At 58.4% G+C, this 110859-nt stretch carries 122 protein-coding genes and 21 pseudogenes (2 of these 143 running past the window's edge); 51 read left to right on the forward strand and 92 right to left on the reverse strand.

Annotated elements, in window-relative coordinates; all coding sequences use genetic code 11:
- Positions 1 to 70, forward strand: partial view of an ABC transporter substrate-binding protein gene (locus HZ993_RS11780; RefSeq protein ID WP_209398101.1) — the end only. 677 nt of this gene lie to the left of the window's left edge; only the last 70 of its 747 coding nucleotides appear in the window; its start codon lies off the left edge, out of view; its stop codon occupies positions 68 to 70.
- A 296-nt stretch (positions 71 to 366) separates the two neighbouring features.
- Here HZ993_RS11780 and HZ993_RS24480 read toward each other — a convergent pair whose 3' ends face one another.
- From HZ993_RS24480 to HZ993_RS24500, 5 genes are all read right to left on the reverse strand, one after another.
- Complete coding sequence (locus HZ993_RS24480) at positions 367 to 579, reverse strand: insulinase family protein (RefSeq protein WP_245213921.1); 213 nt, start codon at positions 577 to 579, stop codon at positions 367 to 369.
- Positions 580 to 709: 130 nt separating this feature from the next.
- Positions 710 to 997 carry a hypothetical protein gene (locus HZ993_RS24485; RefSeq protein ID WP_245213922.1) on the reverse strand — a complete coding sequence of 96 codons (288 nt, stop codon included), beginning with the start codon at positions 995 to 997 and terminating at the stop codon, positions 710 to 712.
- A complete protein-coding gene (locus HZ993_RS24490; protein WP_245213923.1) occupies positions 964 to 1671 on the reverse strand; it encodes a hypothetical protein in 708 nt (235 codons plus the stop codon). Before HZ993_RS24490 ends, HZ993_RS24485 begins: the two co-directional genes overlap by 34 nt.
- A complete protein-coding gene (locus tag HZ993_RS24495) occupies positions 1671 to 2015 on the reverse strand; it encodes an insulinase family protein (protein ID WP_245213924.1) in 345 nt (114 codons plus the stop codon). Before HZ993_RS24495 ends, HZ993_RS24490 begins: the two co-directional genes overlap by 1 nt.
- Positions 2012 to 2839: a pitrilysin family protein gene (locus HZ993_RS24500; RefSeq protein WP_245213925.1), complete on the reverse strand. Its 828-nt coding sequence runs from the start codon at positions 2837 to 2839 to the stop codon at positions 2012 to 2014. Before HZ993_RS24500 ends, HZ993_RS24495 begins: the two co-directional genes overlap by 4 nt.
- 1097 nt (positions 2840 to 3936) lie before the next feature.
- On the opposite strand from HZ993_RS24500, the pseudogene HZ993_RS25015 reads away from it, so the two are divergent.
- From HZ993_RS25015 to HZ993_RS11825, 8 genes and pseudogenes are all read left to right on the forward strand, one after another.
- Positions 3937 to 4095 (forward strand): annotated as a pseudogene (locus tag HZ993_RS25015) (hypothetical protein); the annotation flags it as partial.
- 31 nt (positions 4096 to 4126) lie between these two features.
- On the forward strand, positions 4127 to 4750 hold the full coding sequence (locus HZ993_RS11795) for a PAS domain-containing protein (RefSeq protein ID WP_209398102.1): 624 nt from the start codon (positions 4127 to 4129) through the stop codon (positions 4748 to 4750).
- A 332-nt stretch (positions 4751 to 5082) separates the two neighbouring features.
- A pseudogene (locus HZ993_RS11800) lies at positions 5083 to 5318 on the forward strand (PAS-domain containing protein); the annotation flags it as partial.
- Complete coding sequence (locus HZ993_RS11805) at positions 5319 to 6458, forward strand: ATP-binding protein (RefSeq protein ID WP_209398104.1); 1140 nt, start codon at positions 5319 to 5321, stop codon at positions 6456 to 6458.
- Between the two features lie 47 nt (positions 6459 to 6505).
- Entirely contained in the window at positions 6506 to 7324 is an 819-nt protein-coding gene (locus HZ993_RS11810; RefSeq protein ID WP_209398105.1) for a response regulator, read from the forward strand.
- A gap of 41 nt (positions 7325 to 7365) precedes the next feature.
- Positions 7366 to 7668, forward strand: a complete 303-nt coding sequence (locus tag HZ993_RS11815) for a hypothetical protein (RefSeq protein WP_209398106.1) — start codon at positions 7366 to 7368, stop codon at positions 7666 to 7668.
- A 198-nt stretch (positions 7669 to 7866) separates the two neighbouring features.
- Entirely contained in the window at positions 7867 to 8529 is a 663-nt protein-coding gene (locus HZ993_RS11820) for an ABC transporter substrate-binding protein (protein WP_209398107.1), read from the forward strand.
- 113 nt (positions 8530 to 8642) lie between these two features.
- Positions 8643 to 9864, forward strand: a pseudogene (locus HZ993_RS11825) (D-amino acid dehydrogenase).
- A gap of 2 nt (positions 9865 to 9866) precedes the next feature.
- Here the strand turns inward: HZ993_RS11825 and HZ993_RS11830 are convergent.
- Positions 9867 to 10767: pseudogene (locus HZ993_RS11830) on the reverse strand (LysR substrate-binding domain-containing protein).
- Between the two features lie 67 nt (positions 10768 to 10834).
- Here HZ993_RS11830 and HZ993_RS11835 point away from each other — a divergent pair.
- From HZ993_RS11835 to HZ993_RS11845, 4 genes and pseudogenes are all read left to right on the forward strand, one after another.
- Positions 10835 to 11611, forward strand: a complete 777-nt coding sequence (locus tag HZ993_RS11835; RefSeq protein ID WP_245213927.1) for an amino acid ABC transporter substrate-binding protein — start codon at positions 10835 to 10837, stop codon at positions 11609 to 11611.
- Positions 11593 to 11754 carry a hypothetical protein gene (locus HZ993_RS24510; RefSeq protein WP_245213928.1) on the forward strand — a complete coding sequence of 54 codons (162 nt, stop codon included), beginning with the start codon at positions 11593 to 11595 and terminating at the stop codon, positions 11752 to 11754. Before HZ993_RS11835 ends, HZ993_RS24510 begins: the two co-directional genes overlap by 19 nt.
- 127 nt (positions 11755 to 11881) lie before the next feature.
- Positions 11882 to 12764 (forward strand): annotated as a pseudogene (locus tag HZ993_RS11840) (transporter substrate-binding domain-containing protein).
- A gap of 173 nt (positions 12765 to 12937) precedes the next feature.
- Complete coding sequence (locus HZ993_RS11845; protein ID WP_371816997.1) at positions 12938 to 13435, forward strand: aspartate/glutamate racemase family protein; 498 nt, start codon at positions 12938 to 12940, stop codon at positions 13433 to 13435.
- A gap of 427 nt (positions 13436 to 13862) precedes the next feature.
- Here the strand turns inward: HZ993_RS11845 and HZ993_RS11850 are convergent, their stop codons facing one another.
- From HZ993_RS11850 to HZ993_RS11880, 7 genes are all read right to left on the reverse strand, one after another.
- On the reverse strand, positions 13863 to 14732 hold the full coding sequence (locus HZ993_RS11850) for a hypothetical protein (protein WP_245213929.1): 870 nt from the start codon (positions 14730 to 14732) through the stop codon (positions 13863 to 13865).
- A 985-nt stretch (positions 14733 to 15717) separates the two neighbouring features.
- Complete coding sequence (locus HZ993_RS11855; RefSeq protein ID WP_209398109.1) at positions 15718 to 16107, reverse strand: hypothetical protein; 390 nt, start codon at positions 16105 to 16107, stop codon at positions 15718 to 15720.
- A gap of 56 nt (positions 16108 to 16163) precedes the next feature.
- Positions 16164 to 17000, reverse strand: coding sequence for a LysM peptidoglycan-binding domain-containing protein (locus HZ993_RS11860; protein ID WP_209398111.1), 837 nt, complete (start codon positions 16998 to 17000; stop codon positions 16164 to 16166).
- A 2-nt stretch (positions 17001 to 17002) separates the two neighbouring features.
- Positions 17003 to 17248 carry a hypothetical protein gene (locus HZ993_RS11865; protein WP_209398113.1) on the reverse strand — a complete coding sequence of 82 codons (246 nt, stop codon included), beginning with the start codon at positions 17246 to 17248 and terminating at the stop codon, positions 17003 to 17005.
- 396 nt (positions 17249 to 17644) lie between these two features.
- The gene (locus HZ993_RS11870) at positions 17645 to 18106 is read right to left on the reverse strand and encodes a hypothetical protein (RefSeq protein WP_209398115.1); all 462 of its coding nucleotides are present in this window, start codon (positions 18104 to 18106) and stop codon (positions 17645 to 17647) included.
- A gap of 289 nt (positions 18107 to 18395) precedes the next feature.
- Complete coding sequence (locus HZ993_RS11875; protein WP_209398117.1) at positions 18396 to 18635, reverse strand: hypothetical protein; 240 nt, start codon at positions 18633 to 18635, stop codon at positions 18396 to 18398.
- 298 nt (positions 18636 to 18933) lie between these two features.
- A complete protein-coding gene (locus HZ993_RS11880; protein ID WP_209398119.1) occupies positions 18934 to 19665 on the reverse strand; it encodes a helix-turn-helix transcriptional regulator in 732 nt (243 codons plus the stop codon).
- A 115-nt stretch (positions 19666 to 19780) separates the two neighbouring features.
- On the opposite strand from HZ993_RS11880, the gene HZ993_RS11885 reads away from it, so the two are divergent.
- The 3 genes and pseudogenes from HZ993_RS11885 (at position 19781) to HZ993_RS11895 (ending at position 22564) form a co-directional block, all read left to right on the forward strand.
- Positions 19781 to 20389 carry a hypothetical protein gene (locus tag HZ993_RS11885; RefSeq protein ID WP_209398121.1) on the forward strand — a complete coding sequence of 203 codons (609 nt, stop codon included), beginning with the start codon at positions 19781 to 19783 and terminating at the stop codon, positions 20387 to 20389.
- The gene (locus HZ993_RS11890) at positions 20377 to 20586 is read left to right on the forward strand and encodes a hypothetical protein (protein ID WP_209398123.1); all 210 of its coding nucleotides are present in this window, start codon (positions 20377 to 20379) and stop codon (positions 20584 to 20586) included. The genes HZ993_RS11885 and HZ993_RS11890 overlap by 13 nt, the downstream gene beginning before the upstream one ends.
- A gap of 114 nt (positions 20587 to 20700) precedes the next feature.
- Positions 20701 to 22564, forward strand: a pseudogene (locus tag HZ993_RS11895) (MFS transporter).
- An 892-nt stretch (positions 22565 to 23456) separates the two neighbouring features.
- On the opposite strand, the gene HZ993_RS24760 reads toward HZ993_RS11895, so the two are convergent.
- From HZ993_RS24760 to HZ993_RS24525, 5 genes and pseudogenes are all read right to left on the reverse strand, one after another.
- The gene (locus HZ993_RS24760) at positions 23457 to 23762 is read right to left on the reverse strand and encodes an aldehyde dehydrogenase family protein (protein ID WP_256440979.1); all 306 of its coding nucleotides are present in this window, start codon (positions 23760 to 23762) and stop codon (positions 23457 to 23459) included.
- Complete coding sequence (locus tag HZ993_RS24765) at positions 23729 to 24313, reverse strand: aldehyde dehydrogenase family protein (protein ID WP_256440980.1); 585 nt, start codon at positions 24311 to 24313, stop codon at positions 23729 to 23731. The genes HZ993_RS24760 and HZ993_RS24765 overlap by 34 nt, the downstream gene beginning before the upstream one ends.
- Complete coding sequence (locus HZ993_RS24770; RefSeq protein ID WP_371816998.1) at positions 24201 to 24935, reverse strand: aldehyde dehydrogenase family protein; 735 nt, start codon at positions 24933 to 24935, stop codon at positions 24201 to 24203. The genes HZ993_RS24765 and HZ993_RS24770 overlap by 113 nt, the downstream gene beginning before the upstream one ends.
- Before the next feature lie 81 nt (positions 24936 to 25016).
- Positions 25017 to 25591, reverse strand: a pseudogene (locus tag HZ993_RS24520) (proline dehydrogenase family protein); the annotation flags it as partial.
- Complete coding sequence (locus tag HZ993_RS24525; RefSeq protein ID WP_245213931.1) at positions 25546 to 26361, reverse strand: proline dehydrogenase family protein; 816 nt, start codon at positions 26359 to 26361, stop codon at positions 25546 to 25548. The gene HZ993_RS24525 and the pseudogene HZ993_RS24520, both read right to left, overlap by 46 nt.
- A gap of 280 nt (positions 26362 to 26641) precedes the next feature.
- On the opposite strand from HZ993_RS24525, the pseudogene HZ993_RS11905 reads away from it, so the two are divergent.
- The 5 genes and pseudogenes from HZ993_RS11905 to HZ993_RS24775 all read left to right on the forward strand — a co-directional run.
- Positions 26642 to 27088, forward strand: a pseudogene (locus tag HZ993_RS11905) (Lrp/AsnC ligand binding domain-containing protein); the annotation flags it as partial.
- Positions 27089 to 28002: 914 nt separating this feature from the next.
- Positions 28003 to 28578, forward strand: coding sequence for a hypothetical protein (locus HZ993_RS11910; RefSeq protein ID WP_209398125.1), 576 nt, complete (start codon positions 28003 to 28005; stop codon positions 28576 to 28578).
- Positions 28551 to 28823, forward strand: a complete 273-nt coding sequence (locus tag HZ993_RS11915; RefSeq protein ID WP_209398127.1) for a hypothetical protein — start codon at positions 28551 to 28553, stop codon at positions 28821 to 28823. The genes HZ993_RS11910 and HZ993_RS11915 overlap by 28 nt, the downstream gene beginning before the upstream one ends.
- 143 nt (positions 28824 to 28966) lie before the next feature.
- Positions 28967 to 30229 carry a serine/threonine-protein kinase gene (locus HZ993_RS11920; RefSeq protein WP_209398129.1) on the forward strand — a complete coding sequence of 421 codons (1263 nt, stop codon included), beginning with the start codon at positions 28967 to 28969 and terminating at the stop codon, positions 30227 to 30229.
- Positions 30202 to 30333 carry a hypothetical protein gene (locus HZ993_RS24775; protein WP_256440982.1) on the forward strand — a complete coding sequence of 44 codons (132 nt, stop codon included), beginning with the start codon at positions 30202 to 30204 and terminating at the stop codon, positions 30331 to 30333. The genes HZ993_RS11920 and HZ993_RS24775 overlap by 28 nt, the downstream gene beginning before the upstream one ends.
- 21 nt (positions 30334 to 30354) lie before the next feature.
- On the opposite strand, the gene HZ993_RS11925 is transcribed toward HZ993_RS24775, so the two are convergent.
- From HZ993_RS11925 to HZ993_RS24785, 3 genes are all read right to left on the reverse strand, one after another.
- Complete coding sequence (locus HZ993_RS11925) at positions 30355 to 30771, reverse strand: hypothetical protein (RefSeq protein WP_209398130.1); 417 nt, start codon at positions 30769 to 30771, stop codon at positions 30355 to 30357.
- 639 nt (positions 30772 to 31410) lie between these two features.
- Entirely contained in the window at positions 31411 to 32034 is a 624-nt protein-coding gene (locus tag HZ993_RS25020; RefSeq protein ID WP_209398131.1) for an adenylate/guanylate cyclase domain-containing protein, read from the reverse strand.
- A gap of 25 nt (positions 32035 to 32059) precedes the next feature.
- Entirely contained in the window at positions 32060 to 32287 is a 228-nt protein-coding gene (locus HZ993_RS24785) for an adenylate/guanylate cyclase domain-containing protein (RefSeq protein ID WP_209398132.1), read from the reverse strand.
- A 296-nt stretch (positions 32288 to 32583) separates the two neighbouring features.
- Between HZ993_RS24785 and HZ993_RS25025 the strand changes: the two genes are divergently transcribed.
- Positions 32584 to 32787 carry a hypothetical protein gene (locus HZ993_RS25025; protein WP_371816986.1) on the forward strand — a complete coding sequence of 68 codons (204 nt, stop codon included), beginning with the start codon at positions 32584 to 32586 and terminating at the stop codon, positions 32785 to 32787.
- Positions 32784 to 32978 (forward strand): hypothetical protein, encoded by a 195-nt coding sequence (locus HZ993_RS25030; RefSeq protein ID WP_371816987.1) that lies wholly within the window; start codon positions 32784 to 32786, stop codon positions 32976 to 32978. The genes HZ993_RS25025 and HZ993_RS25030 overlap by 4 nt, the downstream gene beginning before the upstream one ends.
- On the opposite strand, the pseudogene HZ993_RS11945 reads toward HZ993_RS25030, so the two are convergent.
- Positions 32975 to 33666, reverse strand: a pseudogene (locus HZ993_RS11945) (YggS family pyridoxal phosphate-dependent enzyme). The gene HZ993_RS25030 and the pseudogene HZ993_RS11945 sit on opposite strands and share 4 nt — an antisense overlap.
- Before the next feature lie 76 nt (positions 33667 to 33742).
- Here HZ993_RS11945 and HZ993_RS11950 point away from each other — a divergent pair.
- The 5 genes and pseudogenes from HZ993_RS11950 to HZ993_RS25045 all read left to right on the forward strand — a co-directional run.
- Positions 33743 to 34781 (forward strand): annotated as a pseudogene (locus HZ993_RS11950) (type IV pilus twitching motility protein PilT); the annotation flags it as partial.
- A 23-nt stretch (positions 34782 to 34804) separates the two neighbouring features.
- A pseudogene (locus HZ993_RS11955) lies at positions 34805 to 35940 on the forward strand (PilT/PilU family type 4a pilus ATPase).
- A 143-nt stretch (positions 35941 to 36083) separates the two neighbouring features.
- The gene (locus tag HZ993_RS25035; protein ID WP_371816988.1) at positions 36084 to 36281 is read left to right on the forward strand and encodes an NAD(P)-binding domain-containing protein; all 198 of its coding nucleotides are present in this window, start codon (positions 36084 to 36086) and stop codon (positions 36279 to 36281) included.
- Positions 36239 to 36666, forward strand: a pseudogene (locus tag HZ993_RS25040) (NAD(P)-dependent oxidoreductase). Before HZ993_RS25035 ends, HZ993_RS25040 begins: the two are co-directional and overlap by 43 nt.
- The gene (locus HZ993_RS25045) at positions 36651 to 37007 is read left to right on the forward strand and encodes an NAD(P)-dependent oxidoreductase (protein ID WP_371816989.1); all 357 of its coding nucleotides are present in this window, start codon (positions 36651 to 36653) and stop codon (positions 37005 to 37007) included. The pseudogene HZ993_RS25040 and the gene HZ993_RS25045 overlap by 16 nt, the downstream one beginning before the upstream one ends.
- Before the next feature lie 64 nt (positions 37008 to 37071).
- On the opposite strand, the gene HZ993_RS11965 is transcribed toward HZ993_RS25045, so the two are convergent.
- The 3 genes and pseudogenes from HZ993_RS11965 to HZ993_RS11975 form a co-directional block, all read right to left on the reverse strand.
- Complete coding sequence (locus tag HZ993_RS11965) at positions 37072 to 37707, reverse strand: BON domain-containing protein (protein WP_209398133.1); 636 nt, start codon at positions 37705 to 37707, stop codon at positions 37072 to 37074.
- Positions 37704 to 38328 (reverse strand): annotated as a pseudogene (locus tag HZ993_RS11970) (phosphoheptose isomerase). Before HZ993_RS11970 ends, HZ993_RS11965 begins: the two are co-directional and overlap by 4 nt.
- Positions 38329 to 38342: 14 nt before the next feature.
- Positions 38343 to 38742, reverse strand: a pseudogene (locus HZ993_RS11975) (YraN family protein).
- Between HZ993_RS11975 and rsmI the strand changes: the two are divergent.
- Positions 38743 to 39688 (forward strand): annotated as a pseudogene (gene rsmI / locus HZ993_RS11980) (16S rRNA (cytidine(1402)-2'-O)-methyltransferase).
- On the opposite strand, the pseudogene HZ993_RS11985 reads toward rsmI, so the two are convergent.
- The 21 genes and pseudogenes from HZ993_RS11985 to HZ993_RS12075 all read right to left on the reverse strand — a co-directional run bounded on the left by HZ993_RS11985 (position 39652) and on the right by HZ993_RS12075 (position 50808).
- Positions 39652 to 41542, reverse strand: a pseudogene (locus HZ993_RS11985) (polysaccharide biosynthesis protein). The pseudogenes rsmI and HZ993_RS11985 overlap by 37 nt on opposite strands.
- Positions 41543 to 41563: 21 nt before the next feature.
- Positions 41564 to 41830 (reverse strand): H-NS family nucleoid-associated regulatory protein, encoded by a 267-nt coding sequence (locus tag HZ993_RS11990; protein ID WP_245213933.1) that lies wholly within the window; start codon positions 41828 to 41830, stop codon positions 41564 to 41566.
- Between the two features lie 107 nt (positions 41831 to 41937).
- Positions 41938 to 42493 (reverse strand): annotated as a pseudogene (locus tag HZ993_RS11995) (sugar transferase).
- A gap of 392 nt (positions 42494 to 42885) precedes the next feature.
- A pseudogene (locus tag HZ993_RS12000) lies at positions 42886 to 43343 on the reverse strand (NAD-dependent epimerase/dehydratase family protein).
- Complete coding sequence (locus tag HZ993_RS25050; RefSeq protein ID WP_371816990.1) at positions 43295 to 43477, reverse strand: NAD-dependent epimerase/dehydratase family protein; 183 nt, start codon at positions 43475 to 43477, stop codon at positions 43295 to 43297. Before HZ993_RS25050 ends, HZ993_RS12000 begins: the two are co-directional and overlap by 49 nt.
- A gap of 2 nt (positions 43478 to 43479) precedes the next feature.
- Entirely contained in the window at positions 43480 to 43863 is a 384-nt protein-coding gene (locus tag HZ993_RS12005; RefSeq protein ID WP_209398135.1) for a hypothetical protein, read from the reverse strand.
- Positions 43864 to 43905: 42 nt separating this feature from the next.
- Positions 43906 to 44364, reverse strand: coding sequence for a glycosyltransferase (locus HZ993_RS12010; RefSeq protein ID WP_209398137.1), 459 nt, complete (start codon positions 44362 to 44364; stop codon positions 43906 to 43908).
- A gap of 43 nt (positions 44365 to 44407) precedes the next feature.
- On the reverse strand, positions 44408 to 44680 hold the full coding sequence (locus HZ993_RS12015) for a hypothetical protein (RefSeq protein WP_209398139.1): 273 nt from the start codon (positions 44678 to 44680) through the stop codon (positions 44408 to 44410).
- 47 nt (positions 44681 to 44727) lie between these two features.
- The gene (locus HZ993_RS12020) at positions 44728 to 45222 is read right to left on the reverse strand and encodes a glycosyltransferase family 2 protein (protein WP_209398141.1); all 495 of its coding nucleotides are present in this window, start codon (positions 45220 to 45222) and stop codon (positions 44728 to 44730) included.
- Between the two features lie 413 nt (positions 45223 to 45635).
- On the reverse strand, positions 45636 to 46049 hold the full coding sequence (locus HZ993_RS12025; protein ID WP_209398143.1) for a glycosyltransferase family 2 protein: 414 nt from the start codon (positions 46047 to 46049) through the stop codon (positions 45636 to 45638).
- A gap of 78 nt (positions 46050 to 46127) precedes the next feature.
- Positions 46128 to 46319: a hypothetical protein gene (locus HZ993_RS12030; protein ID WP_209398145.1), complete on the reverse strand. Its 192-nt coding sequence runs from the start codon at positions 46317 to 46319 to the stop codon at positions 46128 to 46130.
- On the reverse strand, positions 46319 to 46819 hold the full coding sequence (locus HZ993_RS12035) for a hypothetical protein (RefSeq protein ID WP_209398147.1): 501 nt from the start codon (positions 46817 to 46819) through the stop codon (positions 46319 to 46321). Before HZ993_RS12035 ends, HZ993_RS12030 begins: the two co-directional genes overlap by 1 nt.
- Positions 46820 to 47075: 256 nt before the next feature.
- Entirely contained in the window at positions 47076 to 47288 is a 213-nt protein-coding gene (locus tag HZ993_RS12040) for a hypothetical protein (RefSeq protein ID WP_209398741.1), read from the reverse strand.
- Entirely contained in the window at positions 47260 to 47577 is a 318-nt protein-coding gene (locus tag HZ993_RS25055; protein WP_371816999.1) for a class I SAM-dependent methyltransferase, read from the reverse strand. Before HZ993_RS25055 ends, HZ993_RS12040 begins: the two co-directional genes overlap by 29 nt.
- Positions 47537 to 48085, reverse strand: a pseudogene (locus HZ993_RS25060) (methionine biosynthesis protein MetW); the annotation flags it as partial. The pseudogene HZ993_RS25060 and the gene HZ993_RS25055, both read right to left, overlap by 41 nt.
- The gene (locus HZ993_RS12050; RefSeq protein ID WP_209398151.1) at positions 48075 to 48542 is read right to left on the reverse strand and encodes a hypothetical protein; all 468 of its coding nucleotides are present in this window, start codon (positions 48540 to 48542) and stop codon (positions 48075 to 48077) included. The pseudogene HZ993_RS25060 and the gene HZ993_RS12050, both read right to left, overlap by 11 nt.
- Positions 48543 to 48639: 97 nt before the next feature.
- Positions 48640 to 49176, reverse strand: coding sequence for a hypothetical protein (locus HZ993_RS12055; protein ID WP_209398153.1), 537 nt, complete (start codon positions 49174 to 49176; stop codon positions 48640 to 48642).
- The gene (locus tag HZ993_RS12060; protein WP_209398155.1) at positions 49146 to 49400 is read right to left on the reverse strand and encodes a hypothetical protein; all 255 of its coding nucleotides are present in this window, start codon (positions 49398 to 49400) and stop codon (positions 49146 to 49148) included. The genes HZ993_RS12055 and HZ993_RS12060 overlap by 31 nt, the downstream gene beginning before the upstream one ends.
- Positions 49394 to 49543 (reverse strand): hypothetical protein, encoded by a 150-nt coding sequence (locus HZ993_RS12065; RefSeq protein WP_209398157.1) that lies wholly within the window; start codon positions 49541 to 49543, stop codon positions 49394 to 49396. The genes HZ993_RS12060 and HZ993_RS12065 overlap by 7 nt, the downstream gene beginning before the upstream one ends.
- Positions 49540 to 50208, reverse strand: a complete 669-nt coding sequence (locus HZ993_RS12070; RefSeq protein ID WP_209398159.1) for a GNAT family N-acetyltransferase — start codon at positions 50206 to 50208, stop codon at positions 49540 to 49542. The genes HZ993_RS12065 and HZ993_RS12070 overlap by 4 nt, the downstream gene beginning before the upstream one ends.
- Positions 50209 to 50418: 210 nt before the next feature.
- A complete protein-coding gene (locus HZ993_RS12075; protein WP_209398161.1) occupies positions 50419 to 50808 on the reverse strand; it encodes a hypothetical protein in 390 nt (129 codons plus the stop codon).
- A gap of 136 nt (positions 50809 to 50944) precedes the next feature.
- Here HZ993_RS12075 and HZ993_RS12080 point away from each other — a divergent pair, with 136 nt between their 5' ends.
- From HZ993_RS12080 to HZ993_RS12090, 3 genes are read left to right on the forward strand one after another with little or no spacing between them, the layout of a single operon-like run.
- Positions 50945 to 51274, forward strand: a complete 330-nt coding sequence (locus HZ993_RS12080; RefSeq protein WP_209398163.1) for a hypothetical protein — start codon at positions 50945 to 50947, stop codon at positions 51272 to 51274.
- The gene (locus tag HZ993_RS12085; protein WP_245213978.1) at positions 51235 to 51660 is read left to right on the forward strand and encodes a class I SAM-dependent methyltransferase; all 426 of its coding nucleotides are present in this window, start codon (positions 51235 to 51237) and stop codon (positions 51658 to 51660) included. Before HZ993_RS12080 ends, HZ993_RS12085 begins: the two co-directional genes overlap by 40 nt.
- Complete coding sequence (locus tag HZ993_RS12090) at positions 51657 to 52577, forward strand: glycosyltransferase family 2 protein (protein WP_209398166.1); 921 nt, start codon at positions 51657 to 51659, stop codon at positions 52575 to 52577. The genes HZ993_RS12085 and HZ993_RS12090 overlap by 4 nt, the downstream gene beginning before the upstream one ends.
- Positions 52578 to 53088: 511 nt before the next feature.
- Here the strand turns inward: HZ993_RS12090 and HZ993_RS25065 are convergent.
- Together HZ993_RS25065 and HZ993_RS25070 are read right to left on the reverse strand one after the other, a co-directional pair.
- Positions 53089 to 53370: an NAD-dependent epimerase/dehydratase family protein gene (locus HZ993_RS25065; RefSeq protein WP_209398167.1), complete on the reverse strand. Its 282-nt coding sequence runs from the start codon at positions 53368 to 53370 to the stop codon at positions 53089 to 53091.
- Positions 53361 to 53696: pseudogene (locus tag HZ993_RS25070) on the reverse strand (GDP-mannose 4,6-dehydratase); the annotation flags it as partial. The gene HZ993_RS25065 and the pseudogene HZ993_RS25070, both read right to left, overlap by 10 nt.
- 379 nt (positions 53697 to 54075) lie before the next feature.
- On the opposite strand from HZ993_RS25070, the gene HZ993_RS12105 reads away from it, so the two are divergent.
- The 5 genes from HZ993_RS12105 to HZ993_RS12125 all read left to right on the forward strand — a co-directional run bounded on the left by HZ993_RS12105 (position 54076) and on the right by HZ993_RS12125 (position 56802).
- Positions 54076 to 54717 (forward strand): glycosyltransferase family 2 protein, encoded by a 642-nt coding sequence (locus HZ993_RS12105; RefSeq protein WP_209398168.1) that lies wholly within the window; start codon positions 54076 to 54078, stop codon positions 54715 to 54717.
- A gap of 82 nt (positions 54718 to 54799) precedes the next feature.
- Positions 54800 to 55303, forward strand: coding sequence for a hypothetical protein (locus tag HZ993_RS12110; protein ID WP_209398169.1), 504 nt, complete (start codon positions 54800 to 54802; stop codon positions 55301 to 55303).
- A gap of 11 nt (positions 55304 to 55314) precedes the next feature.
- A complete protein-coding gene (locus HZ993_RS12115; protein WP_209398170.1) occupies positions 55315 to 55668 on the forward strand; it encodes a glycosyltransferase in 354 nt (117 codons plus the stop codon).
- Between the two features lie 71 nt (positions 55669 to 55739).
- Positions 55740 to 55910 (forward strand): hypothetical protein, encoded by a 171-nt coding sequence (locus HZ993_RS12120; protein ID WP_209398171.1) that lies wholly within the window; start codon positions 55740 to 55742, stop codon positions 55908 to 55910.
- Between the two features lie 472 nt (positions 55911 to 56382).
- Entirely contained in the window at positions 56383 to 56802 is a 420-nt protein-coding gene (locus HZ993_RS12125; protein ID WP_209398173.1) for a glycosyltransferase family 2 protein, read from the forward strand.
- 347 nt (positions 56803 to 57149) lie between these two features.
- Here the strand turns inward: HZ993_RS12125 and HZ993_RS25075 are convergent, their stop codons facing one another.
- The 13 genes from HZ993_RS25075 to HZ993_RS12175 all read right to left on the reverse strand — a co-directional run bounded on the left by HZ993_RS25075 (position 57150) and on the right by HZ993_RS12175 (position 64563).
- Complete coding sequence (locus tag HZ993_RS25075; protein ID WP_371816991.1) at positions 57150 to 57497, reverse strand: phytanoyl-CoA dioxygenase family protein; 348 nt, start codon at positions 57495 to 57497, stop codon at positions 57150 to 57152.
- Positions 57498 to 57787: 290 nt separating this feature from the next.
- Positions 57788 to 58192: a hypothetical protein gene (locus HZ993_RS24540; protein WP_245213934.1), complete on the reverse strand. Its 405-nt coding sequence runs from the start codon at positions 58190 to 58192 to the stop codon at positions 57788 to 57790.
- A 115-nt stretch (positions 58193 to 58307) separates the two neighbouring features.
- A complete protein-coding gene (locus HZ993_RS24545) occupies positions 58308 to 58667 on the reverse strand; it encodes a hypothetical protein (protein WP_245213935.1) in 360 nt (119 codons plus the stop codon).
- Between the two features lie 102 nt (positions 58668 to 58769).
- Entirely contained in the window at positions 58770 to 59174 is a 405-nt protein-coding gene (locus HZ993_RS12140) for a phytanoyl-CoA dioxygenase family protein (RefSeq protein WP_245213979.1), read from the reverse strand.
- Complete coding sequence (locus HZ993_RS24550; RefSeq protein ID WP_245214029.1) at positions 59099 to 59545, reverse strand: hypothetical protein; 447 nt, start codon at positions 59543 to 59545, stop codon at positions 59099 to 59101. The genes HZ993_RS12140 and HZ993_RS24550 overlap by 76 nt, the downstream gene beginning before the upstream one ends.
- A 157-nt stretch (positions 59546 to 59702) precedes the next feature.
- Entirely contained in the window at positions 59703 to 59963 is a 261-nt protein-coding gene (locus HZ993_RS12145; RefSeq protein WP_209398179.1) for a hypothetical protein, read from the reverse strand.
- A 42-nt stretch (positions 59964 to 60005) separates the two neighbouring features.
- Positions 60006 to 60353, reverse strand: coding sequence for a hypothetical protein (locus HZ993_RS12150; RefSeq protein WP_209398181.1), 348 nt, complete (start codon positions 60351 to 60353; stop codon positions 60006 to 60008).
- Between the two features lie 150 nt (positions 60354 to 60503).
- The gene (locus HZ993_RS24555) at positions 60504 to 60707 is read right to left on the reverse strand and encodes a hypothetical protein (RefSeq protein ID WP_245213936.1); all 204 of its coding nucleotides are present in this window, start codon (positions 60705 to 60707) and stop codon (positions 60504 to 60506) included.
- Between the two features lie 111 nt (positions 60708 to 60818).
- Positions 60819 to 61010, reverse strand: a complete 192-nt coding sequence (locus HZ993_RS24560) for a hypothetical protein (RefSeq protein WP_245213937.1) — start codon at positions 61008 to 61010, stop codon at positions 60819 to 60821.
- Positions 61003 to 61167 (reverse strand): hypothetical protein, encoded by a 165-nt coding sequence (locus HZ993_RS24565; protein WP_245213938.1) that lies wholly within the window; start codon positions 61165 to 61167, stop codon positions 61003 to 61005. The genes HZ993_RS24560 and HZ993_RS24565 overlap by 8 nt, the downstream gene beginning before the upstream one ends.
- Positions 61168 to 62197: 1030 nt before the next feature.
- On the reverse strand, positions 62198 to 62722 hold the full coding sequence (locus tag HZ993_RS12165) for a hypothetical protein (RefSeq protein ID WP_209398183.1): 525 nt from the start codon (positions 62720 to 62722) through the stop codon (positions 62198 to 62200).
- Positions 62723 to 63445 (reverse strand): WbqC family protein, encoded by a 723-nt coding sequence (locus tag HZ993_RS12170; protein WP_209398432.1) that lies wholly within the window; start codon positions 63443 to 63445, stop codon positions 62723 to 62725.
- Entirely contained in the window at positions 63445 to 64563 is a 1119-nt protein-coding gene (locus tag HZ993_RS12175; RefSeq protein WP_209393020.1) for a DegT/DnrJ/EryC1/StrS aminotransferase family protein, read from the reverse strand. The genes HZ993_RS12170 and HZ993_RS12175 overlap by 1 nt, the downstream gene beginning before the upstream one ends.
- 384 nt (positions 64564 to 64947) lie before the next feature.
- Here HZ993_RS12175 and HZ993_RS12180 point away from each other — a divergent pair, with 384 nt between their 5' ends.
- Positions 64948 to 67248 (forward strand): tetratricopeptide repeat protein, encoded by a 2301-nt coding sequence (locus tag HZ993_RS12180; RefSeq protein WP_209393021.1) that lies wholly within the window; start codon positions 64948 to 64950, stop codon positions 67246 to 67248.
- 32 nt (positions 67249 to 67280) lie between these two features.
- Here HZ993_RS12180 and HZ993_RS12185 read toward each other — a convergent pair whose 3' ends face one another.
- From HZ993_RS12185 to gspE, 15 genes are all read right to left on the reverse strand, one after another.
- Positions 67281 to 69479 (reverse strand): tetratricopeptide repeat protein, encoded by a 2199-nt coding sequence (locus tag HZ993_RS12185; protein ID WP_209393022.1) that lies wholly within the window; start codon positions 69477 to 69479, stop codon positions 67281 to 67283.
- 101 nt (positions 69480 to 69580) lie between these two features.
- The gene (locus tag HZ993_RS12190; protein WP_209393023.1) at positions 69581 to 71584 is read right to left on the reverse strand and encodes a tetratricopeptide repeat protein; all 2004 of its coding nucleotides are present in this window, start codon (positions 71582 to 71584) and stop codon (positions 69581 to 69583) included.
- Between the two features lie 23 nt (positions 71585 to 71607).
- Positions 71608 to 73365, reverse strand: coding sequence for a sialidase family protein (locus HZ993_RS12195; RefSeq protein ID WP_209393024.1), 1758 nt, complete (start codon positions 73363 to 73365; stop codon positions 71608 to 71610).
- A gap of 157 nt (positions 73366 to 73522) precedes the next feature.
- Complete coding sequence (locus tag HZ993_RS12200) at positions 73523 to 74485, reverse strand: hypothetical protein (protein ID WP_209393025.1); 963 nt, start codon at positions 74483 to 74485, stop codon at positions 73523 to 73525.
- A gap of 278 nt (positions 74486 to 74763) precedes the next feature.
- Positions 74764 to 76863 (reverse strand): type II secretion system secretin GspD, encoded by a 2100-nt coding sequence (gene gspD / locus HZ993_RS12205; RefSeq protein WP_209393026.1) that lies wholly within the window; start codon positions 76861 to 76863, stop codon positions 74764 to 74766.
- Positions 76864 to 77096: 233 nt separating this feature from the next.
- Positions 77097 to 77744 carry a hypothetical protein gene (locus tag HZ993_RS12210; protein ID WP_209393027.1) on the reverse strand — a complete coding sequence of 216 codons (648 nt, stop codon included), beginning with the start codon at positions 77742 to 77744 and terminating at the stop codon, positions 77097 to 77099.
- Positions 77741 to 78316, reverse strand: a complete 576-nt coding sequence (gspM, locus tag HZ993_RS12215) for a type II secretion system protein GspM (RefSeq protein WP_209393028.1) — start codon at positions 78314 to 78316, stop codon at positions 77741 to 77743. Before gspM ends, HZ993_RS12210 begins: the two co-directional genes overlap by 4 nt.
- Positions 78313 to 79413, reverse strand: coding sequence for a PilN domain-containing protein (locus HZ993_RS12220; protein WP_209393029.1), 1101 nt, complete (start codon positions 79411 to 79413; stop codon positions 78313 to 78315). Before HZ993_RS12220 ends, gspM begins: the two co-directional genes overlap by 4 nt.
- A complete protein-coding gene (locus HZ993_RS12225) occupies positions 79410 to 80279 on the reverse strand; it encodes a general secretion pathway protein GspK (protein WP_209393030.1) in 870 nt (289 codons plus the stop codon). Before HZ993_RS12225 ends, HZ993_RS12220 begins: the two co-directional genes overlap by 4 nt.
- A gap of 29 nt (positions 80280 to 80308) precedes the next feature.
- A complete protein-coding gene (locus HZ993_RS12230; protein ID WP_371816927.1) occupies positions 80309 to 80965 on the reverse strand; it encodes a prepilin-type N-terminal cleavage/methylation domain-containing protein in 657 nt (218 codons plus the stop codon).
- On the reverse strand, positions 80962 to 81354 hold the full coding sequence (locus HZ993_RS12235; RefSeq protein WP_256440881.1) for a prepilin-type N-terminal cleavage/methylation domain-containing protein: 393 nt from the start codon (positions 81352 to 81354) through the stop codon (positions 80962 to 80964). Before HZ993_RS12235 ends, HZ993_RS12230 begins: the two co-directional genes overlap by 4 nt.
- A gap of 2 nt (positions 81355 to 81356) precedes the next feature.
- A complete protein-coding gene (locus HZ993_RS12240) occupies positions 81357 to 81821 on the reverse strand; it encodes a GspH/FimT family pseudopilin (protein WP_209393033.1) in 465 nt (154 codons plus the stop codon).
- A complete protein-coding gene (gene gspG / locus HZ993_RS12245) occupies positions 81800 to 82243 on the reverse strand; it encodes a type II secretion system major pseudopilin GspG (RefSeq protein WP_209393034.1) in 444 nt (147 codons plus the stop codon). The genes HZ993_RS12240 and gspG overlap by 22 nt, the downstream gene beginning before the upstream one ends.
- A gap of 36 nt (positions 82244 to 82279) precedes the next feature.
- Positions 82280 to 83443: a type II secretion system F family protein gene (locus tag HZ993_RS12250; RefSeq protein WP_209393035.1), complete on the reverse strand. Its 1164-nt coding sequence runs from the start codon at positions 83441 to 83443 to the stop codon at positions 82280 to 82282.
- 60 nt (positions 83444 to 83503) lie between these two features.
- Positions 83504 to 85186, reverse strand: a complete 1683-nt coding sequence (gene gspE / locus HZ993_RS12255; RefSeq protein WP_209393036.1) for a type II secretion system ATPase GspE — start codon at positions 85184 to 85186, stop codon at positions 83504 to 83506.
- Positions 85187 to 85587: 401 nt separating this feature from the next.
- Here gspE and HZ993_RS12260 point away from each other — a divergent pair, with 401 nt between their 5' ends.
- Positions 85588 to 86586, forward strand: coding sequence for a glycosyltransferase family 2 protein (locus HZ993_RS12260; RefSeq protein WP_209393037.1), 999 nt, complete (start codon positions 85588 to 85590; stop codon positions 86584 to 86586).
- A gap of 17 nt (positions 86587 to 86603) precedes the next feature.
- Here the strand turns inward: HZ993_RS12260 and HZ993_RS12265 are convergent, their stop codons facing one another.
- From HZ993_RS12265 to HZ993_RS12280, 4 genes are read right to left on the reverse strand one after another with little or no spacing between them, the layout of a single operon-like run.
- The gene (locus HZ993_RS12265) at positions 86604 to 87371 is read right to left on the reverse strand and encodes a PIG-L deacetylase family protein (RefSeq protein WP_209393038.1); all 768 of its coding nucleotides are present in this window, start codon (positions 87369 to 87371) and stop codon (positions 86604 to 86606) included.
- Positions 87349 to 88533, reverse strand: a complete 1185-nt coding sequence (locus HZ993_RS12270) for a glycosyltransferase family 4 protein (protein ID WP_209393039.1) — start codon at positions 88531 to 88533, stop codon at positions 87349 to 87351. The genes HZ993_RS12265 and HZ993_RS12270 overlap by 23 nt, the downstream gene beginning before the upstream one ends.
- A gap of 40 nt (positions 88534 to 88573) precedes the next feature.
- Positions 88574 to 89824 (reverse strand): ABC transporter ATP-binding protein, encoded by a 1251-nt coding sequence (locus HZ993_RS12275; protein ID WP_209393040.1) that lies wholly within the window; start codon positions 89822 to 89824, stop codon positions 88574 to 88576.
- Positions 89814 to 90620: an ABC transporter permease gene (locus HZ993_RS12280; RefSeq protein ID WP_209393041.1), complete on the reverse strand. Its 807-nt coding sequence runs from the start codon at positions 90618 to 90620 to the stop codon at positions 89814 to 89816. The genes HZ993_RS12275 and HZ993_RS12280 overlap by 11 nt, the downstream gene beginning before the upstream one ends.
- A gap of 167 nt (positions 90621 to 90787) precedes the next feature.
- Here HZ993_RS12280 and HZ993_RS12285 point away from each other — a divergent pair, with 167 nt between their 5' ends.
- The 5 genes from HZ993_RS12285 to HZ993_RS12305 all read left to right on the forward strand — a co-directional run bounded on the left by HZ993_RS12285 (position 90788) and on the right by HZ993_RS12305 (position 94509).
- The gene (locus HZ993_RS12285) at positions 90788 to 91327 is read left to right on the forward strand and encodes a phasin family protein (protein ID WP_209393042.1); all 540 of its coding nucleotides are present in this window, start codon (positions 90788 to 90790) and stop codon (positions 91325 to 91327) included.
- A gap of 113 nt (positions 91328 to 91440) precedes the next feature.
- Positions 91441 to 92688, forward strand: coding sequence for a patatin-like phospholipase family protein (locus tag HZ993_RS12290; protein WP_209393043.1), 1248 nt, complete (start codon positions 91441 to 91443; stop codon positions 92686 to 92688).
- Positions 92689 to 92698: 10 nt separating this feature from the next.
- On the forward strand, positions 92699 to 93373 hold the full coding sequence (locus HZ993_RS12295; protein ID WP_209393044.1) for a TetR/AcrR family transcriptional regulator: 675 nt from the start codon (positions 92699 to 92701) through the stop codon (positions 93371 to 93373).
- A gap of 40 nt (positions 93374 to 93413) precedes the next feature.
- Positions 93414 to 94187, forward strand: coding sequence for a hypothetical protein (locus HZ993_RS12300; protein ID WP_209393045.1), 774 nt, complete (start codon positions 93414 to 93416; stop codon positions 94185 to 94187).
- 67 nt (positions 94188 to 94254) lie between these two features.
- The gene (locus HZ993_RS12305; RefSeq protein ID WP_209393046.1) at positions 94255 to 94509 is read left to right on the forward strand and encodes an acyl-CoA-binding protein; all 255 of its coding nucleotides are present in this window, start codon (positions 94255 to 94257) and stop codon (positions 94507 to 94509) included.
- A 113-nt stretch (positions 94510 to 94622) separates the two neighbouring features.
- On the opposite strand, the gene HZ993_RS12310 is transcribed toward HZ993_RS12305, so the two are convergent.
- Complete coding sequence (locus HZ993_RS12310) at positions 94623 to 94952, reverse strand: polyhydroxyalkanoic acid system family protein (RefSeq protein WP_209393047.1); 330 nt, start codon at positions 94950 to 94952, stop codon at positions 94623 to 94625.
- Positions 94953 to 94989: 37 nt separating this feature from the next.
- Between HZ993_RS12310 and HZ993_RS12315 the strand changes: the two genes are divergently transcribed.
- On the forward strand, positions 94990 to 95322 hold the full coding sequence (locus HZ993_RS12315) for a DUF1840 domain-containing protein (RefSeq protein WP_209393048.1): 333 nt from the start codon (positions 94990 to 94992) through the stop codon (positions 95320 to 95322).
- A 4-nt stretch (positions 95323 to 95326) separates the two neighbouring features.
- Here HZ993_RS12315 and HZ993_RS12320 read toward each other — a convergent pair whose 3' ends face one another.
- From HZ993_RS12320 to HZ993_RS12355, 8 genes are all read right to left on the reverse strand, one after another.
- Positions 95327 to 96298, reverse strand: a complete 972-nt coding sequence (locus tag HZ993_RS12320; protein ID WP_209393049.1) for a tripartite tricarboxylate transporter substrate-binding protein — start codon at positions 96296 to 96298, stop codon at positions 95327 to 95329.
- A gap of 125 nt (positions 96299 to 96423) precedes the next feature.
- Positions 96424 to 97680, reverse strand: coding sequence for a phenylacetate--CoA ligase family protein (locus HZ993_RS12325; protein ID WP_209393050.1), 1257 nt, complete (start codon positions 97678 to 97680; stop codon positions 96424 to 96426).
- 92 nt (positions 97681 to 97772) lie between these two features.
- Positions 97773 to 98585, reverse strand: coding sequence for an ABC transporter ATP-binding protein (locus tag HZ993_RS12330; RefSeq protein ID WP_209393051.1), 813 nt, complete (start codon positions 98583 to 98585; stop codon positions 97773 to 97775).
- An 81-nt stretch (positions 98586 to 98666) separates the two neighbouring features.
- Positions 98667 to 100004, reverse strand: a complete 1338-nt coding sequence (locus HZ993_RS12335; protein WP_209393052.1) for an ABC transporter substrate-binding protein — start codon at positions 100002 to 100004, stop codon at positions 98667 to 98669.
- A gap of 68 nt (positions 100005 to 100072) precedes the next feature.
- Complete coding sequence (locus tag HZ993_RS12340) at positions 100073 to 101149, reverse strand: branched-chain amino acid ABC transporter permease (protein ID WP_209393053.1); 1077 nt, start codon at positions 101147 to 101149, stop codon at positions 100073 to 100075.
- A 66-nt stretch (positions 101150 to 101215) separates the two neighbouring features.
- Positions 101216 to 102145, reverse strand: coding sequence for a branched-chain amino acid ABC transporter permease (locus HZ993_RS12345; protein ID WP_209393054.1), 930 nt, complete (start codon positions 102143 to 102145; stop codon positions 101216 to 101218).
- An 11-nt stretch (positions 102146 to 102156) separates the two neighbouring features.
- On the reverse strand, positions 102157 to 102942 hold the full coding sequence (locus tag HZ993_RS12350) for an ABC transporter ATP-binding protein (protein WP_209393055.1): 786 nt from the start codon (positions 102940 to 102942) through the stop codon (positions 102157 to 102159).
- Positions 102939 to 104885 carry a long-chain fatty acid--CoA ligase gene (locus HZ993_RS12355; protein WP_209393056.1) on the reverse strand — a complete coding sequence of 649 codons (1947 nt, stop codon included), beginning with the start codon at positions 104883 to 104885 and terminating at the stop codon, positions 102939 to 102941. Before HZ993_RS12355 ends, HZ993_RS12350 begins: the two co-directional genes overlap by 4 nt.
- 176 nt (positions 104886 to 105061) lie before the next feature.
- Between HZ993_RS12355 and HZ993_RS12360 the strand changes: the two genes are divergently transcribed.
- On the forward strand, positions 105062 to 105775 hold the full coding sequence (locus HZ993_RS12360) for a Crp/Fnr family transcriptional regulator (RefSeq protein WP_209393057.1): 714 nt from the start codon (positions 105062 to 105064) through the stop codon (positions 105773 to 105775).
- Between the two features lie 211 nt (positions 105776 to 105986).
- On the opposite strand, the gene HZ993_RS12365 is transcribed toward HZ993_RS12360, so the two are convergent.
- Positions 105987 to 106448: a DUF2846 domain-containing protein gene (locus tag HZ993_RS12365; protein ID WP_245213613.1), complete on the reverse strand. Its 462-nt coding sequence runs from the start codon at positions 106446 to 106448 to the stop codon at positions 105987 to 105989.
- A 254-nt stretch (positions 106449 to 106702) separates the two neighbouring features.
- Between HZ993_RS12365 and HZ993_RS12370 the strand changes: the two are divergent.
- The 4 genes and pseudogenes from HZ993_RS12370 to HZ993_RS24570 form a co-directional block, all read left to right on the forward strand.
- A pseudogene (locus HZ993_RS12370) lies at positions 106703 to 106873 on the forward strand (Crp/Fnr family transcriptional regulator); the annotation flags it as partial.
- Between the two features lie 28 nt (positions 106874 to 106901).
- Positions 106902 to 107444 carry a hypothetical protein gene (locus HZ993_RS12375; protein ID WP_209393058.1) on the forward strand — a complete coding sequence of 181 codons (543 nt, stop codon included), beginning with the start codon at positions 106902 to 106904 and terminating at the stop codon, positions 107442 to 107444.
- 56 nt (positions 107445 to 107500) lie between these two features.
- On the forward strand, positions 107501 to 108205 hold the full coding sequence (pyrF, locus tag HZ993_RS12380) for an orotidine-5'-phosphate decarboxylase (protein ID WP_209393059.1): 705 nt from the start codon (positions 107501 to 107503) through the stop codon (positions 108203 to 108205).
- A 111-nt stretch (positions 108206 to 108316) separates the two neighbouring features.
- Entirely contained in the window at positions 108317 to 108910 is a 594-nt protein-coding gene (locus tag HZ993_RS24570; RefSeq protein ID WP_245213614.1) for a PEP-CTERM sorting domain-containing protein, read from the forward strand.
- A gap of 8 nt (positions 108911 to 108918) precedes the next feature.
- Here the strand turns inward: HZ993_RS24570 and HZ993_RS12390 are convergent, their stop codons facing one another.
- Both HZ993_RS12390 and HZ993_RS12395 read right to left on the reverse strand, forming a co-directional pair.
- The gene (locus HZ993_RS12390; RefSeq protein WP_209393060.1) at positions 108919 to 109635 is read right to left on the reverse strand and encodes an ABC transporter substrate-binding protein; all 717 of its coding nucleotides are present in this window, start codon (positions 109633 to 109635) and stop codon (positions 108919 to 108921) included.
- A gap of 142 nt (positions 109636 to 109777) precedes the next feature.
- Complete coding sequence (locus HZ993_RS12395) at positions 109778 to 110398, reverse strand: hypothetical protein (protein WP_209393061.1); 621 nt, start codon at positions 110396 to 110398, stop codon at positions 109778 to 109780.
- Positions 110399 to 110550: 152 nt separating this feature from the next.
- Between HZ993_RS12395 and HZ993_RS12400 the strand changes: the two genes are divergently transcribed.
- Positions 110551 to 110859: the start of a pseudouridine synthase gene (locus HZ993_RS12400; RefSeq protein WP_209393062.1), read on the forward strand. The gene runs 675 nt beyond the window's last position; the window shows 309 of its 984 coding nt (coding positions 1-309); its start codon is at positions 110551 to 110553; its stop codon lies off the right edge, out of view.

Consider the following 110859-nt stretch of genomic DNA (forward strand, 5'->3'; position numbering starts at 1 on the left):
TACCAGTGACCCGCGCAGCGGTGGAGCGTGGGGGGCTTACTGTTTGGGGTATTGCACCACCTGCACATAGTTGCCGCGCTGTAGGTAACGCTTGGCAGCCGCCTGCAACAATTCTGGCGTGATGGCGTCTAGCTGTTTCTCATAGTCCAGCACCGTGGCCGGGTCCGTGCCATACAGCGCGGCTGACTGCAGGCGCCCCGCCCAGAAGCTGTTCTCCCGCAGGTTTTGCGGTGGTTGGTCAACCAGTTCTGCTTGACCTTGGCCCAGTCTGCGGCGTCCACCCCGCCTCTTGCAAGAGCTGGATTTCGGCCATGGCCGCGGTGATCACCTTGTCCACGTTGTCGGGTGAGCAGGGCAGGGTCAAGGTCAGGTGGTAGTGCGGGTACGGTGTACGCACCAGGCCGCCCGCATGCTGCCGCCATAGATGAGTGTGAGCTTCTCCCGCAGTATGTCGATGATGCGGATATTGAGCACCTCCACCACGGCGTTCAGGCGCAATTGTTCTTCATCGGAATACGGCGCGTCGCCGGTGAAGCTGATGGAGACCTGGCTCTTGGGTTCGCTGCCAGCGCGTACCACTTTTTCACCACACCCGTGACCGGGCGAATGCCCAGGTCCTGGTAGGTGGTGGGGATGTCCGGCGTGGGCAGGCTCGCCAGGTAACGCGCCAGCAGCGGCTTGACGGCGTCTACGCTGAAGCTACCCACCATCACAAAATGCATGCCCTGGCGCTGGCAAACCGCTCCTGGTAAATGCTGCGCATGCGCTCCAAGTTGAGCTGGCTGAAGTTCTCGGGCCGTGGGGTCAACTGCAGGCGCGGGTGGGCATTAAACAGCGTGGTTTGCAGCGTGTCCGAGAACACGGCCTCGGGTCGTGCCATGGCATTGCGGGCCGCATCCTGCATACGGGTCACGAAAGACTGGTACAGGTCTGCATCCAGCCGGGTGGGGCCAAACTTCAGGCTCAGCAGCTGCAACATGGTTTCCAGGTCGGCCATGCTGGACGAGGCACTGACGTAGTCGTTGAACCCACCCAGACCGGCATTAACGGACAACACCTTGCCCGCCAGCATCTTCTGCAAGTCGGTGGGGCAAACTCGCCCAGACCCATGGCGCTGACAACAACACTGGCCACGGCCGCGTTGTACATGTCGGCCTGGCCGTACAGCGACTGCCCGCCAAACCGGTTGGCGCCCAGCAGGATCTCGTCGTTCTTGAAATCGGTCGGTTTGAGCAAAACCCTGATCCCATTGGACAGGTCCAGCTCGGTGGTGCCCAAGGCCGGGTTGTGGCGCTCGGCCACGATGCTGCCAGCCGTCGGCAGCCGGCTCAGAATCTGGGTGGCCACGGCTTTCTCGACCTTGGCACTCACCGTACGTTGTTCGGCCTGGGCTACGCTGTCCAGCAACTGGGGCGCGGTGGGCGTGGGGTTTTCGGGCTTGTCGCTGCCGGTGTAGGCCACCAGCTTGGCCGCTGTTGCGGGAATGATGGTTTGCGCAAAGCCATTCACGTCCGCCAAGGTGATGGTGGGCAGCAGCTCACGCGTGTAGGCCAACTCGTTGTGGATGCCCGGAATGGTCTCCTGCTCCAGGAAGTTGCGCAGGTACTCGGCGGCGTAACGTGCGGAGTCGGTCTTTTCGCGCTCGGCATAGGCCTGCTCCACCGTGCGCATCAGGCTCTTTTGCTGCGCTCCAGCTCTGCGGCCGAAAACCCGAACTGCCTGGCCCGTTCGTTCTCTTGCACCAGGGCGTCCACAGCGGGCCCTACCCTTGGCGACCCAGCAGGGCACTGGAGCTGAAGGCACGGTATCCCGGCACCAGGCGCCCCACCCCACTGCCGCCGCCAATAAAGGGGCGCAGCTTGTTGGGTCAGCTCCTGCATACGCTGGCCCAGCATGGTTCCAAACAAACCTTCCACCAGCGACTCGCGGTAGTCACCCAGCGTCAACACCGCCTTGGCGTCCCGCACCGGGTAACGAATCATCAGCGCATTGGTAGTGGCTTCCTTATCCGTCACGACGATTGCTTCGGATTCACTGCGCCCCGCAATGCTGGGGTACAGGCGGGGGCGTTCGTTCTCGGGGTTTTGAGGCCGGCAAAGTGTTTTTCCACCAGCGCGCGGGCGGCTTCGGGCTCGATATCGCCCACCACCACCACGGCCATCAGGTTGGGGCGGTACCAGTCTTTGTAGAAGCGCTTGATGGCGTCATGGCTAAAACCCTTGAGGCTTTCCTCGGTGCCAATCGGCAGACGCTGGGCGTACAACGAGCCGCTGAAAATCTTGGGCAACAAGACCTTGTTCATGCGGTCCTGCACACCCTTGCCCAGGCGCAACTCTTCCAGCACGATGGCACGTTCCTGGTCGGTATCGGCGTCGTTGAAGCTCACGCCCTGGGCCCAGTCCTGCAGCACCAGAAACCCCTTGTTGACGTTCTCCGGGTTTTCCGTGGGGATGGGCAGGATGTACACCGTCTCGTTGAAGCTGGTGTAGGCGTTCAGGTCGGCGCCAAACTTCAGGCCGATGGACTGCAGGTACGACACCAGCTCGTGTTTCTTGAAGTGGGTGGAGCCGTTGAAGGCCATGTGCTCCACCACATGGGCCAGGCCCAACTGGTCCTCGTCTTCCAAAATCGACCCGGCCTTGACCGCCAACCGCAGCTCCAGCCGTTTCTCAGGGCGGCTGTTCTTCTGGATGTAATAGGTCAGACCATTGGGCAACTGCCCGACCAGGACCTGGGGCCCCACCGGCAGGGTCGGACAAATTGAGGGCCGCGTGTGCGGCCAGGTGCAAACCAGCAGGGCGCCGACGGTGCACAGATTTCGGATGAGCTTCAATACCATGGGTTTTCCATTGTGTGTGACCGTGCGAGCTTAGCAGCCACGGCACAAGGAACAGTGTGCGTAGAATGCATTGCACCCCCATCCGCCCGTAACGGCTGCGCCAATGCCCCTACAACGGTCCCCATTTTCCCGCAACGTCTGGTTCACGGCGAGCCTGGTGGTGGCTATGGCGGTGCTGTTCTTTTACACCGCGCTGGAGCACAAGGTGGATGAAGCCCATGCGCTGCGCTTTCGCTCGGTACGGCTGGCCGACGAACTGCGGCTGTCCTCCGACGAGCTGACGCGTATGGTGCGCAGTTACGTGGCCACGGGTGATACCACCTACAAGAAGCGTTTTCAGGACATCCTGGCGGTGCGTGATGGTCTCCAGCCCCGCCCAGTGAACTACAACCAGCTGTACTGGAACGAACAGCTAGAGCGGGGCACCCAATTCACCACCGGCCCGGCCGTCAGCCTGCTCGACCTGATGCGCCAGGCTGGATTTACCGCAGAAGAATTCGAAAAACTGGCCCTGGCCAAGGCCAACTCCGATGGGCTCACCCACCTGGAGCTCGCGGCCATGGCGCTGATGGACATACAGGGCCCGCAAGCCGCGGCCAGCCGCGCAAAGGCCTTGTCCATGGTGTTTGATGCCAACTACCACCAGGTCAAGAGCCGGATCATGCGTCCGATTGCCGACTTCACCACCATGGTGGAAGAACGCACGCAGCAGGATGTACAAGCGGCCCAGGACCGGGCCTCCTACCTGCGGTATGCGCTGATCCTGTGTGGGCTGACATTGCTGGCCATGCTGGTGCGCACCCGCTGGGCTTTGCGCGCCACCTTGGGGCCGCTGGACAAGGTGCACGCCCACATCACCAAAATAGGCCAGGGCGACTTTTCACGCCGATTGTGGTGGACCCGGGGCGCGAGACCAGTGTGCTGGGCTTGCTGGCACAAACGCAGGCCAACCTGGCCCGCATGGACAGCGAGCGCCGCCAGGCGCAATCGGACGGCTGGAGTCGCTGCGCGAGTCCCAGACCTTGATGGAAGCCATCAACATGTACGCCATCGTGTCCATCACCGACACGGCAGGCCGCATCACCCACGCGAACGACATGTTCAGCCAGGTCAGTGGTTACAGCAATGCCGAGCTGGTCGGGCAGAACCACCGCATCATCAAGTCCGATGTGCAGCCCGAGGGCTTTTGGGACACAGTGTGGAAAACCATCTCCAGTGGGTATGTCTGGCGGGGTGAAGTGTGCAACCGCGCCAAGGATGGGTCACCCTACTGGGTGGACACGGTTATTGCACCTTTTTGGCGACAAGGGCATAGAAAAATACATCTCCATCCGCACCGATATCACGGCCAACAAACGGGCGCACCAGGTGCTGGATGTGGAACGCAATCGCCTGAACAACATCATCAGCGGCACGCGCGCGGGCACCTGGGAGTGGAACCTGCAAACGGACCAGGCCCTCGTCAACGCGCGCTGGGCCGAAATGCTGGGCTACCGGCTGGACGAAGTGGCCGCAGACCCCAACAAGGTGTGGCGCGACTGTGTACACCCGGACGACCTGGCCATCGCCAGCCAGAACCTGCAGGAACACCTGGCGGGCACGCGCGACACCTATGAATTTGAAGGCCGCGTGCGCCGACGGGATGGCCACTGGGACTGGCATCTGACCCGGGGCGGGTCTGCACCCGCACCGCAGACGGCAAGCCGGAATGGATTTACGGCATCACCCTGGACATTTCCGAGACCAAACAGGGGAACACCGAACGCGAGGAACAGGCGGCCAGCCTGCGCGACAGTGCGGCTTTTCTGGCTCGCGCGGGACGTATTGCCGGCATCGGCCGCTGGCAATACAACCTGGACCAGGGCAGCATCACCTGGTCAGACCAGACCTGCCATATCCATGACGTGGTGAATGGCTACAAACCAACGCTGGAAGAATCCATTGCCTTTTTGCACCCGAGGCCCGCGACCAGATTACGGCAGCCATTGACAACGCCAAGCGGACCGGCAAACCCTGGGACCTGGAGCTGCCACTGATTACCGCCATGGCCCGGCGCATATGGGTGCGTTGCGCGGCAGAAGCCGAGTACCGCGACGGCAAACGCATACGCCTGGTGGGTATTTTTTCAGGACATTACCCAGCGCCACAAACTGGAGGATGAGGTACGGCAGAAAAACGTGCTGATGAAGAACATCCTGGAGAACATCCCGGTGGGGTTGAGCGTGATGGACAGCAAGCTCAACATGGTGGTGGACAACCCGCAGTTCCGCGCCCTGCTGGACTTCCCCGATACGCTGTTTGCGGGCGAGGTCACCACCTTCGAGTCCATCATCCGGTTTAATGCGGCGCGCGGCGAGTATGGGCCGGGCGACCAAGACGCTATCGTCAAACAGATTGTCGACCGCGCACGCCTGGGCGAAGCCCACCGCTTCCAGCGCCAGCGGGCGATGGCAGAACCCTGGAAATACGCGGTGCACCCATGCCGGACGGCGGTTTTGTCACCACCTATTCCGACATCACCGAACTAACCCGTGCCACGGAGGCCGCACAAGAGGCCTCGCGCTCCAAGAGCCAGTTTGTGGCGAACATGAGCCATGAGATCCGCACCCCCATGAACGCGATCCTGGGCATGCTCAAGCTGCTGCACAACACTGAGCTGTCCACCCGCCAGCTGGACTACGCGACCAAGGCCGAGGGTGCGGCCAAGTCGCTGCTGGGCCTGCTCAACGATGTGCTCGACTTTTCCAAAATCGAGGCCGGCAAGATGGCGCTGGACCCGCAGCCGTTTCGCATGGACCGCCTGCTGCGCGACCTGTCCGTCATCCTCTCGGCCAATGTGGGCAGCAAGCCGGTTGAAGTGTTGTTTGACATTGACCCGGCACTGCCCACATCATGGTGGGGATGCCATGCGCCTGCAACAGGTGCTGATCAACCTGGGCGGCAACGCCATCAAGTTCACCCACCATGGCGAAGTGGTGGTGCAGTTCAGGTGCTGGAGCAAACCGCGCAGCACACCTGCCTGCGTATTGCCGTGCGCGACAGCGGCATTGGCATTGCACCCGAGAACCTGGACCATATCTTTGACGGCTTCATGCAGGCCGAGGCCTCCACCACACGCCGCTTTGGCGGCACCGGGCTGGGCCTGTCCATCTGCCGGCGGCTGGTGGAGCTGATGGGTGGTGACCTGCAGATCGACAGCAAGCTCGACCACGGCAGCACCTTCCATTTCAGCATCGCCTTGGCCCGCGCCGACGCTGTACCGGGCGACCCCGAGCCCATACCGGTGCGTGTGCCCAGCCCCATGCAGGTCTTGGTGGTGGACGACAACCCGGTGGCCAGCGCGCTGCTGCAGTCCATGTGCCAGTCTTGGGGCTGGCAGGCCGACGTGGCGCACAGCGGGCCAGAGGCCCTGTCACGTCTGCGGGCGCGCGCCATGGCCATGCAGGCGCCCTACGATGCGGTCTTTATGGATTGGTTGATGCCCGGAATGGACGGCTGGGAAACCATTGCCCACATGCGCCAGATGGGGGCCCAGGCCATCAGCCCCATCACGGTAATGGTGACAGCCCATGGGCGTGACATGTTGTCCCAACGCAGCCCCAGGAACAGTCGTATCTGAACGCCTTCCTGATCAAACCCATCACCGCCTCCCTGCTGTATGACACCGTGGGAGACGCCCGCGCCGGGGTGAGCAACCTGCGCACCAAACCCCGCAGCCGCGCCGACCGCGTGGGCCGTCTGGAGGGCATGCGCCTGCTGGTGGTGGAAGACAACCTGATCAACCAGCAGGTGGCACGCGAGTTGTTGAGTGGTGAAGGAGCCCATGTGGTGATTGCTGCCAACGGGCAGTTGGGCGTGGATGCGGTGGCCTGCACCGACCCGCCCTTCCATGCGGTCCTGATGGACATTCAAATGCCAGTGATGGATGGATATGCCGCCACACAGCTGATCCGCCAGGAGCTGGGCTTGACCCGCCTGCCCATCATTGCCATGACCGCCAACGCCATGGCCTCGGACCGCGAGGCCTGTCTGCGCTGTGGCATGGACGACCATGTGGGCAAACCCTTTGACCTGACCCACCTGGTCGAGGTTTTGCAAAACCACACGCGCCGCAGCAAGCCCGGCTCGGCCATTCCGCGCCTGGCATTCCCCGCGGCGAGCAGTGCAACAGGCCCGTCCGCAGCGTCCACTGCGGCCACACTTCCCGCAGTGGACAGCGTAGACCCCGACAGTGCCCTGGCCCGGCTGGACGGTAAATCCGGCCTTTACGCATCCATTTTGCGGTCTTACCTGGACGAACTGGCAGACCAACCGGCACAACTCACCAGCCTGCTAGACGGTGGTGACCTGGCGGCGGCGGGGCGGTTGCTGCACACCCTCAAGGGTGTATCTGCGACTGTGGGCGCCGTCTACCTGGGAGCGTTTGCTGCTGCGGCCGAAGCCGATGTCAAACGCGGCCTGGATGCACCCAGTGCGCCGCGCTGAGCACCCGCTTTGGCGAAGCTGTGGCCGGCACCCTGCAGGCCATGGCACCACTGGTCCAGCACTACGCTGCGCTGGCCCAATCTGCGACCAACAGCGAACCACCTCCCGAAGAGTCAGACAGCACAGCCCTGCTGGCCGACCTGGACGAACTGCAATCCCTGCTGGCCCGTTCCGACCTGAAAGCGCTGGACGTGCATGCCCGCGTGCAGGCTGCGGGTCTGGCCGCGGGTGCAAAGGGGTTCGCGGAACTGGACCAGGCCGTACGGGATTTTGATTTTGCGCGGGGTGCCGTGTTGTGCGACCACCTGCTGGCCGCCTTGCGCAATAGATCGGCCTTTGGGTAACAGCGCCCAGGCATAACTTTTGATCATGGCCACCCTGGCCATCGGCATTGTTCAATCACTGCCGGTTTCTCTACATTTCCTGCATCCGCCGTGCATGCTGCACGCTGTTGATCAGGAGATGAACATGAAGAAATGGTGTGTGCTGTTCATGGCTCTCGTGTGCATCTGCGCCTCGGCCACCGCCCAGGACAAAAGGTCATGCGTGTGGGATTCGAGGACTACCTGCCATCGGCGTCCATCAAATACGGCAAAGCCATTGGGGTTGACGTGGAGCTGGTGGCCGCGGCCATGAAGGCCGTTGGTGTGGAGGTGCAGTTCGACATGTTTCCCTGGAGCCGGTGTCTGCATTTGCTGGAATACAACCAGCTGGATGCGGTGATCCCCATGGTGTATTCCAAAGAACGGGACGAAAAGTACACCCTGGGCAGCAGCTTGCGCACACGCGGCAATGTGGTTGTGTTTTCGAAACATGTCAGCAAAGATGTGCGCACCCTGCGAGACCTCGATGGCATGACCATCGGTGTGGGCCAGGGTTATGCCATCAGCAAGGAGTTTGACGAGGCCAGCACCTTTCGCAAGGAATCTGTCACCACATCCGGCGAAACGTATGAGTTTCTGTTGCGCAAAGCGGCGACCGGGCGCAACGACGGGGTGGTGATCGATACCAGTGTCGTCTCGGCCATGGCCAGAAAGCTGAGCATCGAGAACGACATCAAGATCAGCAGCCTGCGGTTCCCCAAAGCCTCCCATGTCGGCTTTTCCAAGAACAACCCCTTCCACCCTCTATTCGAGCGGGGCTTCAAAGCCATACAGGACAACGGCGTCTACAAAAGGATCCTGGACCAGTGGGATCTGCAGTGAGCCCGGGCCTATACAGCTCCAGCACATAACTTTTGATCATGGCCGCTGGTGCCAAAAGCATTGTTCAAAAGCGGTCAGGCTTTTTACAGTGCAAGCATCAAACAGGAGTCGTGATGGATGTGTGTGTTTTAGGGGCTGGCATTGTGGGACTGGCCACGGCGTATGAACTCAACCGCCAGGGTCTGCAGGTGACCGTGGTCGACCAGGCGACGCCCGGGGCCGGTGCCAGCGGTGGAAACGGCGCGCAACTGAGCTACAGCTACGTGCAACCCCTGGCCGATGCCTCCATCTGGGGGCAGTTGCCCCGGCTGCTGCTCGCCAGCGACTCCCCGCTGAAGATACGCCCGCAGTGGGATGTTGCGCAGTGGCGCTGGGGATTGCCTTTATGCGGGCCTGCAATACCAAAGCATCGGCCCGCACCACCGCCCAACTGTTACAACTGGCAGCCCTGAGCCGCAAGGGCCTGGACCGTATGCGCGCGCTGGAGCAGCCCGACTGCGACTTCTCCAGCACCGGCAAGCTGGTGCTCTACCCCGATGCCAAGAGTTTTGCGGCGGCACAAAGCAGGTGGCATTGCAGACGTCCTTGGGCAGCCAGCAGTCCGCCATCAGCGCCCAGCAGAGCTGTGAGCTGGAGCCTGCATTGGCCAGCTACCAGTCACACATAGCCGGAGCGGTGTATACGCCGTCGGAGTGTGCGGTGGACTGCCTGCTGTGCCAGGTGCTGGAACGCCTGCTGCGCGCCCGTGGTGTGCAGTTTGTGTTGGGCCATGCAGTAACCGCGCTGGAGACACGGCAGCAGCGCATCGTGGCGGCGCGCACAGCCACCCACGCCATTGCGGCCGCGCAGTTTGTTTTGGCCTTGGGCAGCGACAGTGTGCAGCTGGCCCGCACGGTAGGCGTGCGCTTACCGGTGTACCCCATCAAGGGTTACAGCATGACACTGGATATTGCAGAGGCGCCCGAACACGCAGCGCCATACATCAATGTGACGGACATCGCACGCAAGGTGGTGTTTGCCCGCATTGGGACGCGGCTGCGGGTGGCCGGTATGGCCGAGCTGGTGGGCCATGACCGCAGCGTGCGCACCCAAGCGACAGACAGCCTGCGCCAGAGCACGCAAGCACTCTTCCCTGCCTTGCAGACCAGTAAACCCGAAAGTCCTTGGGCGGGCCTGCGCCCGGCCACACCTACCGGACTCCCCATCGTGGGTGTGCAAACGGGCGGACCCAACAACCTGGTGGTCAACACCGGGCACGGTGCGTTGGGGCTGACCCTGGCCTTTGGCACGGCCCAGCAGGTGGTCAACCTCCTGGTGACAACACCCACCCCATGACGTCAGCCGCCCAAGGCCTGCACCACCGTTTGCTGCACGCAGCGCGTCATGGCGGTGGCCAGCAGGGAGCTGGGGCGGTTGATGGGCCGCAACGCCACAATGGGAATCACGATCTGCGGCTCCAGCACCAACACGTCCACCCGGCTGTGGTCGGCCGAGATGGCGGTGCAGGCATCCACCAGCGCCACAGCCAGTCCATGGTGGGCCAAGGCCAGGGCGGCATGGTAGGTCTGCACCCGTACAGCAGACTGCAGGCCCACCCCAGCTGGCTACAGGCCTGGCTCAGGCTCACGCCCACCGGGTCACCCACATCGAGGCTGACCACCGGTATGTCCAGCAGATCAGTCAGCCCCACACTGCCCCGCTCGACCAGCGCAGCGCCCAACATACCCTTGGGTGCCACGCAGACCATGCTGCCTTCCGCCAGATGCTGCGGCTCCAACGAGGGTGGCCCCGACGCTGAAGACGTAGCCCACATCGGCCTCTTGCAAGACCAGCGAGGACACGATCTGCGGGGAGTGCAGCGACTCAATCGTCACCACCACCTTGGGGTGTTGGGCGCGGAACATTTTCAAGGCACGGGGCAGTATTTCGTAACTCAGCGCCAACACGCTGAGTACATGCAACTCGCCATCACCCTCGCCCTGCGCAGGCTGGTGGCCAGGCGCTGCACTTCGTCCAGCTGGGCAAACAGGCGTGCAATGTGCGGGTACAGGGCCTGCGCTCGGTGGTGGGCGTCAAGCGCCCTTTGACCCGCTGGAACAGCGCAAACCCCAACTGCAATTCCGCGTGCGCCAGGATGCGGCTCACTGCGGGCTGGGTCACGTTGATCAGGCGAGCGGCAGAACTGACGCTGCCCGTCAGCATGACGGCGTTAAAGACTTCAATGTGGCGAAGGCGCATGGGTCTGAGCTTATTACAAAGTTTCCTGCCCAAGTCCCCTGATCCCACCATTCCACCGGAGATTCCCATGAAACTTTCATTCTTGCGTTCACACGCCGTCCACATGCCCAAGCTTGGTGCGCTGTGCATCACCCTGTTGTTACCAGCCTGGACTGGCGCCAGCCAGATCGACCGCATCCGCGCCACCCAAGAAATCGTGATTGCGCACCGGGATACGTCCATTCCGTTCTCGTACCTGGACAGCAACGGGCAGCCCGTGGGTTATGCCATGGACCTGTGCGCCAAAGTAGTCAGCGCCCTGGAGCGTGAGCTGAAGATACCGAGCATCAAAGTGCGCTACCTGCCCGTCACCTCGGCCACGCGTATTGGTGCCATCGCCGACGGCTTGGCAGCCATGGAATGTGGTTCCACCACCAACACGGCCGAGCGGCGCACCAAGGTGGACTACACCATCGCCCACTTCATCTCTGCCTCACGCCTGCTGGTACGTACCGACACGGGCATCAACACACTGGAAGACCTGCAGGGCAAAACCGTGGTCTCCACCAAGGGCAGCACCAACATCAAGACACTGGAGCGTGTGGGCAAGGAGCGGGTGCTGCGGCTGCAGGTGCTGGAGGCACAGGACCATGCCGAGGGTTTTGCCATGGTGCGTGACAAGAAGGCCTCGGCCTTTGCGATGGACGATGTGTTGTTGTATGGCTTGCGTGCCAACTCGGGCCAGCCCGAGTCCTTCAAGGTCATTGGCAAATCCATGAGCATCGAGCCCTATGCCATCGTGTTACCCAAGGGCGACGCAGCATTCAAAAGCTGGTGGATGCGGAGATGCGCCGCATCATCCTGAGTGGCGAGATCAAACCGCTGTACCGCAAGTGGTTTGAAGAAGCCATTCCGCCCAAGGGCATCAATCTTGCGCTGCCCATGCCAGCCATGCTGCGCGATTCCTTCAAGTACCCCAGCGACAAGGTGGCCGACATCGGCGAGTGACCATGAGTTTTTGTTATGGCCCCGGCGAAAGAAGGAATGGTGCAAAAACTGCGACAACTCCTACACTGAAATTGTGATTTTTGAAGAGCCCTTTAAACCCCAAACCCAACCACCCAGAAGGACCTGTATGAAACTCTCCATCACCATGACCGCCGCACTGTTGGCAACGGCATTGGCAAGCACCGCCGGTGCACAGACGCTGAAGAAAGTGGCCGACGCCAACAAGATCAACGTGGCCTACCGCGAGTCGTCGGTGCCGTTCAGTTACCTCATAGGGCAGAGCAAGGCCGTGGGCTTTTCGGTGGACCTGACTGAGGCCATCATTGACGACGTGCGCAAGGCGGTGAAGAAGCCCAACCTGGAAGTGGCCTACCAGCCCGTGACCTCACAAAACCGCATCCCCTGCTGATGAACGGCACCATTGACCTGGAGTGTGGCTCCACGACCAACAACTCGACCCGCGCCAAGGACGTGGCCTTTGCCATCAACCACTTCTACACCGGCACCCGGTTGCTGACCAAGACCACATCCGGCATCAAGAACTACGCCGACGCGGCGGGCAAGACCTTGGCAACCACGGCAGGTACCACCAATGCCATGGTGCTGCGCAAATACACCACCGAAAAAGACCTGAAGGTGAACGTGCTGCTGGGCAAGGACCACGACGACTCCCTGCTGCTGGTGGAGAGCGACCGCGCCGTAGCTTTTGCCATGGATGACATTTTGCTGTTTGGCCTGCGCGCCAACCCAAGAGCCCCGAGTCTCTGGTGGTGGTGGGTGATTCACTGCAAGTGGAGCCCTATGCCTGCATGCTGCGCAAGGATGACCCCGAGTTCAAGAAACTGGTGGACGGCACCATCACCCGCCTGATGAAGTCCGGCGAATTCAGCAAGCTGTACACCAAGTGGTTTGAGTCGGCCATCGTGCCCAAGGGCGTGAACCTGAACCTGCCCATGAGCCAGCAACTCAAGGACAACCTCAAGGCCCTCAGCGACAAACCCGCCATCTGAGCACGCCATGCCATCTGGAACGACAGCCATGCACCGCACACGCATCGTGGGCATCCTGGGGGCATGGGCCCGGCCGCGGGTGCCGACTTTGCGCGCCTGTTTGTGCAGGCCTGTGCGGACCAGATGCAGGCCCTGCACATCCCCGTGACGGACCAGGCCTTCCCGAACACTGGCTGGCCCAGGCCCCGGTTCCCGACCGCAGTGCGGCGCTGGAGCTGCCCGGTTTTGGTGGCCACCAGCCGCTGGAGCCCATGCTCCAGGCCATGGGCAAACTGGCGGCGCTGGGTGCCACCAGTGTGGCGGTGGCCTGCAATACCGCACACGCCTGGCACGGTGAATTGCAGCAACGTTTCCCACAACTGGAAGTGTTGCACGTGGCGCGCGAAGTGGCGCGCACACTGGCGCGTGACGGCATCACCGAAGTCGGCCTGCTGGCCACCGACGGCACCTACCGCTCCGGCCTGTATGCCAAAGCGCTGGAGCAAGAGGTGGTGTGCCACATCCCCGAAGTGAGCGAATGTGAACGCCTGATGTACGGCATCTACAGCGGTGTGAAAACGGGCGACCTGGCGCTGGCTCAACTGTGCTTTGAGTCGGTGGCGCGGGGCCTGGCGCTGCGCCACAACCTGGGTACCTTGATCATGGCTGCACCGAGATACCGCTGGCGCTGAAGAGCCTGAGCGGCATGCCGCAAGTGAACCTGGTGGACCCGGCCCAGCTGCTAGCCCGCGCGCTGGCGCGGCGTGCGTATGACCCGGCGCAAACGCCCCACAACGCTTAAACAAACGGCCCCAGCCGAGGGAGTCTTTTCCAAATCAGGTTTGATCCTGAACAGCGGGCATAGCGGCTGTGTTCGGGCCCAGTCGATTGGTTAAGGATTAGGCAGTTTACGAGATCACCGGGATTGCCTGGTTTTGACTTCGTTGATCTCTCAATCGGATGCTCGCGGCGCTTGCGCCGCCTCTACAGACTTGCCACACAACGTTCAAGCGCATTTGCCATATAGCTTTGGAGCCAGTTCCTCCCAGGCGGCGTTGCGAGCCTGAGCGGCTTGCAAGTCACTCTGTTTGTTCGCCTGCTTCAGCAAATCTTTGATCGTTACCCCGCCTTGAGGTGGCGCAGGCGTGCTGGCAAACTGGCCAACTTCTCCAGCGGGGTTTGGGCATCCCGGGCGTAGTAGCGTCTCAGGGTGCGACCAGGCTTCTTGGGGTCATCCTTCAGGCTTGCAAACAGGCTGGGTCTGTGTAAATTGTTCAGCGGGTTGAAGTGCTCCTGGTTGAAGTCATTGATCAGCCCCGCTTTGCTGCGCGCGATGTGTTTGAAGCCAAACATCTTGCGCACCACCGCACCATTCTTGCCTTCGACCAGCGCGTTGTCGGTACTGCGCCGTGGGCGTGATTTGGTCAGCTCGATGCGGGCGTTCTCCATCAGCTCCAACATGCGCTCGTTGATGTACTCCACACCGTTGTCAGCGTGGATGCCGCGTAGCTTGAAGGGAAACTGCTCGATCAGCAACTCAACGGCGGTACGCATAAAGCTGTGGCTGATGTGCTCCGTGCACACCACCACCTGCCATTGGGTGACGATATCGACTGCATTGATGTGGTAGACCCCTTTGAGACCGTCAAGGTCGCCTTGGTGCACGCTGTCGATGCGGATGTGACCAGCATGGCCTTGCGGTGTTGGCGCTCGTCGCTCGCCGATCTGGGTGCAGCGCGGCGACGCGGTGGTCTTGCTGCGGTGCACACGCTCGCGCTCGTAGCGAACGCTGTTTCTGAGGTTGTACAGGTGCGAAACGCTGATGGCACTCAGGCGCTCGAAGCGGGCGTCCCCATACACATGCCACTGGCGCCACAGCACATGGGTTGTGGCCGCCCCGGAGAGGGTGTCAAAGGCGCGGTCGGTCTGGGCCAGCAGGGCAATGTCCTGGTCCGTAAAGCGTCGTGCGTAGGCCGTGTTGGGTGCCACGTAGCGGCGCTGTAGAACTTCCCGTCCAGAGCACGCGATACCAGGCGTTTGACCTGTGCGCTGGAGTAGCCGCTGGTGCGTTCCAGGTAGCGCAGCACCACGGAACGATCCGTGCGACACAGGCTGGCGTAGGCGAAGCGTTGGATGGTCTGCGCGACATGGGCGTAGCACGCTGTGGTGTCGGCCAGGCTTGCGAACTCCAAAGCCTGTGTACTGTCCAAAACTGGCGCAACTGCGCCATCGTTTTGAGCTTCAATAGGTTCATGTCAATCACCATTCATTGATGATCGACTGGCTTCGCTACCTGCCGCCGGTTCCAATTTACTGAATCGCCTGAGGATCAAACCTCGTTGGAATCAGAAAACCGTTCAGGATCAAACCTCATTGGATAATGACTGAGGGTCTTAAGCCTGTTTGGCCTCTAGCCCCCGTCGAATCTCACGGCATCGCTATCACTTTTATAGTATTCAGCGACGCAAGGCGCCAAAGGCTTCAAACTCCCAGCTGCGCATGGCCAAGAGCTGCCAACGCGACAAAACCCAACGAACGCATACAAACTAAACCCCTGCTGCTTCCCTTCAGCAATAGTGAAGACCTAGCTCACCTACGATCTTGCCGCACCGGAGATGGCGCCTCTATAGAGGACACGGCGCTCCAATTTGCTGTCAGACCAAACTATGCTGAAGCAGCTTTGGACATTGCGGCACGTTCAATAAGCAGCATCAGTGGCACCATAGACGTCGTGGTCGAGGTTGCTGTATTTGCCCCAACTCTCTACATTCTTCGTCAAATACCTCGAATTCGTTCAACGAAGCAGCCGCCAGTCTCGCAACGAATTTCCAACCCGCCATCGCCACCAGTGAATCGAAATGACGAGCCACAGCGCAAGCAGCGGAGTTTTGTGGCGCCATTCATCTTGTACGCCTCATAGGCTGCATGTGCTTGCTGATACTCGGCATCGCTGAACACTGGCCGATCACTCTTCTTAGAATCCATAAATCAAGCTCCGCATATAGTTGTTCATATTAATCTGCTGACCAGCATCCGTAGCACGCTGTGCAGCGTCAATAACCAAATTTCTTTGTTCGAGTTCGGTCAGACCTGGGACATTTTTCGACGCCCAATAGCTTGCCCGAAATTCATCATTCCAGGCACGCGGTGCAACCCCGGTGTCACGATATTCAAGATGCCCCATTTCATGGGCAAGGGTTTCTCGAACTGAAAGACTTGCAGTTGGGTGAAGGCTGTCAGAAGTCGTTGGGAAGACATCGCCGCGAACGTAGACGACACCTCTGTCTGATACACCGGTAAATGGCCCTTCGTTGATGCGCAATAGTGCCGGATCGCCGCCAAGTTCACTCCATGCATTCTGCACATGAGCGATTTCCGGATCTGTTAAGCGCCTTGCGACCTCACCGCGAGCGGGACTACCTATCCCAGAAATTCCGCGAATTTCCGTATTTGCCCCTGTTGCTGCTTGCAACCCACCTGGGCCATCCGCCAGCAGTGAGCCTCCCTCAGTGTCCCCGGCAGCCCAGCCACAGTTGCGACGATATCCAAAGGGCTTGATGGCATGAACTCCGCGGCCAGAACAACATCGGAAAGATGAGCCACACCCATCCGGGCTCCCATGACCTCCCACCATGTACTTTGCGGGTTGTCGATGATCCGCTGCAAGTCACCCATCTGCGCCAACGGCACATCGGTTCCCGCCCTCCAGAAATCTTTCACTGCCGGGATAGGTGCAGTAATTTCATTGCTGTCCGGCTGTCGGTAGTAGGGTGGCACGGCGTTCGCTTCGCCATTTACTCCAACCCAAGCCAGGTTCGGTTGCGTGCGCCCTGTGTTGTCGACAATCAGGTTCTGCTGCCCGCTAGGCGCTGCCTGGCTCAATGCCTCAAACGAGCCGGGCGCAGCTGTTGTTGCGCCAGTGTTGCCAGCGCCAAAGAACTCCCAGTGCTCATTGGCCGCGTTGTTCTGGTTCGCAGCCGCAATGCGCACATTGCCCGCGTTGAGCGCGCCTTGGCCTTGCGTGGACTGGTCACCATAGGCCTGCCAGCTATCAGGCACAAAGACGGTGTCACCTACATTGAGCCTATCGGTGCTCATGCCATTGGCGGCCATGAAGTTGCCCACGGCCTGCGGATGGCTGCTACCCACTATCGTTGAGATGTTGTCATCGGCCTGCACCACGTGCGTTCGACCAGAAACACTGGTCTCTGTACTGCTGCGGTAGTCGCGCTCGCTGGCGCGGAAGTCGGCTTGCACGTCTACGGAGGTCGATAGGTTTGTATCCCCATGCCGCGAATGTTCAGCGGGTCTGCTGCTACGGTACGGGCAGCAGTGTCCTGGGCGAAAGTTAGCCCGGCATCACCATTGGTGTACGGATTGCCAATCAGATTTGCATCGTTGTACGCAGTGCCGGGTTGTGTAGCCGTAACCTGTGAGGGGTCCAGGGCAGCCACATCGTCATTTGCAAACAACGCACCGCCCGGTGTGGAGGCGGGTGTACGCATGGCCATGGAACTCGCAGTGGAGGCGCCGCTGTTGATGACCCCATGAGGTCCCCGTCCGTCATCGCCGTAAACGTCATGCCACCCAGTACCCGCGCGGTGTCTACGGGCATGCTCGTCAAGTCAACAATACTGTCGGAGATCTCGCCGCTGGCCAAACCGCCGGCCCAACTCGTTACGCCTGCCACAAAGGATGAGCCCAGGTCACCGGTGCGCACGAAGTTCATGAGCCCCGAAGTCACTCCTGGGGTATTCAGGATGTTGCCTATGGTGTTCAGGGCAGTGCCTGCACCCGCAGTTTGGCCGATGGTGCTGATGAAGGGATTAACGACTCCGGCTGTCAGCGCCATCATGAGGGCGGGGTTTTGGCAACTCCGGTGCCTAGATTGCCTACGGCCCTCACCATGCCACCCAATACGCCCCTCCGTTGTCATAACCGGGCTCCCAATGGAGATTGATCGGGTCGTAGGGTGCTTGACCCGGCAGGTAACAAATTTGCGGCTGCGTGCCGTCAGCGCCATCACGCGCCATACTGGGGTCAAAGGGGACTGGTTGCCAGGATTGGAACACTTCGTCGGGTGTCATGCCCTCCCAGCGGTAGTTGACTCCGTCATTGGGCCCTTTGAAGCGGCCATTGGTGTCCAGCATCCAGGGCTCAATGGTGGTTTCAAACTCTGCACGGGTCTGAGGTTCTCGGTGTACTTCTTCGTATTTGTAGATGTCACGGATGTCTAGATTGTCCCCGGCACCCGTGCTTACGCTGCCTGCGTAGCGGCCGGAGTTCAGGTAGTTGGCCATGTCCGTCGGTGTGACACCTATAAACTGGGCGGCCTCGTTGACTCCTATGTTGTTGGCCTGCATGCCTTCATAGATTTTGGCGGGGTCGTTTTGTGTTGGTTCCAGTAGTCAGCCATCGCTTGTCGGCGTTGCTGTTCTGGTGTTGGTGTTGGTGTCGATGCGGCTTGTTGTGTGGTGGGAGACGGTGTTGTGGGTGTTGCCTGTGTTGGGTTCCAGCCGGTGAGGGCCGTTACACGCTCTGCGCTGACTCCGTGTTGGGCCATGGCGGCGTTGAGGGCTGCTGCATCTCCGGCGTGGGCTTGGTAGAAGCTCACGATGGCGGCATCCGACACTGCAGGGGTTGCTGCAACTGTTACTGCGGCCGGGGGCGCGGGTGAAGTCGGTTCCCGGACACCCACACCTCAACAGGTTCTGCCTGCGCCGAACGCCAGCCGGTGAGTGCGGCTACGCGGTCTGCACTGACGCCGTATTGGGCCATGGCTGCATTGATGGCTGCTGCATCGCCTGCGTGCGCAAGATAGAAGTTCGTAATGTCTGTGTCTGATATGCCCGATTGGTAGCCTGGGGTGTCGTAGCGTGAGTAGTCGTACATCCTCGGGGCTTCTTTCTATCTTTCTTGGTTTACGCCTGCGTGCCGGTTTGACCGGACACGCCCTCCGTGGCTTTGCTTTGATGCAGAGTCCGCACGAGCGGTTATTTTGATTGAGCGTGTTTGTTTTGAACACCCTACAGATGTAGGGGTAGCCACATTTTTGAGTTGACCTTCACCGCTTGCAACGGTTGCCGATTTGCCTCAAAACAGGGGGAAGAGGCATTTTACAAAACGCTATGCGGAAGGTGTGGCTCTAGCCCCGTCGAATATCACGGTAACGCTATCGAATTTATAGTATTCAACGGCGCAAGGCACCAAAGGCCTCAAACTCCCAACTGCGCATGGCCAAGAGCAGCGTGTAGCCCTCGCGGTCCTTGTCCTGCAGTTTCTGGTCGGCCAGGTGCTGTTGTGCAAAGTCTTGCGCCACACGCTGCATACGCTCCATAAAAGACGGCGCCAGGCTGCGGCTGACCGAGCCGTGCACCAGCAGCAGGCCTTCGCCCGCGCCGTCAAAACCACCCGAGAAATAGTCCAACAGCGCGTTGTCGCGGAAGTAATCCATCACCGGCCCGTGCGGGCGCCAGCGGAAGGCCTTGGCCAGCTTGAGGCGGTAGCGGTTGAGTGGGCGCAGCTCGATGATGCCGATGCGGTCCAGCTGGGCCAGGTAACCAATGCATTCAGCCTCGGTCAGGCGGTAGCTGGCCACGATCTGCTCCAGCGTCCACTGGCTGAGCACACAGATGGCCACCAGCAGCAGCTTCTTGTCGGCCACCACGGCGCGCTCCTGCTCCTGCGTCAGCTGGGCCAAGAGCGGCTGTGCGTCGGCCACACGGCGGGCCAGATCGGCAAAGTCCAGCTTGAGGGCGCGGCAGATGGCGTCTATGCGCGACAGCGGCATATCACCCTTGGCCAACATGCGTTTGATGCTGGATTCGGCCATGCCCATGGCAACGGCTAGGTCGGCATAGGTCATGCGGGCGGCCTTAAGCTCGTGCTTCAGGGCGGATACAAGGTCGGCGGTGGTGCTCATAGGTATCAATTATTGATACTTTTCGTACTTTAGCGCAAGCTTGTATCAGAATTTGCACGGTATTGGGTGGGCCTCAGCAACACACTGGCGGCCTCATCCACCTTGGAGCCTTTTGATGAAAATCCGGCTGACCCGTTCTGAATCCGGCCTTGTGACTGCGCTGACCCTCGCTATCGCCGTAGCCTGCCTTGGCCCGGCTGTGGCGCAGTATGCCGACTACCACGCCTTTGCCGACCAGCGCACGCTGTGGGGCCTGCCCTTTGCGATGGATGTGCTGAGCAATCTTCCGTTTGCACTGTTCGGTGTCTGGGGCTGGTGCGCCTGCGTTCTACAGACGCGCCGCGCCCCGTGCGGTCTTTGTGACCGAAGAAACACAGCGCGACCTGTCCAAGCTGTTTTTACAGGCCTGATTTTGACTGCGCTGTGTTCCACCTGGTACCACCTGCAACCCGACGATAGTGGCCTGGCCATCGACCGATTGGGCATGCTGATGGCCTTTGCTGGCCTGCTGGGCTTGGCAGCGATCGACCGAATCAGCGACCGGGCCGGAGCATGGACGGCTGCTGCCGTGCTGACTCTGGGCCTCATCGCAGTCGGCGTATGGGCCATGACCGGAAACCTGCTACCCTGGTCGGTGTTGCAAGGTGGTGGCATGCTGTTGGTTGTGGTGATGGCGCTGCGTAAACCCGGGTTGGCGCCTGGGTCATCCCCTTGGGCGAGGTAATCGCCTGGTATGCACTGGCCAAACTGCTGGAGCTGGGCGACCACCACATCCTGGCGTGGACCGATGGCCTGGTGTCCGGCCACACGCTGAAACACATGGCCGCGGCGATGGCGGCCTGGCCGGTCATCGCCGTCATGCAAAATGGCGCGTATTCCGGTGGGACCCGCTTTTGGCTAGCCACGGCCGAACGAACCTAAATACGCAGAACAACAACCGACCTGAGGACAAACCTGTGAATACAGAAACACTGACACCCGCGGCGGCCACCGTGACCGGCCCGGCCGGGCACGCACACCAACCAGTTTGCGCTCCTGGGCCAGCGCCGCTTTGCGCCCTTCTTCTGGACCCAGTTCTCGGGCGCTGCCAACGACAACCTGTCAAGTTCGCCTTCACGGTGATGGTGACCTACCAGCTGAGTGTGGACTGGTTACCCCTGCGATGGCGGGCCTGACCATTGGCGCATTGTTCATCCTGCCGTTTCTGCTGTTCTCGGCCACGGCTGGACAGTTGACCGACAAGTACGACAAGACGCTGATGATCCGGTTTGTCAAAACCTGGAGATCGCCATCATGCTGATTGCGGCCTACGGTTTCATCCGTGACAACGTGCCCGTGTTGTTGCTGTGCACGTTTTTGATGGGGGTGCATTCCACACTGTTTGGCCCGGTCAAGTTTGCGCTGTTGCCACAGGTGCTGAACGAACGTGAACTGACCGGCGGCAACGGCATGGTGGAGATGGGCACTTTGTCGCCATCCTGTTGGGCAATGTGGTCGGTGGCCTGCTGGTGGCCATTCCGTCCATTGGCCATGAGACCGTGGCCGTGGCCTGCCTGGTAATGGCAGTCGTGGGGCGTGTGGGTGCGGGCTACATCCCCAAGGCACCGGCCACCGACCCCGGCCTGCAGATCAACTGGAATCCCATCAGCGAAACGGTGCGCAACCTGAAGCTCGCCCATGGCAACCTGGTGGTGTTCCGTTCGCTCTTGGGCATCAGCTGGATGTGGTTTTTGGCGCCGTGTTTTTGAGCCAGTTCCCCAGCCTGGCCAAAGAAGTTTTGCATGGCAATGAACAGGTGGCGTCGCTGCTGCTGCTGGTGTTTTCCATCGGTATTGGCACGGGCTCTCTGCTGTGCGAGATGCTGAGCAAGCGCCATGTGGAAATTGGCCTGGTACCCATGGGCGCCATCGGCATGAGTGTGTTTGCGGTGGATTTGTACTTTGCGACCCGCGGCCTGCCAACGTCCGAGATCATGGGCCTGTCGGCGTTTTTGTCGCAAGCCGCACACTGGCGTGTAATGGCCGACCTGGCCCTGCTGAGTATGTTTGCCGGGCTGTACAGCGTGCCCATGTATGCGCTGATCCAGTTGCGCAGCCAGCCCACCCACCGCGCCCGCATCATTGCGGCCAACAATATTCTGAACGCGCTGTTCATGATTGGAAGTTCGGTGATTGCCGGTGCCCTGCTCAAGAGTGGCTTCACCATTCCAGAGATTTTCCTGTTCACCGGCCTGGCCAATGCTGTGGTGGCCTTCTACATCTTCATGCTGGTGCCCGAGTACCTGCTGCGGTTTGTGGCCTGGGTGTTGTCGCGCTTCATCTACCGCTTCAAGGTGAATGGTGACGAACACATCCCCACCACGGGCGCCGCTATCCTGGTGTGCAACCACGTGAGTTTTATCGACGCCGTGCTGCTGATGGCGGCCAGCCCCAGGCCCATCCGTTTCATCATGGACCACAACATCTTCAAGGTGCCGGTGCTGGGCTGGTTGTTCCGCCTGGCCAAGGCGATTCCGATTGCGCCGCGCGCACAAGACCCCAAAGCCTACGAAGCCGCTTTTGATGCCGCCGCCGCGGTGTTGAAGGAAGGTGATTTGTTGTGCATCTTCCCCGAAGGCGGCATCACCCGCGACGGCACGCTGCAGGAATTCAAGGGCGGCATCATGAAGATTCTGGAGCGCACCACACAACAGGGTGTAGCGGTGCAGGTGATCCCCATGGCGCTGACCAACCTGTGGGGTTCGTTCTTCAGCCGGGTGGAGCAAGGCGGCGCCATGGTGCGGCCTTTCCGCCGCGGTATCTTGAGCCGCGTGGGGCTGAATGTGGGTGCGCCGCTGGCGCCGCAGGAGGTGCAGCCGGCGGTGTTGCAGCAACGGGTGCATCAGCTGTTGGGGGCCTAGTTTTCTGGTTGCAGCCTGAAGCTGGTTTTGGGCTGCAGGGGGCGGCGGAAGTGGGCATTCGTCGGGGAGGCTGAAATTCAGTTTCGGAGTATCAGAAAGACGACTGCGCAAAAGCTGAAGTTCAAAAGCCGATTGCGTATCTGCTCCTCGTATGACTTGGTAAGTCCTACCTAAACGAAAGAATATGAATCTCGTTCGGATCAGTTGTCGTCCAATTAGCGACCATGATGTCGCCAGGATTCAAGCCGCATTTGACAATCGCGTAGCGCGCTACAAGCTACAGGGTGATTGGTCAAACCGGTTCGGTTTGCCTTTGTCCTATCATCACAATGGGACTGTGTGTATAGACGAAGAAAAAACAGCCTATTCACACAGGTTCCATATCACTTTCAAGACCAGCATTTAGAACGCTACATCGTCGTCGTTGGAAGGAACTTGCGACTTTGCAGTCTCACCAATACCCTCACGTTTCAGTTGCATTTGCGGCGAAACCTCTTTGGCCTGAGCTGCCTTACATATTCGGCTTTTCGGAAGCAAGTTTGAAGCGAAGTGGAAACTGGATGTCGGACTCCATCCCCGACGTTTGCTTCTTTGCAGAGGCATCTGCATTTACCCGATGATGAATACCTTGGCAGCCGACTTCTAGGGCTGCCTCGGAGCAAAGCGTAGGTCAGCAATGTGTTTGATCAGACTTTTTCCGATTGCCCGAGTCGAAAATCGCCCCGGGCAATCGCCGCAAACACTCGCTCATTCAACAAGAAAGTCTCAATGCACGCTGGCCAGCAGCGCCGCATTTCCCCGCCGCCGTCGTGTTCACGGTAATCGTCTGCTCGGCACAGAATCGGTACAGGTAGTGCGGGCCCCGGCCTTGGGGCCAGTTCCCGATAGGCCTTCACCACCAAGGCTGCACACCCACCACGGCACCAATCATGTTGCGATTGATGTAGATGTTGCCCACATGGGCCGCGTGGGCCAGGGCCTGGGCGCGGCTGTCGATGCGGGTCTGGATGCCGCAGGTCAGGCCATAACCCAGTGCATTGACCTGGGCGATGATGTCGGCGGGGTCGCCGTTCCAGCGCACCACCTGTAGCACCGGGCCGAAGATTTCGGCCTTCACATCCGCAATGCTGTCCACCTCGAACGCGTGGGGCGCGATCAGATTTGCTACGTTTTTACTAGCATGTTGATTAGATTCCACGGGGCTAGAAGCACTTTTTCCTCAAGGCGCAGGCGCTGAATGTGCTTCTGGATGTTGTCATACGCTTCCGCGTCGATGACGGGGCCCACATCAGTGGCCAGATCGGCCGTATCACCGGCCACCAGCTCGCTGGCTGCACCTTTGAGCATGGCGATGACACCATCAGCAATAGCAGCGTGCACACACAACAGGCGCAGCGCGGAGCAGCGTTGTCCGGCGCTGCGGAAGGCGCTTTGCACCACCGCATCGACCACCTGCTCGGGCGGGGCGCTGGAGTCCACCACCATGGCGTTAATGCCGCCGGTTTCGGCAATCAGCGGAACAATCGCGCCGTCTTTGGCGGCCAGCGCACGGTTGATGATCTTGGCAACCTGGGTGGAGCCGGTGAACACCACACCAGCAACGCCAGGCTGGGCCACCAGGGCTGCGCCCACGGTTTCACCCGCACCGTGCAGCAGTTGGAGGGCATCCGCAGGCACACCCGCGGCATGCATCAGTTGCACGGCAACCTGGGCCACGCCCGGCGTTTGCTCGGCCGGTTTGGCCAGCACGGTGTTGCCGGTGGCCAAGGCCGCGGCAACCTGGCCGACAAAATAGCCAGCGGAAATTCCACGGGCTGATGCAGACCCACACACCACGCGCGGTCAGCGACAAGGTATTGGTCTCGCCGGTTACACCAAAGGCGTAACTGGCCAGCGCGGGTGGCACGCCGTGGACTTGGGGCATGGCCATGGGTTGCATGATGCGTTCGGCTTCGTCGGCGTAGTAGCGCAGAAAGTCCACCGCCTCGCGCACTTCACTCACCGCGTCGCCCCAGGTTTTGTGCGCTTCCTTGACCAGCAGCGCGCAGAAGGCAGGGGTTTGCTCCAGCATGGTGTCAGCAGCGCGGCGCAGGACGGTGGCGCGCTCGGCCACTGCCGTCTTGCTCCATTGTTTGTAGCTGGCATGGGCGGCGGCAAAGGCGCTGGCCGTGTTCTGCGTGTTGAACTCCGGCACCACGGGCACGGTGGTGCTGGCCAGCGCGGCCATCAACGGCTCGCGCATGGTGGGCACGGTCAGGTCCAGACCCGTGCTGTTTTTGCGGGCACCAGCGTGGGCACCAAACAGAACCGGAGGCAGTGGCAGGCTGGAATGGGGCTCCAGGCGCAGCGGAGAAATCAGCAGCTCTTGCATGCCCACGGACTCATCCGCCAACTGGTGCACAAACGACGAGTTGGCACCGTTCTCCAACAAGCGGCGCACCAGGTAGGCCAGCAGGTCGCGGTGTGCGCCCACGGGGGCGTAAACGCGGCAGGTGACCAGCGGGTTCTTTAGCACCTCGCGGTACACGCCCTCACCCATGCCGTGCAGGCGCTGCAGCTCGAACTTGGCACCGGTCTTGGCGCCCATTTGCAGGATGGCGGCAATGGTGGCGGCGTTGTGCGTGGCGAACTGGGGTAGACCGCATCCGGTGCCGCTAACAGCGCGCTGGCGCAAGCCAGATAGGACACATCGGTGTGGTGCTTGTGTGTGAACACAGGGTAGTGCGGCAAACCCAATTCCTGGGCGCGCTTAATTTCAGCATCCCAATACGCGCCCTTGACCAGGCGGCACATCAGGCGCACCTTGTAGCGGCGTGCCAGCGTGGTGATGTGGCCAATCAGATCCAGTGAACGGGTCTGGTAGGCCTGCATGGCCAGGCCAAAACCGCCCCATGCGGGGTGGTGCTCGGCCACCTTGGCAACCAGGGCTTCAAACAGCTCCAGCGACAACTCCAGACGGTCCACCTCTTCGGCGTCCACGGTCAGATTGATATTGGCGGCAGCGGCGCGCTGGCACAGGCCCCACACGCGGGCACCAGCTCGGCCATGACGCGTGTACTGTGGGCGTCTTCGTAACGTGGGTGCAATGCACTCAGCTTGATGGAGATACCGTCATTCTTCTCCAGAGCCACCGTCTTATCTGCCTTAGCAGCTATTGAATCAATAGCATCGGCATAACTTTGCAGATACCGCAGCGCATCCTCGTCGGTGCGCGCACCCTCGCCCAGCATGTCGTAGCTGAAGGTCAGGTTGGCATGTTTGCGGGCGCTGTCGGCCTCGCGCTGCGCCTCCTTCATGTTCTGGCCCAGCACAAACTGGCGGCCCAGCAACTGCACAGCGCGCAGCGTGGCAGCGACAACCGTCTTGGCGCCCAGCTTGCCCATCAACCCAGGTTCGCTCTTGGCATTGCCATCGGCAGCACCCGGCAGGAAGTGTTTCGACATCGCAATGGCCGTGCTGGACAGGCGCGCCAGCACCTTGTCGCCGCTGCCATCAAAGTCGGCACGGCCCAGTTGATCGGCGGTCAGCGCAATGGCGGTCTCGGCATCCGGCACGCGCAACAGCGCCTCGGCCAGGCGCATCAGGGCTAGACCTTCGGCGCTGGAAATGGGGTATTCCTTGAGCAGGCTCTCCATGGCCCAAAACGGCGGCGGGTTGTCACGCACGGCCTGCACCCAGGGTGCGGCAGAGCGCGCCGCGTCTGCCCAGTCCAAAGCCTGGCTCACGGTCTGCAGGTGGTGGGCAACCACAGAGGCTTCAGGGCGGTAGGGGAAAGGCAGGCGTTGCGGGACGGGCATGAGAGGCTCCTGTTGGTTTACTTGCCGGACGGACTGGTTTTGGACTACAAAACTAACGATGTCGCTATATTCGTCGAATAGATCTGCAATTTCTCACTAAAATTTGATCATTAGGCCGACATATATTCGACTCAGCTCGGATCGCATGCCTATCCGCAAGGTTTGGGTGTGGCCGGCCGGTGTGTGTTTTGCGCAGGTAAAGGAGGCCCGAAGGGCGGGGACACGGAGCAAAACACACACCGGCCGGCCGCACCCAAGCCCCCAAAGCAAGCAAGCAACCATGGCAACCCATACATCAGACCTAGACCGCATAGACCTAAAATCCTGACCTGCCTACAGGAAGACGGCCGCGTCTCCAACCTCAAGCTGGCAGAAACCGTATCCCTCTCCCCACCGCAGTTCTGGCACGCGTGCAGAGACTCACCAAAGACGGCTACATCCTCGGCTACGAGGCACGCCTCAACCCCCTCAAACTGGGCGCCGGCATGATGGTGTTTGTAGAAGTGCTGCTGGACCGCACCACCCCAACGTGTTCGAAGCCTTCAAAGCCGCAGTACAAGTGCGCGGCGAAATCATGGAATGCCATATGGTGGCCGGTGGTTTTGACTACCTGCTCAAAACCCGCATGGCCGATATGGCCGCCTACCGCGACTTTGCCGGTACCGTGTTGTGGCAGTTGCCCGGCGTGCGCGAAACCCGCACCTACCCGGTCATGGAAGAAGTCAAAACACCACCCAACTCACGTTGTTTTGAAAGCCAAGGCAGTCGTGTGCATACTGATACATGGCTGATACAACAGCAGAAAACCGCTCCCTATAATTTATTGTTCCGAGGGAAAACCCGCAAGCCGATACCGTGGCGTACCCCGTTAGTTCCCTTTAAGCTCCACCCCGGCAATAACGCTTTGTTTGCCCCATCTCTGGACCCTACCATGCGCCATGCACTGATCGTCCTGTTTGCAGCAGCCACCCTGTGCGCGCTGGCCCAAACCAGGGTTTCAAGTTCTCCAATGAAGACACGGCCGACCAGCAAAGCGAGGCCGAAACCTACCCGCGTGCAGGCCATACTGTCCAGCCCCTGCCGCAGCAAGATCAAGAACCAGAAGGTCATGGTGTTGATCGGCGAAAGCCATAACGGGTATGTCAAGGCCAACCAGTCCGCCTACGGCGGGCCTTTTGATACCCTCAACGCCCGTCTGCAACGCGTGGGCCTCAAGACAGTAACCCAGGGCCAGATCAAGGCCCAGGTCGCCCAAGCCGAAATCGACGCCTATTTCAAGAACGAACCGGACGCTGCACTGAGCGCTTCCAAACGCCTGGCGGCACAGTACATACTGCGCGGATTGATCTCCACCGAGACCGCCTACAACCGAATCGTCCGCGTCAACCAGGTCCACATCCGCATGAACTTCACCTTGACAGACGCCAGCGTGCGCTGGCGCAGGCCAGTGCAGAGAATGCCAGTTACGCCGGTATGGATACTGCGGGTTTGGCCCTGACCCTTGTCAACGAAAGGCCGATGAAGTGGTCGCGCAGTTGTACGGTGACTATTGCCGCGTAGGCGGCTGAGTCGAAAGTGGCAGTGATGGGTTACGGTTCCAACCGTGGCAGATTTTGGTATGTTTATTTTGGAGTTAAGTCAATGAGCCAGCAGTTCCAACCCTTCAAGAACCTCGCCGTATCGGCGCTGTTAACCCTGTGTGCCCTGGGCAGCACGGTGCAGGCCCAACCCACCTTTGGCAACCCCTCGCCCACAGCCGGTTCATCCACATCGGACAAGGCCAACGCCGCAGCAGACGCTGCCGCCTACCGCGAGGTCGAGTACAGCAACAAAGGCCGCCGCGGCCCGGCCTTGATCGTTATCCCCGGCGAGATCAAGAGCAACAACGCGAGCTTCACACAGCGTTTTCTGCCCAACAACATTGCAGACTTTGCCGAGCTGGAATTGTCCAACGCCAACTTCCCCGTGCTGGAGCGCACCGACCTGGGGCCGCTGGTGAATGAAATCTCGCTGGCCTACAACCTGGGCGACCCGGCCGCCGCGCGCAAGACCATGCAGATGGGCAAGCTCAAGTCCACCAAGTGGATTCTGAAATTTGACATTCTCAAGGCGGAACAGATCGCCGAGAACAAAAGGGTTTTGACGGCCGTGCAGTGGGCGGCTTGTTGTCCATCTTTGGCGGTGGCAGTATGGCCGGTTCTGCCGCCGGCACCGTAGCGGGCTCTGTGCAGACGGCAGACAGCACCGGTGTCTGGCTGATCGGCATGCGTTACAAAATCATGGACGCCAACACCACTGAGCAAGTGGCACAGGGCTACAAAGACCTAAAGATGGAAGTGGGCGCAACCGCCACCAGCGTAATGGGAGTCTCCGAATCCGCCAAGGGTGGCGTGGGCCTGGACACCATGGTGCAGCGCCTGGTCCAAACCCTGGTGTGGGACATCGACGCAAAACATAAATAAAACATGACCCCCACGCTCGTCACTTCGTGTACTTCACTGCCCCCGAGGGGCTCTCGCGCCTGGGGGCCCAGCGGCGCTCGCACCATGAATACTCTGACCCAACTCGGCAAATACGCCATCCGCCGCGAGCTCGGCAAGGGGCGATGGGCATTGTGTATGAGGGTTTCGACCCGGTCATAGAACGCACCGTCGCCATCAAAACCATCCTGCCGCAGCAGCTGCAGGCAGAAGAGGCCGCGCAGGTACTGGCCCGTTTCAAGCGGGAGGCCCAGGCAGCCGGTCGGCTCAACCACCCGGGCATCGTGGCGGTTTACGACTATGGGGAAGCGGTGGTCGATGAAGACCACACCATGGTGGCCGGCGAGGCGGCGCAGCAGGCGCGCCAGCGTGTGGCCTATATCGCCATGGAGTTTGTCAAAGGCAAGGAGCTGCGCGAATTCTTTGAGGCCAACGAACGTTTTGCCCTGAAGGACGTGGAACGCCTGATGGGCGAGATTCTGGACGCGCTGGCCCACGCCCATGCCAATGGCGTGGTGCACCGCGACATGAAACCCGCCAACCTGATTGTGCTGGCCGATGGCAAGGTCAAGGTGGCCGACTTTGGCATTGCCCGTGTCGAAAAATCCGAGCTGACACAAGTGGGCACCGTGATGGGTACCCCGGCTTATATGTCGCCCGAGCAGTTCATGGGCCAGCCGGTCGATGGACGCAGCGATATCTTCTCGTGCGGCGTCATCCTGTACCAGTTTTTGACGGGCGAGAAGCCGTTTACCGGCAACTCCACCACCATCATGTACAAGGTACTGCACGAGGAGCCGTTGGCGCCTTCGCTGCTGAATGTGGCCCTGCCCGCAGCCTTCGACGCGGTGGTCAAGAAGGCCATGGCCAAGAACCCGGACGAGCGGTACCAGACCGCGCAAGAGTTTGCGCAGGCCATCAAGACCACGTTGGGAGGCGCAGCGGCAAGTGCGTCCACGGCGGCCGCAGACCCTGACCGTACCGAGCTGAGCGTGGCGCCCGTCGCAGCCGCACCGGCCGTCGCGTCTGCCCCCGCCAAGGCAGCGGCACAACCGGCTGCCAGCGCCGGCTCCAAAGGCAGCCCGCCGCCGCTGTGGGAGCAGACCGCTGCAGGCGCATCGGCTAACGCCGGCAAAAGCAAATCAATGCGGCACTGGTTGCAACCGTGGCCGTCATCGGCGCGGCCATTGTGGGCGGGGGCGGTTACATGCTTAGCCGCGGCGGCAGTGCGGGCGGTGGCAGCAGCGCCGTCGTGGCGCAGCAGGCAGGCGCCAGCGGTGCCGTGTCCACCGCTGCAACACCCGCCACCACACCAGCAGCGACGACCAGCCCAGCAGAGCTCGCGCTGGAGCCGGGCACCATGGTCATCAGCGCGATTGGCCTGGTAGACCCCAAGGATGCCCGCTTCAACGGGGACGCCAACGCAGCCCAGACCGAGTCCCGCGCCGACGCCATGCGACAGTTGGTCGAAAAGCGGTGGCCCTGTATGTAGAGAAGGAATCCTGCACAAGAACTATGCCGTGCTGGACCGCAAACTCCTGTCCCAGCCCAATGCCTTTATCAAAACTGTGATGCACGAAGGCGCCGCCGTCACCGGCAAGGACGGCCTGTTGCAGACCGAGACGCGGGCCGTGGTGCGCGTGCGTGACGTGCAGAAGTCGCTGAACCAGCTGTCCAGGACGAACGCATCGAGTTCATCCGCAACAACGGCGACCCCAAGGTCTCCATCCAGATGGCGATCCGCAATGCCGACACCACGCAAGCCCTGCCAGCCGAGCGCTCCATGGTGGCGGAGAACGTGGTAAAGGAACGTATCAAGTCCTTTGGTTTCAGGGTCTGGTCGGCTGATGGCGATGTAAAGCCGGCGCCAAGGTGCAACCTTCCGACTTCCAGATCGAGGGGAGGTCAAACTCAAGGTCTTGTCGGCCAAGCTGCCCGCCTCTGGCCTGACCATCACCAAGACCGCGCTCACGTCCTGGACCATAAAGGCCATCGACAAAGCCACGGGTGAAGAGGTCTACCTGAACACGGTCAACCCTACGGGCAAGAGCTGGGCTTCGGAAGACCAGGCCCTGGCGGAGATAGGCAAGCTGGTGGGTGACGAGTTTTCCAAGAACTTCTTCCTGGAGCACTTCAACTTCAATGCACAAAAGGTCAACCTGACAGTGGATGGCCTGCCCGATAACCAAAGCGCCCGGTTGCTGCTGCGTGAGTTGCGGGGTTTCCGCCACGTGCTGGACGCACAACTGACCTCCGAGGGCGGCAAGTACCAGCTGCAATTGGCCGAGGGCAATGCCAGTGACCTGGTGAACGACGGTGTACTCAAACCACTGAACGCCAAGCTGGGCCAGACCTGTTTTGCCCTAGCGGGGTCCACCGGTGCTGACGTTAACGTGAGTTTTCTCCCGCCTGCTCCGAGTCGGCCATCCGTGGAAAACTCGATGCACTGCCACCCGCCGGCCTGCAAAGCGCTCCCGGCGCACGTGGCAAACTGGCCGGCAAAACCGCGTGAGGTAAGGAGGCTACTAACCCTGCAGGGTGAAGGTGACGAACTCGGAATCCGGCAGATTCACCGAGCGCCCAAAGCCAATACGCCCCCTGCCGCGCAGCATAATTTCTTCGCGGCGCAACAACACTTCGGCCTCATCGGCAATAACCACCGATGTGCCATTGGTGCTTTGGTCAACCAGAAAAACTTGTCGCGCCGACATTCGATGCGGGCGTGCTGGCGTGATGCATTGCGGTCTGCGATGACGATGTCACAACTGGCATCACGCCCCAGCACAATGGAAGCATGGGCGCTGTCCACCACCCATGCCCGGTCCTGCAGACAATGCTCCAGGCGCAATGTCACCACCTTGCTGGTGAATGCCAAGGAGGACGTTGTCATGGTCAGCTCTTCACCACCTTGCCAGATGACCTCACTCACGGCCACATCGTCACCCTTGCCCTTGACCGACAGGGCGGCGATATTACGCGTAGAGAGCTGCAGCATGTGCGCCATGCAAGCCACGGTGGCGCCAGTGGTGATGATTTGGCCACCCTTGGCCAGGCCCGCCATACGGGCGGCCACGTTGACCGTGTCGCCAAACACGTCGTTGTTTTCTTCGATGACCGGGCCAAAATGAAAGCCTATGCGCACGCTGCGCTTGACCTGCGACACCACGGGCAGGGCCGTGATCTTGTGGTGCATGTCGGTTGCGGCCAGGCAACCGGCATCAGCACTGGGCAACACACATGATTTCGTCGCCAATGGTCTTGATGACCCGCCCGCCGTACTGCAAGACCACACCCTGCAAAACCGCCAGGCATTCGTCGATCATCTGCTTGGCCGTTGCATCACCAAACGTGTCGTAGAGCTTGGTGCTGCCCACCACATCGGCAAACAACACCGCCAGATTGGCCGTGGGCCGGGTGGACACCGTGGTGGACAAACCGCCGAGCACGGTTTCTCCGGGGTGTGGGGTGTGGGTCGGTATTGGCCATAGCTGCGTAGGCAATTCTATACAGTGATTGTCGGACCATTCCCAAATGGCACAAGCTTTGCCACAATCGCCGTTTTAAGGGGAAAACCACATGAAATTGCAAACTGCCACTGTAGCCTGCCTGCTATCCTCGGCGCAGGCCTGGTCAGTGCACAAACCATGAAGCCCGGCCTGTGGGAGATCACCTCACAGATGCAAGGCGGCTCCGGCAGCGAGTTGTCTGCCGCCATGGCCCAGGCACAAAACAGATGGAAAACATGCCACCCGACCAGCGCAAGATGATGCAGGACATGATGGCCAAACAGGGCATTCAAATGGGTGCCAGCGGTGGCACCGGCATGAGCATCAAGATGTGCATGACCCAGGAAATGATAGACCGCAATGAGGTCACCAGCCGCCAGGCAGACCCACACCAGAGTGACTGCACCCACACCCACAGCCCCGCAGTGGCAACAGCATGAAGTTTTCCTTCGTCTGCACCAAACCACCCAGCAGCGGCGAGGGCCAGGTTACCTTCACCAGCCCCGATGCCTACAGCATGAAGATGACCACCACCTCCATGGTCCGCGGCAAACCCGAAAAATGGACATGCAAACCAGCGGCCGCTGGTTGGGCAGCGACTGTGGCACCGTCAAACCCTTCCCCTGCCTAAGAAGTAAGGCCGCGCTGGCCAAAGATTGCACTGCCCACCCGCACCATGGTAGAGCCGCTGGCGATGGCGGCCTCCAGGTCTGCGCTCATGCCCATGGACAGGGTGTCGAGGGGTATCCCAGCCTGCCTGATTTCATCAAATAGTGCCCTAGCCCCCGAAAACACTGCACAGGCAGCTACAAAATCAGGAGCAGGCTCGGGTATACACATGATGCCCCGCAGGTGCAAGCGGGCAGCGCAGCCACCGCCTGCGCCAGCGCTAGCGCATCGCTTGGGGACACCCCCGACTTGCTGGCACCCCCATCCACATTGACCTGTATGCACACCTGCAGGGGCGCCAGGTGCACTGGCCGCTGCTCGCTCAGGCGCTGGGCAATCTTCAGGCGGTCGATGGTGTGTACCCAGTCAAAGTGCTCCGCCACCAGCCGTGTCTTGTTGCTTTGTATGGGGCCTATGCAATGCCACTCCAGTGGCAGGTGGCGCAGGGCCTGGATCTTGTCCACCGCCTCCTGGATGTAGTTTTCGCCAAACGCCGTCTGTCCGGCGGCATGGGCCTGGGCCACCGCATCCGCAGCAAAGGTCTTGGAAACGGCCAGCAGCCGCACAGCATCACCTGGCCGCCCGGGCTGCGTGCAGGCCTGTGTTATTCGGGTTAGAACGTGGTGGAGATTCTCGACAATCATGGTCATAATCAGTCTAGCGTAACAAACAAAGAACTTGCGGGACAGACCTTCAGCTCTGTCCCCAACTGACTAGGGAAACTCCGTGGACATTACCCAACTACTGGCCTTCAGCGTCAAAAACAAGGCTTCCGACTTGCACCTGTCGGCCGGCTTGCCCCCATGATCCGCGTCCACGGCGATGTGCGCCGCATCAATGTGGAGGCGCTGGACCACAAGCAGGTCCACGGCATGGTGTACGACATCATGAACGACGGCCAGCGCAAACACTATGAAGAGTTTCTGGAAATCGACTTCTCGTTTGAGATCGACGGCCTGGCGCGCTTTCGTGTCAATGCCTTCAACCACAACCGCGGTGCCGGTGCGGTGTTCCGGACCATCCCGAGCAAGATTCTGTCGCTGGAGCAGCTCAACGCGCCCAAGATTTTTGGCGACCTAGCCTTGAAGCCGCGTGGCATGGTGCTGGTGACCGGACCCACGGGTTCGGGCAAATCCACCACGCTGGCCGCCATGGTCAATTACCTGAACGAGACCGAATTCGGCCACATCCTGACGGTGGAAGACCCTATCGAGTTTGTGCACGAGTCCAAGAAATGTCTGGTCAACCAGCGTGAGGTGGGGCCACATACGCTGTCGTTTGCGGCCGCGTTGCGCTCTGCGCTGCGGGAAGACCCGGACTGTATTCTGGTCGGTGAAATGCGGGATCTGGAGACCATTCGTCTGGCCATGACGGCTGCAGAAACAGGTCACTTGGTATTTGGGACCTTGCACACGTCGAGTGCCGCCAAGACGATTGACCGGATCATTGACGTATTCCCGGCGGACGAGAAGGAAATGGTGCGTGCCATGTTGTCTGAATCGCTGCAGGCGGTGATTTCGCAGACGTTGTGCAAGACCAAGGATGGCCAGGGCCGTGTGGCGGCGCACGAGATCATGCTGGGCACCAGTGCCATCCGCAACCTGATCCGCGAGGCCAAGGTGGCGCAGATGTACTCGTCCATTCAGACCGGTAACAGTGTGGGTATGAAGACGCTGGACCAGGATCTGACCGAGCTGGTCAAACGCAATGTCATCAGCGCTGCCGAGGCGCGCGGCAAAGCAAAATCCCTGAGAATTTCCCGGGTAATCTATTCAAGGAGGTGTTCTCATGGAACGCGATCAAGCCACGAAATTTATCAACGACCTGCTCAAGCTGATGGTCGGCCGCAATGGCAGCGACCTGTTCATCACGGGCGACTTCCCGCCGGCGATCAAGGTTGATGGCAAGGTGACCAAGGTGTCGCCGCAGGCGCTGACGGGGTGCACACGCTGTCACTGGCGCGCTCCATCATGAATGACAAGCAGGTGGCAGATTTCGAGCGCACCAAGGAGAGCAACTTCGCCATCTCCCCGCCCGGCATTGGGCGGTTTCGTGTCAATGCCTTCATCCAGCAGGGCAAGGTCGGCATGGTGCTGCGAACCATTCCAATGATCCTGCCAACCATAGACGGCCTGGGCGTGCCACAGGTTTTAAAGGAGATCGCACAGTCCAAGCGTGGACTGTGCATCCTGGTCGGCGCCACGGGCTCTGGCAAGTCGACCACCTTGGCCGCCATGGTGGACTGGCGCAACGACAACTCGTACGGCCACATCATCACGATTGAAGACCCGGTCGAGTTTGTACACCAGCACAAGAACTGTGTGGTGACCCAGCGTGAAGTGGGGTTGGACACGGACAGCTGGGAAGCCGCGTTGAAGAACACCTTGCGCCAGGCGCCCGATGTGATTCTGATGGGCGAAATCCGCGACCGTGAAACCATGGAACACGCGGTCGCCTTTGCCGAAACCGGCCACTTGTGCCTGGCCACCTTGCACGCCAACAGTGCCAACCAGGCGCTGGACCGCATCATCAACTTCTTCCCCGAAGAGCGGCGCGCCCAGCTGCTGATGGATTTGTCACTGAACCTGAAGGCCCTGGTGTCGCAGCGCCTGATTCCCAAACAGGATGGCAAAGGCCGGGTGGCAGCAGTGGAAATCATGCTGAACTCGCCACTCATCTCGGACCTGATCTTCAAGGGTGATGTATCCGAGATCAAGGAAATCATGAAGAAGAGCCGCCAGGCTGGCATGCAGACCTTTGACCAGGCTTTGTTCGACATGTACGAGAAGAACATGATCACCTTTGAAGACGCGCTGCGCAATGCCGACTCGGTGAACGATCTGCGCCTGCAGATCAAGCTCAATAGCCAGCGCGCCAAGTCCAGTGATTTGGCAGCGGGCACCGAGAACTTCGCCATCATGTGAAGATGTTGCCCCACGCTCCGCCGCTGCGCGGGTCGCTGCCCCAAAGGGGCTAAATCCGCTTGGGGCGGCCCGGCGCGGATTTGTGGCCCCACACTCCGCTGCGCGGGTCGCAGCCGTCCAACCGATTGACTTCTATTTCTGCAATGCCATCCACCAACCCCAAAACCTACGAAGCCGTTACCCCCACCCGCGTCGCCTTTCTCGGCCTGGGCGTCATGGGTTACCCCATGGCCGGTCACCTGGCACTGGCGGGTCACAGCGTGACCGTTTACAACCGAACTGCTAGCAAATCGATAGCATGGTGCGCAGAATTTTCGGGGCTGGAGGCCAAAATGGCTTAAGTACCCATGCTGCAACACCGGCCTTGGCAGTGGCCGGGGCCGACATCGTTTTCTGCTGTGTCGGCAATGACGACGACCTGCGCAGCGTCGTGCTGGGGCCCGAAGGAGCTTTTGCCGGCATGAAGCCCGGCGCTGTGTTTGTGGACCACACCACCGCATCGGCCAATATTGCCCGGGAGCTCAGCACCATCGCAACCCAGCAGGGTTTGCATTTTGTGGATGCCCCGTGTCTGGCGGACAGGCTGGCGCACAGAATGGCCTGTTGACCGTAATGTGCGGCGGCGAGTCGGCTGCGTTTGAACGCGCCCGCCCGGTTGGCATGGCTTTTCGCGTGCGTTCACCCTGCTGGGCGATAGCGGCGCCGGCCAGTTGGCCAAGATGGTGAACCAGATTTGTATAGCCGGCCTGGTTCAGGGCCTCAGTGAGGCCATCGCCTTTGGCCAGAAAGCCGGGTTGGACATGAACCAGGTGCTGGACGTCATTGGCAAGGGCGCGGCACAAAGCTGGCAACTCGACAACCGTGGCAAGACCATGGTGGCCGACAAGTTTGACTTCGGTTTTGCCGTGGACTGGATGCGCAAGGATCTGGGCCTGGTGCTGGACGAGGCCAAGCGCAATGGTGCACGGTTGCCGGTCACCGCGCTGGTGGACCAGTTTTATGCGGATGTGCAAGCCATGGGCGGCCAGCGCTGGGACACGTCCAGCCTGATCAAACGCCTGAAATAAAACGACCCGGCCGTGTGTGTGAACACGGGCCGGGTCTGGCAACCTTTAGAAGGGACTCCGTTTTCTACTGCTTGGGTGCATCGGGTCGCGTGGGTGGCACCAAGCGCGCCAATTCCTCTTCGCTGACGATCTCCAGAATACGTACCACCTTTTGTACGCCAGGGGTCGCGCTGATAACGTCGGTCGCGCGTTTGGCTTCACGTTCGGTCACGCGGCCCATGACGTAAACCGTGCCGCGTTCGGTGGTGATCTTGAACGCGTTGGTAAACAAGTCCTTGGCATCGATCAGCCCTGCCTTGACCCGTCCGGTCACCAGCGCATCCGACGAGCGCTGCAGCGAGGAATTGCCCATCACACCGATTTCATCCACGATATGGCGCACGTTGTCGACACCGGCCACGATCTGCTCCACCAGCTGCTTGTCTTGCGCCGACGGCACCTCACCCGTCAACACGACCTGGCGGTTGTAGCTGGTGACGTTGACATGCGCGCGCTCGCCCAGGTTCTCGCGGATGCGGCTGGCGGCACGCAGCTCGATGCCTTCATCTTCCACCACCGTGCCAGCGGTGCGGCGGTCCGTGGCCACCATGCCGGTCATCACGGCACCGCCTACGGCCAGCGGAAAACAACCGGTCAAAACACCCAGGGTGCTGCCCAGCAAGACCAGCGTAGCGCCAGTGCGTCGTAAAGAGATTTTCATTTAGTAGGTTCCTGTTCGCCCAGCAGTTGGGCATCAACGGCATCACAAATGCAATGCAAAGACAAAATATGCACTTCCTGTATGCGCGCCGTGCGCTCGTGCGGCACACAGATGTGAACGTCGGTGTCGCGCAGCAGGTGGGCCATCTTGCCACCACCCCGACCAGTCAAGCCCACCACCACCATCTCACGCGCATGGGCCGCTTCAATGGCGGCCAGCACATTGGCCGAGTTGCCACTGGTGGAAATGGCCAGCAACACATCACCGGGTGAGCCCAGTGCACGCACCTGGCGCGAGAAAATGGCGCTGAAGTCGTAATCGTTGGCAATGGCGGTGAGGATGGAGCTGTCGGTGGTCAGTGCAATCGCCCCCAACTCGACGCTCCCGCTCGAAGCGGCCTACGAATTCGGCCGCGAAATGTTGTGCATCGGCGGCAGAACCGCCGTTGCCGCAGGCCAGCACCTTGCCGCCGCTGGTCACACAGGTCAACATGGCCTGCACAGCCGCTGCGATGGGTTTGCTCAGGCTGAGCGCCGACTGGTATTTCAGGTCGGCACTGTCGATAAAGTGTTGTTGTATTCGTTGTTCCAGCATGGGACGCGATGATACCGCGCTAGACATTACCCCGTTCCGCCTCAACCCGCGTCGAAAGCGGCCTGCAACCACTGCACGCCATCCGGCTCGACCACCACCACGTCAAAGCGGCAGGGCGGCAGTTCGCGCAGTCGCATCAGGTAATGCTGGGCGGCAAACACAATGCGCCGCTGTTTAACACCCCTACACTGGCCGCCGCGCCGCCATGGCGCAAGGAACTGCGTTTGCGCACCTCCACGAAGACGGTCGTGCCGTCGGGTGTGTGCATGATGAGGTCAATCTCGCCGCCACCACGCCCCGGGGTCCGATAATTGCGCACCAGCAGACGCAGACCCTGCTTTTGCAGGTAATGCAGGGCCAGGTCTTCCGCCCCGTCCCCACCTGTTTGGTCGTGGCCGCGGTGACGCCAATGCCCTTTGGTTTGGATGAAAGGAATCCCATGTGAGCGCTCTATTTACCTCTGCCCTTGCGGCCTCTGCCGAGGCCGCTTCTGTGCAGCATTATCCGCAGGGAACGCTGTACGTGGTCGCCACGCCGATCGGCAACCTGGCCGACATCAGCCTGCGCGCGCTCCACGTGCTGGGACTGGTGGATGCCATCGCCTGTGAGGACACGCGGCACACGCAATCGCTGCTGCGCGCCTACGGCATCGACAAGACATCTGGACAACTCATTGCGGTACACCAGCACAACGAAGCACAAGCCGCCCACACCGTGCTGGACCACCTGCGCCAAGGCCAGCGGGTGGCCTATGTCAGTGATGCTGGCACACCCGGCATCAGCGACCCGGGTGCGCGTCTGGTGGCCGCGGTGCGGCAACACCAGTTGCGCGCCATGCCACTGCCCGGCCCCAGCAGCGTAACCACCGTGTTGTCGGTGGCGGGGCTGGTAGACGACCAACCCGGTGGTTTTGTATTTGTGGGTTTTCTCGCCACCAAGGCGGGTGAGCGAGAGCGGGAAGTGCTGACGCTGGCGGCGGAAGCCCGGGCCGTGGTGCTGCTGGAGGCGCCCCACCGCATAGAGGCGCTAGCGGCGGCCGGCAAGCTTGGGAGCACGCCCCGTGACCATTGGCCGCGAGCTGACCAAGCAGTTCGAGGAAGTGGCAACCGTCAGCGCCCAAGACCTCCCTGCCTGGCTGGCAGCAGATGCCAATCGGTTACGCGGGGAGTTCGCGCTGGTGCTGCACCCCGTCCCGCCCGCGGCCGCAGCGGCACAGGACACCCGCATCCTGAAGATGCTGATGGAGCATCTGCCGCTCAAGACAGCGGTCAAACTGGCTGCGGATATTACGGGCGAGCCCCGCAATGCGCTGTACCAAAGTGCACTGGCGATGAAATCAGCCGTTGCCAGTCAGGACAATTCGGACATGTCGGACTCGCCGACATAGCCGTGCACACAGGTGCGCAGTACAGCCTTGATCTGCGCAATATCGTCCGAAGCCACGCCTAGGCGCAAGGCCTGGAGATGCGGGTCGAGCACCGACCACTCCAGACCATGCTCGTGGGCCATCATGATGCGCGGATGAACAGTGGCCGTAGGGTTGTCGCCTATCAGCAACTCTTCATACAGTTTTTCACCCGGGCGCAATCCGGTGATGGCGATGCTGATATCGCCGTTGGGCGTGGTGTCGTCGCGTACGGTCATGCCCGACAACTCCACCATGCGCCGTGCCAGGTCGATGATTTTGACGGGCTCCCCATGTCCAGCACAAACACCTCGCCACCGCGCGCCATTGCGCCCGCTTGCAAAACCAGTTGCGCGGCCTCGGGGATGGTCATGAAATAACGTGTCACCTCGGCATGTGTGACGGTCAAGGGCCCGCCTTCGGCCAACTGGCGCCTGAACAACGGCACCACGCTGCCACTGGAGCCCAGCACGTTGCCGAACCGGACCATGCTGAAACAGGTGGCACTGTCGCTGCCAGTTGGTGATTGGGCGGCCAGGGCCTGCAGTACCAGCTCGGCCATGCGTTTGCTGGCACCCATGATATTGGTCGGCCGCACCGCTTTGTCAGTGGATACCAGCACAAAACTGGAGACCCGCTGTCCAGCGCGGCACGCGCCATGTTCAGCGTGCCAAACACATTGTTCTCTATGCCCACGGCCGGATTGGACTCCACAATAGGCACGTGTTTGTAGGCCGCAGCATGGTAGACGGTATGTGGGCCGTAGTTGCGGCACAGGTCCTGCAAACGCGCCAGATGCGCCACGCTGGCCAGCAGCGGCACCACGTCCACGGCCAAACCAGCAGCAGCGACCGCCGCCGTCAGCTCCTGGTGGATGCTGTAAAGGTTGAACTCGCTATGGTCCAACAGCAATAGTTGGCGTGGACGCTGGCCCACTATTTGCCGACACAACTCGCTGCCAATGCTGCCACCGGCCCCGGTGACCAGGACGACCTTGCCGCTCAGGTTGCGCGCCAGCAGGTCGGTATTGGGAGGCACGGGGTCACGACCCAGCAGGTCCTCGATGTCCAGCTCCTTGAAGTCCTGCACGGTCACACGCCCACTGGCCAGATCGGCCCAATCCGGCAAAGTGCGCACGTGTACGGGAACCGCGTGCAGGCTTTCGATGATGTCCTTGCGGCGCGACCGTGGTGCACTGGGCATGGCCAACAGCAAATCTGTGACGCCTTGCTCGCGTACCAGGCTCGCGACGCTAGAAGCCGCAAATACCTGCACGCCATTGATGCTGCGCCCCACCTTGGCAGGGTCATCATCGACAAAACCTACCAGCACGGACTGGGCCGCAATCTCCATGGCAGACGCCGTCTGTGCACCCGCCGTGCCGGCACCGTAAATCAGGAATCGACTTTCCGAACGACCCGCCAAAGGACTCAGCCCTGCCAACCAAAAGCGGGCAAAGGCACGGCTGGCACCTACCAGCAGGAAAAACACCAGGGGCTGCAATATGCCCAGACTGCGTGGCACCCCGGCCACTGCATCCACAACAAAATACCAAACAGCACGCTGGCATAAATCCCTGTGGCCAACGCTGTGCCAGCAGTGCAGCTTGACCGGTGTAACGGAAAATCGCACGGTACAGGCCAAACCGGATAAAGACCGGTACAAACAGTAACGGCGTCAGACCATACACCCACCACTGTGCACCCACTGGCCAATGCAGGGTTTCCAGGCGCAGGAGAACGCCAGCCAGGTCGCCAACAGGGCCAGAACGACATCCAGGCCCACCACGACCAGACGTTTAACGGACCGCGACCACCCAAGAACCAGACTCTGCATTGAACTCCGTTGCCTTGGGAATCAGATGGCAAAGTCTTGTTTGGTTTTGCCTTCGGCCAGCAGCGCGGACAACCAACGGGGTGTCAGGCCCCGGCCGCTCCAGGTTTCACCATTGGGACCGCGGTATTTAGCGGCAACCACCACACCCGTTGTCTTGCTTTTGGCAACCGCAGCCTTGGGCTTGGTGGTCACGGCGGACTTGCCACGCCCCTTGCGGCCTGCGGGTGCTGCCTGCAGATCCTTGACGGTGATGCCAAAAGCCTTCATCTTTTCCCGAATATCCTGCACGGTTTTGTCAAACTCGCGGTCCTTGATTTCAGACGCCTGTTTTGCAGTTTTCGATCTGCATTTGAATATCCAACAAATTACCCATATCAACGCTCCGGTTTGAAATACTAGTGGCTTACATCACTGCGCATGATAACCCGCATGGCCGTTAAAAATATTATCCGTACGTCAAAGACCAGGGATTGGCGTTGCATGTATTCCTTATCCAGTGCCACTTTATCGGGTATGGGTAACTCGTCCCGGCCATTGATCTGGGCCCAGCCGGTCAATCCTGGCACTAGGGTGTGAACGCCTTGCTGGGTTCGCAGCGCAATCAAATCATCCTGGTTATAGAGTGCCGGGCGTGGACCTACAAAACTCATATCCCCGGATAATGCTCCACAGCTGTGGCAATTCGTCCAAGCTGCTTTTCCGTAAAACTGCCAATCGGTGTCAGATGGCTTTGGGGGTCGCTCAGCAAATGCGTTGCCACGGCCGGCGTGCCTACCCGCATACTGCGGAATTTCGGCATTTTGAATAGGCGGTTGTGGCGCCCCACACGATCCGACCAATATAAAACGGGGCCTGGCGAGGTCAGCTTGACCATACAGGCAACCACCGCACACGGACTAGCAAAATAAGGGCCGCAATGGCCGAGAGTATCAAGTCAAACAGGCGTTTCATATCGGTTTCATACTGCCGTGAATATCAGGACCGGTGGCGCTCCAGCCGGTACCAATCGGCCGTGGCCTGCAAACCCTGCCGTAATGTAAATGGAGGAAACCAATCCAGCTCCTGCAAACTTTGGTACTGTCAACCCGCAGAGAACTCAATAGCCGTTCAAACTCGGCCGTGTAACCCGTCATGTTTCCAACGGCCTGCAATAAAAAGGGTGGCACCGGAAACAACCGCGACTGCACCCCAAAGCCCGCGCCAACCCCGTAACAAGGCATGGGTGGAAACAGGCGTGCCGTCGCTCACCAGATAAGTGTGTCCATTGGCCGCGGGATGGAAAGCGCACACGATCAGAAAGTCCGCCAGATTGCCAACAAACAGGAGGTCGCGGAAATTGCGGGTCAACCCCAGCGGCAGAGGGATACCACGGTACACAGCGCCCAATAGCCGTAAAAATTCCCGCCCACGCCAGGGCCATAAATCAGGGGCGGCCGCACGGTGACAACCTCAATCCGTCCACTGGCACCGATCGCACGCAAAGCCTGCTCGGCCTCCCATTTGGAAACGGGTAGGGGTTGTGCGGGTCTGGTGTGTCCAGGTCGGTAAACTTGAGTTCACCCTCGGTACTGGGCCCGTTGACCCCAATGGAGCTCACATTCACCAGGCGGCGCACACCGGCAGCCATGGCGGCTTCAGCCAACCGGGTTGTACCCAAGGTATTGACACGCCTGAACTCTGCCAACGGGTCCTTGGACTTGTCATTCATGATGTGCACCCGTGCGGCCAGATGGATAACCACATCACATCCCGTCAGGGCTGCGGCCCAATCGGTCTCGCCATCGACATTGCCCACCGCCACGTTTTCAACGCCAGAAGGCAGGATACAAGGGAGCGCGTAATGCCCCGCACAGTCAAACCACGGCGCACCGCCTCGGCGCACAAAGCCCGCCCCACAAACCCGTTAGCACCAGTAACAGCAACGATTCCAGACATTCTTATCTCCAGCCAATGATGGCCAACGCCATGCACGACAAGGCAAACCAAATTTTGTCACCAGGCTTGCGCCGGCAGTGGGGCGCTTGCATCAACAGGCGCAGCATGCGCCAGCGGCCACCGCGACGCCAGCTCTGCACAAAGTCTTGCTGGTCGACGCCGACCAACTCCGCGATCAGCCGCGCCTGGTTCAAACCCCAGCCACTCAGAACTTGCCGGGCACGCCACAGGACCGCCGCAAGCCCGGAATTGACACCCACCTGGTTGTGCCCATGCTGGCGGTACATCAGACTGGCATAGTCATCAATAACCCAGTGATACCCGTTGGCGCGGGCAAACGCATAGGTAAACCAATCGTGCAACCCGACGTCCATGGTTTTGTGCATGCTGCTGCAACACCATCTGAATTTGGGTTGCCAAGAGACGCGTCAACACAAAAGTACATCCGGGGCCAGCCGATTCAAACAGATAATCCCAGCGCTGCTGAGGGTACGATTTCTTAATATAACGGGAGCGCCCGGATTCCCAAAAGGCGACAATATCGCTGGAATAACCATCCGCCCCCGCTCCACCAGACGATCCACTGCCCGTTTTAATTTGCCGGGCAGCCAAATATCATCTTGGTCGGCAAACGCTACATACTCGAACGGCGAAAAGTCCACCTCGCGCAGCAGACGGAAGAAATTGCGTGCTGCACCACCGAAGGTTTCTCCATAGGGCAGTAAAACAATACGTGCCTCCCGGGATTGCAAATTGCGAAACCAGTCTTCGGTTCCGTCCGTCGAGCGGTCCACGCTGACATACAGCGTAATGTCAACATCGGTTTGTTCGAGAATGGAATCTACCTGGGGCTGCAAATAATGCAGCCCATTAAAACAGCCAAACAAACGGCAACCGATGGCTTGGAAGTTTGACGCGCAGGCCTGTACATCACACGCGGCGCAGCAAACGAACGATCAATAATCGGCGCAGAAATTTCACCAGCGAATAGCCTTGCAGTAGGAACAATTGCGCCATGGACAGCTTGCCCGTACCATGGAAATAACGGTAGTTGGCCAGTTCGGCCAGTTCCATGCGCCACATATCCGCGCTCAGGCCGGATGCGCCGTAGACGGGTTTGTAAACAGCCGCCAACTCCACCTGTAGTCTAACGGTGGGCAAGGGTGTGCCCACGATTTCAAGCCAGAGCCTATGGTCCTCCATGTAACGAGCACCTTCAAAGAAGCGTGGTTTGACCTCACGCTTGAGCATCACCGAGGGGTGACAAACTGGTGGCGCAGTAGCAACTGAGACCAGGTCACACACTGCACGTCACCCGGGGTCCATGTAATCGGCCAGTTACTTGCGCCCTGCGCGTCGGCGGGCAGCTGCCGACACAGGTGTCCGCTGAGGGCCACCTCGGGGTGTTGTTGCATATAGCGGTACTGGATCTCCAGCTTTTGCGGGTGCCAGGTGTCGTCCGCGTCCAGAAAGGCGATATAGGGCTGGGTCGCCAGGTTCCATCCCGCATTACGCGCAGAAGCCGCGCCTGCGTTGGCCGCCAGGGCGACGACCCGGATCAACGGCCCGTGCTGCGCCTGCAAGGTATGGAGCTGCTGCAGGGTTGCGTCACCACTGGCGTCGTCGACCAGAATCATTTCGGCAGGGCGAAGTGTCTGTGCCGCTACGGACGACACCGCCCGCGCAATGGTCGCCGCACAGCGGTAGCAGGGCACCACAACAGAAACCGGCGCGGTCGTGCTCATGCGGAACGATAGCCCCGAATCACGGCACGTAGCCGGTCTGGCCGCCCAATCAGGATGCGCTTGACCACCATGCGCACCAGCATCAACCCAACGGAGATGAAAGGGATGGGTGAATGGCGCCTGAGAAACCGGACACACGAGCGGGTGGCGTATTCGTCTAGCAAGGGGTTGCCCAAGCCCAAACTGGCAGACTGCTTGTGCCAGACCCGCGAATCCGCGGCCACGGCCAGCGTCCACCCGCCTTGCGCAGCCTGAAGCCCAGGTCGGTGTCCTCCCAGTACATGAAAAACTGGCATCGTCAAACAACCCCACCCGCTCCAGTGCCGCCCGGCGCAGCAGCATAGAGGCGCCGGACACAAAGTCCAGGGTGGCATCCGGTGAGAGGCAATGCACCGACCTCCCCAACCAGAGACCTACATGGCCACCACCCCACAACTGAACCTGCGTCTTTGCATCGGCATCAAACAGCACCGAACCGACCGCGGCCAGCGGGGATTTTGCTCAGCAACCCGGACCAACGCCGATAACGCGCCAGGGTCCACCGTTGCATCGCTATTGATCAGCCAGATATATTCAGCGCCGCCGGCCAGTGCGTGTCGCATTCCTACATTGCACCCACCACCGAACCCCAGGTTAGTACCGGTTTGTAGCAGCTCCAGCTTGGGGAGCACATGCCGGAACTGCTCTTCCGAGCCGTCCGTCGACCCGTTGTCGACCAACACAATATGAAAGTTTGCATAGTCCAGCGACTGCAGGCTCGCAACACATGCCAGGGTGTCTACCCAGCCGTTCCAGTTCAGCACCACAATAGCCACACGTGGCATCATGTTGTTCCCGGAATGCAGGTTTGAACCGTAACGCCTGCTTCTCCACACCATGCCATGACAGGTAAGCCAGTGCCCCGGTCACCGCGGCCGAAAAAACAGGTAGGTGTTCACGCCCCAATCCATGCCTTGTCCGAAATGCACGCCGATTTGCTGTACCGGGAACGCAAAGATGTAGACCCCATAGGACAAATCTCCCAAGGGTTCAGTGAGCCGGGCACCCGCTGCGGTTGTCCGTGCCACATGCACCAGCAGGCCCGCGCATATCAACATCACCGCGCGCTCCATGGACCGGGGCCAAGCAGGGCATATACCAATAGGGTTGCAGCGCCCAGGAGCCATACCAAGCGGCCTTTGGGCGCGGATACACCATGGCCGTAGAGAACCCCGAACCAAAACAGGGCCACCATTTCCAGATGGGGAATGAAGTGCGGCCCCGTCCACTTCGAGCCATAACTGGCCAGCACCACAACGGCCAATACACATACGGACAAGACGGTGCTTGTGGAAAGACGCGTGGCAACCCACCCCATGGCCACCACCCCAGTGAGGGCCACGGTCACATAACACAGGAACTCTACAGGCAGGGTCCATAGTGAGCCGTTCACAACAAAGGGAATCGCATTTTCAGGAAACAAGCCCGGCAGGGTTTTGGAGGACACCAGCAGAGCCGTCCCCAGGTAACGCCAGGTTTCGACCGATAAAAATAGGTCGACGCAGGAAGCAAAGAGCAGCGGCCCCAGCAAAACACCGACACCAGGCACAGCACCCACAACGCAGGAAAAATACGCAGCGACCTGCGTTGGAAAAAGCGCTTGGGATTCGGATCACGGGCCCAACTGCCCCACACCAGACTCCCGCTCAAAAGAAAAATATGGCCACGCCTGCATCACCAAACGAGTTCCAGGGCGTGAATAGGGGCTCAGGCAGTCCCAGCAGCGCATACTGGTGGCTGTAGAGCACCATAGCTGCTGCGACCAGACGCAAGGCGTCCAGAGAATTTTGTGAGGGGCTGCGGGCGCTCGGGCATCATGCCAACGACCTTGTGCACACAAGTTGTGTCACATCCTGTTCCGCCATGGAAGGCTTTGGCAGGCGATGCAGCAATGCTTTGGCGGCCTGCAGGTCAGACGCGAGCAGGCTGACACCCCGGCGCCGCATACGCTCGGACTCCATAGCGGTCTCCAGCGGATAGGACGGTACTTGTTCACATTCAAAACCCTGGGCGCGCAGGTGTGCCATCAGCCAGGCACCGTCCGGGATGGCTAGGTGCCGGGGGCCTCCAGGCCACGCCAGTTCTCACCGTACTGGTTGCGCAAAAGCTGGCGGCGTTGGGGACGCTGAGCAGCAAAACACCCTGCGGCTTCAACGATGCCAGCAACAACTCCAGCATATGCAGGGGTTGGTGCACATGCTCCAGCACATGTGAGCACACCACGCAATCTACCTGCCCTTGTAGTGGGCCAACAACTCGTAGCCCCCTGCTCCACCCGAAGACCCTGAGCCTGCGCGGCTTGAACTGCGGACGCATCCAGTTCTATGCCTTGCGCCTGCCAGCCCAATTGACTCGCCAGCTTGAGCTTGTCGCCATTGCCGCATCCGACATCGATCAACAGACCCTGGTAATTGCACCCACTGGCACAGGCCAAAGGGTTCGGCGATCCAGGATTCAACACAGTGGTTGTCCAGGCCGCCCAGCGCGGAAGGCCGAGACGCGGTGTGATCGAGGTTTTCAGGCGGTAGGACCAGTACTCGTTGCGCAGGCGTTGTTTGAATTGGTGCAAGCGACCGCCGGACTGGTCGCCACCATGGGTGTAGTAATGGGCGTATGCGTTGCCTATTGAGGCAGGCGTGGGGCGCGGGCTCAGGTACAGCGCCCTGCACCCATTGCAGTTCCAGTAGTGCCAGCGCCCCGGCGCACTGCGGAATGCCCAGTCCTGCACTTCGGAATAGGCCAGGCTGCGCTTTGAACAGCCACAACACGGACACTCGGATACCGCCTCCAGGTCCTCCACTGGCCAAGCCGCATCAAACGCCATACAACCTCCGCACAGCCAGGTGCAACAACAACCAGTCCAGCGCCACGCGGGCCAGCCATGCCAGTGCAGCACCGATGAGTCCGAACTGTACTGACAACAGCCATACTGCGAGCCCATAGGCCAGCAACTCTGCCAGATGAAAAAGGGCCGTCAGGCGTGGGTTACCCTTGGCGTGTAGCAGGGTATAGGGCACAGACGCCAAGGCGTTGACCCAGACCCCTACACACAACACCAACACTACCGGCAAGGCGGAGCGTGCAAAATCCACCGATATCCATACAGACAGAGCCGGATAAGCCACCACGCCAGCGGCCGTACATATCCCCAACATGACGACACCTACGCGCCAATAGGTTTGCCGATAGGCTTGGGCGGCCTGGACAGACGCCATTGCGGCCAACCGCGGCAAGAGCGCACCGGTCAAAGCCATCGGGATCAGCAGGAGGCGCAGCAACATATCTTGCGGAATCGCGTAAAAGGCAACTGGTCGGAACCTACTGCAGCACTGACAAAGAACCGGTCCCCGTACACCATTAACGGACCAACGATACCCGTCACGGTGACCCACACACCAAAGCTCCACAAAGACTGCAGGTGGCGGCGGGCAAAACCCAGTCCACCGGCACACAAGCTGCCCCGCAACTGCACCACCATGGCCAGCACAACCAGGCAACGACCCAGAACCAGGTACTGGGCGACCCGCTCCAGTTGCGGGCCATGGTAAAAATCGACCAGGCCGGCAGTGCAAACATCCAGACTCCCAGCACAATACGTGTCAGATTGGAGGCGGCAAACCGGTCCAGGCCCTCCAAGGCACCGCGCAAACCACTGGCCAGGGTGGTGGGCAACACGCCGACAGCAGCCACCAGAAAGGCTAGTCGTGCATCGTCCTGCAAGTCAGGGCTGATTTTGAGCCAATCGTGGGCCAGCAGGGGCGCCAAGAGGCCGACCAGCGCTACCCCCAGCAGACCGGCCGCGGCGGTCAACAACATGCCGGCCCGCAGTGTTGGACCGGTCTCCGATATGCGCCCGCTGGCTTCCAACTGGCTGAGTCGCACGGTCAACGCACGCCCCACACCCAGATCGAACACGCTGAAGTAGCCAATGAGCCCCAGACGAGGGTCAACACCCCGAACGCCTCACTACCCAAACGGTCCAGGGTATAAGGGATCAAAGCTAGGCCCGCGGCCATGGGGATGGCCGTGCCTGCCAGATTCCACAGGGTATTGCGCTTGAGCGACATGGACTGTTGGTGCGCAGCTGGCTCAGCGGAAATCGGTGTCACCGACATCAACCACCACTTGTCTATTAGCATGCCAACACGGGGTCGTCCGTCCAGCAACTGGTGGGAATAAACACATTCAGCGCCTCATCCTTGCCACCACAGGCAACGAAGTGGTGCGCATGGTTGGTGGTGATCCAGCAATACATGTAGGGCAGAGTCCAGCGCGCAGTCATGCGGCGCGCCTGGTCAACACCGGCGCAAGATTGGCCAACGGCGCGATCACATCCAGTAACTCGCAAGCGTTTTCCAGGCGACGCATTACAACTACACCCAGGGCCTTTCCCGTCCAGCGCGAGGTAACCACCATGATTTCATACTGGTTGTGCGGATGGTCAAAGTACCGGTATTCGAGAAACTTCCAATCGCGTACACCGATGACACTGTCCCGGAGGTCCATCGCCATGGCGCCCCACAGCGCATCGACCAGCACCTGGTCGCTGGCGTTTCCGCGCTTCAAGCTTCTGATCCTGGTGCCCCAACGCGGACCTCCGGCGACGGGGTCCCAACGTATCTCGGCCATCTGCCCCGCCTTGGTGTACAGGCCCATTCTCTCGGCTACCAGCATCGCCCGCTCAGTCGGAAAACCGAAGGCCACCGGTCCGTACAGTTCTGCCGTGGTCGCTGCCGTCAACAGGAATGGCCCTTGCCGGGTCATGACCCCGCGCTCCTGGGGGTGCACCATGACATCACTGCCGCCGTAGGCCCACTCCGGCTTTCCACACAACAGGATTTCACGGTACATGCCGCCATAGTGGGCAACCAGCACCCCGTCACGGCTGGCCAGTACCGCGTTGCCGCGCCCGTTGGCATACTTCCATGCCCATAACTCCGTGGTCAAGGGTGTCCGAACACCTCCTGGAAAGAGCAGCAATTTCCGCATAGTCGCCAGGGCGCAGGTGGCGCAATTGCCAACGCGGTGTTGTGGTTTTGCGAAAAGCCAGTCTGAATGCCTTTCGAACACCAACGACGGCGTTGGTCGCTGTTCCCAGCGTCATCAGCGTAAAACCACAACGGCCAGCGATCGCAACTACATACTCTAACCAGCGGCTTACGCGTGGCGCTTCCTGCGGCTCATGCCCCTCCAGCACAACAAACCATCCTGTACAACCTGGGTGCGCAATTGGTCAAACAAAGCCAGCGGATGGATTTGAGGAGATACGCCCTGCACCCAGGCGGCATCAAATCCAGCGGGCGTTGCGGGCTGCAGGGCCACATCCACCCTATAGACCCCTTGCCGTGTTGGAGAAGGCGCCTGAGCCCATGCGGGGATCCGAAAACGGGCTTCAACAATCTCGTACGCTTGCGCCTTGAGCGCACAGACGTCGGCCTTGGGATGCGACCCCAGCAGCAGCAAGCGTGCAGGAGGTGACGGAAAGTCGCCGACCAACGCGCTGTTGAGTGCCAAACCACTGCTTGCCGTGCCCGTGGGCTCACTCATAGACATTACCGTACCACCGAGAAAAGATGCAAGTTTAATGGAAGGCCTAGCTGTAGCCTGTGGTCCGCACTGCTACATTAATCCTGCAGTCGACACAGAGTCGGCTGCCAGAACCTGACACACAGGACGGAACCTTGTGCACGCCATAAACTCACTGCCCGCGCTACCTACCAAGTCACTGCCCGCCATGCAGGGCTTGGGTGCCGAGTACCCTGTCTACACGCCCATCTACCCGCGCCTTGAGCCATGGATTGACGCAGACCATGAGGCAATAGCCCATCTGCCGGTTGACGGTGCCTTGATTCGCGGAGATGTGCAAGGTTTTCTGCGACGCGACGATGCCTTGCTGCTCTACGAACTCGCATACTTCGCACAGGGTAATGTTCTGGAACTCGGCAGCGCGTGGGGTCTTTCCACCAGCATACTGTGCCGAGCCATACACAAATCCGGGCGCCATTCCGGGTAGCGTCCATAGAAATCGATCCCGGCTTCCAACAAACCAGCCTGGGCACCATTCGGACCGCCCAGCTGGAGCGCTTCTTTGAGGGTCTGGCCGGTTCGGCATCGGAGCGTCTGCCAGAACTCATGGGCCAAAACCGGCAGTTTGGGATGGCTTTTGTTGACCACGACCATCGTTTGGCGGCCACCCGGGAGGCCTGCACGGCTCTGGAACATTTGTTGATGCCAGGAGGGCTTGCTGTTTTCCATGACTTCAACGATGCCAGAAATGTGAACGAACCCGCGGTTTATGGTGTCTTCAATGGCGTTTGCGAATGGTTAGAGCACAACACCAATTTTGCATACGTTGGCACAGTTGGATGCTGCGGCCTGGTGCAACGGCGCGCTGCATGAGCCAAGCAACTGTTTCTGCCATTCTGCCGGTGTACAACGGCGTGCAATACCTGAAGGACTCCATTGGCAGCGTGGTGTCGCAAACCCTGCAACCCATGGAATTGTTCCTGATTGACGACGGCTCTACCGATGGTTCACTGGAATACCTTGCCAGCACGCAAACGCCTTTCCCCAAAATTGTTCTGACCCAAAACAACAAACGCCAGTCCGCAGCCCGCAACCTGGCGGCGGCGCAAGCCAAAGGCAAGTACCTGGCATTCCTGGACCATGACGACATATGGTTTCCCACCCATCTGGAAAAACTGGTTGCACCCATGGAGGCCGACGCCTGGGTAGGCTGGGCCTACAGCGATCTGGACGAAATTGACGCCCAGGGCCGCCAGGTGTCCCAACGCAACCTGCGCAGTTTCAATCCGCATGTGGAGCACCCCAAGACCAACCTGATCAATATGTTGTCGTCGGACATGTTCATTTTTCCATCGGCTGCGGTGGTACGCCGCGAGGCATTTGAAGCCATCGGCGGATTTGACGAACGCCTGTCGGGTTATGAAGACGACGATTTGTTCCTGCGCCTGTTTCGTGCGGGATGGCTGAACGTATTCTTCCCCGAATCACTGGTTCGCTACCGCCGACATGCTTCCAGCAGTTCCTTCTCTGAACGCATGTGGACCAGTCGGGAAATATTTGCCGAGAAATTACTGGCAGATTACGGACGATCCGCACCTGGTGCGCTTCTACGTACGGGAGATCATTGCGCCCCGTTTTATGCCAGCGCCAAAGCTGAATACTTGCGGCACTTGCCACACCAGCGTTGGGAGCAATGCACCATGTCTTTAGCGCTGATGCACCGATTCAACGCACTGCAACGCCTACCGCCGGGACGCACCGCCGCCAAACGGGCGCTGGCTTTACGCTGATGGCCAATCCCCAGCGCTTTGCCCGTTGGTACCCTTTTTGAAGCGCTTTGTCAGTCTGCCACGCCTGTAATATTCAGAGTATTGCGGACAGCCCAGGTAATACCTTTGGCACGTGCAGCCCGCGTGTACGCCGCAATATCAGATGCACATTGCGTTCGCACCTGCTGCACGAGGCTGCAAGACCCCACCATGGCGCCATAGAGGGCGCGGTAACAATGCACTGTGGCGCGTACAGTCTGGGCCAAGTCAAAGGCAGGTTGCCACGCCAGGCGATGTTGTGCCTTGGCTATGGATATACACAAATTGGGCTCTTCTCGGTATCCCTGCTCGGGATCGTTCAACACAATCGAACCCCGCCCCACTCAACAATGGTTAGTTGCGCCAGTTCGTGCACGGAGACTGGCCTTTTGACGTCAGGCCCGAAATTCCACGACTCAGCATAGGTCCGTGGATGGGCATACTGGTGTTCCGCCAGACTCAGGTACCCGGATAAAGGCTCCAGCACATACTGTCAGGGCCGTACAGCATGCGGCTGCGCCAACCGAATGGGTTCGCCTGCCACCAAGGCCCTCATGCTATTGGGCATAAGCCTGTGCCCAGACCAGTCCCCACCACCCAGCGCATTGCCTGCCCGCGCGGTTGCAATGCTGCAGGCTGCGTCACCACCGAAGTAAGTCTGACGGTATGCTGCCACCGCCAATTCCGCAGCCGCCTTGCTGGCACTGTAGGGATCATTACCACCCAGAGGATCTGATTCAGAAAAGGCAGGCCCGACCCCGGCTGGGCATAACATTTGTCGCTGGTCACGACCACGCACACCCGTATGCCCGCACTGTGCCGGACCGCCTCCAACACAGCCACGGTACCCATTACATTGGTGGAAAACGAATCCTGCGGCCGGGCGTAAGACGGTACGACTTGCGCCTGCGCAGCCAAGTGAAACACCACCTCCGGCTGGGATTCCGCCATGACCCGGCGCAATGCCTGACTTTCGATGATATCCCCGGGTGTGAATCGACCAGTTCTGACAAGCCAAGCAGGCCAAAGAGATGGGGTGCAGTCGCTGGGGCTTGCGCATAACCCGTGACGTGCGCACCCAGCAAATGCAGCCAGTAGCACAACCAGCTGCCTTTAAAGCCGGTATGCCCCGTCACTAACACACGCCTGCCATACCAGAAGCCTTGCTCCCGCGAAACTATTTTTGACACTACATCCCTTTCCAACGGGAACCTGATGGCCACCGGCTTTCTCAGAAGGCTCTTTGCAAAAGAGCCTATAGTACTGATTGTTATATTTATTGCTATATTTTTAATAGCACAACAAATACCCTTTCGCTGTGCAGGGCATTCGTTATCATTGACGACTGTACCGCCCTGCAGTCCACGGCGCCCTTGATCACTCAACCGCAGCACCCCATTGGAATCCGACCTCCCCCTACTGCCAGCCCCAAGGGGCCGGGGACAAGCCCGACCCCTTGGTTTCCATTCTGATCCGCAGTATGGACCGCGCGCTTCTGACGCAGGCACTGGAATCCGTCGCTATACAAACATACCCCAATATTGAAGTGGTGGTATTGGCTGTGCGGCCAGACCACAGGGCGTTAGGAAACCATTGCGGCAAGTTTCCACTGCGCCTGGTGCCCACCGATCAACCCGTGTTGCGCAGTGCCGCCGCCAACCGCGCCATGGTTGCGGCCCGGGGCGAATTTTTGATTTTTCTGGATGACGATGACTGGATGATGCCGGGCCATGTCGCCCGTCTAGCCGAAGTATTGAATAGGCTGCCGCAAACCCAGGCGGTGTATACCGGCATTGGACTGGTCGACGCCGAGGGCAAGCCCTTAGGGCAGACGTTCGACCTACCGTTTGACCCGATCCGCCAAATAGCAGGCAATCTGACACCCATCCATGCCGTATTGTTTCGATCCACCGTACTGGCGCAAGGCTGTCACTTTGACGAAACACTGGACCGACTGGAGGACTGGGACTTCTGGCTCCAGATTGCAAATCTCGCTCCCATGGTTCACCTGCCAGGTGTCAGCGCTGTTTACCGCATCCATGAGAGCTCGGGCGTGCACACCGATGCTGGGCCCGAGGGCGCTGCAACACGTCGGATCTACGAGAAGTGGGAACCCTACTGACCCAGCAACAGATCGCTCTGATCATGCAGCGCGTGTGGACACACCCTGAATTGAGACTCGTTTCAACGCTCTACATGAACAATTGATCGCCGCCCAACGATCGTTGGCCACGACCCAGCAATCACTGGCGGCGCACCAATGCACCATTACTGAACAGAACGCATTCATCGCAGACCAGGCGTCTTGCATCACCGAGCAAACGGCCAGTATCGAGCAATTGCAGCAGATAGGCGAGTCACTGTCCCAAAGTCTCATTAGGACGACAGCAGAGCTAAAACGCAGTGAGGGCATTCGACTGGCGGTGCTCAACAGCAGATTCTGGCGCATGACCAGTCCATTGCGCTGGATCAGTACACAAGCCAAAGCAATCCTCTTTAGCCGCCTATGGGGTCGCGTTTTGCGGATTCTAAAACTATTGCTGCAAGAGGGCCATCCGGCGTCAGTCGCCGTCTCCAGCATCAACCGGTCGGCAATCCCTCCCAAGGTGACGTCTATAGAAACTGGGCACGCACGCACGGCACAATTCCCGAAAGCAGCTTGGCACAACTGGGCGCCACGGCTTCAAGCTGGAGCCACCGGCCACTGATATCGATTGTGATGCCGGTCTACAACCCGCCGTTGGATTTGTTGGATGCGGCCATTAATTCCATCAAGCGGCAAATCTATCCGCATTGGGAGCTGTGTATTGCCGACGACGCGTCCACCAACCCGGAGGTCTGGTTATTGCTTCAGCGTCTGGTACTTTCTGACAAACGCATCAGGGCGGTGCGCCGAGAGACCAATGGCCACATTTCCCAGGCATCCAACAGCGCCTTGGCCTTGGCGAACGGTGAGTTTATTGCCCTGATGGACAACGACGATGTTTTGCCGCCCGATGCACTGTACTGGGTGGCAGAGGCCACCGTTCGCACGCCAGATGTTCAGGTGATCTACCAGATGAGGACAAGTTAGATGCTCAGGGCGAGCGCTTTGACGCCTACTTCAAATCGGACTGGAACTACACCCTGTTTCTTGGCCATAACATGATCAGCCACTTAGGTGTGTACCGTACGCAACTGGTTCGCGATGTGGGTGGTTTCCGGCTGGGGCTGGAGGGTTCACAAGACTACGACCTTGCGCTGCGCTGCATCGAACGAATCAAGGACTCACAGATCGTCCACATTCCCGGGTGCTCTACCATTGGCGGGCGATAGAGTAGCACCGCTCTCAATATCGAATCAAGCCCTACGCACTGGATGCTGCACAACGTGCGCTGCAAGACCACCTCAATCGCATCGGCAGTTCGGCAAAAGCCGAGCGTATGCCCAGCCTGAACTACCGTTGTGTGCGAGATATCAGCAGTCCGCACCTCCGCTTGAGTGTCGTATTGGTGCATTCAGAAGACCAGGCCACCTCGGGCGAAAGACCGACTTGGACTACAGATGCTACGTTCAACATCGCTGAGGTGTTGAGTAGCCCCGACAATGCACGGGCGATCAACTCCGCTGTTTCAGCTACACAGGGAACGCTGGTTGCATTAGTTCGAGCTGGAATGAAACCGTCCAGTCCAGCCTCATTGACTGAGCTGGTGGGCTATGCGCTGGAAGCCAGAACCGGTGCCGCGAGTGGCACAGTACGCGCCCCGTCGGGTGGCCTGGTTTCCGGCGGACTGGTCTTGAACCAGGCATGCATCGCTTCCACTTTGCACCCTGGACTTCCGTGGGCAACCACGGCTACATGGGCCGAGGGTTTCTGGCACAGGAGTTGTCTGCCGTGGCCATGGACTGTGTGGTGCTACGCAAGGAAGTCTTCATAACCCACGGCGGCTTTGACGCAGACCTGGGCATAAGCCCAGCGGGCGCTGCGGCATGGTGTCTTCGACTGCGTGAAATGGGACTGCGCATGATTGGTGCCCTGACGCCGCGTGGAGCACATCCGATGACTACAGTCATCCGTCGACCACACAGAAGGCCTTGCAAACGCCAAATCTTCATGAGTCGGTATGGGCACCAATACGCCAACTGGTTGCTGCAAGACCCGGCCTACCACCCTTGCTCGACGCTACTGCGGCGGATTTTTCGCTTCCTGATTGATGCTGTCTGTTGACATAGCGGAGAGCGGAGAGCGGAGATACTTTACTGCTGCGCCAAAACGAAACGCTGGTCAGCTTGGATATGGCCTTCTTTGACGGAAGGCGATGGCCTCATCGAAAATGGAGTGTGGGTGAGCTACAGATAAAGGAGAAACAGCGTTAAGGTCGAAACGTGGACTCCACCATTTCTCTGGACGGAAACCCTTCAATCATGGGCTCGCGGTGCACTTTCCGCATATACGCGGTTGGATAGCTTCGATCAATGTAGGTCGACTCACCGCCATTGTCGAAGCGTGTCGACAGGGCCACCCTGCATCGCCCCGTCGTCCCCTTCAGGAACTTCTGTGCGCCGTAAACAATGTCATGAATACGACATCACCCCTTTACTTCGACCGGAAAAGTCGATTTCCTGGAATTGGTCGCCCTGATTTCCGGAGATTGAAACGTGGATCACTAAGTGGCAAAACGCCTTCAAATGGCTCTGCGGTATTACTTCTAAAGGAAAGTTTTCCTTGTCCACATCGACCAATGGCATCCAGACAACAACACCGTCCAAACTGCCTTGAACGGACCAATAGTCTTGGTGGGGGCAAGGCCAAAGTAGCCTCCGGTATGGCGAGCTCTTGCGCCATGATGAAGACCACTTGCCCTCCCGGCAAAACAAATCACGGAATCCGAATTTCTCCATCAAAACCCGTGATCGCGCCATGATGCATCAACTGATAAACATCATGTTTTCGCCAAATGGCTGCAGCCGTCTTTTATATCTCTCCAGATCAAAATTGAAGAGCGCCTGCATGTTCGCGAAGCAATCAGCCTCAGCAACTTTCAGTTGCTGAGGCAACTGATCACTAAACGATCGGGATATGGACTGCAAAGCAAAATCAACAGCCTCCACATCCAGCAGGTTTCGGGCAACGTAGAAGCCATCTCTCTGAATTGCGTTAACTCACTGTCCATAGGTTCTCTCAAGTGTTATGTGACGCGATTGAGAAGGCTTCACTCCGCAATTGCGTAGCCAATGCCGGTTAATCCGAATCCGTTACCGTTGTAAAACATGAGTCGGTTATTTTCAATATCGATGACCTCAGGATAAGCCAGCATGAAGGAGTCCCAACCCTCCTCACTCACATCGATTCCTGCTTGTTCATCCAACCGAATCCAGGTAATTCCATCAACCGACTCCGCGTATCCTATCCGGTAGCTGCTGCCAGGCTTCGTTCTATAACCGGCCAGGGATCGATAGCTGAACCACATCCGGTACAGATCTCCATCCTTGCAGACGCTCGCCCGCACGACACCACCCTCATCCGATGAACCATAGTCGATAGCGATCACGCCATTGCGTTGCCAATGGATACCATCACTGGATTCAGCATATTTGAGGTGATAGCGCGGCTCCATCCGCCCTCAACACTTTCCCAGCCCGTGCAACACATGTACCAGTTTCGCCAGAGGCCGTTCTCGACCCGCACGCAGCTGGTGCCGCAAAAGAACGGCTCATCCATGGTCCGGTCCATCACCGGTCCGTCAAATGCGCGCTGGAAAGAGATGCCCCATCATCACTGACGGCCAAGCCAACCGAGTTGTGATAAGGGACGGTATTGCGCACGTTCCAGCCGATGTAATACAGGAAGATGCGGTCGCCTACCTTCACAATCGATGAAGGCATCATTCCCGAATCATCAAAGGTGCCCGGCTCGCCTAATTCCATGACTGGCGCATCGTGGCGTGCCATGATCTTGCTTGGGTCCTTGGCATCGACATCTAATCGACCGATCCGGCTGAGGTTGTGCGTGTCGCGGCTGCTATAAAAACCGATATTACACCGGGCCTGAAAGTAGCAACCGTGGGTATCTGCGCATGGGATTGCGACCATGGCAGCGTACGATCGCCCTCGAAAATCTGTCCCTCTTCTTCCAGTGTATTCCCGTCATTGGTAAGGTTTGGCTTTATCCAAGCCGGTCTTCAGCTCTGTTTTTCAAATTCGTCCAGTGGCACTGTTGAGCAGTACCCAAAACCACTTTTCGTCGTCTTTCAACCCATCAAATACCGCACGTGAAAGAACACGTGGATAGTCATAGCTTTGTTTGATATACCACCGGCAGAAAGTGGCGATCAAGGCCCATCGGCTGGTGTTTGCCTCGTTCGCGAGGGTGGCGTGCCATATCCGGCTATCCACGACGACCATATCCCCGGGTTCGGCTTCGATTGCAACGGCCTGCGGATTGAATCCCTGTGGCGCATAGGCGGCTGATTTGTGAGAGCCAGGTACCGCCAATGTGCAACCATTCTGGCTGGTCGAGTGGTTCAAGAACAGCATGCATTGCACCACTGAACTGTAGTCTCCGCCGTACGGGATGAACGAATCAATGTGGTACGGCATGGCTCCTGTCGAACTGCGGAAATGCGCGGCACGCAAAATGTAATTCGGCAAGGATGGATCCAGGAGTGGTAATACTTGTCGTTCAGCATTCCCTTGAGCAGTTCGCCCGCAACACCACGAATGAAGAGCCGCAAAACCTCGGGCCTCTTGGCTACCACGTTGTAGACCGTGCTCCCGTAGCCGTTCAAACGCTGCAAATTAGAGTCAATCTTGGTCTGCTGTTCGCTGGAGTACTCAAAACTATTGACGTAGGCCAACAAATCATTGACTGTGTCAAGCGGCACCGCCTGCTTAATCAACACATAACCGTCTCGCCTGATGCTCTCCAAGTAGTCTTCTGGTTTACGCGCATTGCTGTTTACATCGCTCATCACACGGTTCCCTTTTCATAGATGCAATTGTGTAGACCTTCGTAATTTTGCACTTGGTGCTTGGAAATCAGATGAAAACCAATTGCAAGCAACATGTCGTGGGCTTGTGGCCCTGGCGCAGCGTCTGTCAACTCAATGAAAACGGATTGGGCGGATTTCAAAACGTCGCTGCCCCAGTCAATACCTCGATCTCCGCTCCATCCACATCAATCTTGATATGCGTAGGGCTCGCCGATTTGAGAATGCTTGGCAGGTCGTCCATTTTGTACTTGACCACGGCATGTGTATGTGCCGGGGCAAACGCGTGGCCAAATACGTCGACACTCTTGTCCAGTATCTTTTCATGGCCACCGAGTTCCATTTTCGGATATTCATGGTGCCAATTTCCATCTCGCTGGATATTGCGAAATTCATGCACCCCTTGATACCCGCTTTGCCCTTTGAGGAATTCAGGTAGTTGTTATAAAGAGAGCAGGAAGTAGTTGGATGGGTCGGGTTCAAACGCATAAACATCAACCCCTTTCGCGGCGGCATACACCGAGAAGATTCCATTGCTGGCACCTATGTCATACATGACAGACCTGGGCGGCATCGCGTCTATCCAATTGAGAAGCTCAGGTTCAATGTGCTCATGGCCTGTTGCCATCCAAAGCAATCGACGGGAAAGGCAGAGCCAACTAAGCTCAATGCCGCGAATCGTAGATGTATATACGTAGTCGTCCAGGACAAATGAATCGACCGATTGCAAAGTCTTCGATGCAACAAGTTCTTCAAGCGGGACAAACGGGCGCGCGGATGGTTGGTTCATGATTCAGTCAAATTTAATCTTGGTGCTCGGAATTGTCATCTTGGTCGCGGGGTTGCCCTTGTACGCTCCGCTCAGTGTCGGTCGTTATCGCGGCGGCCATCGCAATGAAGGTTCCCTCCGCAAGGGTGATGCGGTCCTTTAGCGTCGCGTTCACCCCAGAAAACTGTAGGGCCCGATAGAACAATGCCCTGACATCACCACATGCGAGGTGAAAGTGACGTGATCATGGATTTCGCCATGGTGGCCAATGTGGTTACCACTCCACAAAATGACATTGTTTCCAATTTTCGTGAATGGTTGCAGCGTGTTGTCTTCAAGAATGAAGCAGTTTTCGCCAATCTCATTACCCAGCACGGTTGCTCGAGACTCACATAGCTAATGAAGCTGTATCCCCGCCCTTTGAGCGCCTCAAAAACACCTTGTCGGTCCTTGTTCATGTGTTTCGGCGACATCGGCGCAAAACCTTTACCGTGTCAGCCGGGAAGATTGTTTCCAGATCTTCAAAGGCAACAATCGGAAGCCCTTAAATTGGGCATCAGGTGGAATGAATTGCCGGTGAACACAAAATGCAACCACTTCATGCGGGGAGTCGCTTTCAAGGTAGTAATGCGCCAGTTCCGCATAATCCTTAATCCCGAAGATTACTACTTTAGCCACGGTTGGCATCCTTGTAAAGGTAGACGGTGTACTCGTAGAGGCCGTAGTCATTTCGAATCACAAAATTCCTGCCGAGCTCTTTGACGATGAACGATGTCAGCTCGTCCAGACCCAGATGGAAAAGATCGTCTCGCTCCCAATCCACGAGCTTGGACATGGCATTGAAAGCGATCCCTCTTCGGGCCTTCCCGTACACGACCTTGACCACACTTTTGAAATAGTCAAACATCTGTTCATGGGTCAGATTTCTCTTCTCCGTAAACACCCGTTCATGACCACGTAATCATGAACGGGCAGAGCATCCGGCTGGGCCAATACATCGAGGCAATAGTATCGGTTGCCTGGATACTTGCTTCGCGACAGTTCACAAAACGCGTGGGAGGCGTCTAACCCTGCATAGGACAATTTGCTGTGCTCACTACTGAGTAGCACAGGGTAGAGTGTGAAGCGCCACAACCAAAATCAAGCAGACTGCCTGGATTCTTTGTGTCTCTCACCAATTCCAGCATCACGCCATACCGCGTGTTCGCATCTTCCGGTGGGCCAGTCCACCCCAAGATGGGTGTCGCCATGTCGTGCCAAGCATTCTTCGTAGTGCTCAACGATAGAGGAATGAAGGGGTTTGCTCACGGTACGTACTACTCCGCGAACTGTATGAACAGGGCTTTGCCGCACACAAAAGCACGGTCAATGGCACGCTTACCATTCAGCAGCCAATCATCGCCTACACGGCGCGGACCATCTCCGTGGGACCAAACGTAGTCGTCCAGAATGAGCCAGCCGCGCGGCTTGATCAAGGAACCCACGCATCACAATCAGCCTTTGCGTGTACGTAATCATGGTTGCCGTCGATATGAATGACTGAAATCTTTCCTTCGTAGCTCACTGAGCCGAACTCCGCAGTTACCACTTCTGATTGGCTGGTATAGGCCTGATGCCCTTGCTGGGATGGCATCCGCAAGTAATTGAACTGCCCGCTTGTCAAAGGCAACAAATTGAGCACAAACGACAACGGCAATTCCTGCTCCCACACTCCCTCGACGTCGACGCGCAGGGTTGAAGGAGAATCAACTGTGCGGAAGCGACGGCCTGCCAGGGATCGATGGCCAACACCGAGCCTATGGCGTACTTTCTTGCCATGGCATTGAGTATGGACGCGGACTTTCCGACCAATGCCCCGACTTCAATCACGTCGCCCTTGGGTGCAGTAGCAAAATGGCCAGCATGGCAGCGATCTTGTCACTATTGGATTCGCCAAAAATCTGCCCGGACATTCTGAAGGCGGCGGCAACCTCCAACTTACTCAATACGCTCCGGCAATCAGAGCAAATGTCAACAAACGATTCATATCTGGAGGCTACTCCCAATATTTTCCTAACTCGTTGAGCCTCGCGCGCAATGGGCGACCAGCCAACGAGTTGAATTTGTAAACGCTGCTCCTCAATTTGCTTCTTCAACCAAGTAAAGACCGCAACTGCAGGTGCATAAACGCGCGATATCTTGTGTTGTAGCACCAGTTTGTCAAAGACTTGCAAAAACTGGGGATCGTTGACATAAGGCAGTTCAACTATCTCGCCAATGTCAAGGCCGGCATCTGCGTCCCATTGCGATGAAGCTGCAATGGTCTTTTCACCGCGCTCACGCGCCGCAGCTATGTACTCCATTCCATCAGGATGGTTGGCCGGAAACACCAGCGTTACGTCAACAGCCATTCAAATCTCCGGCATTATAAAGTTCATATTCCCCAGCATTTTCTGTATGGCTTGCAAATCATTAAACATCAGCACATCAATCACTGAAAGTGATCCAAAAAATTCACCTTGCTTCTGGTCGTAGACTATGGGTTTGGAGCCCAAAAATTTTAGTTGAATTCCGTTCGCCTTGAACGTCTCACAGTCGTACAGATCGCGGCCACCCGGCGTATTGACGTATACCTGCGCGCCCTCAATTTTGCAGATATCCAGAATTCGCGCCTGCCCACGCAGTTCACGGTTACCATATATTTGGGAACTGGGTTGAATAACGGTCCTCAGCCCGACATACCGCATAACCTCTTCCAAGCTGTGCAAGATGAACGTATCCAGCCGCGTGACCGGGTACTTGAATATCCGTTCCAGCATGGGCATCACCTCCAAATATCGGGGTGCCTTCTTGTAGTGCAAGGCAATAGTACGCAGTGTCTTGTCGCGCCAACGGTCGTCCTGTGCAAGCCCGATTTCGTGGATTAACTTATTCTGGCTTGCTGCTTGCAATGGCACCGTGAACATATGTGGTGCACCATTTAGCAGAATACGGTTTCTATTGATCCACCCTGCGTTAATGAAATTCACATCGTCATAAATCACCAATTTATCAACCGCGGCAATAAGCTGGAAGTAACCCAGATGCGGCAAAAAATAGGGCTGCATAATTGCCAGCCTTTTGCCGGACACCATCATTTTGCAATCAGGCTCACAATGAAATCGACCTGCTGCAAGGCAAGATCGGGGTAGATGGGCAGGCAAATCACCTCGTTGGCAGCCTTGGTCGCAACCGGCAGATTGGCCGACGCAGCCGAAGGTAATGATTTGTACATTGGAAAGTCGCTGATGAGCGGGAAGAAATATCGACGCGCAAAGATGCCGTTGGCTTTGAATTTTTCAAACAAGGCATCGCGTGTAAGCGGATACCCTGGCTTCACCAGTATGGGGAAATAGGCATGATTCCCTTCTTTATGCGCAAGCTCGGGAAGACATTCAATTCCATCAACTTCCGCCAAGGCGCGACGATAATGCTTCTCGACGACCTTGCGCTGCGCCAGGGCTTGGTCTACCCCTTTGAGCTGAAGCAAGCCGAACGCTGCGTTGATCTCACTCATCTTGCCGTTGATTCCTGGGGCAATAACCGTAACCTCATCTACAAACCCAAAGTTTTTAAGATGGTCGATGCGCGATTTGGTCTTTGCATCCTGGCAAATGATGGCCCCTCCCTCAAAGGTATTGAACACCTTGGTGGCATGAAAGCTCAGCACGGACAGGTCGCCGTGGTTTAACACGCTGGCGCCGTTGTATTGCACGCTAAATGCATGTGCGGCATCGTAGATGACTTTTAGTCCATACGTGTCCGCAATCTTTTGAATGCGATCTACATCACACGGTTGCCCGTAGCAGTGCACTGGCATGATGGCTGTGGTTTGGGGCGTAATTGCCGCTTCAATGCGGGCGGGGTCAAGGTTCAGCGTGACGGGATCAATATCCACAAAAACCGGTTTTATGCCATTCCACAGCAAAGAGTGGGCCGTTGCCACAAATGAATACGGGGTGGTGATCACCTCACCCGTAATCCGCAACGTCTGCAATGCAGTGACCAGGGCTAGAGTGCCATTGGTAAAAAGTGAAATGTGCTTGACGCCCAAGTACTGGCACAGTGCCTGCTCCAGCTGCTGATGGAAAGGGCCTGCGTTGGTGAGACATTTGCTCTCCCAAATCTGTGCCAAATAGGGAAGAAAGTCGTCCAGCGGTGGCAACGTCGGCTGGGTTACGTACACAGGAAATTTTTCTTTGCCTTTGTCCATCAGGAAACCTCTGTAATCTTTTGCCAAGTAGAACTTCAACACCCAAAGCAACACGGGATAACCCTGCATGCCCCACAATCACGGCAAGGTGACTGTTGGCACCCGTATGCCAAGCCTGCTGAACCCGCCATTGTAGGCAAAGGTGCCCGAAGATATGGCGTGCCTACTAGCCGGATCGGTTGATGTGAACATCCTCGATAGGCTCCATTGCCTGCGCCGGCTGTTAGCCTCCAGGATAATAGGCAATTAGCCCCCGTGGAATCAGCCTACTTAGCTATTGATTTGAGTGCACTCACTGATGACCAACTCGGTTGGTGCCACAGTATCATTGATCAATTAGTGGCGTTGACGTGGTCAGCCGCAGTCGCGCTAAGTGGAGCATATATGGATTTCGAAGAACAGAAAAAACTTGAAGCCGAGGCCAGTCAGCTGGAGAGCCTCTTCAACAATGGCCGGTATGCGGAGTTGGAAGTCCTGGCGCGGGCATTCGTTGGGAGTTATCCGCGCCTGGGATTCGGATGGAGTGTGCTAGGAGCTGCCCTTCAGGTTCAAGGAAAAGACGCCTTGCCTGCCGCGCGCAAAGCGGCCGAGCTCTTACCCGAGGACGCGATGGCGCGCAGCAATCTGGGTGATGCACTGCAAGCACTGGGACAATACGAGGAGGCAGCAGAAAATTACCTGTTCGCTCTACAAATAGATCCCCGCTCAGCGGAAACACATGTCAACCTTGGCAACGCGCTCAAGGCACAAGGTGAAGTAGGCAACGCCGAAACCCACTACCGAGAGGCATTGCGACTAAAGCCAGAGTTCACTGAGGGGCATTACAACCTAGGCGTCGTCTGCCTAGATTGCGGAAGATTTGGAGATGCCGAAACCAGTCTACGGCGGGCTATCGAATTGAACCCGTACTTCGCGATCGCCCACGTAGCACTAGGTACTACACTAAAGGCATTGGGCCGCCACAACGAGGCTGAACTCACTTTGCGGCAGGCCGTGCATTTAGTGCCCACGCTTGCCGAGGCGCACGTCAATCTTGGCGCCACACTGAGGACGCTTAATCGCTCCAGTGAGGCCGCAGCCTGTTTTCGAAAGGCACTTGATATAGATCCTGGACTGGCGGTGGCCCACAGTAATTTGGGCGCCGCGCTTCGGGAGTCAAGCCTCGCGAGCGAAGCAGAGGAGTGTTTTCGTCAGGCACTACGCCTAAACCCCGAGCTGGTCGACGCACACAGCGGTCTCGCCGCAGCACTGAAGGACTTGGACCGCCCCGACGAGGCTGTAACACACTGTAGAGCAGCGCTGCGACTTAACCCCCATTCGGCCGAAGCGCTCAATAACCTGGGCGTGCTTCTTAGCGAATTAGGACAGTTTGAGGAAGCTGAATCTTGCTACAGACAGGCCATCAAGATCGACCCCGGGTTTGCCGAAGCCTATAGCAACCGGCTCTTTCACCTCTGCCATATGGAAGCTGTGGACGCAAGGGCGTTGTTCGCCGAACACCGGAAGTTTGCCGAACAGTTTGAAACCCCCTTGATGCCCTATTGGCCGCGCCACTCGAACCTGCGAGACCCGGATCGAACGTTGCGCGTTGGCTTTGTGTCAGCCGACCTGCGAAACCATCCTGTAGCTTCTTTCATTGATCCTGTACTGGCATGTCTGGCCGTCAACCCAAAGCTATCGCTATATGCCTACAGCAACCATTCGTACGAAGACGCTGTCACCCAGCGTTTTAAGCGTTTTCTGCCCAATTGGCGCTCCTGTGTGAACCTTTCAGACGATGCAACGGCGCAAAAGATTATCGAAGATCGCATTGATGTCTTGTTCGACCTCTCGGGTCACTCTGCTAGGCATCGCTTGCTAACATTTGCCCGAAAACCTGCACCTATTCAGGTGAGCTGGATGGGTTATCCCGGCACCACGGGACTATTGGCGATGGACTACTACTTTGCAGACGGAGTCTTGGTTCCTCCCGGAGACATGGATAGCCAGTTCTCAGAAAAAATAGTGCGCATACCGGCCAATGCGCCTTTTTTACCTTTTAGCGACGCACCACCAGTAAATGACCTGCCAGCCTTAAAAAATGGTTACTTGACCTTTGGCAGCTTCAACCTGGTTAGAAAACTCAATCCGTCAGTCATTGCGCTTTGGTCCCAAATCTTGCATGCAACACCCAATGCAAGAATGCTTATCGGCGGCATGCACGCGGCAAGCGATATCCCTTTAGTGGCCAAATGGTTCGCTGACGTAGGTATTGTCAAGGATCGACTCTCTTTCAAGCCGAAGTGCAAAATGCAAGACTATCTCAGGCTCTACCATCAAGTGGACATTTGTCTTGACACTTTCCCCTACCCTGGATGCACTACTAGCTGCCACGCGCTTTGGATGGGTGTACCAACAATCACGATGGCTGGCGAGACTCCAGTAAGCAGGTCGGGCGCATCACTTCAAAGTCACGCAGGACTCAGCAAGTTTATAACCAACAACAAAGTCGACTTTATTGAACAGGCTCAGTATTGGTCGACCCGACTGACAGAACTTGCCGGCATCAGAGCCGGCTTACGCGATAGATTTAACCAATCTGCACTTGGGCACTCGGGATCGGTTCCGATGGCTGTAGACCAAGCGCTCCGCATCATGTGGCATCGATGGTGTGAAGGGCTGCCTGCCGAGGCATTTGACGTTTAACGACCGTATCGCGCACCCAGCGGCATGCGAATTCAATTGGGTACGACCACGTTCGCCAGAAAGTGGGTCATGTCATGTACGCCGCGGTCGTTTTGGAACAACGCATGGTTGTTTGCAAGCATTATTTTTTTGATTCTCTCCCGTTCAGACGGTATTGTTGCGATAGATACCGCCTTGGCTGAATAGCTCTCCACATCGTGGGTGACGCACTCCGTGAGGTCCATCAGTCTGCAGTAGTAAAGTCCCACCCGTCCACGCAAAAATTCACTGGGTTTGGTGACAAATGGTGTGCCGATAGAGCAAATCGGAATGGCAGTGGTGCCGATGCCAAAGTGAAACGAATCCAGAATGACGTCTGATGCATCCACAACGCGCATAAAGTCTTGCGGATCTGTTACCCAAGGTATAAACACCACGCGGTGTCTCACATCGGCCGAAATCGTTGACCGAAGTCTTCTCTCCAATTGTTTTTGCCACGCAGAAAATTTCTTGTCGGCAAACAGCACTACGTGCCCGGTAGGATCCAATTGCAAAATGCGTTCTATGGCCGCATCAAAATCGGGATGCAATTTGTGCAACGTCATTGGGCATGCGTAAATACTTCCTTCTGCGGGAAGGCCCAACTCAATCTTGGTCTTGTTCAGGGACGGCAATGCGGGGCGCTCAAAATACAGCGCCCCGTATGGCAACTTGACCAACCGTTCACTGTAATGCTCCTGCGCATGCTCAACCTCGCCCAACTCAATCGACAGGTAGTAGTCCATTGCAGGAATTCCCGTTGTAACGGGGTGACCACCAACTACACATTGGACGGGCGCCAACCGCGCAAAGGCAAGAAAATAGCTGAATGCCTCCATGCCAATGTCGAGGTAAACCAAAACGTCCAGCTCAAGCGCGGCAATTTCATGCCGCGCCTTTTCCAAGTCCGCGGTGAGCCGCACGTACTGACCAGCGAAGTTCGGATACGCCTCCTGAATCAAAGCTTGATCGGCATCAACGGTCGAAATTAGCGTGACGTCAAACTCGCCAGTCGCGGCCAACCCAGCCACGATTCTGCTGAAGCTCAGCGCCACGGAGTGGCGTGTGATAAATTTCGACAGAAATCCAATTCGCCTCCGGTTTCCTGCGACATGGGGGCGAGCGCAATGTGGTGCAACAAACTGCAGGCTCGGGCATGCCCGAGCATAGAACTGCGCTACATTGACCTGCACCTTTTTGTCATTTACGCCATGGTATGCTAAGTGAAAATTGGTATTGCAGTACTCCTTTAAGGGGTCATCAATTCTGATGTTTTCCTGTGCCAATTGGGCAAGCTTGCGTTCAAAATTTTCCCGCACTGACAGCACCTCATTCCACGTACCCATAATTGGTGGAAGCATCAGTTCAGCTTGAATCTTTGTTCCAGGGCTTGCCTTAAGCGCATAGCACCGTGCATAGGCGGCCTTAGCTTGATCAACTTCACCTTGCGCATGTAAGAGCTTGGCCAAAGTGAGTAAGGCCTCAAGAAAGTCGGGCTTCAATGCGACCGCTTTTTGAATGTAAGGCAGCGCCTGCTCAGGCGTTTTTTCGTGCAAGGTGTTGCCTACGTTGAAGTAAGCCTGCCCGAAGTTAGGCGTAAGCACCAGTGCTCGTTGATAGACCTCTAGTGCGGCCTCCGCTTGTCCCTGAGCTTGAAGTGCGGTACCCAGATTGTTCAACGCCTCGGCGTAACCTGGAATCAACGCTATCGCTTTCCGGTAGCTCTCAACAGCCTCGTTGAGCTTACCCTGCATGGACAGAACGATGCCAAGGTTGTTATGGGCTTCGGCAAAATCAGGTTTGATGGTCAAGGCTTTGCCATAGCTTTCCACTGCTAATTCGTTCTGTCCAATGTCTTTCAGCACATTGCCCAAGGTGCTGTAGCAAAAAGCATTGCCCGGGCTTACGACAATCGCCTCGCTGATCAGCTCAAGCGCCCGTATGCTGTTGCCCTGTTTGTGCTGGATAACGCCAAGCCATTGCAACGCGTCCGGCTGACGCGGGTTGGCATGCAATACCTGCTCATACAGGGCCTTGGCCTGCTGCAATCGCTCTTGGCGCAGAGACTGCATCCCGAGTTGGAGCCAGGTGGACACCATTGCCGCGCTATGGGTTGGTTTTACGTCCTGCTTCTTCTCTTTGCGTTGGCAGCAATGCTTATATTTCTTGGTGCTGCCGCAGGGGCAGGGATCGTTTTTATCAATGGTAGTCATCAGATTTGTCGCGCTGGCGGCTGCGGCTGCTGGCGATTGAAAGAATTGCTAAGTGGCTTTGACTTAAGTTTGAGTAACCGGATTGAAGCGGGCACCGAAGCCTAGCCCAACACGTCGATGGATTCCGGCGCATGTCCAGCGCACCACCGTTGCCACATCTGTCGCAGAGCTTGTTCGATCGCCGCGCCAATCATATCGGGCTGCCCCATCGCTGAGTGCCCAAAGCGGATACGTGTGTCAGCCCTGATCGCAGCCAACTCGTCAAAATGCTCCGCCCAATAGACGCTCTTCGCCACGAATTCAGCGCGATTGCTTGCAATGAACTGGGGTAATCCAGCGTGGTTTTGCAACACCGCCCCTACTCTACTGACTGGTGTCGAACCAACCAGCGTAACAGTTGGCACTCCCATCCACAGCGCATGACAACTTGTAGTGGCGCCCGGGTAGGGAAAGGTATCAAGAGAGACGTCAACCTGATGGTGCAAGGCAAGGTAGTCCTGCATATGCGCCCTGGGATGAAAGCTCAACCGCTCACGGGCAATTCCCTCACGGGCAAACATGTCTACTAACATGGAGTTTTCACCGGCAACGGGCATAGCTGCCATGAGCATGCGGGAATTCGGGATCGCCCGCAGTATTTGGGACCAAACTGCAATCACCGTTGGAGTAAGCTTGCGCAGTTGATTGAAACTGCCAAAAGTCAGGTAGCCATTGCGCAAGGCTGGCAGGACATTGACATCTGGTGCGCCAACGAAAGGGAGAAACAACGCATTGGCCGGGAGCCGCACAATTTTTTCAGAAAACTGATCTTCAAAACGTCCTCGGGGCAACCAATATTGGTCACCAAAGTAGTAGTCCATTGCGCTGAGGCCCGTAGTACCAGCATACCCAATCCAGCTTGCCTGAATGGGAGCTGGCTTTCTCGCAAAGGTCAGCAACCGGTTGTATGCGGTGTGCCCGGAGAGATCAATCAAGATGTCGATACAGTCGTCACGTACCATTTGCGCAACCGCGTCGTCGGACTGGCCGGCAATCTGTCGCCAGTGGGATATGTTGGACTTTAGGCGTTGCGTAACAGTATCTTCGTAAGGACTGTTGTTATAGGCATAGAGCGATAGCTTTGTGCACCGCGCTAGGTGCGCAAGAATGGGCTCAAAAAAACTTGCGACCGCATGCACGCGAAGGTCACCAGAGACGAACCCCATGCGTATTATCCGATTAGGGTCACGGTTATTGGGGTGTGAAGACCATTGGGAAATGAGCGGGGTTTCAAAACGCTCTGCAAAATCCAGGTGGGCCTTATAGAGATCTTGGGGAGATATGTTCTCGCTATGGCTGTAGTGGAAAAGCAGATTGCTGTGTGCCGTGGCGAAATTGGGCATCAGTTGAATTGCGCGTTGGAACGCAGCTGCTGCCTCTTCAACTCGCCCCAAGTCATCCAAAATGGCACCATGGTTACTGTGCGCTTCAGCAAAGTCTGGTCTGAACTCTAATCCTCTGCGGCAGCAAGCTTCCGCCTCCTCCGCGCGTCCTGAGTCTTTAAGTAGCGACGCCAGTTGAATATAGGCCGTGGCATGGTTAGATTTCAACTTTATCGCTTGACGGAGACAAACTTCTGCGTTGTCTAAACTTCGTTGCTCGGAATATGCAATGGCTTGGTTGTAGTAAGCCTCAGCAAAGTCTGGCTGCAATTGCTGCGCAGCTATGTAATTTGCATGTGCTTCGGCAAACGCCCCCACCGCTGTCAGAGCATTTCCAAGATTGGTGTGTAGAGCGGGATTACCACCTTTGAGGTCTATTGCTGCCTTGTAGCTAGCCACAGCGCGTTGAGGCTGGTTAGTTGCCATTAGCGCGTCACCCAGATTCATGTGTGCTACTGCGTCGTCTGGTAACAGCAAGACGGCTTTTTCATTAGCTTCTACTGCATCTTTACTCTGCAATTGGAGCGCTGTACCCAAAACACTCCAGCCGAACCCAATGTTTGGGTATTGATCGGTGAATGCAAGCGCACGAATTTCCAGTGCTGCGTAATCGGCGATGTTGTAGAGCGCCTCCATTTCCGCCGCAGCGGTCTCCAAATGCGCCCGCTCTTCGTTAAAAATCATATTCGCATCACTACCCTCGCGAATCAATATTTCAGCATGGGTTGATCAAATGACGGAGTGTAGACTAGGTACCAGTCATCACCAATCCACACCCATTGATTCGGTACCTCGACCTCTACTGGCGCTACAGTAATAGGCTTACCTGTTGTCGGCAAGATAGCGGACTTAACCTCGTATTTGACTTTCATCTTGACGTTGGCCTCATTGCCTGTGATCGTAACTTCATCAGTGTGATGGGCCAAGTAGGTGATCACACCCGCATTTTCTATGTATAGTTTCTTTGGTGTAGCGGTTTTATAGGCAAAGTCAAAAATATCGTAGGCACGATCATAGTTTCCTGCCACACGATAGTCCCACAGTGCTTTTATGCGCTCCGTCAGTTTTGCGGCTCGCTCCTTTTCACCAACCACGGGAAAACTCGAAATTTTCGCCATTGCGTTTGCACCTGCATCAACGGGGAGTTCTCGAACGTGGAAACTGCCGTCGGCAACTCGCTCTGTGGGATATTTCTCGAAAGCGATGTATGTTTTGTCTTTAACTCTCACCAATGCCGGCCACCCGACAGAGATCAGTCCAGGCTGAAGTAATGGTTGTGGTGGGGGACCACGATTCCCTTGATCGTACGATGTTGCTATGTAGATGTTAGGACGAATGTCTCGATAGTCCACCCACGCAGAAACCACCGCCCCACCCTTAGTCACGTGAACCACAGGAGATAGAGCTTTTGTATTTTCGTAGGTCGCAGGATTTAGCCGCTTACGCCCCCCCAACCAAGCGTTCTTAGAAACGTCAAATGTCGCGGCCATGATTTGTATCTTGGCTTCGGCTCGTTGAGCCATCCACACCAAGTGCGCCCGTCCGTCGCGGTATTCCATTGCTATACCGCTGTTGCTTAGGCCTGCTGTATCCTCCAGTCGAACAGCTTCGCTCCAGGTAACACCAGAGTCTTGGGACGCCAAGGCAAATATACCTCTATTCAGATCATCGGCTGCTATGATCAAATTTCTGCCTTCTGAGCGAACAATTAGTGTAGATATTTGATGGTCTGAACTAAATAATACTGCAGGTGCAGTCCAAGTTACGCCGGCATCGTTCGTTCGACGGCTGACAATGCGGTACAGAGGTTTACCAGAAACGTGAATACTTTCGCTCCAAGTGCTCACCCATGTGGAACCTGACTCCACTGTTTGCGGATCATGAGCGATACTAGCGCGCCCCTCCGCAGGGGGAGAATCAAGCCTCTGGTCGGATTTTTGCCAAGTTAATCCGTGATCAATAGAGCGATTAAAGAATACTTGGAATCCAGGGATACGCTCATCGGAATATGTCATTCCCAAGGTTCCCGGGGGTCCAAGGGTCAACGTGAATGGAGGGAGCACTCCGTTGTCTGTATTCACCATGCTGACTGGAGCGAAGCTCTTGCCACCATCGCCTGATGAGGTTATGTAAATGTTTTCCCATCTTTTATGGGACCACCAGCTTGCATAAATGTGATTTTGTTGCGGCCATAACTTGAAAAACGACCCCCCCGCCCTGACCCGAGCAGTTGTATCTATGGCTTGTTTGGCTTGACTCCCGATCTGCAAAACCACGCGATCATCTTTTGACGCGTAAAGTACAGCAAGCTCTCCGCCGACGTCAGCCAACGACGGTCTGGTAGCAAAAGGACCGGTTTGCATATCAGAAATTTGAACAAGTGATTCATTAGTCGAGTCAATAGCGCTAATGGCACAACCCGTCAATCCAATTAAAGAAACCAATATTGTCAGGAGACGACTCATCGAACTTTCCCTTGGGATAAAACCAACATAAACAAAATAGCGATTGCACTAGTTCCAGCAACTACTCCACACATTGAAAAAGCCCCGCAAGCGGGGCTTTTTCAATTTTCAAGCATTCTATCCAAAAATGGATACAACGCTCAAAATGTCTAACCAATTAGTTAGATGCGCTCTCGCGGTGCAGGAACTGCTTACCAGCAAAAGGAGCGCCAACAGCAGCTTGCACTGTCTGCATCTTCATCATTACCACACCAGAAGCACTTGAAGTAGCGCCCGAAGCCAAAGATGCAGTAGTGCGAATCAAGCCACCATTTGTACCCACTGCAGCAGCCTGAGCACCGGTCATCAGATCGGTAGACAGAACTGTACCAGCGCAAGTGACTGTCTTAGTAACGGTACCAGAGGTTGCAAATTCGTCGTTATTATAGACAAAGCCATTGTTCGTGAATGTAGCCGCGCCTCTCCAGTCCGCACCAGCAGTAATGACAGCCTGCATATCACCGACGACAACTGCATACCACGAAGTAGTTACCAAAGCACTCGGCATTGTTGACAACGCAAAATTCACGTCAGTCAAATTGGTAAAGTTACCTTCATTGGTATTCAATGCAGTGTTCAGGCCATTGCTGATACCAGCATACGACACCACCAAACCAGTTGCAGGATCAACAATAGCCATGCTACCTTGCAGACCTTGCGTCGTGTTAGCAGTAGTAGTAGAAACTACCAAGAAGCCTTGCTGATTAGCCAGCGGGAAGTACACAGGTGTCGATGTATCTGTAGACACAACCTTACCAAAGCCACCCGCACCAGGAGCACCAGCTCGAACCGCACCAGTAGTGCTAAAACCAGCAGGCTGAGCGACGGAGTGAGACAGAATGTCGTTAGCTGTCAAAGAACCGTTTGCATCAAAGTGGGTGCAAGCAGTACCGTAGTTGTACACATAATGCAGACCTTGAGTAACGGCGGAGGTATTCGACAGACTCAGGACACTTTGAGCGCCAGTAGCAGTTGTGAAGTAAGGGAACAGCAACGAGTTAGCGTTAGCTGTACCGACAGCAGACATCAGAGCGGCACCAGCAGCAGCAGCGATCAGAGTCTTTTGAAAAGTTTTTTTCATGTTTACGTTTCCTATTTTGGCCAAAATAAAATAATTCATACACCCGGAACGGCAAAGAATTACCGAACTAGTGTACTACCTTTTTGCACTAACGAAATCCATTGTACATGGATTGACTAAACCGGTCAAAAAAACTCATAGCTCCTCTGCCGGATGGCCAGTTCCCTGACGCATGCTGCCAATGTACAAAATAACACTAGGGAGGTCAAAGAGATTCCAAGCGATTTGTACGGCTTTTTGAGGCTCTGTTCCTTTAATGCAACACAGAAACAACAAATTTACTGGACCTTTGCGCCTTCCGCCTGCGCGGCTGCATCGCGCTCTCTCTTTACCGAGGCAGCCTCCTCCAAGTTCAGCTTGTTCATACCGGTGAGTTTTTTGCGAAATTCTGCAGTGATATCACGGGCTTGCTGATAGTCATTCACAACGCGTGGTGTGATGGTGATGATGAGTTCGCTGCGCTCATTGGTCGCAGATTTGGCACCGAACAGCGCTCCCACGACGGGTATATCTGACAACAGAGGCAAGCCCTGCGAACCAGCAGTTTTGTTGTCCTTGATCAGCCCAGCTAGTACCATGGTGTCACCCGACTGCACATTCACTGTGGTCTGCGCCGTGCGTTTGTTAATAGTAGGGGACTTGATTTCACTGGATGTAGTTTCCGCAACATCGCTGACCTCCTGGCTGACCTCCAGAGTAACCAATCCACCCGCATTGATGTGGGGGCGGACTGACAACACAACGCCTGTGTCAACATAATTCACAGACGTGGTGATTGGGGTGCCTGCGACGCCAGAGATTGTGCTCTGCCCTTGCACAGGGACGCTGGAACCCACGTTGATTTTGGCAACCTGGTTGTCCGTGACCATGATATGTGGCGACGACAACACATTCACTTTGGTAGTGCTGGCCAAAGCACTCAACACAGCAGAAATATTGCCCCCCGTGGTTCGCCATACTGCCGTAAAAGGCAGCACCGACGTTACCGCTTCTGCAGAATTAGTAGGTAGAGCACTCCCCCTGCTGCCGTTGCTACCATAGGCGTTAACCAATTTTCCAGTCAATCCATTGGTTCCATTGTTAAAGAACCACTCCAACCCATAGTTCAAGGCCCCACCTAGAGTGACCTCGGCAATAGTGACCTCGACCAAGACCTGGCGCGGCACAACGTCCAGCTTTCTAATAGCTTCTTCAATCTTTTCGTACTCGGCCCCATTGGCCAATATCAGTAGCGTGTTGTTATCGCGGTCTGCAATGACTTTTACGGTACTTGCTGCACTGAGGCCCAGCGCCTCACCGGTACCTGACGCCACGACACTAGCCGACGAATTTGTTGTATTGGCGCCCATTGGTGCGCCAGCGGTTGATGAGCCACTGGTCGAACTCGACAGGCCACCCGGCGCGCCACTGGTACTGCCACCTGTGGATTGCAACGAAGTTCCGACCAAGCCCGGCGCCACTGTTGCTGCAGGCGTGCTGCTAGTTGACTTGCCACCAATGACCTGGCTCAGCAGGGCTGCAATCTTTTCAGCATTGCCGTTCTGTACGGGATAAACATGCAAACGCGTTCCGCTCCTGCCGCCACTGCGGTCCAGGCGCTCGATCCATTGGCGGGCCTGCTCCAGGTACTGCGGCCTTGGGCTGACGACAAACACGGCATTCATGCGCTCGATAGGCAAGATACGCAGCAGACCAGCAAATGGCGTCTTGGACTTGTCGCCAAACAGGATTTCCAGCTCAGGCAGGATGCTTTTCACATCTGCACTTTTGAGGGTGAACAAGCCCACCGACATCCCCGCCAGCCAGTCCAAATCGAATACGCTTACGGTCTCCAGCGCATGGCGCATCTCCCCCTCCCCGCCTGCCAGCATGAGCAGGTTGCGGCTCTCATCTACGCGCAGAATGCTGCCCTCTGGCAACAGTGGCTCCAGTATCTTGGCCATTTCACGGGCAGAGATGTATTGCAACTGCACGATCTGAACGCTGTATCCCGGCTGCAGCACTCCCGTTTTTGGCGTGGTAGAGCCGCGCAGCGCGGTGTTGAGTGGGCTGATCTTATAGGCGCCGTTTTCCTTGACCATCGCAGCGCCATTCATGCGCAACACAGTTTCCAGAATCGGTGTTACTGCCGCGCGGTTGATGGGCTGGCTGGTGTGGATGGTGACCGCGCCATTCACCTTGGGATCAATGGTGTAGTTTTCACCCAGCATGTCACCCATAACCACGCGAACCACTTCGCGTAAATCCGCACCTTCAAAGTTCAGCACAATGTCTTGCGGACCTGCAGGCGCTGCAGCCATGTTGGCGGGCTTCACAAAAATCCCTGTCCCCGGAATGATTTTGGGGGCGTCAGCATCTGCTTTCTTGGTTTCCAACATGACGGTCTTCGAATTGGCCTCGGCCTTCACAGGCGCCACAGCCATCGGCGCCACCGTCTGCGCTACTACCTGAGTCTGTGTTGCCGTGGGCTGGCTTGCGCAGCCCACAAAAAATACGTGCATGCAGCACAGCAATGCGGTAGCGATTTTTGTCAGTTGGTGCGGTTGTTTTTTCATTCTGTGTTCCGGATTTTTCGGTTACGCGCGGCTCTAAATTTCTACGAGTCCGTTCACTACTTTTTCTTTAACTCAGTATGTCGCTGCGTTATTTCAGGTGGCGGCGCACCAGGGGCAGATGCGGGTGCACTCGCCGCCAGATGAGGCGCAGCGTTCAGCGTCGTTGGGGCTGCTACCGGCCCTGGAGCCCGCGCCGCCGCGCTCTTGGGCCCTGTTTGAACGTTGAGAACGAGTTCTTCACTCTCCGCCCCCTGACGCAGCACAACCTTTGAGGGCCCAACTTCGCCAACAGTCATACCGCGCACAACTCCGTTCAACGCCACGGTCTCTGCTTTGTTGGTTTGAACGTCCCGCAACTGCGCCGAGCTTCGCTGCGGCGTAATTAGAACACCCACCAAAACAAACTGCCCTTTTTTCATGGCGGCCACGCCGTCTTTACTGGCTACAGCAGAGGATCGACGATTAATAGAAAACAGCGAACGGGATATCAACTCAGGAAAACCGGCGTCCTCGGGCGGCAGACTGAATTCTGGCAAAATATTGAGTGGCTTGGCCGCAACCGCCGGTATGTTGCGCATTTTCAGCAACTCCCGCTGAAGGTTCAGCGCCTGATTCCACTCCCACACCAAAACGCCTGCTAGTAGCAGCGCGGCCAGCGTCAGGGCGATGGCGAGGTACTTCTCGCGTCCCATAGAGGCGTTCATGGGGCGCCTTTCAGGGCGTAGCCCGTCAAATCGAACTGGACGACCAAATCCGGTTCATTGGAAGATTCCACACGATTGACCTGCATGTTGGGTGCGCGAATGGAGAAATTGTCCAAAAACATATAAGGATGCGCCGACTCCAGCCCGTACAACATTCCCTTGACAGCGGTCAATGGAGCGATGAGTTGAACCTGGAGTGTGACTTGGCGGTATAGGCCGTCGTCCTTGTGCGCCAAGACTTGGATACTGTTGACCTTGGCACCGTTTGCATCAAAAACAGATTGGGCTTTCTCTTGCAACTCTGCTGCGGCGAGCGCAGGGCTGGCACCTTTGAGAAAGTGGCGTTTGGCTTCCAAAGCCTTGACTTCGACTGCCTGTTTTTGCAAGGCATCCCGCGTGCCCACAATTCTGGAGTAACGCTCCAAACGACTGGTGGCATCTTCAAACGCCACGTCGTAATGCTGATTGACCAGCCACACAGGCAATGCAACTGCGGCACCGGCGACTGCAATAACCAGGACCAAAATAGCCAGGGCAGCGGCTTTCTTCTGGCGGGGACCAAACTGTTTCATGGCGCCTTACCTCCTACTCCAGTCGGCACAGGTGCGCTTAAGCCAGGCGATAAAGAAGTAGCGTTGTTCTTTGCATCAGAGCGCAATTGAATCTCCAACTGGTACCGCTCCGTTCCAGCAAGTTGCCCCTTAGAGGAGGCCGAAGACAGACTCGCTTCTCGAAAGATGCTGGACTTTTCAAACAGCCCGATGAGCCGCGGCGAAGAAGCTGTCTCGCCCTGAATAAGCAACTTTTTCCCTTTCAGGTCAAAAAACTGTATCCACGTGTCGTCCGGAAGGATGTGCGTCAATTCCTCCATGACCTGGATCACCGCAGGGAAGGCTTGGCGTTTTTCAATCAGATAGTTGTGCTGCAATACGCGGGCTTCCAGTTCAACGCGCACTGCGCTAACCGCCTCTGCCGCTTTTTTCCCCTTGTCAACCCATGGCAGTAATTGCACGACCGCTTCGCGCTTAATAAGCGGAGGGATGGCCACAGCGGCCATACCGAGCAACAGCACAAGCCCAGCCAGCCAGGGGTTTGCACCATGCCGAAGCGGCGAGGGCGCAGCCCCAGCAGCAGCAGCCGGTAGCAAATTGAGGAGCACGCCGGAAGCCAGATTCTCGTCGGCAAAGACCGCCCGAACATCCACCCCCAATCCCAGCAAAATCTTGATTGCCGGATCTACCGTGTCGCGTGGCGCCACCACCAGCTCCAACGTCAATTGCCTGGATTCAAAATCTCTTGCCTTGACCAAGTAGCTGAAGTAAACGCGGTCCAGTGAAAATGGCGTGTGCTGTTCCACTTGGAATTCCAGCACCTGGCGCAAATTCTCCTCAGTGGCCAGGGGCAGGCTGATGGTTTTGCGCAATAGATGGTGATGGGACAGGGAAATGGCAACCGTACGGTTGCCAGCAACCACTGGCTTGACCATTTGCGGGTGAACTTGCTTCAACGTGAGCACCACGTAGCTCTCCAGAGTTGGCCCAGAAGAACGCATCCAACCAGGCACCATGCTGGACAACTCGCCCAGCCACCAGGTTAAGAAACGACTGGTCTTCAGTTGCTTCTTCAACCTCGCCAGAGATTCGTTGAAATTTTCCAATAAAGCTGTCATTTCGTTCCCGAAGATTGTTCGCTCTCGCCCTCACCCCATGCCAGCACAACAACTGGGCGCTTCGGGTCCCGGGTTATCCGGGCAACGGCTTGTCGTACAAACGCTGTGCCATCGGCCATTTTGACTTCACTGCGCACCGCATACGCCGGCAATCCACCCGGCCCAGATGCAAACGCCCCGGCCCCCACGAACACCGGCGCAGGTTGCTGAGAGGCCATCATGCTGGCGCGCAGTACCAGAAACTGCTCCACCATTTCCGGGCTGACACCGGGTATGGCCAACAATGCCTGGCGCTGTGCAACCGCAGTATTGACGCCGGGTTGCCTAGAGTAAACGGTCAACGCCGGCTCCAGTAAACGAAATACCTGGGGCGTCATACCCAGAACCCGCTGCAACTCATCAACGGTTTCAAACGGTGCATTGGGAGGTGTATAACTTTTGCCTGCGGCGACATACTCTGCCTCCTCCGCCCCATGGAGTCTTCTCAGCTTGTCCGTATCCCGCCAATCCTGCACGCTGTCAGCCAGCGCCACAGCAGACTCTTGTGTCATTCCTGCAGACCGAAAAAGTCCCACAAGCAAAAGTTCAGATGCCGTGTTGAGATCAATTTTACCAGACTCGTCCTGAATCGAAACCCGCAGCACACCGTCAGCCAGACTCAGGTCATGCGCCGCGCCATCACCCACCCAGCGATTCAACTCCGTTGGCGGTTTCATCAGTTCATACCATGCGCGGTACACGCCAGCGTCGGCCTGCGCCTGCGCCTGGGCGGCGGACAACAGGTTGCGGGCAATCTGCGCCTCGCCACGCATGCTGAACGCAAAGTTTCCGGCTATTACCGAAAGCAAGGTGACGACCCACAGCACCAGTACCAGCGCTACACCCCGTTGGCGGATCATCGCGGAGCCTCCGGTATCAGCATGGGCGCAACCATAAAATCCGGCCATTCCGAACCGTCTGCAAACCGGACCTGGATCCTGATCAGCATTGGCATCGTCACCACACTGTCCCAGCGATCCATCCAGCGAGGAGCCGCAGCCTCGGTTTCCCGGCCGAAATAACTTAGCCAGATGTCGTCCACCGTGTTGAGTTCGGTGCCCACCAACTGCATCTCCTTCACCGGCTCAAGTGCCGAGAAATCCTGCATGCTCGGATCGACCGGCAAATGCTTCCAGGTCAACCGACGGCCGTTTCCCGTTTGCTCCAGTTCCAGAGCGATGGCATACAGACCACCAACACCAATGCGTGACGGCAAGGGTGCGACGAAATGGAGCTTGTGGCGCTCGCCGACGAACGCAAATCGTTGGGGTAATCCTGCTTTCCAGCGGTAAGGGTAGATACGCTCCAATTCGCGGCGCAGGAAACTCTCCACCGAGCGCACTGAGTTCAGGGTATCAACCTGCTTTTGAACCGAATCCCAACTGCGCACACTCAGTCGCAAGCCGCCAAACAGCAAGACCAGAATCATCCCCAACAATGTCAGCGAGATCAACAACTCCAGGAGGGTGAATCCTCGCTGGTTGGGCAACGCGGGCTGATATCTCCGGCTCATTGGCGCGGCCCCAAGCGCACTGACGAGAGCTCTATCTGCTTGTCTCTTCCGTCTTCCTGCCACGCGACCTGCACGCGCACCAGATATTGGCGCACCGGCATCAACAGCCGGTCTGCTTCGCCGTTATCGTCCACCCGCGCAATATTGACCCGCCACTGCAAGCTGGTCCCGACCCGCCCGCTCTCCTCGCCGGGTACAAGCGCGTTCTCCACCCCTACAGCTGCCAACCTGGACTGTGCCAAAAAAACCGCGCGGCTGTAGCTGTCGGTCAGCCTGGAATTGCGCATGCCGCCCGAAAAAATGTGCAGGATCACCGCCATCGTCAGGGACAGCACGACGAAGGCAACCAGCACCTCCATCAAGGTCATGCCACGACAATGGTTGCGCATGGTTAGTCGAGGATGGCGACCTGCCCGGTCAGCCAGTTGATGTCTACGTCGTAATTGCGATCACGTGCGCTGAGGGTAATACGCCCGCCCGTAGACCCGCCGTCCGGAAAGAATCGAAAGGCGCCGGTAGACCCATTGACCAATTCGGACTGGGCGGTAAACAATTTAACTGCAATACTTTTGGGTAGTTGGTAAACGCGCTGATCGCCGCTCAGTTGAAACTGGTGCGCCTCCACATCCACTGTCAACACCGCTTCCGTTCGGCGTGAAATAGCATCACTGCGCGCCTTGCGCAAGCCTGCCGCCAATTGGCGCGCCGACGCCTTCAGCTCGGTACCCGAGACACCAGAGGAAACCATGGGACCCGCCAGTGTGTAGGCCATCGCCATGATGACCATCACGACCAGCAGTTCGATGATGGTGAAACCGCCCTGTCGGGCACAGTCTACTTTTTGCTGTCTTCCCAACCGTTGATATCCTTGTTTTCTGCGTCGCCACCCTCTTTGTTGTCAGCACCCAAGGAACTGATGTCGTAGGGACCATGCTGACCAGGGGAAACGTACCGGTAGTCGTTGTTCCAGGGGTCTTTTGGTAACGTCTTTTTCTTCAAGTACGGGCCATTCCAACCAGCGAGTCCGGGTGGCTGTTGGACCAGCGCCTGCAGCCCTTCCTGGCTTGTTGGGTAGCGGCCAGTCTCCAGTTTGAACAAGTCCAGACTGCCACCGAATTCCTCGATCTGCAATCTTGCGGTGTCTGACCGGGCTCCACCCAGGTAGCCGATGATCCGCGGCCCAGCAACACCTGCCAACAGACCCAAAATGACCAAAACCACCAGCAACTCAATAAGGGTAAAACCCCGCTGCTTTTGGTCTGCTTGCTTGCGCTTCATCAGTACATTCTCCAAAAATTCATTGCCTATTGACGCTTACATCGCCAAATCGTTCACACTTAATATCGCTACCAGGATGGACATGATGATTCCGCCGATGACCAGACCCAGCCCTAAAATCAGCACGGGCTCCATGAGGGCCAACAGGCGCTTGACCGCGGTTTGCACCTCACGGTCGTAGATATCGGCGACACGGATGAGCATTTCCTGCAGCTTGCCCGTCTCCTCGCCAACCATCACCAAGTGTACCGCCAGCTTGGGAAACAACCCGGTTTCCAACAAAGGCTTACCCAATCCCTTGCCCTCCTTGAGCTGCGCGGCCACCTCGGTCAAGCCTTGGGCCATCACGGTATTGCTCAGGGTTTCCTTCACAATGGACAGTGCAGCCAGCAGGGTCACCCCGTTGCCAATCAGGGTGCCCAGCGTGCGGGAAAACCGTGCGACTTCCAGCTTGCCAATCAGATCACCCAAGAGTGGCAAGTCCAGCAGCCTTTTGTCCCACTTCAGGCGGCTCGCTGGTTCCCGCATCTGTTTTCCAAACCATGCAAACCCGCCCACAACCACCAAAACCATGGCCCACCAGTAATCACGCACCGCATCCCCGGCTGCAATCACAACCTGGGTTGGCAGGGGCAGGGCTTTGCCAGACTCCTCAAACATTTGAGAAAACTGCGGAACCACCCATACCAGCAAGATGGCGACCGATAACACCGAGACCGTAACCAGAATGGCCGGGTAGATCAGCGCAGATTTCACGGTGTCGCGCAACTCTTTGGAGCGCTCCATAAATTCCGTTAAACGCTGCAAGACCACATCCAATGCACCGCCCGCCTCGCCTGCGCGGATCATATTCAGGTAGAAACGCGTGAATACACCTTTGCGCGCATCCATGGCCGTGGACAACGACGCGCCACCGCGCACGTCTTCCCGCAGCTGGCTCATCAGTTGCCGCACAGGCTCGCTGGCGGACAGACTGATCAGAATTTCCAAGCAGCGATCCAATGGCAATCCGGCCTTGAGCAGGGTGGCGATTTCCTGCGTAAAGACGGCAACGTCGTCCTGCGAGATGCGGTTCTTGGCAAAAATACCCCCGCCATTGGTTGGGGCAACACTACTGGCAGCAGCCTCTTCCACGCGAATGGGGATGAGTCCCATGCCCTGCAGGCGCTCAACAATGGCCGCCTGGGAAAGGCCATCCATGCTGCCTTCCTGGGTCTCTCCCTCTGGCGTAACCGCTTTATAGCTAAACAGCGACAAAAATCACTCCTCGCGCGTGACGCGCAGGACCTCTTCAATGGTGGTCACACCCGCCACGGCCTTGGATAGACCATTCTCGTACATGGTCTGCATGCCATCCGCAATGGCCTGTTGCCGGACTTCACCTGAGGTCACGTGGCGCATGATCATGCCGCGTATGGTGTCGGTCATCACCAACAGTTCGACGATGCTGACCCGGCCAGAGTAGCCGGTCCCACCGCACTCTTCACAACCAATGGGGCGGTACAGCACCACGGGGCTTGCGGCTGTGAAACGCGTCAACTGCATTTCTTCTATGACCTCCGGCAAGGCCGGATGCGCCTCACGGCAGTGTGTGCACAGTGTGCGCACCAGGCGCTGGGCCAGGATGCCGTTCACCGTAGAGGTCAACAGGTAGTCATCCATGCCCATATCCAGCAGACGATTGATCGTGCTGGCGGCATCGTTGGTGTGCAGCGTGGACAGCACCATGTGCCCCGTCAACGCAGACTGCACGGCAATCTGGGCCGTTTCCAGGTCGCGGATTTCACCAATCATGATGACATCGGGGTCCTGGCGCACGATGGACCGCAACGCATTGGCAAAGGTCAGACCGATCTGCGGCTTGACCTGGATCTGGTTGATACCCTCCATCTGGTACTCCACCGGGTCTTCCACGGTGAGTATCTTGATATCGGGCTTGTTGAGCTTGTCCAGCGCTGTGTACAGCGTCGTGGTTTTGCCGGAACCCGTGGGGCCTGTAACCAACACGATCCCGTGCGGCTGGTTCAGCACCTGCAGAAAACGCTCCAGAGCCACGGCGTCGAAACCCAGGGTGGCAAAGTCCAGCGTGGTACCGCTCTTGTCCAGGATACGCATCACCACACTTTCACCATGCATGGTGGGCACGGTGGAGACACGCAAATCGATCTCCTTGCCCTGCAGGCGCAGCTTGATGCGCCCGTCTTGCGGCAGGCGGCGCTCCGCAATATCCAGGCTGGCCATGATCTTGATACGCGAGATCACGGCTGCTGAGAATCGCCGCGGGGGTGACTCCACCTCGTGCATGACACCGTCGACCCGGTACCGCACGATCAACCGGTTTTCAAACGGTTCGATATGGATGTCCGACGCACGCGCTTGCAAGGCATGGCTGATGATGAGGCTGACCAGGCGGATGATGGGTGCTTCGGAAGCCAGTTCTTTCAACTGCTGAAGGTCTTCGTTGCCAACATCGTCGTCGCGGGTTTGCGCCTCGCCGACGATCTGGTCCATCGAGGTTTTGCCGGTGCCGTACAAGCGCTCAAATGCAGCATCCATCTCGGATGGCACCGCCAACTGCGGGACGATATTGCGCCCCGTCACCAACCGGAAGGCATTGCGCACATATTCGTCCGCCGGGTCAACCATGGCCAGCACGAGCTGGGCTTCATCTTCCAGCAGGGGCAAAGCCCGCGATTCCTTGATGAAGCGAACCGATACGCGCTCTTCCAGGATAGGCAACTCGGGGTAACTCGCCAGCGGGACCACCGGCACATCCATCTGTATGGAGAGCGCCTCGACAACGTCGCGTTCGGCGGCAAAGCCAGTGCGTGCCAATATGGCGCCAATGCGTTCTTGCTTATTGGTTTCCTGCACGCGCAGTGCGCGTTCCAGGTTGGCGAGGTCGAGCTTTCCACGCTCAATCAGTATTTCTCCAAGACGCATGCTCGACTCAATGACTTTCCGTGAAGAAAAATAGTGCGGATACTAGCATAGGCCTGCTTTGCACCGATCCGGCAAACCGAAGTCAGTACGACTGTTGTGGCCCATAAAAGTTCACCTGCAAACTTTATGTTTACCTGCGGTAGCCTGGCAGACAGGCTTGCTGGCGCATCCGCGACGAGATACTCTGGTGAACATGCTTTGGCCGTTGTTTTCACGCGCTACGCCAGTCCACCGCGATGGATATCATTCACTGGCTGAACAGCGCCTGGCACCCAGCACTGGAAATGTGTAAAGCAGCACCCCTAAATACTACAAAATAGATAGCATAATACTGAGCATCGACGGGGGCCAGAGCCCAATATCGCACATAGTGCCTTGCCCATACCTCCTTCCTGCAATCCATGACCCAGCCGCCCGCCATTGCCACCACGCCTGTCCCAGCCCTGGTCACTGTCATCATCGTCAACTTCAATGGTGGTGACATGATTGGGCAGTGCCTGGCCGCGCTGGCACGGCAAAGTTTTAGGGATTTTGTGACCGTGGTGGTGGACAACAACAGTTCGGACGGATCGGTTGCGGCGATCCGCGCACAGCATCCGCAGGTAGAGGTTCTGGCCTTGGCAGCCAATGCCGGGTTTGCTGGCGGCGTCAACCACGCACTGCGCACCCACGCACCGGGGCCGCTGGTGGCGCTGTTGAATCCGGACGCCTTTCCAGCGGTGGACTGGCTGGAGAACCTGGTGGCAGCCGCTGGCAAACATTCAGAGTTTGCAACGTTTGGCTCCCGAATGTACAGCGACACCGAACAGCAGCACCTGGACGGCGTGGGCGACGCCTACCACGTGAGCGGCCTGCCCTGGCGTCAGGGCCACGGCTGCCGCAACACGGACCAGCACAACCACGCGCGGGAAATCTTCGCGCCCTGCGCCGCCGCAGCCCTGTACCGGCGCAGTGCGCTGGACGCTGTCGGGCTGCTGGATGAGGAGTATTTCCTCTATGTAGAAGACGTAGACCTGGGCTTCAGGCTAAGGCTTGCGGGCTACCGGGCGCTCTACGTGCCCCAGGCGTCGATTCAGCACATAGGCTCGGCCTTTGTCGGGCGCAACAGCGACTTTCAGGTCTACCACGGGCACCGCAATCTGGTGTGGGTCTTTGTGAAGAACATGCCGGGCGTATTGTTCTGGCTCTTCCTGCCATTGCATATTGCGCTCAACCTGGTGACCCTGGTGTGGTTCAGCCTGCGCGGCAAGGGTAGCCTGCTGTGGCGCGCCAAGCGGGATGCCATCCGCGGCATTCCACACTATTGGACCAAGCGCCAGGCAGTGCAAACCCATCGCAAGGCCAGTGTCTGGGCCATCCTGCGCCAGTTGAGCTGGAACCCCTTCTCCCGCTGCGCCTGAGGTGCTTCTGACCAGCCCTAACGGCGGGCCACGATATTCAGCAGATTCAGCGCCATCGCCTGCACGGTAGTAAACAGATGCCCGGTGCGGGTGGGCTCCACCCAAAAGGCCTCTGCAACCCGACCCTTGCCGAGGTACAGGCCACGGTAGTTGTTCAAACCATCTACCGCGCGCTCGTAGTCGCCGCACACCATGGCCGTAGCGTGCTCCTTCAGCGCATCCCTTTTGATCTGAACTTGGTCGGTGATATCGACCACATGGGTGGCTGGCACCGGTGCCCACACCTCATAAAATAGCAACTGCTCCACACTGGCGGCACGGCGGCATAGCGGTTCCAGGAACGCAGCAATACGCACGTGGTCGCGGTGGTAGTCCAGCGGCGACGGCAGTATGACCCAGTCGGGTTGGTAATCGGCCAACAACTGTTGGATCTGGCGCGCCAGTGCGGGACTGCCTTCGAATGCGCCATCCGGCTGGTTCAGCTGCAATGAATCCGTGACGCCCAGGCGCGACAGCGCGCGCACAAACTCACCCTGGCGCACCACGCCCGCACCATCTGGCAAACCTCCGGCCCCACCGCCGTCGGTAACCAGCACCACCTTGACGGGGCACAGCGGCGCCAGGCGTGCCAGCGTGCCACCGCAGCCCAGCGTCTCATCGTCCGGATGCGGCACAAAAACCAACACCTTGCGCGCCTGTGCCAGATCCAGCGGCTGCGGCAGGGGGCAGGGCTGCAGCCCTGCCAATTGCCGCTGGATACGCCTATGGGTAAAAAAGCTGAACATATTGCTCCACCACCGATTCCAGATTGGGTGCCTTGCGCGCCTGAGCCACAGCACGCGCGGCCAGTGCATGCCGCTGTGCCGGTTGGGACACCAAGGCTTCCAGTGCAGACTCCAGCGCCCCCTGGTCCACCGGGATCAACCAGGCGCCACTGCCCATGACCTCGGGCACACCACCTACCGCCGTGCAGATGCAGGGCAGCCCGGCGATGAGCGCCTCAAAGTTGGCCAGCCCAAATGACTCGGTCACCGAGGTACTGACGTAGGCATTGGCCGCCGCGTAGTACGGCTGCACATCGTCCACCATGGCAAAGTGAATACGGTCCCCGAAACCGGCGGCGTCGGCTAGCTGCTGCAGGCCACCGCGGTCCCCGTCGCCCAGAAGGTGGAGGTGCAAAGCAGGGTAACGCTGGGCCAGGCTGGCACAGGCGGCCACCACAATATCAAAGCGCTTCAGGGGCACCAAGCGGCCGACGCCCAGTACGTGGAAATCCTGCGGGGACCAGCCCAGTGATTGGCACGCGACTTCGCGGTCTACCAACGTCATCACCGGCGCCGCGTGGCTGATGGTATGCCAGTGCGGCGGGTTAAAGGGCAGCGCCAGGTCTCGCGCCAATTGGTCCAACGCAAGCTGTGTGGGTGCGGTCACCCAGTGTGCCCGACGCAGCACAAACGCTTCCAACCGCCGCAGCCAGCGCTGCATGCGTGGTCCTTGCACCAGCCCGTCTTCGTGGGTGGCACGGCTGTAGCAGCCAAAGCCATGTTCGGTGATGCCCCAGCGCACGCCCTGCAAACCCAGGCGTTTGCGCCCCAGCCAAAAACCCAGGCCCAGCCACGGGTCGTGCAGGTGGACCGCGGTGTAGCCTTCCTGCCGGGCGACGTGGGCGGCAAACCAGCCCATGTGCATGCGTTCTGCCAGCGCACCCAGCACCTGCTGCACCGACGGCCTGCTTGCGACACCCGGCAGCCGGCGCAAACGCGCAAGCCATCGGTAACGCTTGTCTTGGGATGCAGTGGGCAGATCTTCCTGACACAGGTAGCGCACCCGCCACGCCTTGTTGGTCAGCGCATCAACGACAGGCATCAGACTGCGCCCCAGGCCGTAGCGGCGGTCACCGGACATCTCCCGCGTAACCATCAACACACTGCGGGGGAGTTCAGTCATGCAACAGCTTCCATCAGCGGCATTCGGCGCCTGAGGAGTTTCACGCCTCGGCAGGGCTCACGCGTTCGCCGGGCGTTAGGGCGCCGGCAACACTCTGCCAGCTGCGCGGCAGAGACACGACACCCTGCTCCAAGGTCTTCTGGCTGAAATGCAGGGTTGCAACATTGGCGGCACCATCGTAGACGTGGATGCCGTCTTCGCTGAGCAGGTAAACGCCAATGAAATATTCGCCCTTGAGCAAGGGGATCTTGGGGAACTGGATGGTGGCTGTGCCGCGCCCGGTGCTGTCACGGTCCAACTCCAACCCGTCGGCCTGTGTACTGCTGCTGGTGATGGTCCGCCCATCCGGAGAGTGGACCGTCACCGCCACCACGGGCGCAGGTAAGGCCGGGTCAGAAGCAAAGCCAACGGCAATGACCAAAGTCTGCACCGCACTTTGTATTTGCAGCGAGTTGCCAATGGTGTCATCGACCCGCGTCTGCACACCCAGAATACGGGCCTGCCCCGTGGCCGACGGTATCTCTGCCACCGCCGATACGCTCTGTGGTGCAGCATCCCGGTCCAGAAAATTCTGGTAACGGGCAACCACGGTGGACGGGTCCCCAATCAGGCGGACTACCCCCTTCTCCAACCACAATGCACGGGTGCACAAGGCCTCGATCTGATAGATCGAGTGGGAGCAGAACAGTATGGTCGCGCCCTTTTCCTTCAGCCGCATGATGCGATCAAACGACTTGCGTGCAAACGCGCCATCTCCCACCGACAAGGCTTCGTCAATGACCAGGATGTCGGGGTCCACACTGGTGGCGATGGAAAACGCCAGGCGCACATACATGCCGCTGGAATAGGTTTTGACCGGCTGGTGGATGAAGTCGGCTATACCGGAAAACTCCACAATCGCGTCGTAGCGCGCGTCGATCTCGTCCTTGCTCAAGCCCAGGATGGAGGCATTGAGGTAGATGTTTTCCCTGCCCGTGAACTCCGGGTTAAACCCCGCGCCCAGCTCCAGCAGCGCAGCGACTCGACCGTGCACCGAGACCTGCCCCATGGTCGGGGACAGGGTGCCACAAATCAGCTGCAACAGTGTGGACTTGCCTGCGCCATTGCGCCCCACCAGGCCCAGCACCTCGCCCTTTTGCAGCTCGAAGTTGACATCGTGCAGGGCCGCAAACTCTTTGTAGTAACGCCGTCTGCCGCGCATCAGCATCTGCTTGAGCCGGTCTATGGGGCGGTCGTAGAGCTGGAAGGCTTTGCCCAGATTCTGGGCGTGGATGGCAAGGCTAGAGGACATCGGCAAAGCCTTTGCGCGTCAACTGGAAAAAGGTGGCAGCTGCCGTGGCAAACACCGCTGCGACCGCCGCGTACAGGCCCAGCGCAGCCCAATCTGGCCACAGCCCCAGCAGCAAGACGGCCCGCACCTGCTCGATGATCAAAGTCAGGGGGTTCAGATTCATCCAAAACTGCAGGTCCGGAGCGAGGGACTTCACCGAATAAAAGACCGGCGACATGAACATGGTCAGGCTGACCACCATGCTCATCACCTGCCCCACATCGCGCACAAACACACCCATGGCGGACAAAAACCAGCCCAGTCCCAACAACACGGGAAGAAAGGCCAGCAAAACCAGGGGAAAGGCAAAGGCGGTAACCGGCAGGCCACCGCGGGCCACCAGCAGGACCACCAACAAGGTACTGGAACTGATCAGCAGATGGAACAGCCCTGACAGCACGGTCACCCAGGTCAGCAGCTCGACCGGGAATATGACTTTCTTGACCAGGTTCGGCTGGTCCACGATCAAGCTGGGCGCCTTGCCGGCCACCTCGGAAAAGAGGTTGAACACCAGCAGCCCGGCAAAAACCTGCAGCGAAAACTCCAGCCCGCCCCCATGGGTCGCGCCGGGCCAGCTTTGCCGAAAAACGCCCACAAACACAAAGGAATACACGCCCAGCATCAGCAGGGGCGTCAAAAAAGACCAGGTCAGCCCGAGCAGAGAGCCGCGGTAACGGCCCAGCACATCGCGTCTGGCGAACTGCCAAAGCAAGGAACGGTTGCGGATGGGGAGATAGGAGCGTTGCAGGATTGTCACAGCCGGTAGTTTAACGGCGTGGCCCGCCAGGGCCGCATCCGCCAGGACGGCGGGTTAGGATACGCAATCTACACCTGAGACCACGCTGCAAGTAAAGTCGCCCTGTATCCTTCCCAGCCCACGACACCGGCTCGCACAATAACCAAACCATCTATCTGGAGCATCCCATGGTCAAGAAACTGCCAAAAGTCGATATATCCAAACTCACCCATACCCAGTTCAGCGAATCGGTCAAGGACTCTGCGCAGCAAATCTGGCAGGCGGGATTGGGGGCTTTCACCCGTGCGCAGGCAGAGGGCTCCAAGGCCTTTGAATCCCTGGTGAAGGAAGGCGTCAGCATCCAGCGCAAGACCCAAAGTGCGGCGGAAGACAAGATTTCGGAAGCCACCAGCAAGATGTCGACCATCGCCACTGACATCAGCTCCAAGGCATCGGGCCAGTGGGACAAGCTGGAAAACATCTTCGAGGAGCGGGTGGCCAAGGCCCTGAACAAGCTGGGTGTGCCCTCGGCCAAAGACATCAATGCGCTGATCGCCCGCATCGACGAGTTGAACAAGGCCGTGCAGAAACTGTCGGCCAAGTCCCCTGCCGCCAAATCCGCAACACAACCCGCAGCCAGCAAGGCCACGCCCGCCACCCCGGCCAAAAAGGCGAAAGCCCCTGCCAAGAAAACCAAACCGGCGGCAGCTGCCAACAAACAGGCTTGATCCTTGACCTGCCGCTACCCTGACAAGGGGGCGCGCAAGCGCCCTTTTTTACGCATTCGTACGTGCTGCGACGCAGCAAAAAGCAGAGCTCCTGCCCCCTACACTTTCCACCTATGAACGCAACTCCCCAAACGCCTCCCAAAATAGCATTGGCACTGGCCGGCGGTGGCCCTTTGGGTGCGATCTACGAAGTAGGTGCCATGTGTGCCCTGGAAGAATCGCTCAACGGGCTGGACTTCACCAAACTGGACCACTACGTCGGCGTATCGGCCGGCGGCTTCATCGTGGCGGCGCTCGCCAATGGCATGTCACCGCGTGAATTGTGTGCCTCGTTCATCGAAAATGACAGCGAACCCTCTGAGACCTTTGACCCGTCCTGGTTGCTCAAACCCGCTTATGGCGAGTTTTTGCGCCGCAGCATCATGCTGCCTGGATTGGTGTTGTCCGCCTTGTGGCAGTTCACGATAGGCCGCAAATCCCTGTTGACCGCGTTGGAGCGCCTGGGCCCCAGTCTGCCCACTGGTGTGTTCTCCAACCAGGCGGTGGACACGCAGCTGGCGCGCCTGTTCAGCCGCGAAGGCCGCACCAACGACTTCCGCAAACTCAAGACCAAACTCACCCTGGTTGCCACCAACCTGGACAGTGGTGAGGCCGCGCCCTTTGGCCGCCCGGGCTGGGACCATGTACCCATCTCGCAGGCGGTTCAGGCCAGCTCGGCACTGCCCGGCCTCTTCCCGCCAGTAGAGATCGACGACAAATATTACGTGGACGGCGCGCTGAAGAAGACCATGCACGCCTCGGTGGCGCTGGAAGACGGTGTGGACCTGCTGATCTGCCTGAACCCACTGGTGCCCTTCAACGCAACCGCACCCCAGGTGGCCAAGGTCATGCAGCGCGGCATTCCCGCGCACAAGCGCGAGATCCCCCGCATCGTGGACGGCGGCCTGCCCTCGGTGCTGAGCCAGACCTTCCGATCCATGATCCACTCCCGCATGGAACTGGGCATGAAGCATTACAACCGCGCCTACCCGGACACCGACATCATCCTGATCGAGCCCGACCACCGCGACCCCGAGTTGTACCTGGCCAATACCTTCAGTTATGCGCAGCGGCGCCAACTGGCCGAACACGCCTACCAGCAGACCCGCCAGATGCTGCGCTCGCGCAAGACCGGCCTGTCAGCCAAGCTGGCGCGCCACGGCATCAGCCTGAACCACGAGGTGCTGGACGACCCCAAACGCCACCTGTCGGCACCGCCCAAGGCACCCACCCGCATCGGCCGCGCCATTGCCACGTTGCAGGAGGTCATGGACGACCTGGGCGACACCGTAGCCACCGCCGCACGCCGCGCCGCCCACTGAAGCCCCCACCATGGTCAAGAAAGCCCCCCGCCGTACCGCAGAACGCATTCTTGAGGTCACGCTGGAGCTGTTCAACCGCTTTGGCGAGCCCAATGTCTCCACCACGCTGATCTCGGCCGAGCTGGGCATCAGCCCGGGCAACCTGTATTACCACTACCCGGCCAAAGACGAGCTGATCAACTCGCTGTTTGACCGCTACGAAAAAGCACTCAACGAGTTGCTCAACGCCAGCGACAGCGTGCGTGATGTGGAAGACGCCTGGTTCTTCATGCACACGCTGTTCGAGCTGATCTGGCAATACCGCTTTTTGTACCGCGACCTGAACGACCTGCTGAGCAAGAACCGCCGGTTGGAGACCCACTTCCAGTGGGTACTGAAGAACAAGACCCGCTCGGTCAAGACCATGCTGGACAGCATGAACCGCTCCGGTGCCATGCACATCGACTCCCGCGAGATGGAGCCGACCGCCACCAGCATGGTCGTAGTACTGACCTACTGGCTGAGCTTTGAATACGTCAAGGACCCGCGCAACGCCCTGGAGCCCGCCAGCGCCCAGGCCGCCCTGCTGCGCGGTGCCCACCATGTGCTGAACCTGCTGATCCCCTACTTGGAAGCCAGCCAACGCACCCACCTGCTGAAACTGGTGGACGCCTACACCTCACCGGCTGGCGCCCAACCACCCTAGAACAATAAAACAGAGCCACACCCAGAGGAGACACCGCATCATGGCCCCATGGACCGCCTTCAGCCACAGTGGCGATTACCCATTTGATGCATCCCGCGTCAGGAAGGAGTGGCGCCGTTTACACGCCGGGGATCTGGAGCCTTTGCCCGAAGACGAGGCCCTGCTTGCCGCTTGGGCGCTGTACCACGCGGGCGAATTCGAAAGAGCCACGGAAGCCGGTTTGCAAGCCGGGCCAGCGGGCACCAATGTTGCCAACAAGGCCACCAGCGTCTACGCCCACTACCTGGAGCCCCGGGAGAAAAATCGCCAGCGCCTGTTTCTGCAGGTCGCCGAGCGCGCCGCCGCGCTGGCCGCCGCAGAGCCGGACAATGCCAACGCCTTTTACTGGCAGGCCTATGCCCTGGGGCGCTACAGCCAGGGCATCAGCGTGGCCAAGGCCCTGGCCCAGGGTGTGGGTGGCAAGATCAAGTCGGCGTTGGAGTCCGCCATCCGCCTCCAGCCCCGCCATGCCGACGCCCACGTGGCGCTCGCCGCCTTCCATGCCGAGGTCATTGACAAGGTGGGCCCGCTGATTGCCAACATGACCTATGGCGCAAAAAAGGAAACCAGCCTCAACCTGTTTGCGCAGGCGCTGAGCCTGAACCCCCATTCCGCCATCGCCAAGATTGAATATGCCAATGCCCTGGTGATTCTGGAAGGCGACAAACGCATGGCCGAGGCCACTCAGTACTACGAAGAAGCCGCTGCCAGCTCTGCGAAAGATGCCGCTGAACATCTGGATGTGGAAATGGCGCAAACCGAACTGGCTAGTTAGTGCCTCCACGCTCTATCACTGCTGTAATATTCTTCCGTTCACACCAACCTATTCATAGGAGCATCCCATGGCCGATCTGAAAAAACAATTCGAAGCCGCCGTCGCCAATTCCAAGAATCTGAGCGAGCGCCCTGACAACACCACGATGCTGAAAATCTACGCGCTGTACAAGCAGGCCAGCGTCGGCGACAACACCGAGAAGAAACCCGGCTTCACCGACCTGGTGGGCCGCGCCAAGTGGGACGCATGGAACGGCGTCAAGGGTGTCAGCACCAAGGAAGCCATGCAACAGTATGTGGACCTGATCGAGTCTTTGAGCTAAATGGGGCTCTAGCCCCCGAGAATGCTGCCTAGGCAGCTATCAAAAAAAGAGCGCCTTTGGGCGCTCTTTTTGGTTGGGTAGAAGGTGAATGCCTGGGGGCTGGCGGGCGGGCGCTAAGACTTCTTCGCGACCTTGGGCTTTTTGGCCGCCGCCTTGGGGGCCAGCAAATCGTCCAGGTTTTTGACAATCTCCGCCTCGATCTTGCCCTTGAAGGCACCCAGCAAAAAACCCAGCTTGGCGTCCAGATCAAAATGGTCCCCGGTCACCACCAACGTGCCATTGACGCCGGAACGGGTGAAGCTGACGCGGTCTTCCTGGGCGCCCTCGGCATACGTACATTGCATGCCAAATTCGCTCTCCACTTCCTCGGCCCAGGTGCGCGCGATCTTGCGCGCGGCCGCTAGGCTCAGGGAATGTTCGCGTCGGATATGAAGGTTTGCCAAGGCCGTGCTCCTAAATCAGGTTCATACTCAGATGACCATGCTATACAAATTCAAATCCAAAGTCACCGGTGATCTCATCATGCTGGAGCCCAATGGGCGCAAGGTACTGCAGTTGATTGGCAAAGGGGACGCGGCGTCCCTAGCCAAAGGCATCCTGTTGCCGCCCGAGATGCCCGCCGCCGTCGCCGCGCTGGAGCAAGCCATTGTCGACGACGAGGCCGCACAGCAGAAGCGCCAGGAAGAGGCACAGGCTGCCGGTGAAAAGATCCCCCCCAGCGAGAGCGTGACGCTGCGCCAGCGGGCCGTGCCCTTCATCGACATGCTCAAACGCTGCCACCAGGCCGACAAGGAAATCGTCTGGGGCGTCTGAATGCTTAGTCCGCGTAAACGCCGGCGGCCTTCAGCACGGGGCTCCACTTGGCGATTTCAGCGGCGACAAACTTCTTGTGCTCGGCCGGCTCCATCCGTTTATCGGTCACCACCACGGCGCCCAGGCCTTCCTGCTTCTTGATGAAGTCGGGGTCTTTGAGCGCCACTTTCAGGGCCGCGTTGATCTTGGTGATCACATCTGCGGGGGTGGCCTTGGGCGCGTACAGGCCGTGCCAGATCGTCACTTCAAACCCCTTCAGACCCTGGTCCTGCAAGGTGGGCAGGTCTTTCAGCGCGGGTGTGCTGAGTTGCTTGGCCGTTGTCACGGCATAAGCCTGAACCTTCTTGGCTTCGATCTGGGTGGACGTGTTGGTCGTCTGGTCACACATGAAATCGATCTGTCCGCCGATCAGGTCGGTCATGGCTGGTGCCGTGCCTTTGTAGGGCACGGTGGTCATGTCCACCGCCAGCGCGTTCTGGAACATCAGGCCACACAGGTGAGAGGCCGAGCCCACACCGGCATTGCCCAGGTTGATCTTGCCCTTGTTCTGGCCGATCCAGGTGGCCAGCTCTTTGTAGTTTTTGGCCGGCAGGTTGGGTCGGCCAATCAGGGTCATGGGCACGTCGTTGACCATGCCCACGTATTCAAAATCGGTTTCCACCTTGAACGGGATGTTTCGCACCAGGGTGGGCATGGTGGCCATGCCGATGTGGTGCAGCAGCAGGGTGTAGCCGTCCGGTGCGGCCTTGGCCACCTTGTTGGCACCAATGGAGCCGCCAGCACCGGCCGCGTTGTCGACCAGCACCGTGGCGCCGCCCAACGGTTTGCGCAGGGCCTCCGCCAGGTCGCGGGCTACACGGTCGGTGGGGCCGCCCGCGGTGAACGGAACCACGATGGTGATGGGTTTGGACGGAAAGGTGTCCGCGTAGGCAAACACCGCAGTCGCCGCCAACGTAAAGGCAAATATCTTCTTCATGGTTTTTCTCCTCGGGTTGAATGGGTACAGCCTACCCGCAGCCTAGCCGATTGCCATGCTGGAAACTACTTAGTCCGTCGCAGCTACCCCATGAAACACGGGGCTATTGCAAGCCAATTGTTTAGCTACTGGTAGCTACGTGCGTCTTCAATCACCTTGCCATCGTTGGGCAGGCTGCCGGGCGGCAAAATTTCCACCTGGCCACGCAGTTTGGTGACATCGCGTATGGCTTCTTCAATGCGTGCGGCCAGCCCCTCGGCGGCGACGGCTTCTACGCGCAGGGTCATGGCGTCGTTGGCCATATCGCCGCTGACCACCAGGCGGGCGCGCGTCACTTCGGCAAACCGTTTGGCAATCTCGTCCACCTGTTTGGGGTGCACAAACATGCCGCGCACCTTGGTCGTCTGGTCGGCACGGCCCATCCAGCCTTTGATGCGGGTATTGGTGCGGCCGCTGGGGCAGTGGCCGGGCAACACGGCAGACAGGTCACCCGTGCCAAAACGGATCAGCGGGTAGTCGGGGTTCAGGGTGGTGACCACCAGTTCACCCACCTCGCCTTCAGCCACCGGGTCGCCGGTGCCGGGGCGCACGATCTCCACAATCACACCCTCGTCCAATACCAGCCCCTCGCGGGCCGGGGTTTCATACGCGATCAGGCCCAGGTCGGCTGTGGCGTAACACTGGTAGCCGTCGATGCCGTGCGCCAGAAACCAGTCGCGCAGGCTGGGCACAAAGGCCTCGCCGCCAAACATGGCCTTTTTCAGGCTGGGCAAGGCCACACCCATCGCAGCTGCTTTCTCCACAATGATTTTCAGGAAGCTGGGTGTGCCGATGTAGCCCGCGGGCTGCAGGTCACGCATGGCATACACCTGTTGCTCGGTCTGCCCCGTGCCCCCTGGAAAGACCGTGCAGCCCAGGGCGTGTGCGCCGGTTTCCATCATGGAGCCGGCGGGCACAAAGTGGTAGCTGAAACTGTTGTGTATCAATTCACCGGGCCGAAAACCCGCGGCGTAGATCGCCCGCGCCATGCGCCAGTAGTCGCGGCGCGTGCCTTCGGGCTCATAGATCGGGCCAGGGCTGGCGTAGACCCGTGGCATGGCAGCACCGTAGCCTATGGTGCTGAAACCGCCGAACACATTGCCATTTGCCCCCACCTCGCGCGAAGCCTGTTGCAGGGCCTGCAACTCGTGTTTGCGCGTCACCGGCAACTGGGCCAGGGCCGCACGGCTGGTGATGCGGGCCGCATCCACGCCGCCCAGAATCTGCGCAAAGGCGGGGCTGCGGCTTTGTGCGTGGGCCACTTGCCCAGGCAGCGCCGCCAGCAGCGCGGCTTCACGCTCGGCGGGCGCGCGGGTTTCGAGCGCGTCATACACAGAAGTCATGCAGGTCTCCCTTGGGCCATTGGTTTGCTATAAATACAGTAGCTATACGTTCTTATTTCACGGGGGCTAGAGCACCAAAAGGGCTTAAACCTTTAGGCCAGCCAGCGTTTGCGGCGTTTGTAACTCTTCACATCCTTGAAGCTCTTGCGCTCGCCGCCGCCCATGCCCAGGTAGAACTCCTTGACGTCTTCGTTGGTGCGCAGGTAGTCGGCCGCGCCGTCCATGACCACACGGCCGGATTCCATGATGTAGCCGTAGTCGGAGTACTTCAGCGCCATATTGGTGTTCTGCTCGGCCAGCAAAAAGGTGACCTTTTCCTTGGTGTTGAGGTCTTTGACGATCTCGAACACCTCTTCCACAATCTGCGGCGCCAGGCCCATGGAAGGCTCGTCCAGCAGCACCATGCTGGGGTTAGCCATGATGGCGCGGCCGATGGCGCACATCTGCTGTTCACCGCCCGAGGTGTAGGCGGCCTGGCTGGTGCGCCGGGTCTTGAGGCGGGGGAAGTAGGCATAGACCTTTTCCAGATTCGCCGCCACCTCGGCCTTGCTTTTGCGCGTGTAGCCGCCGGTCAGCAGGTTCTCTTCAATCGTCAGGTGGGCGAAGCAATGGCGGCCTTCCATGACCTGCACCACGCCGCGCTGCACCAGGTCGGCCGGGCTCAGGTTCTCGATGCGTTCACCGCGCAGCTCGATGCTGCCCTTGGTCACCGCGCCGCGCTCCCCCGCCAGCAGGTTGGACACGGCCCGCAGCGTGGTCGTTTTGCCCGCACCATTGCCGCCCAGGATGGCCACAATGCCGCCTTCGGGCACCTGCAGCGACACGCCTTTGAGGACAAGAATGACGTGGTTGTAGATGACCTCGATGCCATTCACGTTCAGAACAATATTCTTTGCATCACTCATGGTGGTAGTTCCAATCAAACCAAATGAAAGACCCGCTGGGCGAGCCTTTGATTTGGCGGCCCCGGAGGGCCACCGTTGTGATTAGCTCTGGCAGTCGGCTGGCGTGCGGGGTGTCAGCTTCTTGTCGGCCGCGTACTTGGCAGCCGTGCTCTTGACCAGGGGCTTAATGATTTGCTCATCACCCTGCAGCCAGTCGGACGAGAACTTCCAGCCCTTGCCGTCCCAGGTGTGGATACGGGCCCAGGAGGCGCCCATGTGGTCCACACACGAGGTGCTGATGGGGCGCATCACGCCGGCAAAGCCCAGTGCGTCCAGCTTGGGCTGGGTCAGGTTCAGGTTTTCCAGGCCCCAACGCACTTGTTCGCCGGTCATGACCTTGCCCTTGCCAAAACGCTCTTGCGCCGAGCGGATGCCTTCCACGCCCAGCATCGCGCTCATGGCACCGCGCATATAGAGCACCTGGCCCAACTCTTCCTTGGGACCGGTACCCTGGCCTTTGTCGTGCACCATGGCCAACACGTCTTTGACCAGCTTGGACTGCGGCTCGGCGCCGTGCTGCATGGTCACCGCGTTGTAGCCCTTGGCGCCGTCGGCCACGTCTTTCACGTCCGGCTCAGCACCGGCCCACCACACGCCATACATCTTCTCGCGGGGGTAACCGGTAGCCTGGGCTTCCTTGATGGCGGTGGAGTTCATCACACCCCAGCCCCACAGCAAGGTGTAGTCGGGCTTGGCCTGGCGCACCTGCAACCAGGTGGCTTTTTGCTCCACACCGGGTGCCGTCACGGGCAACAACTGCAGACTGAAACCGAGTTGGGCAGAACGCTCCTGCAACAGGGCGATAGGCTCTTTGCCAAACGGGCTGTCGTGGTAAACCAGCGCCAGCTTTTTGCCCTTGAGTTTGTCCAGGCCACCTTCTTTTTTGCCAATGGCCTGCAGAATGGCGTCGGCTGCTACCCAGTAGGTGCCGGCAATCGGGAAGTTCCATTTGAAGACTGTGCCGTCCGCGCTTTCGCTGCGGCCATAACCCACGGTCACCACCGAGATCTTGTCGACGGGTGCTTTTTCGGTGATCGCAAAGGTGGCGCCGGTGGACAGGGGCTGCACCAGGGACGCACCGCCGTTTTTGCCTTTCAGGCGTTCATAACATTCCACGCTGCGGGCCGTGTCGTAGCCGGTTTCGCATTCTTCAAAACTGATCTTGACGCCATTGATACCGCCGCGGGCATTAACCAGCTTGAGGTAGTCCACATAACCATTGGCCCATGGCACCCCATTGGGTGCGTAGGGCCCGGTGCGGTACGACAGCACCGGAATAAATTGTTCCTTGCTGGCCTGCGCGAAGGCAGTGCCGGTTGTCAGCAATGCGCCGCCAAGGGCGACCAAGCTAGCCGCGAGTGCGAGTTTGCGAAGCTTCATTTGTCTCTCTCCTAGTAATTAATGATGGAAGAAGCACGGGGGAACACGGTACGAAAAAACCAAAGTCATCAGTGTGGGAAGGGCCACAGGCGCAACTTTTGTTTGCCGATGGACCACAACTTGGCCAGGCCATGCGGCTCGACGATCAGGAACCACACAATCAGTCCGCCAAAAATCATCAGCTCGGCATGTGAGATGCCGGCCGTGGAAATCTGGATACCAAACAGTGCCGCCAGGGCTGGCAAAAACTGGTTCAGAAATATGGGCAGCAACACGATAAAACCCGCGCCAAAAAAGCTGCCCATGATGGAACCCATGCCACCAATGATGACCATGAACAACAGCCGGAACGACTGGTCCACCGAGAACGCGGCCGGCTCCCAGGCACCCAGGTAGATAAAGGCCCACAGACCACCCGCCATGCCCACGATGAAGGAGCTGACGGCAAACGCGCTGAGCTTGGCAAACATGGGGCGTATGCCGATGACCGCGGCCGCCACGTCCATGTCGCGTATGGCCATCCATTCACGGCCCACGGCACCACGCACCAGGTTCTTGGCCATGAGTGCAATCACCGACAACAGCGTCAGGCAGAAGATGTATTTGGACAGCGGGCTGGCCAGCGAAAACCCAAAAACCTGCAGGTTGGACACCGACACCGAGCCCGAGGGTGAGTAGTTGGTAAACCACTGGATGCGCAAGAACATCCAGTCCGCAAAAAACTGCGCGGCCAGCGTGGCCACCGCAAGGTACAGGCCCTTGACCCGCAAACTGGGCAACCCGAAGAGGATGCCGAACAGCATGGCGCACACGCCACCCAGCACCAGTGCCACGATCAGGGGCATGCCCTCAATGCGCACAAAGAAGTTGTAGGCCGCATAGGCACCCACCGCCATGAAGGCGCCCGAGCCCAGCGAGATCTGGCCACAGTAACCGACCAGAATATTCACGCCAATAGCAGCCAGCGAGAAGATCAGAAAGGGGATCAGGATGTTGGTAAACCAGTAGTCGCTGGCCACCGCGGGCAGCGCCACAAAGGCGACTGCCAGCAGCGCGTACAAGGCGATGCGATCCTGTGCAATCGGGAAGATCTGCTGGTCTGCCCGGTAGTTGGTTTTGAATTGGCCGTTTTCTCTGTAAAACATAAAACCTCTAATCAGTTGAGGACCGAGCAAATTTGCTGCGCAAATCTTGGTCCGTCCCGCAAGACATCACACTCGGTCAATGATCTTTTCACCGAACAGCCCTTGAGGACGTATCAGCAAGAATCCCAACGCCAACACATAGGCAAACCAGATTTCAATACCGCCGCCAACAAAAGGCCCCAGGTAAACCTCGGACAACTTCTCTCCGACGCCAATAATCAGCCCGCCTACGATGGCGCCGGGCACCGATGTGAGTCCACCCAAAATCACAACCGGCAGTGCGCGCAAGGCAACGGTGGTCAGCGAGAACTGCACACCCAGCTTGCTGCCCCAGATCATGCCGGCCACCAAGGCCACCACACCGGCCACACACCACACAATGACCCAGATGCGGTTCAGCGGGATACCAATGGATTGGGCCGCCTGGTGGTCGTCGGCCACAGCGCGCAGTGCGCGGCCCGTAGCGGTCTTCTGGAAAAACACGCTCAGCAGTGCCACCAGTACAGCGGCAATCAGCGCGGCGTAGAGGTCTTCCTTGTTGATCAGGATGCCGCCCTCAAAGGTGCTCTCAAAAATCATCACCGGGTCTTTGGGCATGCCGATGTCGATCTTGTAAATGTTGCTGCCAAAAATCGTCTGGCCCAGACCTTCCAGGAAATAGGTGATGCCCAGCGTGGCCATCAGCAGCGTGGTGCCTTCCTGGTTGACCAGGTGGCGCAGCACCAGTCGCTCAATCAGCCAGGCCACAACAAACATCACGATACCCGCACCGATGAAGCCCAACACATTGGCTGCCACCGGGTTGTCAATGCCCAGGTGTATCGGAATCCACTCCGCAAAACGCGCCATCGCCAGTGCCGCAAACAGCACCATCGCGCCCTGCGCAAAGTTGAACACGCCGGATGCCTTGTAGATCAGCACAAAGCCCAAGGCCACCAGCGAATACAGCATGCCGGCCATCAGGCCGCCGAGTAAAGTTTCAAGGAAAAAAGCCATATCAGTATTCCTTAGTGCGAGGTGCCGAGATAGGCGCTGATCACATCCGGGTTGTTGCGCACTTCGTCCGGCGTGCCGTCACCGATCTTCTTACCGTAGTCCAACACCACCACGCGGTCGCTGATGTCCATGACCACACCCATGTCGTGTTCGATCAGGACCACGGTGGTGCCGAACTCGTCATTCACGTCCAGCACAAAGCGGCACATGTCCTGCTTTTCTTCTACGTTCATGCCGGCCATGGGTTCGTCCAGCAGCAGCACTTGGGGCTCCATGGCCAGCGCACGACCCAGGTCGACCCGCTTTTGCAGGCCGTAGGGAAGCTGGCCCACGGGTGTCTTGCGATAGGCCTGGATTTCCAGGAAGTCGATGATGCGTTCCACCGCCTCGCGGTGCATAATTTCCTCCCGCTCGGCCGGGCCCCAGCGCAGGGCCTGCAGCAGGATATTGCTTTTGATCTTGAGGTTGCGGCCGGACATGATGTTGTCCAACACACTCATGCCCTTGAACAACGCCAGGTTCTGGAAGGTGCGTGCCACGCCCATCACCGCCACCTGGTGGCTGTTCATGTGTTTGAAGGTCTGGCCGCGGAAGGCAATCGATCCCTGCTGCGGTGTGTAGACACCGTTGATGCAGTTCAGCATCGAGCTCTTGCCCGCACCATTGGGGCCAATGATGGCGCGGATCTCGTGTTCCTTGACGTTGAACGAGATGTCGGTCAACGCCTTAACGCCGCCAAAACTCAGGCTGATGTTCTTGACGTCGAGGATGACGTCACCGATCTTTTTCGTACTCATGCTGCCGCCTTCACGGGTGCAAAGGTCTTGGTGTCTTCAATCCGCAGCGTGGCACTGACCTTGCCGGTGCGACCGTCTTCGAACTTGACCTGGGTTTCAATAAATTGCGATGTCTTGCCGCCGTACAAGGCATCAATCAACACGTCATACCGCTCGGCGATAAAACCGCGGCGGACTTTGTTGGTGCGGGTCAGCTCGCCGTCGTCAGCATCCAGCTCTTTGTGCAGCACCAGGAAACGGCTGACCTGGCTGCCGGCCAACAGGGCGTCCACGCTCAGGTCGGCATTGACCTTTTCCACACATTCCTTGATCAGCTGATAGACCTCGGGCTTTTGCGCCAGGTCGGTGTAACCCGCATACGGCAGGTTGCGCCGCTCGGCCCAGTTGCCCACCGCATCGAAATCGATGTTGATCATCACGCAGACCTGGTCGCGGCCGTCGCCATAGGCCACAACCTCCTTGATGTGTTGGAAGAACTTGAGCTTGTTCTCCACATACTTGGGCGCAAACATGGCGCCGTCGTTGGCACCACCTTTGATGCGGCCCACGTCTTTCACGCGGTCAATAATTTTTAGGTGGCCATTGGCGTCGATAAACCCGGCATCGCTGGAGTGGTACCAGCCTTCCGCCGTCAACACCTCAGCCGTGGCTGCGGGGTTTTTGTAATACGCGCGGAACAGGCCGGGGGACTTGATCAAAATCTCGCCGTTGTCGGCCACCTTGATCTCCACACCATCGCAGGGCACACCCACCGTGTCGGCGCGGGCTTCGTGGTCGGGCTGCAGGCATACAAAGACGGCGGTCTCGGTGGAGCCATACAACTGCTTCAGGTTGATGCCGATGGAGCGGAAGAAACTGAACAGATCCGGACCAATCGCCTCCCCCGCCGTATAGGCCACCCGCACACGGCTCAGGCCCAGTGTGTTGCGCAGCGGGCCGTAGACAAACACGCTGCCCAGCGCGTACAACAGCCGGTCAACAAATGAAACTGCTTTGCCGTCCATCAGATTCGGGCCAACGCGTTTGGCGACCGACATGAAGTAATGGAACATGCCGCGCTTGATGGCACCGGCGTCTTCCATACGGATCATCACGCTGGTCAGCAGGCCTTCAAAAATGCGGGGCGGCGCGAAGTAATAGGTAGGGCCAATCTCTTTCAGATCGATGGTGACCGTGGCCGATGACTCTGGGCAGTTGACGACATACCCGCAGGCCAGCCACTGGGCATAGGAAAAAATGTTCTGCCCGATCCAGGCCGGTGGCAGGTAGGCCAGCACCTCTTCATCACCCGTCAGCTTGTCAAAGTTTGCGCCCACACGCGCCCGGTCCAGCAGCGAGTTGTGGGTGTGCACCACACCCTTGGGGTTGCCCGTGGTGCCGGACGTGAAAAACATGGCGCCCACATCGTCGGGCTTGGCCTGGTCTACCTCGGCAGCAAAGAAGTTGGGGTGCAGCGTATTAAAAGCCTTGCCTGCGACCTGCAGCTCGTCCAGCGAGGCCAGGCACGGCTCTTCGTAGTTGCGCAGGCCACGGGGGTCGTCAAAATATATGCGCTCCAGCAGGGGGCAGCTTTCGCGTACCTCCATCAATTTGTCGACCTGTTCCTGGTCTTCGGCAAATGCGAAGCGCACTTCGGCATTGTTGATGGGGAACACACACTCGGCAGCGGCGGCATCCTGGTACAGCGGCACGGGGATGGCACCCAGGGACTGCACGGCCAGCATGGTGGCATACAGACGCGGCCGGTTGGCCCCGACCACCACCATGTGTTCGCCGCGGCGCAGACCAGCCTGGTGCAAACCGGCAGCCAGTTGCTGCACCATGGTCAACAGCTCCGACCAGGTCAGCGCCTGCCAGATGCCGTATTCCTTCTCACGCATGGCAGGCGCATTTGGGCGCTCACTGGCGTGTTTTTGAAGTAGCCGCGGAAAAGTCGTTTGCATGCCAAATCCTTGTCTGTCTGTCACCTCTGTCCAGCCCCGATGTTTTGCAACAACAGGTCTGTGTATGGGCCGAATATTAGTCCCGCATTTGACGCCAAGTTGTCGTTTGGACGACAATTCAGGTGTTTCTGGGTAGGTGTTTTCCCTTCACTTATCGCCAACTTACAAAAGCCCGCATGTCCGCCGACCCATCCCTTTTCCAACGCCGCCGCGCCCTCACCGCCGCCGAGTTGGACGCCATTCCGTGGATCCATTTGTTGTCTGCGCAAGAGCGGCAGCGCGCCACCGAAGACCTGAAGATTGCCGATGCCGACCCCGGCGAATACATCTGCCGCATCGGCCGCCCGGTGACCTACTGGTTTGGTGTGGTGGACGGTTTGCTGAAGATGAGCAGCGACAACGCCGAGGGCCAGACAATGACCTTCACCGGTGTGCCACCCGGCGGCTGGTTTGGCGAGGGCACGGCCATGAAACGCGAGACCTACCGCTACAACATCCAGCCCCTGCGCAAGAGCCGCGTGGCCGGCCTGCATGTGGACACCTTCCACTGGCTGCTGGACCACTCCATCGGCTTCAACCGCTTTGTGATGAACCAGCTGAACGAACGCCTGGGCCAGTTCATTGCCGCGCGCGAGATCGACCGCATGACCAACCCCGACATTCGTGTGGCGCGCAGCCTGGCGTCGCTGTTCAACCCCGTGCTGTACCCCGGCGTGGGTGAGGTGCTGCGCATCACGCAGCAGGAGCTGGCGTATCTGGTGGGCCTGTCGCGCCAGCGGGTGAACGAGGCATTAACCGCGCTGGCGGCGCAGGGGGCGATCAAGGTGGAATACGGGGGGCTACGGGTGATGGACTTGCAGGCCTTGCGCAGCCAGATGACTTTTAGGTGAATCGGGCTGCAGCCCCCGTGGAATATGAGGGTTGCGCTATCTTTTTTCATTCAACTGGCGCGCGCTGTGGCGGCCAGGCTTACCTACAGCGAGTAGCTGGCGTACAACTCGACGTGGTGGTAGGCCAGGGCTCGTCCAACAACGGGGTTAGATCGTGGCTTCGCACGATCTAACCTGACTCGTTAGGTCTGGCTGATAAACAGCGTGACAGTTACTTCTTGCTGCAGTTCCCGCTTTTCGCAAGTTCAAGACCCGCAATCTCTTTCTTGCCATCTTCTTCACTGACGAGCTCGACGCCTGCGCCACCCACCAGCAGACCCATCTTCATAAACTGACGAACAAAATAGTTAACGCCCGACTTGACCTTGATCACCAGATCATTCGGCGAAAATTCAGACTCGGTCGAAACCTTGTGCTCAACGTCTCCTTTGACTTCCTTGACGAAGAAAACATTCGGCGCAGATTCACCAATGCACTCACCGTTGATCCAAATGTCCTTCTTCAAGGCGCCACCAAAACTTCCAGAGCGAAACACATAGATTTGGGCGTTGCCTTCACTCGGAGGTCCAAAGCGCTTTGCGGCACTAGAGGCATCCTTGGATTCCATTGAAACGGAAGCGCAGCCTGTCATGACAACAGTGGCGAGCAAGACGAGAGGGACGCGAAAGTTCAAACTATTTCTCCAGGTAAATTCGATGGTGTTACAGCTCAGCCGACATTGGCAAAGCCCACGATGCTATCACTCCACCAGTGGCTGGCCTCGAAGCTGACGACTCCGGATTAGTGAAGTACACGCATACAGGTTTTCACCCTTGGCAGGCTGCCGTCAAAAATGATGGCCCCGCTGTAAGCAGTGAACAACCAATGGGTATGCTGCGAGAATTGCGGTCGTGCTGGATCGCCAGCATGGTGATGTCGCATCCTTGCCCCGGCGTGGGTGAGGCGCTACGTGTCACTCAACAGAAGCTAGCCTACATGGTGAGCCTGTCGCGCCAGCGGGTGAATGCGCCGCTGGCAGCGCAGGGGGCGATCAAGGTGGAATATTTGGGACTGCGGGTGACGGATTTGCAGGCGCTGCGCCAGTCAAGTAGCTTTTAAGTAGATAGGGCTGTAGCCCCCGTTAAATATGAAGATAACGCTGCTATTTTTAAATCAACTTCTGGTATCTGGCCTTCTTTTTCTAGCCACGCCTGCTTCGGCGGCACGGTGTAGCAACGAAATCGCACGTGGCATCGACGATTCAGAGACGGATTACTACGATGCCAAGCGGGCCGCGTGCTTGGTCAAAGAATCCAAGGCGCTGAAAGCCAGTGTTTTTGGAGTGACGTCGCACAGGCCTGATCGCGCTTGGAAGCTAACCCATGCACTGCTCTGCGGTAAGGGGGCAGATGCTGAAGCAACCATCCGCCCTCGTATCTTGAATCCAATCAAGCACTTGGTCGTCGGCTACGACCAAGAAAAGGACACTGTGACGCGTGAATACCGAACCGCCCGCGACTTGATGACAAGAGGTTGCGCGTTTACCCCAGACGCGGAAGCCCTGTCTGGTTCGGTCCTCAAAATTAGCTACATTCCATACAGCCCCCATGCTTATTGCGGCGCCGCCTTCATTCTGGAGTTCAGAAAAGGCGACTGGCTGATCACAGAAACCCAAGGCGCCTGCGACTGATCGCTGAAATGCATGCAAAGGTGCACCGCTTTGGTCTACTCACCCTCAATAGACAAATGGCTGACTACCCACTCCACCAAAACTCCCGCGTCATCATTGCCCTCGATTTCGACTCCGCATCACAAGCAATGGCGCTGGTGGACCGGCTGGGTGCATCAGCCACCCACTACAAAATTGGACTCCAACTGCTCACGTCAGAGGGCCCGTCAATCGTCAGGGCGCTGGTCTCACAAGGCAAACAAGTGTTTCTCGATCTCAAGCTGCACGAGATTCCTGGTTCCGTAGCAGGTGCGGTCGAAGCGGCGGGGAAATTGGGTGTGTCCATGGTGACGGTGCATGCCAGTGGCGGCTCTGCCGTACTCCAGGCTGCGGTCGCCGCGGCAAAACCGTTTCCCGCCTTGAAGGTACTGGCACTGACTGTGATCACCAGTTTGAGCGATGACGATCTGAAAGACATCGGCATTCAAGATGCCGTCCCTGTTCAAGTAGCTCGCCTGGCGCGCCTTGCAATGGCCGCCGGTTGCCATGGCGTGATCGCCTCGCCGGGTGAAGCTGCAATGCTGAAAGAAATCCTGCCGCACGATGCACTGATCGTCACCCCGGGCATACAGCTGTTTGGCGCCGTCCAATCCCGCAGCGCCAGTCCTCAGGCTGCCGTTCAGGCGGGAGCGACACATGTTGTCATTGGTGGAGCCATCACCCGGGCACAGGACCCTGGTGCGGCATTTGCACTGGCATGTGTTCAGATTCAGGCCGCATAAGTCAAGGATTCCCCCAGCTGCGCGCCCCTTCACCTAGTCCAAACGGACTATTGGCAAAGCCCAGTGCGGAAGTTACAGTCTGTAACACTCCCCGAAATAAAGCATCCCGTCGTGAACCTCAGCCAAAAAATCCTAGCCGCCCTGATCAGCGCAGCCGCATCCTGTTCCGCGTTTGCCGACAGCAGCCTCTCGTTCCAGGATGTCACCTTCAGTACACAGGCTGTGGACAGCGACACCTTGCGCTTCACCATCACGGGTGCGGATACCGCGGGCGGCGATTGGCTTGGCGTCCAGTACCTCAAGGCTTTCTCGTTCAAAGACATTGGTGACATCGCCTCGTTTGCGGTTGTCAGCGGCCCGTCGTTTGCGTCTATTGCCGAGAGCGGCAAGGAACTCAATGCCAAGGGCTGCACAGGCGGTAACTCTGGCGGTGCCTGTTTCTCGTTTACCCAGGCTACCGCGCTCACCAGCTCGATGACCTGGACGATTGATTTTGTGGCCGCCGCAGGCCAGACACTGAATTTTGCGGCGCCCCACCTCAAGGTCGACTTCTACACCTCCGCAGGTGACAAAAAATCAACCGGCAGCCTGCTGTCGCAAAGTATGGTGTCGGCTGTGCCTGAACCCGAAACCTTCGCCCTGCTGTTGGCTGGCCTGGGCCTGGTGGGCGCAGTGGCCCGTCGGCGTCAAAACCGCACGCGGTAACCCGGCCCCTATACCGACTCTTCCAACGCGGCCTGTTTCAACAGCGACTCCGTCGTTCCGTCCTTGCGCATGGCATCCAGCACCTTGGCCAAGGGTGCGGCAAGTGCCTGGTTCTTCGCACTGAAATAGGCGTACCCATCCGCCATCTCCAACACCGACACCTTGCGAATCGGAGTGGCCTTGAACTCTGGTTTGAGCAACAGCGAATCCACCGCGCTTTCCACCTGCACAAATACATCCGAGTTCCCGGCCAAGAGTTTTTGCAGGCCGCTTTCGATCGAACGCACCGCGTGCAACTGGGCCGCCGGCACCCGGAGCTTCAGTTCCTTCTCGGTTTTGGCCGAGCCCAAAACGTAGTCCACATTCAGCGGGACGTTTTTTAGCCCATCCCAGCCCTTTTGCAACACCAACGGCTTGGTCGCGTATGCCACAAAGTTGTCGGTGAAGTGCGGGCTTGCCACCCGCCGCAGCGTGGGGCGGTTGTCGCCATACTCTTTGGCGCGGTGCAGCTCTGCGTCCAGTTCGCCAGTGGTCAACATTTCTTCGGCGCGCCGCCCGGGCAACACCACCAATTGGATCTCCTGCCCCAGGCGCGTAAACGCCTCGCGGTAGACCAGTGCCAGGGCTGTGCCGGTGTACGAGCCAGGTGTTGGATACCGTGTTCCAACCAACAAGGGGGCTTTGCGGACAGTGCGCCCCTGCGCAAAGGCAAGTGGTGCACCCATAAGCCATACCGCGACGGCTCGGCGCGTGAGTGTGCTCACTGTTGTCATGAAGCTCCCTGGGTCTCGATAGTCTCCTTGTACACCATAGACCGCTGGTGCAGCAAGCCCACGGTGTCGGCCTGGGGGCCCCTCTTCTTGGCCGCTAGAACCGCACGCGGTAACCAAACGTCAAAAAGTCCTCGCCGTTGGCGCCATAGTTGTTCAGCAGGTCGTACACCGCGCAGCGGTGATGCAGGCGCATAAACACTTCGCGTGACTTGTCTTTGGGCCGTGAAAACGCCAGCTCAATCATCAAAAAATTCAGCGTCTGGCTGCCCTTGCCTTCGGGGCCCAGCTCCAGTGCACTGACCTTGGACGTGTAAGACAGCCCCAAGGGTCCCAAACGCAAATCGGTCTGCAGCGTGTCCTTCCACGGGAAACTGCTCCAGCGCAAGACCGGGGCAAAGGCAATCTCGGTGAGCGAGTCCATGCCAAACTGCTGGCCAATCATGGCGTCGAGTTCAATCGACATGGGCCACGACTCCGACCGCCACAGCGTCTTGGTGCCGGTGACCGCCACCATGTGGTGGTTCAGGTAGGTGGCTTTGCCCTGCGTAAAGCCCGCGGGCTCGGTGTCGTAAAACTTGCCACCGTAGACTCCTATGCTCCAGTCCGGCTCTGCGGCAAACGCCAGGGGCTGGCACAACAGGCCGGCAAACAGCAAAATGGCAGTGGCGCCGAATGTGCGCAGGCCAGCGCAGCGGTAGGGGGTGTTCGGTTGCATGGTGATAGTCTCCGTTTACACAACATAGCAAACGCGAAGCCATTTTTTCGTAGAGTGGCCAGGGTGTCAATCAGCCCTGCCGGAAGCTTATAAGCAAAAGAGCCCTCTAGCCCCCGTAAAATATACATGAATAGCTACAAAATACATAGCAAATGACAGACTCCAAACCACCTGCCCCCGCCTTCCGCCGCGCCCCGCCACCCGCGGGCAAAAGCCCCGCAAGCCGTGCGGCCATTCCCGCCGGGCAAACCAACACCGCCGCCCACGGCGCCAACGGCACCATGCGGTTGAACAAACGCATGGCCGAGCTGGGGTTGGCGTCGCGCCGCGAGGCGGACGACTGGATCGCCAAGGGCTGGGTCAAGGTCAATGGCAAGGTGGCCGAGATGGGCATGCAGGTGGCGCCCGATGCACGCATCGAGGTGACCCAACAGGCCAAGGGTGCGCAGGCCAACCAGGTG

The organism is Rhodoferax sp. AJA081-3 (assembly GCF_017798165.1).
Lineage (GTDB): Bacteria > Pseudomonadota > Gammaproteobacteria > Burkholderiales > Burkholderiaceae_C > Allorhodoferax.

Excerpts from the sequence above, each read along its gene's own strand:
- HZ993_RS24485 (WP_245213922.1), bottom strand. The coding sequence starts at position 997 with ATGGCCGACCTGGAAACCATGTTGCAGCTGCTGAGCCTGAAGTTTGGC.
- HZ993_RS24490 (WP_245213923.1), bottom strand. The coding sequence starts at position 1,671 with ATGCGCACGGTGGAGCAGGCCTATGCCGAGCGCGAAAAGACCGACTCC.
- HZ993_RS24500 (WP_245213925.1), bottom strand. The coding sequence starts at position 2,839 with ATGGTATTGAAGCTCATCCGAAATCTGTGCACCGTCGGCGCCCTGCTG.
- HZ993_RS11805 (WP_209398104.1), top strand. The coding sequence starts at position 5,319 with ATGCCGGACGGCGGTTTTGTCACCACCTATTCCGACATCACCGAACTA.
- HZ993_RS11815 (WP_209398106.1), top strand. The coding sequence starts at position 7,366 with ATGGCACCACTGGTCCAGCACTACGCTGCGCTGGCCCAATCTGCGACC.
- HZ993_RS11820 (WP_209398107.1), top strand. The coding sequence starts at position 7,867 with ATGCGTGTGGGATTCGAGGACTACCTGCCATCGGCGTCCATCAAATAC.
- HZ993_RS11835 (WP_245213927.1), top strand. The coding sequence starts at position 10,835 with ATGAAACTTTCATTCTTGCGTTCACACGCCGTCCACATGCCCAAGCTT.
- HZ993_RS24510 (WP_245213928.1), top strand. The coding sequence starts at position 11,593 with ATGCGCCGCATCATCCTGAGTGGCGAGATCAAACCGCTGTACCGCAAG.
- HZ993_RS11865 (WP_209398113.1), bottom strand. The coding sequence starts at position 17,248 with ATGCGTACACCCGCCTCCACACCGGGCGGTGCGTTGTTTGCAAATGAC.
- HZ993_RS11870 (WP_209398115.1), bottom strand. The coding sequence starts at position 18,106 with ATGCAGGCCAACAACATAGGAGTCAACGAGGCCGCCCAGTTTATAGGT.
- HZ993_RS11875 (WP_209398117.1), bottom strand. The coding sequence starts at position 18,635 with ATGTACGACTACTCACGCTACGACACCCCAGGCTACCAATCGGGCATA.
- HZ993_RS11880 (WP_209398119.1), bottom strand. The coding sequence starts at position 19,665 with ATGAGCACCACCGCCGACCTTGTATCCGCCCTGAAGCACGAGCTTAAG.
- HZ993_RS11885 (WP_209398121.1), top strand. The coding sequence starts at position 19,781 with ATGAAAATCCGGCTGACCCGTTCTGAATCCGGCCTTGTGACTGCGCTG.
- HZ993_RS24770 (WP_371816998.1), bottom strand. The coding sequence starts at position 24,935 with ATGCAAGAGCTGCTGATTTCTCCGCTGCGCCTGGAGCCCCATTCCAGC.
- HZ993_RS24525 (WP_245213931.1), bottom strand. The coding sequence starts at position 26,361 with ATGCCCGTCCCGCAACGCCTGCCTTTCCCCTACCGCCCTGAAGCCTCT.
- HZ993_RS11910 (WP_209398125.1), top strand. The coding sequence starts at position 28,003 with ATGAGCCAGCAGTTCCAACCCTTCAAGAACCTCGCCGTATCGGCGCTG.
- HZ993_RS11915 (WP_209398127.1), top strand. The coding sequence starts at position 28,551 with ATGGCCGGTTCTGCCGCCGGCACCGTAGCGGGCTCTGTGCAGACGGCA.
- HZ993_RS11920 (WP_209398129.1), top strand. The coding sequence starts at position 28,967 with ATGGGCATTGTGTATGAGGGTTTCGACCCGGTCATAGAACGCACCGTC.
- HZ993_RS24775 (WP_256440982.1), top strand. The coding sequence starts at position 30,202 with ATGGTCATCAGCGCGATTGGCCTGGTAGACCCCAAGGATGCCCGCTTC.
- HZ993_RS25020 (WP_209398131.1), bottom strand. The coding sequence starts at position 32,034 with ATGCACCACAAGATCACGGCCCTGCCCGTGGTGTCGCAGGTCAAGCGC.
- HZ993_RS25025 (WP_371816986.1), top strand. The coding sequence starts at position 32,584 with ATGCCACCCGACCAGCGCAAGATGATGCAGGACATGATGGCCAAACAG.
- HZ993_RS25030 (WP_371816987.1), top strand. The coding sequence starts at position 32,784 with ATGAAGTTTTCCTTCGTCTGCACCAAACCACCCAGCAGCGGCGAGGGC.
- HZ993_RS25035 (WP_371816988.1), top strand. The coding sequence starts at position 36,084 with ATGCCATCCACCAACCCCAAAACCTACGAAGCCGTTACCCCCACCCGC.
- HZ993_RS11965 (WP_209398133.1), bottom strand. The coding sequence starts at position 37,707 with ATGAAAATCTCTTTACGACGCACTGGCGCTACGCTGGTCTTGCTGGGC.
- HZ993_RS25050 (WP_371816990.1), bottom strand. The coding sequence starts at position 43,477 with ATGTCTGGAATCGTTGCTGTTACTGGTGCTAACGGGTTTGTGGGGCGG.
- HZ993_RS12005 (WP_209398135.1), bottom strand. The coding sequence starts at position 43,863 with ATGCACAAAACCATGGACGTCGGGTTGCACGATTGGTTTACCTATGCG.
- HZ993_RS12015 (WP_209398139.1), bottom strand. The coding sequence starts at position 44,680 with ATGGAGGACCATAGGCTCTGGCTTGAAATCGTGGGCACACCCTTGCCC.
- HZ993_RS12020 (WP_209398141.1), bottom strand. The coding sequence starts at position 45,222 with ATGAGCACGACCGCGCCGGTTTCTGTTGTGGTGCCCTGCTACCGCTGT.
- HZ993_RS12025 (WP_209398143.1), bottom strand. The coding sequence starts at position 46,049 with ATGATGCCACGTGTGGCTATTGTGGTGCTGAACTGGAACGGCTGGGTA.
- HZ993_RS12030 (WP_209398145.1), bottom strand. The coding sequence starts at position 46,319 with ATGTTGATATGCGCGGGCCTGCTGGTGCATGTGGCACGGACAACCGCA.
- HZ993_RS12040 (WP_209398741.1), bottom strand. The coding sequence starts at position 47,288 with ATGGCACACCTGCGCGCCCAGGGTTTTGAATGTGAACAAGTACCGTCC.
- HZ993_RS25055 (WP_371816999.1), bottom strand. The coding sequence starts at position 47,577 with ATGCGTCCGCAGTTCAAGCCGCGCAGGCTCAGGGTCTTCGGGTGGAGC.
- HZ993_RS12050 (WP_209398151.1), bottom strand. The coding sequence starts at position 48,542 with ATGTTGCTGCGCCTCCTGCTGATCCCGATGGCTTTGACCGGTGCGCTC.
- HZ993_RS12060 (WP_209398155.1), bottom strand. The coding sequence starts at position 49,400 with ATGCTAATAGACAAGTGGTGGTTGATGTCGGTGACACCGATTTCCGCT.
- HZ993_RS12065 (WP_209398157.1), bottom strand. The coding sequence starts at position 49,543 with ATGACTGCGCGCTGGACTCTGCCCTACATGTATTGCTGGATCACCACC.
- HZ993_RS12075 (WP_209398161.1), bottom strand. The coding sequence starts at position 50,808 with ATGAGTGAGCCCACGGGCACGGCAAGCAGTGGTTTGGCACTCAACAGC.
- HZ993_RS12090 (WP_209398166.1), top strand. The coding sequence starts at position 51,657 with ATGAGCCAAGCAACTGTTTCTGCCATTCTGCCGGTGTACAACGGCGTG.
- HZ993_RS25065 (WP_209398167.1), bottom strand. The coding sequence starts at position 53,370 with ATGTTATGCCCAGCCGGGGTCGGGCCTGCCTTTTCTGAATCAGATCCT.
- HZ993_RS12105 (WP_209398168.1), top strand. The coding sequence starts at position 54,076 with ATGGACCGCGCGCTTCTGACGCAGGCACTGGAATCCGTCGCTATACAA.
- HZ993_RS12115 (WP_209398170.1), top strand. The coding sequence starts at position 55,315 with ATGCCGGTCTACAACCCGCCGTTGGATTTGTTGGATGCGGCCATTAAT.
- HZ993_RS12120 (WP_209398171.1), top strand. The coding sequence starts at position 55,740 with ATGATCAGCCACTTAGGTGTGTACCGTACGCAACTGGTTCGCGATGTG.
- HZ993_RS12125 (WP_209398173.1), top strand. The coding sequence starts at position 56,383 with ATGCATCGCTTCCACTTTGCACCCTGGACTTCCGTGGGCAACCACGGC.
- HZ993_RS25075 (WP_371816991.1), bottom strand. The coding sequence starts at position 57,497 with ATGGCGCGATCACGGGTTTTGATGGAGAAATTCGGATTCCGTGATTTG.
- HZ993_RS24540 (WP_245213934.1), bottom strand. The coding sequence starts at position 58,192 with ATGGAGCCGCGCTATCACCTCAAATATGCTGAATCCAGTGATGGTATC.
- HZ993_RS24545 (WP_245213935.1), bottom strand. The coding sequence starts at position 58,667 with ATGGTCGCAATCCCATGCGCAGATACCCACGGTTGCTACTTTCAGGCC.
- HZ993_RS12140 (WP_245213979.1), bottom strand. The coding sequence starts at position 59,174 with ATGCCGTACCACATTGATTCGTTCATCCCGTACGGCGGAGACTACAGT.
- HZ993_RS24550 (WP_245214029.1), bottom strand. The coding sequence starts at position 59,545 with ATGAGCGATGTAAACAGCAATGCGCGTAAACCAGAAGACTACTTGGAG.
- HZ993_RS12150 (WP_209398181.1), bottom strand. The coding sequence starts at position 60,353 with ATGAACCAACCATCCGCGCGCCCGTTTGTCCCGCTTGAAGAACTTGTT.
- HZ993_RS24565 (WP_245213938.1), bottom strand. The coding sequence starts at position 61,167 with ATGTCCAAGCTCGTGGATTGGGAGCGAGACGATCTTTTCCATCTGGGT.
- HZ993_RS12165 (WP_209398183.1), bottom strand. The coding sequence starts at position 62,722 with ATGGCTGTTGACGTAACGCTGGTGTTTCCGGCCAACCATCCTGATGGA.
- HZ993_RS12170 (WP_209398432.1), bottom strand. The coding sequence starts at position 63,445 with ATGGTGTCCGGCAAAAGGCTGGCAATTATGCAGCCCTATTTTTTGCCG.
- HZ993_RS12175 (WP_209393020.1), bottom strand. The coding sequence starts at position 64,563 with ATGGACAAAGGCAAAGAAAAATTTCCTGTGTACGTAACCCAGCCGACG.
- HZ993_RS12180 (WP_209393021.1), top strand. The coding sequence starts at position 64,948 with ATGGATTTCGAAGAACAGAAAAAACTTGAAGCCGAGGCCAGTCAGCTG.
- HZ993_RS12185 (WP_209393022.1), bottom strand. The coding sequence starts at position 69,479 with ATGACTACCATTGATAAAAACGATCCCTGCCCCTGCGGCAGCACCAAG.
- HZ993_RS12190 (WP_209393023.1), bottom strand. The coding sequence starts at position 71,584 with ATGATTTTTAACGAAGAGCGGGCGCATTTGGAGACCGCTGCGGCGGAA.
- HZ993_RS12195 (WP_209393024.1), bottom strand. The coding sequence starts at position 73,365 with ATGAGTCGTCTCCTGACAATATTGGTTTCTTTAATTGGATTGACGGGT.
- HZ993_RS12200 (WP_209393025.1), bottom strand. The coding sequence starts at position 74,485 with ATGAAAAAAACTTTTCAAAAGACTCTGATCGCTGCTGCTGCTGGTGCC.
- gspD (WP_209393026.1), bottom strand. The coding sequence starts at position 76,863 with ATGTTGGAAACCAAGAAAGCAGATGCTGACGCCCCCAAAATCATTCCG.
- HZ993_RS12210 (WP_209393027.1), bottom strand. The coding sequence starts at position 77,744 with ATGAACGCCTCTATGGGACGCGAGAAGTACCTCGCCATCGCCCTGACG.
- gspM (WP_209393028.1), bottom strand. The coding sequence starts at position 78,316 with ATGAAACAGTTTGGTCCCCGCCAGAAGAAAGCCGCTGCCCTGGCTATT.
- HZ993_RS12220 (WP_209393029.1), bottom strand. The coding sequence starts at position 79,413 with ATGACAGCTTTATTGGAAAATTTCAACGAATCTCTGGCGAGGTTGAAG.
- HZ993_RS12230 (WP_371816927.1), bottom strand. The coding sequence starts at position 80,965 with ATGAGCCGGAGATATCAGCCCGCGTTGCCCAACCAGCGAGGATTCACC.
- HZ993_RS12235 (WP_256440881.1), bottom strand. The coding sequence starts at position 81,354 with ATGCGCAACCATTGTCGTGGCATGACCTTGATGGAGGTGCTGGTTGCC.
- gspG (WP_209393034.1), bottom strand. The coding sequence starts at position 82,243 with ATGAAGCGCAAGCAAGCAGACCAAAAGCAGCGGGGTTTTACCCTTATT.
- HZ993_RS12250 (WP_209393035.1), bottom strand. The coding sequence starts at position 83,443 with ATGGATGGCCTTTCCCAGGCGGCCATTGTTGAGCGCCTGCAGGGCATG.
- gspE (WP_209393036.1), bottom strand. The coding sequence starts at position 85,186 with ATGCGTCTTGGAGAAATACTGATTGAGCGTGGAAAGCTCGACCTCGCC.
- HZ993_RS12260 (WP_209393037.1), top strand. The coding sequence starts at position 85,588 with ATGACCCAGCCGCCCGCCATTGCCACCACGCCTGTCCCAGCCCTGGTC.
- HZ993_RS12265 (WP_209393038.1), bottom strand. The coding sequence starts at position 87,371 with ATGTTCAGCTTTTTTACCCATAGGCGTATCCAGCGGCAATTGGCAGGG.
- HZ993_RS12270 (WP_209393039.1), bottom strand. The coding sequence starts at position 88,533 with ATGACTGAACTCCCCCGCAGTGTGTTGATGGTTACGCGGGAGATGTCC.
- HZ993_RS12275 (WP_209393040.1), bottom strand. The coding sequence starts at position 89,824 with ATGTCCTCTAGCCTTGCCATCCACGCCCAGAATCTGGGCAAAGCCTTC.
- HZ993_RS12285 (WP_209393042.1), top strand. The coding sequence starts at position 90,788 with ATGGTCAAGAAACTGCCAAAAGTCGATATATCCAAACTCACCCATACC.
- HZ993_RS12290 (WP_209393043.1), top strand. The coding sequence starts at position 91,441 with ATGAACGCAACTCCCCAAACGCCTCCCAAAATAGCATTGGCACTGGCC.
- HZ993_RS12295 (WP_209393044.1), top strand. The coding sequence starts at position 92,699 with ATGGTCAAGAAAGCCCCCCGCCGTACCGCAGAACGCATTCTTGAGGTC.
- HZ993_RS12300 (WP_209393045.1), top strand. The coding sequence starts at position 93,414 with ATGGCCCCATGGACCGCCTTCAGCCACAGTGGCGATTACCCATTTGAT.
- HZ993_RS12305 (WP_209393046.1), top strand. The coding sequence starts at position 94,255 with ATGGCCGATCTGAAAAAACAATTCGAAGCCGCCGTCGCCAATTCCAAG.
- HZ993_RS12315 (WP_209393048.1), top strand. The coding sequence starts at position 94,990 with ATGCTATACAAATTCAAATCCAAAGTCACCGGTGATCTCATCATGCTG.
- HZ993_RS12320 (WP_209393049.1), bottom strand. The coding sequence starts at position 96,298 with ATGAAGAAGATATTTGCCTTTACGTTGGCGGCGACTGCGGTGTTTGCC.
- HZ993_RS12325 (WP_209393050.1), bottom strand. The coding sequence starts at position 97,680 with ATGACTTCTGTGTATGACGCGCTCGAAACCCGCGCGCCCGCCGAGCGT.
- HZ993_RS12330 (WP_209393051.1), bottom strand. The coding sequence starts at position 98,585 with ATGAGTGATGCAAAGAATATTGTTCTGAACGTGAATGGCATCGAGGTC.
- HZ993_RS12335 (WP_209393052.1), bottom strand. The coding sequence starts at position 100,004 with ATGAAGCTTCGCAAACTCGCACTCGCGGCTAGCTTGGTCGCCCTTGGC.
- HZ993_RS12340 (WP_209393053.1), bottom strand. The coding sequence starts at position 101,149 with ATGTTTTACAGAGAAAACGGCCAATTCAAAACCAACTACCGGGCAGAC.
- HZ993_RS12345 (WP_209393054.1), bottom strand. The coding sequence starts at position 102,145 with ATGGCTTTTTTCCTTGAAACTTTACTCGGCGGCCTGATGGCCGGCATG.
- HZ993_RS12350 (WP_209393055.1), bottom strand. The coding sequence starts at position 102,942 with ATGAGTACGAAAAAGATCGGTGACGTCATCCTCGACGTCAAGAACATC.
- HZ993_RS12355 (WP_209393056.1), bottom strand. The coding sequence starts at position 104,885 with ATGCAAACGACTTTTCCGCGGCTACTTCAAAAACACGCCAGTGAGCGC.
- HZ993_RS12360 (WP_209393057.1), top strand. The coding sequence starts at position 105,062 with ATGTCCGCCGACCCATCCCTTTTCCAACGCCGCCGCGCCCTCACCGCC.
- HZ993_RS12375 (WP_209393058.1), top strand. The coding sequence starts at position 106,902 with ATGAAGATAACGCTGCTATTTTTAAATCAACTTCTGGTATCTGGCCTT.
- pyrF (WP_209393059.1), top strand. The coding sequence starts at position 107,501 with ATGGCTGACTACCCACTCCACCAAAACTCCCGCGTCATCATTGCCCTC.
- HZ993_RS12390 (WP_209393060.1), bottom strand. The coding sequence starts at position 109,635 with ATGGGTGCACCACTTGCCTTTGCGCAGGGGCGCACTGTCCGCAAAGCC.
- HZ993_RS12395 (WP_209393061.1), bottom strand. The coding sequence starts at position 110,398 with ATGCAACCGAACACCCCCTACCGCTGCGCTGGCCTGCGCACATTCGGC.